84 protein-coding genes, 2 tRNA genes, 2 pseudogenes and 1 riboswitch are annotated in these 102,426 nt (G+C 68.8%); of the genes and pseudogenes, 59 read left to right on the forward strand and 29 right to left on the reverse strand.

Going from position 1 to position 102,426, the window contains the following annotated elements:
- Positions 1-45: 45 nt before the first annotated feature.
- From ACIHCQ_RS19695 to ACIHCQ_RS19710, 4 genes are all read right to left on the reverse strand, one after another.
- Positions 46-1,023, reverse strand: coding sequence for a ribose-phosphate diphosphokinase (locus ACIHCQ_RS19695; protein ID WP_399663681.1), 978 nt, complete (start codon positions 1,021-1,023; stop codon positions 46-48).
- Between the two features lie 109 nt (positions 1,024-1,132).
- The gene (gene glmU, locus ACIHCQ_RS19700) at positions 1,133-2,590 is read right to left on the reverse strand and encodes a bifunctional UDP-N-acetylglucosamine diphosphorylase/glucosamine-1-phosphate N-acetyltransferase GlmU (protein ID WP_399663683.1); all 1,458 of its coding nucleotides are present in this window, start codon (positions 2,588-2,590) and stop codon (positions 1,133-1,135) included.
- Positions 2,591-2,699: 109 nt separating this feature from the next.
- Positions 2,700-2,771, reverse strand: a tRNA-Gln gene (locus tag ACIHCQ_RS19705).
- Positions 2,772-2,798: 27 nt separating this feature from the next.
- Positions 2,799-3,656: a hypothetical protein gene (locus ACIHCQ_RS19710; protein WP_399663685.1), complete on the reverse strand. Its 858-nt coding sequence runs from the start codon at positions 3,654-3,656 to the stop codon at positions 2,799-2,801.
- A gap of 155 nt (positions 3,657-3,811) precedes the next feature.
- Here ACIHCQ_RS19710 and ACIHCQ_RS19715 point away from each other — a divergent pair, with 155 nt between their 5' ends.
- Positions 3,812-5,125 carry a sensor histidine kinase gene (locus tag ACIHCQ_RS19715; RefSeq protein ID WP_399663687.1) on the forward strand — a complete coding sequence of 438 codons (1,314 nt, stop codon included), beginning with the start codon at positions 3,812-3,814 and terminating at the stop codon, positions 5,123-5,125.
- Between the two features lie 75 nt (positions 5,126-5,200).
- On the opposite strand, the gene ACIHCQ_RS19720 is transcribed toward ACIHCQ_RS19715, so the two are convergent.
- Together ACIHCQ_RS19720 and ACIHCQ_RS19725 are read right to left on the reverse strand one after the other, a co-directional pair.
- Positions 5,201-5,695: an SUKH-3 domain-containing protein gene (locus ACIHCQ_RS19720; RefSeq protein ID WP_399663689.1), complete on the reverse strand. Its 495-nt coding sequence runs from the start codon at positions 5,693-5,695 to the stop codon at positions 5,201-5,203.
- Between the two features lie 61 nt (positions 5,696-5,756).
- Complete coding sequence (locus tag ACIHCQ_RS19725; protein ID WP_399663691.1) at positions 5,757-6,359, reverse strand: YwqJ-related putative deaminase; 603 nt, start codon at positions 6,357-6,359, stop codon at positions 5,757-5,759.
- Positions 6,360-6,576: 217 nt separating this feature from the next.
- Between ACIHCQ_RS19725 and ACIHCQ_RS19730 the strand changes: the two genes are divergently transcribed.
- From ACIHCQ_RS19730 to ACIHCQ_RS19740, 3 genes are all read left to right on the forward strand, one after another.
- Positions 6,577-7,590: an SMI1/KNR4 family protein gene (locus ACIHCQ_RS19730; protein ID WP_399663692.1), complete on the forward strand. Its 1,014-nt coding sequence runs from the start codon at positions 6,577-6,579 to the stop codon at positions 7,588-7,590.
- A gap of 7 nt (positions 7,591-7,597) precedes the next feature.
- The gene (locus ACIHCQ_RS19735; protein WP_399663693.1) at positions 7,598-10,192 is read left to right on the forward strand and encodes an SUKH-4 family immunity protein; all 2,595 of its coding nucleotides are present in this window, start codon (positions 7,598-7,600) and stop codon (positions 10,190-10,192) included.
- A 198-nt stretch (positions 10,193-10,390) separates the two neighbouring features.
- A complete protein-coding gene (locus tag ACIHCQ_RS19740) occupies positions 10,391-11,281 on the forward strand; it encodes a cellulose-binding protein (protein ID WP_399663694.1) in 891 nt (296 codons plus the stop codon).
- A gap of 274 nt (positions 11,282-11,555) precedes the next feature.
- Here the strand turns inward: ACIHCQ_RS19740 and ACIHCQ_RS19745 are convergent, their stop codons facing one another.
- Entirely contained in the window at positions 11,556-12,629 is a 1,074-nt protein-coding gene (locus ACIHCQ_RS19745) for an alkene reductase (RefSeq protein ID WP_399663695.1), read from the reverse strand.
- 116 nt (positions 12,630-12,745) lie between these two features.
- On the opposite strand from ACIHCQ_RS19745, the gene ACIHCQ_RS19750 reads away from it, so the two are divergent.
- From ACIHCQ_RS19750 to ACIHCQ_RS19760, 3 genes are all read left to right on the forward strand, one after another.
- Positions 12,746-13,123: a MerR family transcriptional regulator gene (locus ACIHCQ_RS19750; RefSeq protein ID WP_399663697.1), complete on the forward strand. Its 378-nt coding sequence runs from the start codon at positions 12,746-12,748 to the stop codon at positions 13,121-13,123.
- 61 nt (positions 13,124-13,184) lie between these two features.
- Positions 13,185-13,736: a DUF5753 domain-containing protein gene (locus ACIHCQ_RS19755; protein WP_399663699.1), complete on the forward strand. Its 552-nt coding sequence runs from the start codon at positions 13,185-13,187 to the stop codon at positions 13,734-13,736.
- Positions 13,737-13,913: 177 nt separating this feature from the next.
- The gene (locus tag ACIHCQ_RS19760) at positions 13,914-15,131 is read left to right on the forward strand and encodes a hypothetical protein (RefSeq protein WP_399663700.1); all 1,218 of its coding nucleotides are present in this window, start codon (positions 13,914-13,916) and stop codon (positions 15,129-15,131) included.
- A gap of 13 nt (positions 15,132-15,144) precedes the next feature.
- Here the strand turns inward: ACIHCQ_RS19760 and ACIHCQ_RS19765 are convergent, their stop codons facing one another.
- Positions 15,145-16,761, reverse strand: coding sequence for an MFS transporter (locus ACIHCQ_RS19765; protein WP_399663702.1), 1,617 nt, complete (start codon positions 16,759-16,761; stop codon positions 15,145-15,147).
- Between the two features lie 382 nt (positions 16,762-17,143).
- Here ACIHCQ_RS19765 and ACIHCQ_RS19770 point away from each other — a divergent pair, with 382 nt between their 5' ends.
- Both ACIHCQ_RS19770 and ACIHCQ_RS19775 read left to right on the forward strand, forming a co-directional pair.
- Complete coding sequence (locus ACIHCQ_RS19770) at positions 17,144-17,932, forward strand: ABC transporter ATP-binding protein (protein WP_399663704.1); 789 nt, start codon at positions 17,144-17,146, stop codon at positions 17,930-17,932.
- Positions 17,929-20,505: an ABC transporter permease gene (locus ACIHCQ_RS19775; protein WP_399663706.1), complete on the forward strand. Its 2,577-nt coding sequence runs from the start codon at positions 17,929-17,931 to the stop codon at positions 20,503-20,505. Before ACIHCQ_RS19770 ends, ACIHCQ_RS19775 begins: the two co-directional genes overlap by 4 nt.
- A gap of 87 nt (positions 20,506-20,592) precedes the next feature.
- On the opposite strand, the gene ACIHCQ_RS19780 is transcribed toward ACIHCQ_RS19775, so the two are convergent.
- Positions 20,593-21,885: an ABC transporter substrate-binding protein gene (locus tag ACIHCQ_RS19780; protein WP_399663708.1), complete on the reverse strand. Its 1,293-nt coding sequence runs from the start codon at positions 21,883-21,885 to the stop codon at positions 20,593-20,595.
- Between the two features lie 434 nt (positions 21,886-22,319).
- On the opposite strand from ACIHCQ_RS19780, the gene mfd reads away from it, so the two are divergent.
- The gene (gene mfd / locus ACIHCQ_RS19785) at positions 22,320-25,850 is read left to right on the forward strand and encodes a transcription-repair coupling factor (protein ID WP_399663709.1); all 3,531 of its coding nucleotides are present in this window, start codon (positions 22,320-22,322) and stop codon (positions 25,848-25,850) included.
- Positions 25,851-26,928: 1,078 nt separating this feature from the next.
- On the forward strand, positions 26,929-28,227 hold the full coding sequence (locus ACIHCQ_RS19790; protein WP_399663711.1) for a hypothetical protein: 1,299 nt from the start codon (positions 26,929-26,931) through the stop codon (positions 28,225-28,227).
- An 834-nt stretch (positions 28,228-29,061) separates the two neighbouring features.
- Here the strand turns inward: ACIHCQ_RS19790 and ACIHCQ_RS19795 are convergent.
- Positions 29,062-29,433 (reverse strand): type II toxin-antitoxin system PemK/MazF family toxin, encoded by a 372-nt coding sequence (locus ACIHCQ_RS19795; protein WP_399663713.1) that lies wholly within the window; start codon positions 29,431-29,433, stop codon positions 29,062-29,064.
- A 167-nt stretch (positions 29,434-29,600) separates the two neighbouring features.
- Between ACIHCQ_RS19795 and ACIHCQ_RS19800 the strand changes: the two are divergent.
- The 3 genes and pseudogenes from ACIHCQ_RS19800 to ACIHCQ_RS19810 all read left to right on the forward strand — a co-directional run.
- A pseudogene (locus tag ACIHCQ_RS19800) lies at positions 29,601-30,149 on the forward strand (IS701 family transposase); the annotation flags it as partial.
- A gap of 47 nt (positions 30,150-30,196) precedes the next feature.
- Positions 30,197-30,700 carry a Tn3 family transposase gene (locus tag ACIHCQ_RS19805; RefSeq protein WP_399663715.1) on the forward strand — a complete coding sequence of 168 codons (504 nt, stop codon included), beginning with the start codon at positions 30,197-30,199 and terminating at the stop codon, positions 30,698-30,700.
- 146 nt (positions 30,701-30,846) lie between these two features.
- Positions 30,847-31,128: a hypothetical protein gene (locus tag ACIHCQ_RS19810; protein ID WP_399663717.1), complete on the forward strand. Its 282-nt coding sequence runs from the start codon at positions 30,847-30,849 to the stop codon at positions 31,126-31,128.
- A 42-nt stretch (positions 31,129-31,170) separates the two neighbouring features.
- On the opposite strand, the gene ACIHCQ_RS19815 is transcribed toward ACIHCQ_RS19810, so the two are convergent.
- The gene (locus tag ACIHCQ_RS19815; RefSeq protein ID WP_399663719.1) at positions 31,171-32,127 is read right to left on the reverse strand and encodes a helix-turn-helix domain-containing protein; all 957 of its coding nucleotides are present in this window, start codon (positions 32,125-32,127) and stop codon (positions 31,171-31,173) included.
- Between the two features lie 203 nt (positions 32,128-32,330).
- Between ACIHCQ_RS19815 and ACIHCQ_RS19820 the strand changes: the two genes are divergently transcribed.
- Positions 32,331-32,687, forward strand: coding sequence for a hypothetical protein (locus ACIHCQ_RS19820; protein ID WP_399663721.1), 357 nt, complete (start codon positions 32,331-32,333; stop codon positions 32,685-32,687).
- Between the two features lie 576 nt (positions 32,688-33,263).
- Here the strand turns inward: ACIHCQ_RS19820 and ACIHCQ_RS19825 are convergent.
- A complete protein-coding gene (locus ACIHCQ_RS19825; protein ID WP_399663723.1) occupies positions 33,264-33,566 on the reverse strand; it encodes a helix-turn-helix domain-containing protein in 303 nt (100 codons plus the stop codon).
- 225 nt (positions 33,567-33,791) lie between these two features.
- On the opposite strand from ACIHCQ_RS19825, the gene ACIHCQ_RS19830 reads away from it, so the two are divergent.
- Complete coding sequence (locus tag ACIHCQ_RS19830) at positions 33,792-34,007, forward strand: hypothetical protein (protein WP_399663725.1); 216 nt, start codon at positions 33,792-33,794, stop codon at positions 34,005-34,007.
- Between the two features lie 94 nt (positions 34,008-34,101).
- A complete protein-coding gene (locus tag ACIHCQ_RS19835; RefSeq protein WP_399663727.1) occupies positions 34,102-35,106 on the forward strand; it encodes an NAD(P)H-dependent glycerol-3-phosphate dehydrogenase in 1,005 nt (334 codons plus the stop codon).
- 3 nt (positions 35,107-35,109) lie between these two features.
- Here the strand turns inward: ACIHCQ_RS19835 and ACIHCQ_RS19840 are convergent, their stop codons facing one another.
- Positions 35,110-35,829: a leucine-rich repeat domain-containing protein gene (locus ACIHCQ_RS19840; protein WP_399663728.1), complete on the reverse strand. Its 720-nt coding sequence runs from the start codon at positions 35,827-35,829 to the stop codon at positions 35,110-35,112.
- 175 nt (positions 35,830-36,004) lie between these two features.
- On the opposite strand from ACIHCQ_RS19840, the gene ACIHCQ_RS19845 reads away from it, so the two are divergent.
- On the forward strand, positions 36,005-36,373 hold the full coding sequence (locus ACIHCQ_RS19845) for a hypothetical protein (RefSeq protein ID WP_399663730.1): 369 nt from the start codon (positions 36,005-36,007) through the stop codon (positions 36,371-36,373).
- Between the two features lie 89 nt (positions 36,374-36,462).
- On the opposite strand, the gene ACIHCQ_RS19850 is transcribed toward ACIHCQ_RS19845, so the two are convergent.
- Both ACIHCQ_RS19850 and ACIHCQ_RS19855 read right to left on the reverse strand, forming a co-directional pair.
- Positions 36,463-37,968 (reverse strand): carboxylesterase/lipase family protein, encoded by a 1,506-nt coding sequence (locus ACIHCQ_RS19850; protein ID WP_399663732.1) that lies wholly within the window; start codon positions 37,966-37,968, stop codon positions 36,463-36,465.
- A gap of 111 nt (positions 37,969-38,079) precedes the next feature.
- Positions 38,080-38,694, reverse strand: coding sequence for a TetR/AcrR family transcriptional regulator (locus ACIHCQ_RS19855; protein ID WP_399663734.1), 615 nt, complete (start codon positions 38,692-38,694; stop codon positions 38,080-38,082).
- 80 nt (positions 38,695-38,774) lie between these two features.
- Here ACIHCQ_RS19855 and ACIHCQ_RS19860 point away from each other — a divergent pair, with 80 nt between their 5' ends.
- Together ACIHCQ_RS19860 and ACIHCQ_RS19865 are read left to right on the forward strand one after the other, a co-directional pair.
- Positions 38,775-39,134, forward strand: coding sequence for a GatB/YqeY domain-containing protein (locus ACIHCQ_RS19860; protein WP_399663736.1), 360 nt, complete (start codon positions 38,775-38,777; stop codon positions 39,132-39,134).
- 31 nt (positions 39,135-39,165) lie between these two features.
- The gene (locus tag ACIHCQ_RS19865; protein ID WP_399663738.1) at positions 39,166-39,327 is read left to right on the forward strand and encodes a hypothetical protein; all 162 of its coding nucleotides are present in this window, start codon (positions 39,166-39,168) and stop codon (positions 39,325-39,327) included.
- 83 nt (positions 39,328-39,410) lie between these two features.
- Here ACIHCQ_RS19865 and ACIHCQ_RS19870 read toward each other — a convergent pair whose 3' ends face one another.
- Positions 39,411-40,325 carry an RNA polymerase sigma-70 factor gene (locus ACIHCQ_RS19870; protein ID WP_399663739.1) on the reverse strand — a complete coding sequence of 305 codons (915 nt, stop codon included), beginning with the start codon at positions 40,323-40,325 and terminating at the stop codon, positions 39,411-39,413.
- Positions 40,326-40,521: 196 nt separating this feature from the next.
- Between ACIHCQ_RS19870 and ACIHCQ_RS19875 the strand changes: the two genes are divergently transcribed.
- The 3 genes and pseudogenes from ACIHCQ_RS19875 to ACIHCQ_RS19885 all read left to right on the forward strand — a co-directional run bounded on the left by ACIHCQ_RS19875 (position 40,522) and on the right by ACIHCQ_RS19885 (position 42,264).
- Positions 40,522-41,001 (forward strand): carboxymuconolactone decarboxylase family protein, encoded by a 480-nt coding sequence (locus ACIHCQ_RS19875; protein ID WP_399663741.1) that lies wholly within the window; start codon positions 40,522-40,524, stop codon positions 40,999-41,001.
- A gap of 173 nt (positions 41,002-41,174) precedes the next feature.
- Positions 41,175-41,459, forward strand: a pseudogene (locus ACIHCQ_RS19880) (hypothetical protein); the annotation flags it as partial.
- Positions 41,460-41,511: 52 nt separating this feature from the next.
- On the forward strand, positions 41,512-42,264 hold the full coding sequence (locus ACIHCQ_RS19885; RefSeq protein ID WP_399663977.1) for an HNH endonuclease family protein: 753 nt from the start codon (positions 41,512-41,514) through the stop codon (positions 42,262-42,264).
- Between the two features lie 65 nt (positions 42,265-42,329).
- On the opposite strand, the gene ACIHCQ_RS19890 is transcribed toward ACIHCQ_RS19885, so the two are convergent.
- Positions 42,330-43,229: a DUF4190 domain-containing protein gene (locus ACIHCQ_RS19890; RefSeq protein ID WP_399663743.1), complete on the reverse strand. Its 900-nt coding sequence runs from the start codon at positions 43,227-43,229 to the stop codon at positions 42,330-42,332.
- 219 nt (positions 43,230-43,448) lie between these two features.
- On the opposite strand from ACIHCQ_RS19890, the gene ACIHCQ_RS19895 reads away from it, so the two are divergent.
- The 3 genes from ACIHCQ_RS19895 (at position 43,449) to ACIHCQ_RS19905 (ending at position 47,968) form a co-directional block, all read left to right on the forward strand.
- The gene (locus tag ACIHCQ_RS19895; RefSeq protein ID WP_399663745.1) at positions 43,449-45,716 is read left to right on the forward strand and encodes an N-6 DNA methylase; all 2,268 of its coding nucleotides are present in this window, start codon (positions 43,449-43,451) and stop codon (positions 45,714-45,716) included.
- 111 nt (positions 45,717-45,827) lie between these two features.
- The gene (locus ACIHCQ_RS19900; RefSeq protein ID WP_399663747.1) at positions 45,828-46,451 is read left to right on the forward strand and encodes a hypothetical protein; all 624 of its coding nucleotides are present in this window, start codon (positions 45,828-45,830) and stop codon (positions 46,449-46,451) included.
- On the forward strand, positions 46,448-47,968 hold the full coding sequence (locus ACIHCQ_RS19905) for a serine/threonine-protein kinase (protein ID WP_399663749.1): 1,521 nt from the start codon (positions 46,448-46,450) through the stop codon (positions 47,966-47,968). The genes ACIHCQ_RS19900 and ACIHCQ_RS19905 overlap by 4 nt, the downstream gene beginning before the upstream one ends.
- A gap of 11 nt (positions 47,969-47,979) precedes the next feature.
- Here the strand turns inward: ACIHCQ_RS19905 and ACIHCQ_RS19910 are convergent, their stop codons facing one another.
- The 3 genes from ACIHCQ_RS19910 to ACIHCQ_RS19920 form a co-directional block, all read right to left on the reverse strand.
- On the reverse strand, positions 47,980-51,375 hold the full coding sequence (locus tag ACIHCQ_RS19910; RefSeq protein WP_399663751.1) for a LamG-like jellyroll fold domain-containing protein: 3,396 nt from the start codon (positions 51,373-51,375) through the stop codon (positions 47,980-47,982).
- 81 nt (positions 51,376-51,456) lie between these two features.
- Entirely contained in the window at positions 51,457-53,517 is a 2,061-nt protein-coding gene (locus tag ACIHCQ_RS19915) for a tachylectin-related carbohydrate-binding protein (RefSeq protein WP_399663753.1), read from the reverse strand.
- A gap of 288 nt (positions 53,518-53,805) precedes the next feature.
- Entirely contained in the window at positions 53,806-54,693 is an 888-nt protein-coding gene (locus ACIHCQ_RS19920) for a LysR family transcriptional regulator (RefSeq protein WP_399663755.1), read from the reverse strand.
- Between the two features lie 96 nt (positions 54,694-54,789).
- On the opposite strand from ACIHCQ_RS19920, the gene ACIHCQ_RS19925 reads away from it, so the two are divergent.
- The 3 genes from ACIHCQ_RS19925 to ACIHCQ_RS19935 all read left to right on the forward strand — a co-directional run bounded on the left by ACIHCQ_RS19925 (position 54,790) and on the right by ACIHCQ_RS19935 (position 56,012).
- Positions 54,790-55,140, forward strand: a complete 351-nt coding sequence (locus tag ACIHCQ_RS19925) for a DoxX family protein (RefSeq protein ID WP_399663757.1) — start codon at positions 54,790-54,792, stop codon at positions 55,138-55,140.
- Between the two features lie 90 nt (positions 55,141-55,230).
- Positions 55,231-55,416 (forward strand): hypothetical protein, encoded by a 186-nt coding sequence (locus ACIHCQ_RS19930; RefSeq protein WP_399663759.1) that lies wholly within the window; start codon positions 55,231-55,233, stop codon positions 55,414-55,416.
- A 182-nt stretch (positions 55,417-55,598) separates the two neighbouring features.
- On the forward strand, positions 55,599-56,012 hold the full coding sequence (locus ACIHCQ_RS19935) for a GtrA family protein (RefSeq protein ID WP_399663761.1): 414 nt from the start codon (positions 55,599-55,601) through the stop codon (positions 56,010-56,012).
- A gap of 64 nt (positions 56,013-56,076) precedes the next feature.
- Here ACIHCQ_RS19935 and ACIHCQ_RS19940 read toward each other — a convergent pair whose 3' ends face one another.
- The 3 genes from ACIHCQ_RS19940 to ACIHCQ_RS19950 form a co-directional block, all read right to left on the reverse strand.
- The gene (locus ACIHCQ_RS19940; protein ID WP_399663764.1) at positions 56,077-57,120 is read right to left on the reverse strand and encodes a serine hydrolase domain-containing protein; all 1,044 of its coding nucleotides are present in this window, start codon (positions 57,118-57,120) and stop codon (positions 56,077-56,079) included.
- A gap of 316 nt (positions 57,121-57,436) precedes the next feature.
- A complete protein-coding gene (locus tag ACIHCQ_RS19945) occupies positions 57,437-58,177 on the reverse strand; it encodes a transcriptional regulator (protein ID WP_399663766.1) in 741 nt (246 codons plus the stop codon).
- Between the two features lie 89 nt (positions 58,178-58,266).
- Positions 58,267-58,773 carry a helix-turn-helix domain-containing protein gene (locus ACIHCQ_RS19950; RefSeq protein ID WP_399663768.1) on the reverse strand — a complete coding sequence of 169 codons (507 nt, stop codon included), beginning with the start codon at positions 58,771-58,773 and terminating at the stop codon, positions 58,267-58,269.
- Between ACIHCQ_RS19950 and ACIHCQ_RS19955 the strand changes: the two genes are divergently transcribed.
- The 9 genes from ACIHCQ_RS19955 to ACIHCQ_RS19995 all read left to right on the forward strand — a co-directional run bounded on the left by ACIHCQ_RS19955 (position 58,772) and on the right by ACIHCQ_RS19995 (position 64,704).
- Positions 58,772-59,038, forward strand: coding sequence for a hypothetical protein (locus ACIHCQ_RS19955; RefSeq protein ID WP_399663770.1), 267 nt, complete (start codon positions 58,772-58,774; stop codon positions 59,036-59,038). The genes ACIHCQ_RS19950 and ACIHCQ_RS19955 overlap by 2 nt on opposite strands.
- Complete coding sequence (locus ACIHCQ_RS19960) at positions 59,007-59,537, forward strand: DUF6879 family protein (protein WP_399663772.1); 531 nt, start codon at positions 59,007-59,009, stop codon at positions 59,535-59,537. Before ACIHCQ_RS19955 ends, ACIHCQ_RS19960 begins: the two co-directional genes overlap by 32 nt.
- A gap of 28 nt (positions 59,538-59,565) precedes the next feature.
- Entirely contained in the window at positions 59,566-60,414 is an 849-nt protein-coding gene (locus ACIHCQ_RS19965) for a helix-turn-helix domain-containing protein (protein WP_399663774.1), read from the forward strand.
- 195 nt (positions 60,415-60,609) lie between these two features.
- Positions 60,610-61,176 carry an ATP-binding protein gene (locus ACIHCQ_RS19970; protein ID WP_399663776.1) on the forward strand — a complete coding sequence of 189 codons (567 nt, stop codon included), beginning with the start codon at positions 60,610-60,612 and terminating at the stop codon, positions 61,174-61,176.
- Between the two features lie 125 nt (positions 61,177-61,301).
- Complete coding sequence (locus ACIHCQ_RS19975) at positions 61,302-62,324, forward strand: radical SAM protein (protein ID WP_399663778.1); 1,023 nt, start codon at positions 61,302-61,304, stop codon at positions 62,322-62,324.
- Positions 62,321-62,956 (forward strand): dTMP kinase, encoded by a 636-nt coding sequence (locus ACIHCQ_RS19980; protein WP_399663780.1) that lies wholly within the window; start codon positions 62,321-62,323, stop codon positions 62,954-62,956. The genes ACIHCQ_RS19975 and ACIHCQ_RS19980 overlap by 4 nt, the downstream gene beginning before the upstream one ends.
- Complete coding sequence (locus tag ACIHCQ_RS19985) at positions 62,949-63,452, forward strand: hypothetical protein (RefSeq protein ID WP_399663782.1); 504 nt, start codon at positions 62,949-62,951, stop codon at positions 63,450-63,452. Before ACIHCQ_RS19980 ends, ACIHCQ_RS19985 begins: the two co-directional genes overlap by 8 nt.
- Positions 63,449-64,243 carry an STM4013/SEN3800 family hydrolase gene (locus ACIHCQ_RS19990; RefSeq protein WP_399663783.1) on the forward strand — a complete coding sequence of 265 codons (795 nt, stop codon included), beginning with the start codon at positions 63,449-63,451 and terminating at the stop codon, positions 64,241-64,243. The genes ACIHCQ_RS19985 and ACIHCQ_RS19990 overlap by 4 nt, the downstream gene beginning before the upstream one ends.
- 47 nt (positions 64,244-64,290) lie before the next feature.
- Positions 64,291-64,704, forward strand: a complete 414-nt coding sequence (locus ACIHCQ_RS19995) for an NUDIX hydrolase (RefSeq protein ID WP_399663785.1) — start codon at positions 64,291-64,293, stop codon at positions 64,702-64,704.
- 388 nt (positions 64,705-65,092) lie between these two features.
- Here ACIHCQ_RS19995 and ACIHCQ_RS20000 read toward each other — a convergent pair whose 3' ends face one another.
- Together ACIHCQ_RS20000 and ACIHCQ_RS20005 are read right to left on the reverse strand one after the other, a co-directional pair.
- Positions 65,093-65,305, reverse strand: a complete 213-nt coding sequence (locus ACIHCQ_RS20000; RefSeq protein ID WP_399663787.1) for a DUF397 domain-containing protein — start codon at positions 65,303-65,305, stop codon at positions 65,093-65,095.
- A 5-nt stretch (positions 65,306-65,310) separates the two neighbouring features.
- Positions 65,311-66,189, reverse strand: a complete 879-nt coding sequence (locus ACIHCQ_RS20005) for a helix-turn-helix domain-containing protein (protein WP_399663789.1) — start codon at positions 66,187-66,189, stop codon at positions 65,311-65,313.
- 506 nt (positions 66,190-66,695) lie between these two features.
- Here ACIHCQ_RS20005 and ACIHCQ_RS20010 point away from each other — a divergent pair.
- The 18 genes from ACIHCQ_RS20010 to ACIHCQ_RS20095 all read left to right on the forward strand — a co-directional run bounded on the left by ACIHCQ_RS20010 (position 66,696) and on the right by ACIHCQ_RS20095 (position 95,270).
- Complete coding sequence (locus ACIHCQ_RS20010) at positions 66,696-67,187, forward strand: ATP-binding protein (protein ID WP_399663791.1); 492 nt, start codon at positions 66,696-66,698, stop codon at positions 67,185-67,187.
- A gap of 232 nt (positions 67,188-67,419) precedes the next feature.
- Positions 67,420-70,053, forward strand: a complete 2,634-nt coding sequence (locus ACIHCQ_RS20015) for a valine--tRNA ligase (protein ID WP_399663793.1) — start codon at positions 67,420-67,422, stop codon at positions 70,051-70,053.
- Between the two features lie 91 nt (positions 70,054-70,144).
- The gene (locus ACIHCQ_RS20020) at positions 70,145-71,335 is read left to right on the forward strand and encodes an epoxide hydrolase family protein (RefSeq protein ID WP_399663795.1); all 1,191 of its coding nucleotides are present in this window, start codon (positions 70,145-70,147) and stop codon (positions 71,333-71,335) included.
- Between the two features lie 358 nt (positions 71,336-71,693).
- Positions 71,694-77,309, forward strand: coding sequence for a DNRLRE domain-containing protein (locus tag ACIHCQ_RS20025; protein ID WP_399663797.1), 5,616 nt, complete (start codon positions 71,694-71,696; stop codon positions 77,307-77,309).
- Positions 77,306-81,334 (forward strand): polymorphic toxin-type HINT domain-containing protein, encoded by a 4,029-nt coding sequence (locus ACIHCQ_RS20030; RefSeq protein WP_399663799.1) that lies wholly within the window; start codon positions 77,306-77,308, stop codon positions 81,332-81,334. Before ACIHCQ_RS20025 ends, ACIHCQ_RS20030 begins: the two co-directional genes overlap by 4 nt.
- Positions 81,318-81,626 (forward strand): hypothetical protein, encoded by a 309-nt coding sequence (locus ACIHCQ_RS20035; RefSeq protein WP_399663801.1) that lies wholly within the window; start codon positions 81,318-81,320, stop codon positions 81,624-81,626. The genes ACIHCQ_RS20030 and ACIHCQ_RS20035 overlap by 17 nt, the downstream gene beginning before the upstream one ends.
- A 109-nt stretch (positions 81,627-81,735) precedes the next feature.
- Positions 81,736-82,365, forward strand: a complete 630-nt coding sequence (locus ACIHCQ_RS20040; protein WP_399663803.1) for a SurA N-terminal domain-containing protein — start codon at positions 81,736-81,738, stop codon at positions 82,363-82,365.
- A gap of 19 nt (positions 82,366-82,384) precedes the next feature.
- Positions 82,385-83,398: a nucleoside triphosphate pyrophosphohydrolase gene (locus ACIHCQ_RS20045; RefSeq protein ID WP_399663805.1), complete on the forward strand. Its 1,014-nt coding sequence runs from the start codon at positions 82,385-82,387 to the stop codon at positions 83,396-83,398.
- Positions 83,395-84,624, forward strand: coding sequence for a cytochrome P450 (locus tag ACIHCQ_RS20050; RefSeq protein ID WP_399663806.1), 1,230 nt, complete (start codon positions 83,395-83,397; stop codon positions 84,622-84,624). Before ACIHCQ_RS20045 ends, ACIHCQ_RS20050 begins: the two co-directional genes overlap by 4 nt.
- Before the next feature lie 118 nt (positions 84,625-84,742).
- Positions 84,743-85,642, forward strand: coding sequence for a transglycosylase family protein (locus ACIHCQ_RS20055; RefSeq protein WP_399663808.1), 900 nt, complete (start codon positions 84,743-84,745; stop codon positions 85,640-85,642).
- Between the two features lie 265 nt (positions 85,643-85,907).
- Positions 85,908-86,087, forward strand: a riboswitch (cyclic di-AMP (ydaO/yuaA leader).
- Positions 86,088-86,090: 3 nt separating this feature from the next.
- Positions 86,091-86,804, forward strand: coding sequence for a transglycosylase family protein (locus tag ACIHCQ_RS20060; RefSeq protein ID WP_399663810.1), 714 nt, complete (start codon positions 86,091-86,093; stop codon positions 86,802-86,804).
- A gap of 216 nt (positions 86,805-87,020) precedes the next feature.
- Positions 87,021-88,307 carry a phosphopyruvate hydratase gene (gene eno, locus ACIHCQ_RS20065; RefSeq protein ID WP_399663812.1) on the forward strand — a complete coding sequence of 429 codons (1,287 nt, stop codon included), beginning with the start codon at positions 87,021-87,023 and terminating at the stop codon, positions 88,305-88,307.
- A gap of 204 nt (positions 88,308-88,511) precedes the next feature.
- The gene (locus ACIHCQ_RS20070; protein ID WP_399663814.1) at positions 88,512-88,988 is read left to right on the forward strand and encodes a septum formation initiator family protein; all 477 of its coding nucleotides are present in this window, start codon (positions 88,512-88,514) and stop codon (positions 88,986-88,988) included.
- A gap of 54 nt (positions 88,989-89,042) precedes the next feature.
- Positions 89,043-89,624 carry a DUF501 domain-containing protein gene (locus tag ACIHCQ_RS20075; protein WP_399663816.1) on the forward strand — a complete coding sequence of 194 codons (582 nt, stop codon included), beginning with the start codon at positions 89,043-89,045 and terminating at the stop codon, positions 89,622-89,624.
- A complete protein-coding gene (locus ACIHCQ_RS20080; protein WP_399663818.1) occupies positions 89,621-90,562 on the forward strand; it encodes an exopolyphosphatase in 942 nt (313 codons plus the stop codon). The genes ACIHCQ_RS20075 and ACIHCQ_RS20080 overlap by 4 nt, the downstream gene beginning before the upstream one ends.
- A 329-nt stretch (positions 90,563-90,891) precedes the next feature.
- Positions 90,892-92,280, forward strand: a complete 1,389-nt coding sequence (locus ACIHCQ_RS20085) for an NAD(P)/FAD-dependent oxidoreductase (RefSeq protein WP_399663820.1) — start codon at positions 90,892-90,894, stop codon at positions 92,278-92,280.
- A 244-nt stretch (positions 92,281-92,524) separates the two neighbouring features.
- Positions 92,525-93,877: a class I SAM-dependent methyltransferase gene (locus tag ACIHCQ_RS20090; RefSeq protein ID WP_399663822.1), complete on the forward strand. Its 1,353-nt coding sequence runs from the start codon at positions 92,525-92,527 to the stop codon at positions 93,875-93,877.
- Between the two features lie 154 nt (positions 93,878-94,031).
- Entirely contained in the window at positions 94,032-95,270 is a 1,239-nt protein-coding gene (locus tag ACIHCQ_RS20095) for a phosphatidylserine/phosphatidylglycerophosphate/cardiolipin synthase family protein (protein WP_399663825.1), read from the forward strand.
- 70 nt (positions 95,271-95,340) lie between these two features.
- On the opposite strand, the gene ACIHCQ_RS20100 is transcribed toward ACIHCQ_RS20095, so the two are convergent.
- Both ACIHCQ_RS20100 and ACIHCQ_RS20105 read right to left on the reverse strand, forming a co-directional pair.
- Positions 95,341-97,893, reverse strand: a complete 2,553-nt coding sequence (locus ACIHCQ_RS20100; protein ID WP_399663827.1) for an ABC transporter permease — start codon at positions 97,891-97,893, stop codon at positions 95,341-95,343.
- 69 nt (positions 97,894-97,962) lie between these two features.
- The gene (locus ACIHCQ_RS20105; protein ID WP_399663829.1) at positions 97,963-98,733 is read right to left on the reverse strand and encodes an ABC transporter ATP-binding protein; all 771 of its coding nucleotides are present in this window, start codon (positions 98,731-98,733) and stop codon (positions 97,963-97,965) included.
- A 362-nt stretch (positions 98,734-99,095) separates the two neighbouring features.
- On the opposite strand from ACIHCQ_RS20105, the gene ACIHCQ_RS20110 reads away from it, so the two are divergent.
- Both ACIHCQ_RS20110 and ACIHCQ_RS20115 read left to right on the forward strand, forming a co-directional pair.
- Positions 99,096-99,177: transfer RNA gene (locus ACIHCQ_RS20110), tRNA-Leu, on the forward strand.
- Between the two features lie 225 nt (positions 99,178-99,402).
- Complete coding sequence (locus ACIHCQ_RS20115; protein ID WP_399663831.1) at positions 99,403-100,293, forward strand: Bax inhibitor-1/YccA family protein; 891 nt, start codon at positions 99,403-99,405, stop codon at positions 100,291-100,293.
- An 84-nt stretch (positions 100,294-100,377) separates the two neighbouring features.
- On the opposite strand, the gene ACIHCQ_RS20120 is transcribed toward ACIHCQ_RS20115, so the two are convergent.
- Positions 100,378-100,608: a DUF4287 domain-containing protein gene (locus tag ACIHCQ_RS20120; RefSeq protein ID WP_399663833.1), complete on the reverse strand. Its 231-nt coding sequence runs from the start codon at positions 100,606-100,608 to the stop codon at positions 100,378-100,380.
- Between the two features lie 99 nt (positions 100,609-100,707).
- Here ACIHCQ_RS20120 and ACIHCQ_RS20125 point away from each other — a divergent pair, with 99 nt between their 5' ends.
- Positions 100,708-101,058 carry a hypothetical protein gene (locus ACIHCQ_RS20125; RefSeq protein ID WP_399663835.1) on the forward strand — a complete coding sequence of 117 codons (351 nt, stop codon included), beginning with the start codon at positions 100,708-100,710 and terminating at the stop codon, positions 101,056-101,058.
- 24 nt (positions 101,059-101,082) lie between these two features.
- Here ACIHCQ_RS20125 and ACIHCQ_RS20130 read toward each other — a convergent pair whose 3' ends face one another.
- Complete coding sequence (locus tag ACIHCQ_RS20130; protein WP_399663837.1) at positions 101,083-101,952, reverse strand: hypothetical protein; 870 nt, start codon at positions 101,950-101,952, stop codon at positions 101,083-101,085.
- Positions 101,953-102,426 lie beyond the last annotated feature (474 nt).

Consider the following 102,426-nt stretch of genomic DNA (forward strand, 5'->3'; position numbering starts at 1 on the left):
CCCCTTCTCTTGTTCTCTTGCCCAGCTGTTTCTCTTGCCTAGCTGTTAAGCCTGCTCGTCAAAGAGGCTCGTCACCGAACCGTCCTCGAAGACCTCACGCACCGCACGCGCGATCGTCGGCGCCATCGACAGCACCGTGATCTTGTCCATCTCCAGATCACCCGGATCCGGCAGCGTATTGGTGAACACGAACTCGCTCACCTTGGAATTCTTCAGCCGGTCAGCCGCCGGACCCGACAGGATGCCGTGCGTCGCCGTCACGATGACATCCTCGGCGCCATTGGCGAACAGCGCGTCAGCGGCCGCACAGATCGTGCCACCCGTGTCGATCATGTCGTCCACCAGGACACAGACGCGGCCCTTGACCTCACCCACGACCTCATGGACCGTCACCTGATTGGCGACATCCTTGTCCCGGCGCTTGTGCACGATCGCCAGCGGCGCGTCCAGCCGGTCACACCAGCGGTCCGCGACCCGCACCCGACCCGCGTCCGGAGAGACGATGGTGAGCTTGTTGCGGTCCACCTTCGCGGCCACATAATCCGCGAGCACCTTCAGCGCGGAAAGATGATCCACCGGGCCGTCGAAGAAACCCTGAATCTGATCCGTGTGCAGATCGACCGTAAGAATCCGGTCCGCGCCCGCCGTCTTCAGCAGATCCGCGATCAGCCGCGCCGAGATCGGCTCACGACCACGGTGCTTCTTGTCCTGCCGGGCATAGCCGTACGACGGAATGATCACCGTGATCGACCGGGCCGAAGCCCGCTTCAGAGCATCGACCATGATCAACTGCTCCATGATCCACTTATTGATCGGAGCCGTGTGGCTCTGGATCAAGAAGCAGTCAGCACCACGCGCCGACTCCTGAAAACGGACATAAATCTCGCCATTCGCAAAATCGAAAGCCTTCGTCGGCACCAGGCCGACACCCAACTGAAACGCGACCTCCTCGGCCAGCTCGGGGTGGGCGCGGCCGGAGAAGAGCATCAGCTTCTTCTCGCCGGTCGTCTTGATCCCGGTCACAGCACTGTCTCCTCAGACGTGTTGTCTGGCCACGGGCGTACTGAGCGCGAGCCAGCCGAATGTGTGTGCACGTATCACGGTACGCCGAGTTGGACGCACCCGTTTTCGGTCAGTTTCCCTCGGCGACCTGTTCAGTTACAGCGCCAGCCACCTGAGCCGCCTGCGCGGCAGCACTCCCGGGACGCTTCCGCGCCACCCAACCCTCAATATTCCGCTGCTGGCCCCGGGCGACGGCCAGCGAACCCGCCGGCACATCCTTCGTGATCACCGAACCCGCCGCCGTATACGCACCGTCCCCGACAGTGACAGGCGCCACAAACATGTTGTCCGAACCGGTCTTGCAGTGCGACCCGATCGTCGTGTGATGCTTCGTCTCGCCGTCATAGTTCACAAACACGCTCGCCGCGCCGATGTTCGTGTACTCACCGATCGTCGCGTCACCCACGTACGACAGATGCGGCACCTTCGTGCCCTCGCCGATCGTCGCGTTCTTCATCTCCACATACGTACCGGCCTTCGCCCGCACACCAAGATTCGTACCCGGCCGCAGATACGCGTACGGACCCACCGACGCCCCCGCACCAACCACAGCCGAATCCGCCACCGTGTTGTCCACCCGCGCGCCCTCACCGACGACCGTGTCCCGCAACCGCGAATTCGGGCCGACCTCAGCCCCCTCCGCCAGATGCGTCGCACCCAGCAACTGCGTACCCGGATGCACAATCGCGTCCCGCTCGAACGTCACCGACACATCCACCAGCACCGACGCCGGATCCACCACCGTGACCCCCGCCATCATCGCCCGGACCAGCAGCCGCTCATTGAGCAACTTCCGCGCCTCGGCAAGCTGCACACGATTGTTGATGCCGAGGATCTCCCGATGATCACCCGCGACAGACGCACCGACCCGGTGCCCGGCCGCACGCAGAATCCCCAGCACATCAGTGAGGTACTCCTCACCCTGACTGTTGTCCGTACGCACCTTGCCCAGCGCATCCGCCAGCAACTGCCCGTCGAACGCGAACACACCGGAATTGATCTCACGGATCGCGCGCTGCGCCTCGTCGGCGTCCTTGTGCTCGACGATCGTGGTGACGGCGCCGGTGACGCTGTCGCGCACGATCCGCCCGTAACCGGTCGAGTCGGGGACCTCGGCGGTGAGCACGGTGACGGCGTTGGCGTCGGCGGCGTGCGTGGCGGTAAGGGCGGTGAGCGTCTCCCCGGAGAGGAGGGGAGTGTCACCGCAGACGACGACGACGGTGCCCTCGGGGGTCCGGCCGAGCGCTTCGAGTGCCATCCGGACGGCGTGCCCGGTGCCCTTCTGCTCGGCCTGATAGGCGGTACGGGTACCGGCGTACTGCGCGGCGAGGTGGCCCTCGACCTGCTCGCTGGCGTGGCCGACGACGACGACGAGGTGCTCGGGGTTGAGCTCGCGAGCGGCGGAGACGACATGGCCGACGAGCGAGCGCCCGCAGATTTCGTGCAGGACCTTGGGGGTCTTCGACTTCATGCGGGTGCCCTCACCCGCTGCGAGGACGATGACGGCTGCCGGGCGGTTGGCGCTCACGGGAATGCCCTTCGGCTTCGGGTGGTGGACACCGGAAGGATACCCAGGGGTTTCGGGGGTGAAATGAGGGCGGGTCCTGACCTTGGAGGTCAGGACCCGAACCTAGAAGCTCCCCCGCCAGGACTTGAACCCGGACATATAGCACCAAAAGCTACAGTGCTGCCAATTACACCACGGGGGATGAAAAGCGGCTAAACCGGACATTGAGTCAGGTCGCCGAATCGGCACTGAACACTATGCCGTACCAAGTGCCCTCCATGCGACGGTAAAGATCGGCGCTTTGGGTTACGTAGATGGCGAGGCAGCCCTGGTAGGTCTCACCCGTGTTCTTGCGACCCGGCTTTGGGTTGTGCCGCTTGAGCATGGGCTTGCGGAACGTCTCGGGGCTGACGTCTGCGATCTCCGCCCAGTACCGTTCCGCTGCGGGCACGTCGGCCGATTCGTGAATGCTGACGGTGAAGCGCAAGCGGTCGCGCGAGACCTGGAGCAGATCGAGCCATCGCAAGTAGAGCTTGATCACATTCGGGTCGCTGTTGATGAACTTAAGGCTCTCGCGTCGGTCGTAGACCTTGTCTTTGCCGCCCTCTGCCCAATAGGGGGTGACCCCGGCGATGAGCAGCTCCCGGTCTGAGAGCTGTCCGATCTGGTCGAACGCTTCCTGCTTGGTCTTCTGTCGTTCCACGTCGCGGATGACGAGTTCGTGTTCCCAGCGCTTCTGGGCGGCGAGCTTCGCCTGCTCGGACGGGTCGCGGCGCTCCGGTTTCGGGAGGTCCCGTACCCAGAGTGAGATGGAACTCTTCGAGCACCCCAGCTCCACCTGGATCTGGTCGTACGTCATGCCCTTCAGTCGTAACTCCCGCGCCTTGTCGCGCAGGTCGTCCTTCGCGTTCGGGCGCTTCGTCCACTCGGGTGGTGGCTCGCCCTCCAGTAGCCGGTTCAGGATGTCGTTGTTGTCGACGAAGAGCCGGTCGCGGATCTGGCGTCGGCTGAGGCCCTCCCGTCGCAGTGCGATCGCCTGCTCCCGCAGGCCCTCAAAGTCGGCGTATTTGCCGTGAATCGCTGTCATGTGGTGATCATCATCCGGAATGCGAACGTCCGGCTCGAAAGCCCGCTCGATTCACTGGATCGTGCGATCTATGGCTATTTCGTACGTGTTCGAAGTCATTCCGTGCTGTCGCACTCTCCGGAAAATGAGTCGCGCCCGCCCGTAGGCTGGAACACATGACCACAACGGGGGCACACCAGCACGGCACGGGCCCGACCGCCCGTAGCTGGCTGTGGTGGAGACGGCGGCGCAGTGTCGTACTGGACGTGGGGCTCGGCCTCGCGTCCGCTTTTGAGTGCGCTCTGGAGGGTGTGGGGTTCGCGGACAAGGCCGCGGTTCCCGTGCCCCTCGGAGTGCTGTTCGGGCTCGTCGTCGGGTGCGTGCTCGTGCTGCGGCGGCGGTGGCCGATCGCCGTCGTACTCGTGTCCATCGCGACCACGCCCGCCGAGATGGGCTATCTGATGGGCATCGTCGGGCTCTATACGCTCGCCGCCTCCGAGGTGCCGCGCCGGATCACGGCGACGGTCGCGGGGATGGCGCTGTCCGCGACGCTGATCGTGACGTTCGTACGGGTCCGGCAGGACGTCGCGTCCGCCGATTACGCCCCCTGGTACGTGCCGACGATGGCGGTCATCATGTCGCTCGGGCTGACCGCGCCGCCCTTGCTGTTCGGCCTCTACATAGGGGCCCGGCGGCGGCTGATGGAGAGCTTGCGGGAGCGTGCCGACAGCCTGGAGCAGGAGCTGTCGTTGCTGGCTGACCGGGCCGAGCAGCGGGCGGAGTGGGCGCGTACGGAGGAGCGGACCCGGATCGCGCGGGAGATGCACGACGTGGTGGCGCACCGGGTGAGCCTGATGGTGGTGCATGCGGCGGCTTTGCAGGCCGTGGCGTTGAAGGATCCGCAGAAGGCGGTGAAGAACGCCGCGCTGGTGGGTGACATGGGGCGGCAGGCGCTGACGGAGTTGCGCGAGATGCTCGGGGTGCTGCGGGCGGGGGAGAGCGGTACGCGGGCGGTGGCCGCGGTGCCGTTGGCGGCGGTGGGGGCGGCGGCTGCGGCTGCTGCCGCCGCGGCGGCGGAGGACGGGCCGTGTCTGGCGGATCTTGAGGGTCTGGTGGGGCAGTCGCGGCAGGCGGGGATGGTGGTGGAGCTGGTGGTGCAGGGGGAGGCACGGGCGTACGCGCCGGTGGTGGAGCAGACGGCGTACCGGGTGGTGCAGGAGGCGCTGACGAACGTGCACAAGCATGCGGCGGGCGCGAAGGTGCGGGTGCGGCTTGCGCATCGGGGTGCCGAGGTGGCGATGCAGGTGGAGAACGGCGCTCCGGATGCGAGTGGTGCTGGGGCGGCTGCCGCGCGGTTGCCGAGTGGGGGTAATGGTCTGGTGGGGATGCGGGAGCGGGTGCTGGCGTTGGGTGGGGTCTTTGTGTCGGGGCCGACGGATACGGGGGGCTTCCGGGTTTCGGCGGTGTTGCCGGATCGGGTGGAGGGGTAGGGCGGGGCGGAGCGGTAGGGCGGGGCGGCGCGGGCCCGGGCTGGTCTCGGCGGCCGGCGGCTGGCGGCCGGTGGGTCAGCTCAGGGTGAGGCGCGCGGGCTGGACGCCCGTGACGAGTGTGGCCATCGCGTGGTCGATGGTGGGGCCGAGGTACCAGTCGCCGGTGTGGTCGAGGCTGTAGACCCGGCCTTCGGTGTCGATGGCGAGTACGGCTTGGCTGTCGCCTTCTTCCCCGAGCGGGGAGATCTCTGTGCCGAGTGCCCGGCCGAGGTCCGCGAGGGTGCGTGCGAGGTGGAGTCCGGCGAGCGGGTTGAAGTGCATGGGGGTGGGCGCGGTCTGCCGTCCGGGGCCGGGCGCGGTGACGCGTAGGCCGCCGAATTCCGCCCAGACCTCGACCGCCGCGGGGAAGATCGAGTGCTGGTGGCCGCCGGGGGAGACGTGTCCGCGCAGGGTGTCGGCCCAGTGTTCGGCTTGCTTGATGTCCCAGCGGCCGGGTTGCCAGCCTGCGTCGCGCAGGGCGGCGTCGACGGGGACGGGGAAGCGGGCGGTGCTGAGGTGTTCGGGCGGCATTGGTGCGAGTTCAGCCGTTCTGGGTCGAGGGTCAGCCGGTGTCTGGGCCGGGGCTCAGGGGCTAGGCCGTGGTCGGGTCGACGGCGCGTACGCCGAAGTGGTCGAGCATCGCCGTACAGGACCGGCAGGGTGGTGCGTAGCTGCCGTGCAGCGGGTCGCCGTCTTCGCGGATGCGCCGGGCGGTGAGTTTCGCCTGTTTGAGTGTGCGGCGGGCCTCGCTGTGGGTGAGGGGTTTACGTTGGGCTCTTTTGGATCGCTGGGCTTCGGCGGCGGTGAGGTGGCGTGAGAGCAGGATCGCTTCGGGGCAGCGGCCGGTGAAGCGTTCGCGCTGGCCGCTGGTGAGTGTGTCGAGGAAGTCCTGTACGAGTGGGTGGAGCACGGGCGGCTGGTCGGCTTTGCCCGCGGTGCAGGTGAGCGTTTCGCCGCGTACGGACAGTGCTGCGGCGACGGCGGGCAGGATGCCGTCGCGGCGGTGGCTGAGCGTGGGCGGGCGGCCGTCCTCCGTACTGCTCCAGCTGAGGCGTGGATCTCCTGAGGTGGTGCCTGAGGTGCTTGACGTGCTTGACGTGCTTGACGTGCTTGACGTGCTTGACGTGTCTGAGGTGCCTGAGATGCCTGCGGCTCCGTCTGAGGTGCCTGAGATACTTGGTTGCGCTGTGTGCATGGTCTTTCGTCCCCTCCCGTGCACGCCCCCGAGTTGAGTGGACAGCCTGCCAAATGGGGCGGGTGGTGTGGAAGCTGGGTCGCTGAAACGTGTCGACTCGTCGGCGAACGGTCACTCGATTGTGACTGTTGGTGACGGAATCGGAGGGCCGGTTCTCGCTGTTGCGGCAGCGCATAGGCTGTCCTGAACCAGCCAGCAGCAGCAGGGGGCAACCGCCATGACGACAGGTCGACTCGGGCTGGGGGCACCTCCCGGCCCCCAGGGCCGGGGAAATGCCGCGCCGCCGAATGCGGCCTATGCCGGGCAGGTCGTGAACTTCCCGGATCCGGTACGGGCTTCGCGTCACCCTGGAGGTGTACGGGTTGACGACAGCGGCTATCCGGTTTTCTCGCCGTACGCGCGTGCTGCCGCGGAGATAGCGGAGCCGCCTCAGGGTTTCGGCGTGGATGAGCTGCGGCTCACCGATTACGTATCGGCGAACGCGGCTCTGCATGCTGCCGGCCATGCGCTGTGGGACACGGTCCCTTCGGTGGCCACTCCGCACGGCTGGACCTGGCATCACGTGCCGGGTTCGCGTCGGCTGGAGCTGGTTCCGGTGGAGGTGAAGGCGCTGCTGCGGCATCACGGCGGTCTTGCGACGGCTCCGGTGGATCAGGGGAAGCGGGGTACGCGTCCGCTTCAGGAGACCCGGCCCGCGCATTTCGGTCTGCCCAAGAGTGGCGTGTCGGTGAGCGAGCAGCAATTGCTGGGCATCGAGGAGGATTTGGGTTACCGGCTGCCGGGGCCGTACCGCTCGTTCCTGAAGGCGGCGGGCGGCTGTGCGCCGGTGGGGGTGGCGCTGGACGCGGAGTTGGGGCTGCTGGTTGACCAGCCGTTTTTCACGGTGCGGGAGGAGGCGGGGGTCAATGACCTGCTGTACGTCAATAAGTGTCTGCGTGACCATCTGACCAAGGACTACCTGGGGGTCGCCTTTGTTCAGGGCGGGATTCTGGCGGTGAAGGTCAAGGGCTCGGCGCTCGGTTCGGTCTGGTTCTGCGCGTATGACGATGCGCGGGATCAGGACGGGTGGGGCGTGCAGGAGCGGGTGGAGCGGCTGCTGCTGCCGTGTGGTGATGATTTCGACGGTTTTCTGGGACGTCTGGCGGGCAGTCCGCCGGAGCTGGAGACCGTGGCGAACCTGATGGTGGACGGCGGCTTCGCGCGCGCTGTTCCGATTTCGGACGAGGGGTGACGGTCCGATGGTGACTTTTGCGCAGGCGCAGGAGCGGGCGGAAGAGTGGGTCAACGGGGATGTGCCCTCGTATCAGCACCGTGAGGTGCGGGTGCGGGAGTTCGAGCTGGGGTTTGTGGTGTGGGCGGAGGACCGGGAGGGCGGTGCCCGTTCGGACGGGGGGCGGCAGCGGCTGGTGATCGCCAGGGACAGTGGCGATGCGACGTTGTGGCCGGGGTTGCCGGTGGGTGAGGTGATTCGGCGGTACGAGGAGGAGTACGGGGTTCAGGACGCGGCTGCGGCTGCGGCTGCGGCGTCGGGGCCGCCTCAGCGGATTGATCTGAATCAGACGTCGTTCTTGTTGAGTCCGCCGGAGTGGCTTCAGGAGGCGGCGGACAAGATCGGGCTGTCGGGCGCCGGTGGGTCTTCGGGGGGACCGTCGGGTGGGTCTTCGGGCGGGTCTTCGGGCGGGTCTTCGGCTGGGGACGACTGGGCGGCGCCTGCTGCCTCTTCGCCTGCTGCCGCTTCGGGTGGGTCTGGGTGGCCGGGGCCCGGTGCGTCCGGCGCGTCCGGCGCGTCCGGTGGTGACGCCTCTCAGGGCGGGTCCGGCTGGCCGAGTGCCGGTGGCGGCGACTACGAGCCGACGCCGCCCGGGGCGACGCCGTGGACGGACACCAGCGCTGCCGGGTCGGACGACGCGTCCGTACCGTTGCCTGCCACGGTGTTCGCGCCGCCGATCTCCGGTGCCGATGAGGATGACGCCCCGCCGCGGGCGGGGGGTGCGGAGGCGCCGACCGCGCTGATGTCGGGGGGCAGCCAGCTGCCGCGGACGGCGGTCGCTCCGGCGCTGAACCCGCAGTCTGACAGGCCTCAGGCAGCTCAGGCAGCGCAAGCAGCGCAGGCATCTCAGGCGCCTCAGCAGTCGCCCGGCGACATCGCGGACGCGGCGACGAGCAAGGCGTCCGTACCGCCGCGTGGCTCGCGTGGCGGTGGTGCTACGACTCCGCCGCCGCCCGGGGCTCCCGGTACGCCGGGTGTGCGGCCGGGCGGGACGCCGCCGCCGTCGGGGCCGGGTGCTCCCGGTGCGCCGGCGGCTGGTTACCTGCCGCAGCAGCTCGGTCCGGAAGGCGCGCAGCCTCCCGGTCCGCCTGGTCCTCCGGGTCCGCCCGGTCCTCCGCCGGGTGGTGGGGTGCACCATGCCGCGACGATGCTGGCGGATCCGAGCCAGCTGGGTGGGCCTGGTGGTCCTGGTGGCCCGAGCGCGCCGCAGCCTCCCGGGCCGCCTGGTCGCCCTGGACCGCCCGGTCCGCCCGGTCCGCCTGGTGCCACGCCGCCGCCGGGTGGTGGGGTGCACCATGCCGCGACGATGCTGGCCGGTCCGAACCCGATGGGTGGCCCGGCCGCTCCGAACGTGCCGCAGCCGCCGGGTCCGCCCGGGCCTCCCGGTGCGCCGGGCGGTGGCGTGCACCATGCCGCGACGATGCTCGCCGGGCCGCCCGTGATGGGCCCGGGCGCGCAGCAGCCGCCCAGCCGGCCGGGTCCGCCGGGGCCTCCTGGCCCGCCCGGTCCCGTACCGCACGGGTCGCAGCCGCAGCCGTCGCTTGGCGGTCAGCCGCCCGCGTACGGATATCCGCCGCAGCCGATGGGCGTACCGACCGTCGGCCCCGGCTATCAGGCCGTACTGCGCTACCGCGCGCCCGACGGCTCGGAGGCCCAGCTGATCCGCCGTTCGGCGCCCGGCACTCCGCATCCGGAGTGGCAGATCCTGCATGAGCTGCGGGCCATGAACGTGCCGCCGCAGCAGGTGCTTGAGCTGCATACCGAGCTGGAGTCGTGCGAATTGCCGGGCGGCTACTGCTCCCGGATGATCCGGGAGACCTGGCCGCAGGTGCGGATCACGTCTGTCGCGCCGTACGGCAGGGATCACGCCAGCAGGCAGCAGGGGATGCACCATCTGCTCACCCATCAGGGGGAGTTGCATCAGGTCGCGGACGGTCCGGCGCGGCCTGCGCCGGTCCGGGCTCCGTTGCCGCAGGTGCCGCCGGCTCCGCCGATTCCGCCGGAGGGGATCGCGCAGGAGCTGATGGGCGCGTTCGGGCCGCAGGGGATCTGCCGGTTCGACCAGCGGGCTGTTTCGCGTCAGGGGGTGCCGGAGATCGTGGCGGCCACGCTGGTGTGGGCGGGGCTGCCGGGTGATTTCAATCCGTTCTTCTGGGCGCAGCCGGCTCAGCCGGTCGTGCCGACGCTGGCGGAGCTGGCGGCGCAGCGGCAGGTGCAGGCGGCGTCGGACGCTGGCTCGTATCTGGTGGTGGGCAGCGACTTCGGGCGGGCGATCTGTGTTCAGTACGGCACGGCGCACATGGTGGCGGTGCCGGTGGAGGCGGGTCCGGGGGGCCAGCCGGTGGCGCCGCAGTTCGTGAACAGCGGGCTGCCGGAGTTCGTACGGTGTCTGGCGCTGCTCGGGCGGATGTGGCGGCTGCGTTACAACCTCAACCCGGAGCAGGCGGGCCGGTGGACGGTTGATTTCCAGGCGCAGCTCGCGGCGCTGGATCCGGCGGCGCTGGCGTCGTCGGAGAGTTGGTGGTCGGTGTTGCTGGAGCAGATGTGGGACGGACTGTTGTGACACGCTGACATGCTGATGTCCTGACATAAGGATGATTGGGGTGTCCGACCTGCCTGCCTGTATGCCTTGCATACGGGTCGGACACTCCGCCCCTTCTCTGCCGGTGCGACATGGGTGGAGTGTCGCATTATGGGCACTTCGGTCAGATCCAGCAGGATGTGCGCTAATCGCGTTGTGTGCCGGAAAGGGGCTTGAAGGATGACTGCTGCATCGGTGTCGCCGCACGGTTTCCCCGTCGTACGGGGCCGTGGTTACCGCGTGGAGGAGACCGACGCCTACGTCACCGCCCTGTCCCGGGACCGCGACGAGGCGTGGGAACGCGCGGCGCGGCTGACTGTCCTCGCCAAGGAGATGGAGGCGGAGGCGGCGCGGCTGCGTGAGGTGGTCTCGGCGCTTCCCCCGCAGACGTACGAGACGCTGGGCCGCCGCGCCCAGAACGTCCTGGCGCTGACGGTCGAGGAGTCGGAGGCGGTGCGGGCGGCCGCCCAGGATGAGGCGCAGGGCCTGCGCGACGCGGCGGATGCCGCAGCCCGGCAGGCGCGGGACGGGGCACGGGCGTACGCGGACGAGGTCGGGGCGGACGCCGAGGCGCGGGCGAAGCAGCTCCTCCTCGCGGCGCAGGCGACGGCCGACGAGATCCGCGCGGAGGCCCGGCGTGAGGCGAAGGAGCAGCGCGGGGAGGCGCTGGCCGCGCTGAAGGAGATGCGCAGCCGTACCGAGGCCATGCTGACCGACCTGGGTAACGAGCAGGCCGAGCGGTGGGAGCTGGTGGGCCGTGAGCTGGCTGTCCGCGAGGCCGAGTCGGAGGCGCGGCGTGTCCAGCTCGCCGCGTACGCGGAGGCGACGCTCTCGGAGGCGAAGCGGGCGTTCGCGGAGGCGGAGGAGGACGCCCGCCACAGCCAGGAGGACGCGGAGGCGCGGGCGGCGGAGCTGATCGGTGAGGCGAGGGTGCAGCAGGAGCGCGCGGAGCGTGAGACGGAGCGGTTGCTGCGGGAGCACGAGGAGTCCCGCGAGGAGATGCAGGCGCATATGGACCATGTCCGCAGCAGCCTGGCGACCCTGACGGGCCGCGCGCCGGCGGAGGGGTAGGGGGGCCCTCCAGGTAGGGGGCCCCTACCCCTGGAGGGGGCTCCCTACCTGGACGCACGAGCAGATCGCACGAGTCCGTCCAGTACGAGGCCGGTTCGCTTGCACGCCCAGCCGGGTGCCCACCGCAAGCGCGGCCCTGGGCCGGCCGTCGGCCAGGGGCCAGAGGCCCGACGACTACACGTTCCGGCCCCGTCGCGCGGGCGGTTCCGGCTGAGCACACTGCCCGCGCCGGTTACGACCGCCCGCCCGCCGGCCCGCTCGCTGCGGATCGGAGTCAAGCCGCGTACTGGTGGGCCGAGTAGGTCAGGTAGCCCGCATCACCGCCCTGGTAGTACGTGGCCTCGTCGACGGGGGCGATCGGGAGTCCGCCGCGCAGCCGCTCGACCAGGTCGGGGTTGGCGAGGAAGGCGCGGCCGAAGCTGATGAGGTCGGCACCCAGCCCGAGCCAGTGGTCGGCGTCGTCCCGGCCGGTCTGCTTCGGTCCCATCGGAAGCACCGGGTTCATGACGAGGGTGCCCGGCCACGCCCGGCGCAGGGCGACCAGCACCTCTTCGTCGGCGGTGGCTTCGAGGTGCACGTAGGCCAGCCCGAGGGGGGCCAGCTCGGTCAGCAGTGCGGTGTAGAGCTCGCGGACGTCGGTCTCCTCGACTCCCCAGAACTCCGTGTCCGGTGAGAGCCGGATGCCGGTCCTGGCCCCGCCGACGGCCTCGACGGTGGCGGCGGCGGCCTCGACGGCGAACCGGATCCGGTTGGCGACCGGGCCTCCGTAGCGGTCCGTGCGCAGGTTGGCGTTGGATGAGAGGAACTGCGAGATCAGGTAGCCGTTGGCGCCGTGGAGCTCCACGCCGTCGAAGCCCGCGTCAATGGCGCGCCGGGCGGCCCGGGCGTACGACTGCGCGTGCTCGGGCACTTCGGCGGTGTCCAGAGCGCGCGGCGTCGGGGCGGGCTGGGGCCCGGTCGGGGTGAACACGTCGCCGACGGCGGGGACGGCCGAGGGCCCGACCGGCTGCATGCCGGTGGTGTCGGGATGTGAGACTCGGCCGCCGTGCATGATCTGGGCGAAGATCCGTCCGCCGTTGGCGTGGACGGCAGCGGTCACGGGATGCCATGCGGCGACCTGCTCGTCGGTGTGCAGTCCCGGCGTGCCCGGGTTGGACTGCCCGATCGCGCTCGGCTGCACCCCCTCGCTCACGATCAGCCCGGCCGTGGCCCGCTGGGCGTAGTAGGCCGCCATCGACGGCGTCGCCAGACCGCCGGCGGCGGCCCGGACCCGGGTCATCGGGGCCATGACCACCCTGTTGGGCAGTGTCAGACCGCCGAGCCGGTAGCTGCTGAAAAGGGTCGTCACGTCAGGACTCCTTCGTGGTCCGCGGCGCCCGGACCTCGGGCACGGCAGCTACGCTAAAACCTCACACTGGTGTCAGAGGCAAGCTCTGTGACGCAGGACATAGCCGGGAGGATTTCGTGCGGATCGGGGAGCTCGCGTCGCGGGCCGGAGTCAGCGTCCGGTCCGTGCGCTACTACGAGGAGCAGGGGCTGCTCACCAGCACCCGCAGTCCCAGCGGGCAGCGGCACTACACGGACGGCGAGGTCGAGCGGGTCGCGTTCATCCAGCGGCTGTACGCCGCGGGCGTGTCCAGCCGCACCATCATCGAGCTGCTGCCCTGCGTCGACGCGCCCAGCGAGGAGAACTCCGACTCCGCGCTGGAGCGGATGGCGCAGGAGCGCGACCGGCTCTCCACGCACATCGCCGACCTCGTGCGGACCAGGGACGCGCTCGACGAGCTGGTGGCCGTGGCCAGGGCGTACCGGGAGCAGCTGGGGACGGCCGTGGCCGGCTGACCGGCGGGGGCCCCGTCCGGCCGGCAGCGCTCGGCTCGCTCGGATGGATCATCGTCTCGGCGTGAGCGATGGAGTGCGCGCGAGCGCCTGCGAGGACGAACTTCTCGTCAACGCCTTGGTGGCCATGGCGAAGGAGCGCGGCAAGCGCTGGTGGCAGGCCTACCGAGGCCGCATCGCGTCCAGCTTCCTCGACGTCGCCGAACTCGAACACCACGCCACGCACATCCGCACGTACCAGGTCGCACGCATCCCCGGCCTCTTCCAGACCGAGGAGTACATGCGTGCCGTCTTCGCCCTCTCGGCACCCCAACTCGCCGACGCCGAGCGGGAACTCCAGATCGAGCACCGGCTACAACGCCAGCAGCTCATCGAGCCCGAGGTGCGCGTCTCCCAGGAAGTGATCATTCACGAGGCCGCGCTCCGCATGCGCTTCGGCGGACGCAAGGCCGCCCGCGCACAGCTTGACCGCGTCCTGGAACTGGCACACCGCGACAACATCTCCGTGCGAGATGTCCCACTCGTGGTGGGCGGAGGCGGTGAGCCTGTTCATCGGTCGGCGGGCTGCGGACGTTGCCGCCGTTGCCGTTGTAACGAATACCGGGTGGCTTCTTGACGCTCCGGCTGCTCGTTGCCAGACTCGCCGTCCGCGACAGAAAACGCTTTCTAGTTCGTCTGTCGCGTGCTCAGCCACCGCGAGTCAGAGCCGTCCGAGGCCGTTCGCGCCTCGGAAATGAATCGATTCATAGGAATCGCGCGCGGTGGACCGACCCCCCACGCAGGAGAAGAAGACATGGGACGCAGGGCCACAGCCTTAATCAGAACCCGGGCCGGCATCGCCGCCGCCTGCACCACCGCCCTCCTGGCCACCGTGGCCGCGCTGACCGCCCCCGCCAGCGCGGCCCCCGAAACAGCCGTCGCGCCGCAACCGGCCGGTGCCGCCGCCCCGTTGGCGGCCTGCGGCGACGGCTCCTACCAGGCCGAAGCCGTACTGAGCGGCTCCACCTGGACCGCCCGGCGCGGCAGCAGCACCGTGTACACCGGCAGTGACATGCGCGCGGCCATGCAGGCCGCCGTGAACAGCCTCAGCTCCGGCCGCACCGCCAAGGAGCGGGTCGTCGTGCGCGGCTCCGGCTCCATCAGTGCGGGCTCCAGGGTCTCCCTGCCGAGCTACACCGTGCTCGACGTCTGCGGCACCATCAATGTGACCGGCACCGGCACCGGCTCGGGCGACCAGGCCCCCGTCTACGCACGCGGCGCCCGGGACATCGAGGTTCAGCACCTCAACCTCACCGGCGCCCCGCTGTACGGCATCTTCATGCGGAACGTCCAGAACGTCGTACTCGGCCAGATCGACATGCGCCTGTCGCGCGGCCTCGGCGTCCGTATCGACAACCGTGGCGACACCAGCCAGTGGACGCGGAATGTCCGTATCGACAACGTGTACGTCTCCGGGGCGAGCAGCCACGCGGTGGAGACGTACGGTGTCGACGGCCTCACCGTCGGCACCGTCACCGCCCGCAACGTCGGGGAGTCCGGCCTGCTGCTGAATCAGACCATCAACGCCACCATCACCAAGGTCGACGCCGACGGCGCGGGCGCGGGCACCGGCTACGCGGCCTTCCGCATGGCCAACCGCAACGGCCGCGTCGGCAGTAGCTACCCCACCAACATCCGTGTCGGTGAGGTCATCGCCCGCGGCGGCGGTCGCGGAGTGTTCTGCGTCTCCGAGAGCGGCGGCGCGGTCATCGACCGCGTGAACATCTCCAACACCGGCAACAACGCGATCCTGATCGAGAACTGCTACAACGTGAACATCGCCGCGCAGAGCGGCAGCGTCACGGGCGGCGGCGGAATCCGCCTCGCCGCGCGGTCCGAGTTCGCCAACAACTCCGACATCAACATCCAGAACCTCACGGTGACCAACTCCGCCATCAGGGAGAGCCCCTGCGGGACCAACACCAACTTCCGTAACAACAGGCTGGTCAACAGCACGCAGAGCATCTGCTAGCTCATCGTGTACGTCAGGACTTGTCGGGCACACCCTCATCGGGCGTGCCCGGCACGTCCTCGACGATGACCGGGAAGCGGCGCGGGGCCACGAAAATCAAGGCCAGCAGCGCCAGCCCGGCAGCGCACGCCGCGCCCAGATAGACGTAGTCGACCGCCGCGTCCACCGCCCGCCGGAGCTGGTCCGCCGCCTGTGCCGTCAGCGACGCCGGGTCGGCCAGTGCGCGTGATACCGCGTCCAAGTCGCCCGCGCCGCCCAGCCGGGCCGCCAGTACCCCGTTCGCCACGGCCCCGAAGAGCGCCGCGCCCAGGGACTGGCCCACCAGTCGGCAGAACAGTACGGACGCCGTCGTCGTGCCCCGCTCCGACCAGCCCACCGTCGACTGGACGCCGATGATCAGCGGCAGCTGGAACAGGCCCAGCGCCGCGCCCAGCAGGAGCATCAGCAGGGCCGGTTGCCACGGTTCGCCCGGGTAGGGCAGCAGCGGGAACGCCATGAGGATCACGGCGGCCAGCGAGATGCCGATGATCGAGGTCTGGCGGAAGCCGATGCGGGTGTAGAGGTGGTTGGACAGTGCCGCGGAGATCGGCCAGCTCAGGGTCATGACGGACAGGACGAAGCCCGCGGCGATCGGGCCGAGGCCGAGGACCGACTGGGCGTAGGTGGGGAGGAAGACGATGGGGGCGACCATGAGCAGGCCCAGCGCCCCCAGCGCGAGGTTCACCGCGGCGATTGGCCGGCGGCGCCAGACCCAGCCCGGGATGATCGGCTCCGCGGCCCGCCGCTCGATGACGACGGTGAGGGCCACCAGGACCGTACTCCCGCCGAACAGCGCCAGCGAGGGCGCGGAGAACCAGGGCCAGGCGATGCCGCCCTGGACGAGCGCGGTGACCAGGAGCGTGCCTGCCGCGAAGACGGCCAGCGCGCCGGGCCAGTCGATACGGGGGCGGGCGGCCGGTTTCATACGGGACGGCTCGCGCAGGTGGCGTACGACCAGCCACAGCGCGAACGCGCCCACCGGCAGGTTTATCAGGAAGATCCAGCGCCAGTTCGCGTACGTCGTGAGCAGCCCGCCGACCACGGGCCCGGCCACCGCCGAGACCGCCCACACCGTGGACAACCTCGCCTGGATCTTGGGGCGTTCCTTGAGGGGGTAGAGGTCAGCGGCGATGGTCTGCACCGTGCCCTGGAGGGCGCCGCCGCCCAGCCCCTGCACCACCCGGAAGGCGATCAGCGCCGCCATGTTCCAGGCACCCGCGCACAGCAGTGAGCCGAGGAGGAAGAGGATGATGCCGGTGATCAGGACAGGCTTGCGGCCGAAGGTGTCGGAGAGCTTCCCGTAGACGGGGAGCGAGACGGTGACGGCGAGCAGATAGCCGGAGAAGAGCCAGGAAAAGACCGAGAAGCCGCCGAGGTCGCCGACGATCTGGGGTACGGCGGTGGCGATGATGGTGCCGTCCAGCGCGGCCAGCGCCATGCAGACCATCAGCGCTGCGGCGACCGGGCGGCGTTCGCGCGCCGTGGCGGGCGCCCGGGCTCCTGCCCCGGTTCCTGCCCCTGCCCCGGCTACCGCCCCTGTCTCCGTCCCCGCACCCGTCCCCGCCCCCGGTATGCCCTCGGTGGTGCCCACCCCTTGGTCCTTTCCCCCTGCACGTACATCCCCGGCACACCCTCTCACTTGAGCCTCACGCAACGGCAGGGTGCAGGATCAATACATGCGTCTCCACCCAGAGGTGGAGAACCCCTAGGGGCTTCTCCCTACTTAGGGCCGGGGCATTTTCGTCCCGGGGGACGACGAGGAGGCGTGGGTCGACTCCTTAGGTTGTTCTTACGGCCGCGGGTGAGGCCAGCACCACCGGGGGGTGGGGAAAACCCCCGGTTCAAGACTGCGCTGTGCACCAGCGCGCCGGACCGCTTCTGTAGCAAGAATCGAACCGTACGCGGCGAGACCTGAACGCGCCCATCAGCTAGCTGCTCTGACTGACGACTGACTTAGACTTAGGAGACATACCGTGACTACGGCTGTGACAATTCCCCGGCATGGGGACACCGGAGGGCGTACGGCCGTCGCCGCGCGAGGACGGCAGGTCGTCAAGGCATACGGAACCGGGGAGACCCGCGTCGTCGCCCTCGACCACGTCGACGTCGACATCGCCCGCGGGCAGTTCACCGCCATCATGGGCCCGTCGGGCTCCGGCAAGTCCACCCTGATGCACTGTCTGGCCGGGCTCGACACCGTGACGTCGGGTGAGATCTACCTCGACGACACCGAGATCACCAAGCTCAAGGACAAGAAGCTCACGCAGCTGCGCCGGGACCGGATCGGCTTTATCTTCCAGGCGTTCAACCTGCTGCCCACGCTCAACGCCCTGGAGAACATCACGCTCCCCATGGACATAGCCGGGCGCAAGCCGGATGCCGGGTGGCTCAACCAGGTCGTGGAGACGGTCGGTCTGTCCGACCGTCTCAAGCACCGGCCCACCGAGCTCTCCGGCGGTCAGCAGCAGCGTGTCGCGGTGGCCCGCGCGCTCGCCGCCCGGCCCGAGATCATTTTCGGTGACGAGCCGACCGGAAATCTCGACTCCCGCGCGGGCGCCGAGGTGCTCGGCTTCCTGCGCCGCTCCGTCGACGACCTGGGGCAGACGATCGTGATCGTCACCCACGACCCCGTGGCCGCCTCGTACTCGGACCGCGTGCTCTACCTCGCCGACGGCCGCATCGTGGACGAGATGCTCCGGCCGACCGCCGACGCCGTCCTCGACCGCATGAAGGACTTCGACGCGCGGGGGCGCACGTCATGACTGTATGGAAAACCTCGATGCGCAACTTCCTTGCGCACAAGGGGCGAATGGCGCTCTCGGCGGTGGCGGTGCTGCTGTCGGTGGCCTTTGTCTCGGGCACGCTCGTGTTCACGGACACGATGAACACGACGTTCGACAAGCTCTTCGCCGCGACCGCCTCCGATGTCACCGTCTCCCCCAAGGGCGCCGACGACGACGAGAACCCGGCGACCGGCAAGCCCGAATCGCTGCCCGCCTCCCTGGTGGACACGGTTACGAAGGTCGAGGGCGTGAAGTCCGCCGAGGGCGGGGTCGCCAGCTTCAGCGTGACCGTCGTCAACTCCAAGAACAAGGACATGGGTTCCAGCACCGGCGCTCCGACGATCGCCGCCAACTGGACGAAGAACGACCTCAAGTCGATGGACATCACCTCCGGGAACGCGCCGCGCGGCCCCACCGAGGTCATGGTCGACGCCGACACCGCGGACAAGCACCACCTGAAGCTGGGTGACGAGCTGCGCACCATCGCCGCCACCGGCGACTTCACCGCGAAGATCTCCGGCATCGCCACCTTCAAGGTCACCAACCCCGGTGCGGCGATCGTCTACTTCGACACCGCCACCGCCCAGCGTCAACTGCTCGGCGGGGGAGGGCTGTTCACCAACATCCTGATTACCGCCGCGGATGGTGTGAGCGACGACCAGCTCAAGAAGAACATCGCCACGGCGCTCGACGGCGGCGCCGCGTACAAGCTCCAGACGGCGAAGGAAGCCGCCGACTCGGGCCGCGAAGAGGTCGGCTCGTTCCTCGATGTGATGAAGTACGCGATGCTCGGCTTCGCCGGGATCGCGCTCCTCGTCGGGATCTTCCTCATCGTCAACACCTTCTCGATGCTGGTGGCCCAGCGCACCCGCGAGATAGGCCTGATGCGGGCCATCGGCTCCAGCCGTAAGCAGATCAACCGTTCCGTGCTGGTCGAGGCGCTGCTGCTCGGCATCGTCGGCTCCCTCGCGGGCGTCGCCGCGGGCGTGGGCCTGGCGGTCGGGCTGATGAAGCTGATGGGCTCGCTGGGCATGGAGCTGTCCACCAGCGATCTGACGGTGAAGTGGACGACCCCGGCCGTCGGTCTCCTCCTCGGCGTCCTGGTCACGATCGTCGCCGCGTACGTCCCGGCCCGCCGCGCCGGCAAGGTCTCCCCGATGGCCGCGCTGCGCGACGCCGGTACGCCGGCGGACGGCAAGGCGGGCCGGATCCGGGCCGCGATCGGCCTGGTGCTGACGGGTGGCGGGGCTGCGGCGCTGCTGGTCGCCACGCAGGCGGACAAGGCGAGCGAGGGATCGCTGTTCCTCGGCCTCGGCGTGGTGCTGTCGCTGATCGGCTTCGTCGTCATCGGCCCGCTGCTGGCGGGTGTGGTGGTACGGGCGCTGAGCGCGGTCGTCCTGCGGATGTTCGGCCCGGTCGGGCGGCTCGCGGAGCGCAACGCGCTGCGCAACCCGCGACGGACCGGAGCGACGGGCGCCGCGCTGATGATCGGGCTCGCGCTGGTGGCGTGTCTGTCGGTGGTCGGCTCCTCGATGGTGGCCTCGGCCACGCAGGAGCTCGACAAGTCGGTCGGCGCGGACTTCATCATCCAGTCCGACAAGGGCCAGCTGCTCATTCCGCAGATCGAGAAGGCCCTGAACTCGGCCCCGCACATCGAGCACGTCACCAACTACAAGAGCGTGGAGGCCAAGCTGACCGCGCCCGACGGCACGGCCGAGGACGCGGACCTGGTCGCCGCGGACCCGACGTACGCGCAGGATCTGCGCCGTGAGACGGTCGCGGGCGACCTGGCGGCGGCGTACGGGAAGAACGCGATGTCGGTGGGCGACAAGTACGCCACGGAGCACGGCGTCAAGGTCGGCGACACGCTCAAGGCCGCCTTCAAGAACGGCCGGACGGCCGAGCTGAAGGTCGCGGCGATCACGGCCGACGACTCGACCGTGGACCGGGGCGCGATGTACATCAACATCACGACCGCCGCGGAGTACCTGCCCGCCGACAAGATGCCGCAGAACATGATCATGTTCGCGAAGGCGGAGGACGGCAAGGAGAAGGAGGCGTACGCCGCCATGAAGGCGTCGGTCGCCAAGTACCCCCAGTACAAGGTGCGGAACCAGACCGACTTCAAGCAGCAGCTGAAGGACCAGATCGGCCAGTTGCTGAACATCGTCTACGGGCTGCTGGCGCTCGCGATCGTCGTCGCGGTGCTGGGTGTGGTGAACACGCTCGCCCTGTCGGTGGTGGAGCGTACGCGGGAGATCGGCCTGATGCGGGCGATCGGCCTGTCGCGGCGGCAGCTGCGCAGGATGATCCGCCTGGAGTCGGTGGTCATCGCCCTCTTCGGCGCGCTGCTGGGCCTGGGGCTCGGCATGGGCTGGGGAACCGCGGCGCAGAAGCTGCTGGCGCTGGAGGGTCTGGGGGTCCTGGAGATCCCGTGGCCGACGATTCTGACGGTGTTCGTGGCGTCGGCGTTCGTGGGGCTGTTCGCGGCTCTGGTGCCGGCGTTCCGGGCGGGCAGGATGAACGTACTGAACGCGATCGCCTCCGACTAGTACCAGGACTGGGCGACGCGTGCTTGTACTACCAGTGGTCCCGGTGCGGCTCTCGCACCGGGACCACTGGCGTTCCCGCCAGTCACCTCAGCGGAGGGACTCCAGAGTGCCGCCCAGCGGAATGTCCCTGGAGGCGTTGTTGTCGACGATGACCGGTGTCACGGAGAAGCCCTTGGAGCTCTCGCGCCACTGCGCCATCACCAGCGGCTCCGCCGAGACGTTCTTCACCGGCCCTGCCTGCCAGTCCAGCGGTCCCACGATCGTCGTCAGACTGACGGTGCCCAGCGCCTCCGCCAGCTCCTCGCGGTCCTTGGGGTCCGACACCTTCCGCAGCGCGTCGGCGGCGACCTCGAAGAGCGCCATATTGGACCCCATGACCTGGTTCCACTGCTTGCCGGTTGTCTTCTCGTAGTCGGCGGCGAGTTCCTCGGACGTCTGGTTGGTCAGGGTGGAGGAATACGGGAACTGGGGTGTCCACCAGAATCCGGCGGTCAGCCCGATCCCCAGTTCGCCCAGGCTCTCGATCTGCGAGGGGAAAAGACCGGTCTTGGCGATCGAGGCGATCTTGGGGCGGTAGCCCTCCGCGCGCGCCTGCTTCCAGAAGGCGGCGAAGTCGGGCGGGAGCGGGAAGCTGTTGAAGATCTCCGCGTCGTCCTTCTTGAACCGGGATATCTGCGCCGAGTAGTCCTGCGCCCCGCCCTCGTACGCGCCCGGGTCGACGAGGGTGAAGCCCGCCTTCTCCAGCACAGGCCCGAGGCCCTCCCGTACCGCCTTGCCGTCGGGGTCGTTCGGCCACATCACACCGACCGATTCATTGGTGCTCACCTGCCCCTTCCACAGGGAGGCGTACGCCGCGCCGAAGTCCGCCGTGCCGATGAAGAAGTGGTACGTGTACGTGAACGGCTCCGCGGCCGTCGCGCCGCGGCCGAAGTACCAGGCCTCCCAGGGGACGACGGTCGACACGCACGGGATCCGCGCGGCCTCGCAGGCGTCGGACACGGGGTTGACCGTCTCCGGCGTCGAGGAGACGAGCATCAGGTCGATCTTCTGGGTGCCGATGAGCTCGGCGGCGGCCTGCGCGGCCTGCTGGGGGCTGGACCGGCTGTCCCGGCTGATGATCTCGACGTTGTGCTTTTTCCTGTGGATGATGAGGCCGTCGGCGAAGGCCTCGCGCACTTTCTTCAGCAGGTAGGCGTCGGGCTCGCCGAAGGCGGCAGCGGCACCGGTGACGGGCGAGATATAGCCGATCCGTACGGTGGCGTCGGGCTTCGGGTCGCTTCCCGCCACGTTGCCGCAGGCGGTGAGGAGTCCGCCCGAGGAGAGCAGGACAGCGCCCGCGGTGGCTCTGAGAACGGATCTTCGTGACAATTCGTGGTTCATGAGGGTTGGCTCCGAAACATCCCAGGGGCACATGGGACTGGGTACTGGGTATGGGGGACTGTGGACTGACTGGGGAGATGGCACGTGTCAGTGACAGAGCGAAAGAGCGAGCGGCGGAGAGCGGCCGGCGCGAGGTGGCGGCCTGCGCGGGGTCGCCGCGGGGCCGTTCCCAAGGTTGCGGTGGGGCCCCAACAGTGGACGCCGGTCGAACAGGGGCCGCTCGGCCGGCTCCTGCGTCAGGGAGCCTGATCATGCCTGTGTGACGGAACGTTTACAAGGGGTTGACAGGCACGTTCTGTGTCCGGACGGTAGCCGAGCGACTGTCACAGGAGCGTCGTAGGCTTGGATGCCCCGGCCCGTTCGACGTGTCGGGCCTCTCGCGTTTCCCCACTCCACACCCGCCACCCCACACGCGCCCCGGATGGAAGCCCTTCATGAGCCTGCACGGTCTGCTCGATGCCGTCGTACGTGACCCGGCGCTCGCCGAAGCGGTGAAGGCCGCCGGTGAAGCTCGCCGTATGCGTGTCGATCTCGTCGGCCCGCCCGCAGTGCGCCCCTTCGCGGTCGCCGCGCTGGCGCGCCGGGCCGGACGCCCGGTGCTGGCCGTCACGGCGACCGGGCGGGAGGCCGAGGATCTGGCGGCCGCGCTGCGCTCGCTGCTGCCCGAGGCGGGCATCGCCGAGTTCCCCTCCTGGGAGACCCTGCCGCACGAACGGCTCTCGCCGCGCTCCGACACCGTGGGCCGCCGCCTGGCGGTGCTGCGCAGGCTGGCCCACCCCTCGTCCGACGACCCGGCGGCCGGACCCGTCTCCGTCGTCGTCGCGCCCATCCGCTCCGTACTGCAGCCGCAGGTCAAGGGGCTCGGCGACCTGGAGCCCGTGGCGCTGCGCACCGGCACCCAGGCCGATCTGAACCAGGTCGTGGACGCGCTCGCGGCAGCGGCGTACTCCCGGGTGGAACTGGTCGAGAAGCGCGGCGAGTTCGCGGTCCGCGGCGGCATTCTCGATGTCTTCCCGCCGACCGAGGAGCATCCCCTGCGGGTGGAGTTCTGGGGCGACGACATCGAGGAGATCCGGTACTTCAAGGTCGCGGACCAGCGTTCACTGGAGGTCGCGGAGCACGGTCTGTGGGCGGCGCCCTGCCGTGAGCTGCTGCTGACCGAGGACGTACGGCAGCGGGCCGCCGCGCTCGCGGAGCTGCATCCGGAGCTGGGCGAGCTGCTCGGCAAGATCGCCGAGGGGATCGCCGTCGAGGGTATGGAGTCTCTCGCGCCGGTCCTCGTGGACGAGATGGAGCTGCTGCTGGACGTGCTGCCCGCGGGCAGCATGGCCGTGGTCTGCGACCCCGAGCGGGTACGGACGCGGGCGGCGGACCTGGTGGCGACGAGCCAGGAGTTCCTGCAGGCGTCGTGGGCGGCGACGGCGGGCGGCGGCGAGGCCCCGATCGATGTCGGCGCGGCCTCGCTGTGGGGGATCGCGGACGTACGGGAGCGGGCGCGCGAGCTGGGCATGATGTGGTGGTCCATCTCGCCCTTCGCCGCGGACGAAGAGGTGTCCGTGGACACCATCAAGCTGGGCATGCGCGCCCCCGAGACGTACCGCGGCGACACCGCGCGCGCTCTGGCCGACACCAAGGGCTGGCTGGCGGACGGCTGGCGGACGGTGTACGTGACGGAGGCGCACGGCCCCGCGGCCCGTACCGCCGAGGTGCTCAGCGGCGAGGGCATCCCGGCGCGCCTGGTCCCCGACCTCGGCGAGATCGCTCCGTCCGTGGTCCAGGTGTCGTGCGGCTCGATCGACTACGGCTTCATCGACCCCGGCCTGAAGCTCGCTGTCCTGACGGAGACGGACCTGACGGGCCAGAAGGCGGCCGGCAGAGACGGCCAGCGGATGCCGACGCGCCGCCGGAAGACGATCGACCCGCTCACGCTTGAGGCGGGCGACTACATCGTCCACGAGCAGCACGGCGTGGGCCGTTACGTCGAGATGGTGCAGCGCACCGTACAGAACGCGACCCGCGAATATCTGCTGGTGGAGTACGCCCCGGCCAAGCGCGGCCAGCCGGGCGACCGGCTGTACATCCCCACCGACCAGCTGGAGCAGGTCACCAAGTACGTGGGCGGCGAGGCACCGACGCTGCACCGGCTCGGCGGCGCGGACTGGACGAAGACGAAGGCGCGGGCGAAGAAGGCGGTCAAGGAGATCGCCGGGGACCTGATCAAGCTGTACTCGGCGCGGATGGCGGCGCCGGGCTACGCGTTCGGGCCGGACACGCCGTGGCAGCGCGAGCTGGAGGACGCGTTCGCGTATGTGGAGACGCCCGACCAGCTCTCCACGATCGCCGAGGTCAAGGAGGACATGGAGAAGACGGTCCCGATGGACCGGCTGATCTGCGGCGACGTCGGCTACGGCAAGACGGAGATCGCGGTACGGGCGGCGTTCAAGGCGGTCCAGGACGGCAAGCAGGTCGCGATCCTGGTCCCGACGACGCTGCTGGTGCAGCAGCACTTCGGGACGTTCTCCGAGCGGTACGCCCAGTTCCCGGTCAATGTGCGGGCGCTCAGCCGCTTCCAGTCGGACACGGAGGCGAAGGCGACGCTGGAGGGCCTGCGGGACGGCACGGTCGACATCGTCATCGGCACGCATCGGCTGTTCTCCTCGGAGACCAAGTTCAAGGACCTGGGTCTGGTCGTGGTGGACGAGGAGCAGCGCTTCGGCGTCGAGCACAAGGAGCAGCTGAAGAAGCTCCGCGCGAATGTCGACGTACTGACGATGTCCGCCACCCCCATCCCTCGTACGCTCGAAATGGCGGTCACGGGCATCCGCGAGATGTCGACCATCACCACCCCGCCGGAGGAGCGCCACCCGGTGCTGACGTTCGTCGGCCCGTACGAGGAGAAGCAGATCGGCGCGGCGGTGCGCCGGGAGCTGCTGCGCGAGGGCCAGGTCTTCTACATCCACAACCGGGTGGAGTCGATCGACCGGGCGGCGAGCCGGCTGCGTGACATTGTCCCGGAGGCGCGGATCCAGATCGCGCACGGGCAGATGGGGGAGGCGGCGCTGGAGCAGGTGGTCGTGGACTTCTGGGAGAAGAAGTTCGACGTGCTGGTGTCGACGACGATTGTCGAGTCGGGCATCGACATCTCGAACGCGAACACGCTGATCGTGGAGCGCGGCGACAACTTCGGTCTGTCGCAGCTGCATCAGCTGCGGGGGCGGGTGGGCCGTGGTCGGGACCGCGGTTACGCGTACTTCCTCTACCCGCCGGAGAAGCCGCTGACCGAGACCGCGCACGAGCGGCTGGCGACGATCGCCCAGCACACGGAGATGGGCGCGGGTATGTACGTGGCGATGAAGGACCTGGAGATCCGCGGCGCGGGCAATCTGCTGGGCGGGGAGCAGTCGGGCCATATCGCGGGCGTGGGTTTCGACCTGTACGTACGGATGGTGGGCGAGGCGGTCGCGGACTACCGGGCGCAGATGGAGGGCGGCGTGGAGGAGGAGCCCACGCTGGAGGTCAAGATCGAGCTCCCGGTCGACGCGCATGTCCCGCACGAGTACGCGCCGGGTGAGCGGCTGCGGCTGCAGGCGTACCGGGCGATCGCGTCGGCAACGACGGAGGACGACATCAAGTCGGTCCGCGAGGAGTTGGTGGACCGCTACGGCCCGCTCCCGGAGCCGGTGGAGAACCTGCTGCTGGTGGCGGGGCTGCGGATGCTGGCGCGGGCGTGCGGGGTGGGCGAGATCGTGCTGCAGGGGCCGAACATCCGGTTCGCGCCGGTGGAGCTGAGGGAGTCGCAGGAGCTGCGGCTGCAGAGGCTGTATCCGCGGACGGTTATCAAGGCGCCGGCACACCAGATCCTGGTGCCGCGCCCGACGACGGGCAAGATCGGCGGGAAGCCGGTGGTGGGGCGGGGCTTGCTGGGGTGGACGGGGGAGTTCCTGACGACGATCTTGGGGTCGTAGCCGTAGGGGAGCGTTCCGCCTACTGGATCCCGTGTCAGGTGTTCTACCCGTGGAGATTGGCGGCAGCGATCGCTGGCGAGTGATCTTGATTGAGTAAGGGCCTCGGGGTGCGGTGTGGATTGCGACATCTACACCGAACGACGAAGGCCCTCATGCCTCACTGCGGTACACCGCTGACCCGAGACCCTGGCCCGCTGGGTGTAGGGCGCAGCGCCACGGCTATGCGGAGAAGCGACATGGCGTCCTTGTCCGGAGTGAAGGCTCGCCGATCGAGGAGAGTGCGCGGTGGGGTTGGTCGGGCAGGTCGCTCCGAGCGGCAGGCCTTACAGCAGAGCATGCCCGATCTTGAGATGGACCGAGCGGCCTAAGGGAACGGTCTTGAAAGCCGAAGTGCCCTGAAACGGCCCTCGGAGGCAGGAGCCATTGAGACTGCCCAGCTCAAACAAAGCGCAGGTGAGGCGGGGTGCCGGGCTGAGTCCGGCACCCCGCCTCTCGGCTTGCTGTCTCACCGTGTCTCACCCTGTGCCGCTGTTGATCAGCACGCACGGACCAACGACGGACCAAATCTGGCAGCTCTCAACGGGGTCGGAGCGAGGTTCCATCTCGGTCCTCTCCGCTCTTCGCGGTCGAGCTACGACGCTGGCATAGACCTCACTAGCCACTGAGTTACAACCTTCATCACGGGTTCAAGGCGCATCCGCCGCGCACAGCGCGGCGTCGCGCAGCCCGGCGACTCGGGCCGCGCTCCTGTCTTCGCCCCGCTCTGGCCCGGCCGCCGGCCGCACGCCAACGGCGAAGGGTTTGATGGGGTGAACCCCGATGTGGCTGGGGCGGTCGGCTCCGCGGCTTTAGGCAGCCACCATGGGGCGAGCCTCGAAGATCGGGGCCCACATCGGGCATTACGTAGCGGGCAGGTCCACAGACCGCCCGAGTCGCCGCAAGCTTACGGGCCCCGATCTCTCGCCCCATGGCAGCTCCCGCCCAAAGCCACTCCGCCAACCTCGTAACTTTCAGTACAGCGTCGATCACGGTAAAGTCCCGTCAGGCGAAGGGAACGCCGAATCTTGGGAGGCGGTAGATGGCTAAATTCTCAGCCGGCGTCGGATTTGGCACGCCGGCATCAAAACTACGAATGATGTCGGACGAGTACGTTGCGCAAATGTACTCGATCATTGAAATCAACCGCTCCATCATTCCCGAGATGGCAGTCAAGGATGAAGAGCTAGCCGACCAGTTGCGCAGGAGAATCGTTGCACAGTTGACGGATAGCGAACGCGAAGAGTACGCGGATTATCTAGAGAAAATCGCCGCCACGATATTCGCGGCAGCCGACCAAGCCGAAGGCCGGCCTAAGCCTGGCGATAATACCTCCGCCCTCTCGATTGAGATCCAAAATGGTGTCATCGGGTCAGCTATTCAACGCTCCATAGCCGAGGGCATGATGAGGACTAGGGCGGGATCTAGCGAGGAGCTCCTAAGGAAATCATTGCTCGTCTCGGCAATTTCGTCATTCGAGGTTCTCTTTGGGCAGATAGCTAGGGCCATCTATAGCGTGAACAGCTCGGCCCTCAATGACTCCGACTACGCCTTCACTCTCCAAGAGCTCGCCAAGTTTTCCACCCTCGACGACGCGCGAGAATATCTAATCGAGCGGCGAATCTCAGGCCTACTCCGCGACAGCATCGACGCCTGGGACAAGTGGCTAAAGCGCACCTCGGGTGGCTTGTCAATGGATACCCTTCCCGTAGAGTGGCCACTGATCAGGGAGTCCTTCGCACGGAGGAACCTTATCGTCCATACGGGCGGAGTGGTAAACCACTTGTACACCACGGTGATCCAGAAGCTTGACAGTCCTAACGCAGACAGAATCACCATTGGTTCTCGATTGACGGTGGACGAGGAATATCTTGACCGCGTACTCCAAGAGCTGCTCGCCCTAGGGCACATCCTGACATGCGCCACAGGTAGCAAGTTGCACAAAAGTGAAGAGGAAAATTTCGCTAGCGCCACTGTTGCAACGATCCAAAACCTCTCCGCGAAGAGCGCATGGCGCGCCTGCTCGGCGGTATGCAAGTATGCCCTTTCGCGCAATCTCGCGAGAAGCAGCGAAATGAACGTCAGGGTTAGATCCTGGCTGTCAAGGAAAGAGATCCACGGAATCGAATCCATTCGAAAGGAAGTGGAAGAGTGGGATACTAGTGGCCTCTCAAAGGGCATCTCGCACTGCAAAGCAGTCCTTCTAGATGATCTAGATTCTGCGCTACCCGAAATCGACGCCCTGCTTAGGATGGGAGAACTAACCAAGTTCGAATTGGCTCTCGATCCACTCTACGACGGCGTTGTTGGACAACTTTCAATTGACCAAGAGACCTCATAAGTACCTGGTCATGTGCTTCTGCCGAAACTGGTGAGTGTGCAACTGCGTGATAGCGCCTACATACAACGGCGGGCAACCCCACACACCTGCGGGCCGTCGCAGCAGGTGGGAGGCACCCAGCCCAAGGTCGAGCGCCCGCCCAAGTTGATTCGGGACGAAGCGGTCGGCTGTACAGGAGCGCCGTACCGCAACCCCATCACCCTCCCCCGTCCGCTACCTTTCTCCGGGGCCTCGTAGCGGCCGGTATGCTCGTCGCTGACCGATCCGGCTAGAGCTACGGATCAGAAGTTCCCCGTGCCACAACCGCGCCAGATCGAGCGGGGAGCCAAGGGGAACCGCGGCCGCCAGCAGTGCACTCAGCCCGCGTCTGGCGAAGTCGGCATGCCGCAGGTCAGGCACCAACTCGCCCCACCTCGCTCCTAAAGCGGGTGTCGCAGGTTCGACTCCTGCCAGGGCCACGAGCCAATAGCCGGACCGATCATGGTCCGGAGCCTTTGACATCTACCTCTGACATCAACGCCGATGGTCACTGACGGCCGGGGCGTCTCCTGAGCAGGCACCCATGTGGGCTCATCGCACTGAGCCGCCCGCGTTCGTCTACGGTCTCGTCGTTGGTAGGGCCCGGGGGCCTCCTCGGCCGGACACCGGTGCTCGTCCAAGCGCTCATCGTCATGGCGGCCGACCGCAAGCACGCAAAGCACCCAGCCGTAACGCCGTTACGTCACGATAGCGGAAGCTGCATCACGTCCTCTAGTACTCCAGCCGTAGATCGTGATCTCGATGGTGAGTGGCGCCTCTCCGCCTACCCGAGTTCACCGAGACGGAGGGCGTCCCTTATCTCGCTGAGCTTCGCGGTTGTCGCGGCGTCCGTTCCTTCACCTGTTCGCTGAGACGGAGGGCGTCCTCAATCGCGCTGAGCTTCGCGGAGGACAGGACGCCCGCCCGCTCGATCAGGTCGTCCTGGGACACGGTGGTCAGCCACGTGCAGGGGGTAAAGCCCGGGTGCGGGAACGCGAACCGCAGCACGCCTTCAAAGGGCAGTCCTTCCATGGCGCCTACTTGCACTTCGACGCCCAGACCGCTGATGTCGACGCCCGCAGGAGTGACGACCTGCATCGCCCGGATCCTGGACGCGTCGTCTGCCGCCAGCAGTACGACCAGCCGCCGCTCGTCGAACTCCACCCACCAGACTTCACCACGTTGCACATGTCCTCCTGACTCAGGACGGCAGGCGGAACTGCGCGACCCTGACGCGTTGTGGAGACGGGTGCGGCCACCGTTGATCATCGTGAGTTGTGTGGACTGACGAAGAGACGGTGGCCGCAGGTCACAGCATAGAACCCGCCCGTTGGCGGGACGCGTTCGAGGGCCTGATGGGCCGGATCGCGGGGCGCTTCGCCCGGGTCGAACCCCGGCGCAGGGCGGCGCGGTTGGTGCTCGGTCTATTGTCCGACCTGCCACGCAAGAACTGCTGGACCATCGCCGAGTGGGCTGGCGAGACCACTCCGGACGGCATGCAGCACTTGTTGGGCAGGGCCAAGTGGGATGCCGATCAGGTCCGCGACGACGTGTGCGGCTACGTGGTGGAGCACCTGCACGACGACCGGGCGGTGCTGGTCGTCGACGAGACCGGCGATGTGAAGAAGGGCACTGGCACGGTCGGCGTCCAGCGCCAATACACCGGCACTGCCGGCCGGATCGAGAACTCCCAAGTCGCCGTCTACCTGGTCTACGCAGGCAAGCGCGGCCACGCCGCAGTGGACCGGGAACTCTACGTTCCGCGCTCCTGGACCTCCGACCCCGACCGCTGCCGCGCCGTGGGCCTTGCCGAGGACACCACCTTCGCCACCAAGCCGGAGCTGGCCACGCGTATGGTCGCCCGGTTCCTGGACGCCGGCCATCAGGCTGCCTGGGTTGCCGGCTCGACCTGGACAAGGTCCGCCGGCACTGGCCGGACATCCTGCGCCTGATGGCGTCGGTGCACACGAGGGAGATCTCCGCCCACGACGTGATCCGGATCCTGCAACACGGCGGCCGGCCGACCCAGCTCGCCGAGGCGGTGGCCACCTACGGACGGATCTTCAAGACGCTGCATGTGTTGACGTTCGTCGACGACCCGGACTACCGCCGGGACCTCAAGGGCATGCGCAACCTGCAGGAAGGCCGCCACAGCCTGGGTCGGCACGTCTTCCACGGCCGTAAGGGCGAGCTCTACCGGGCTTATCACGCGGGAATGGAAGATCAGCTCGGCGCGCTGGGGCTGGTTTTAAACTGTGTGACCTTATGGAACACCCTGTATTTGGATCACGCGCTGGCGACGTTACGGGCGCAGGGCTATCCGGTGCTCGACGCCGACGCCGCCCGGCTGTCGGTGTATCAGTGGCAGCACATCAACGTGCACGGGCACTACTCGTTCGCCCTGCCCGACCTCGGCGGCGGACGCCGCCCCCTACGCGACCCCGACTCCGAATGACGGGTAGAAACATCCACCATGCCCACTCCTGCCCCGCTGAGTGACCCGCTCCCACCGCCACAGGTGTTCCTCGACGCCTTGAGCGCGCTCGTGGGTGGAAGTGGCCGCGAGGGACGCTTGCAAAGCGCAAAATAGCCTCTGTGACTATGCCGATCGACCCGAAACGGGTCTTGCAGGGCGTCCAGTTGATGACCGCGGTCCTCGGCCTGGACGGTCTCATGACCGGTGCGGACTCGGCCGACAAAGCGTTGACCGCTGGCATGAAGGCTGCGGCCACGCTCGGACCGGTCATGCTCGAAGATCCGGATGCCGTACGTGCGTTGATGGCTCTCGCGGAAACTCTGCTACGCCTTCGGCACGACGACACCGGGAAGACGCCGAAGCAGACCCTGCAGGAGATCGCGCTCAAGGCGGCTGACGGCACGTAGCACGTCAACGGCCCCCAAGTACTGGGGGGGCGGAAAGGCGGGTCAGGTGTTGCTGCGGTAGTCGCGGGGTGGTGCGCCGGTGTGGCGCTGGAAGGCGCGGCTGAAGTCTGCCGGTCGGGAGAAGCCCCAGCGGCGGGCGATGGTGGCGATGGTGAGGTGGTCGAGGCGGCGGTCGGCCAGATCGCGGCGGGCCCGGTCCAGGCGGCGGGTGCGGACGTGAGCGGCGACGCTGACGGGGTGGTGCTGTTGGAAGATGCGGTGCAGGTAGCGCGAGGAGATCCGGTGGGCGGCGGCGATCGTGGCGGGACGCAGCTCCGGATGGTGCAGGTTCTCCTCGATGAAGGCGATAATGCGCAGGTAGAGGGTGTGCGTTGGCGAGCGCAGCGGCGGGTTCTCCCGCTCCAGGTGGTGGGCGAGCACCGCAGTGGTCAGGTCCACCGCGATGATCTCGAGGCGCTGCGCGTCGCGTTCGGTGCAGCGGGTGTGGCCATCGGCCAGGGAGGCGAGGAAGGCGGCGACGAGGCTGCCGATGCCTTCGGTTCCGGGTAGCGAAGTAGCGCAAAGACCGGCCACCTGATCAACGGGCAGCGGAAACAGCCTCTTGGGGAACTGCAGGATCACCGACTCCGCTGGTGAGGTCCCGCTAACAATCGCCTCGAACGGCCGGGAGCTGTCGTAGAGCACCAGGTCGCCGCGGCGGAGCACGACGCTGGCGCCGTTCTGCTCTATGCCCTGTCGGCCTGCCCGGATGAGAGCGACCTGGTAGCACTCCGGGTCGGACCTGCGGATGTCCCTCGGCGAGCGCCGCGACGTCAGCGACGTGTAGGCCATGGAGGTGACCTGTGCGTTGCCAAGCGGCATGGCGCGAAGGTGGGCGGTGAACGCCTCAGGTGCCGGGCTATCGATTACCGTCGGTGCCAGCGACGTGGCGGTGACCTCCCGCCAGGCCTCCAGGCGGTCTCGTGCGGCGATCGTGGCAGTGTCGAACACAGTGAGCATGGGCTTCCCCGCTTCCCCCGATGCTGTTCCAGGGTAGCGAGACCTGTCGTTGTGCGCTGTGTGCGTACGACTGTGCGCCCTGCGCTAGAGACAAGGCCGCACGTACGGCCGACACTGCAGAGACGCGAGACAACCAAATCGGGGAGGTCCACATGCGAAGGTCACGAATTTCATCCGTTATTGCAGGGATCGTAGGAGCGTCGATGATGGCTGCGACCGCCGTGCTGGGCCTGGCCGCGCCGGCCCTCGCCAGTCCCTACTACCCGCGGTGCGCACCCATCGGTACCGCCGGAAACGAGATCTGCATCAGGTTCATCAACAACAACACCGGTGTCGACATGGGGTACTTCAAGCGGGCGGGCAACCCGGTGACCGTCCGGTTCAGCTACCAGTCGGGATCGTTCCGCAACTGGGACGGCGGCTGGTTCACCGCGGTGAGGGGGGTCCCGACGACCCCGTACACGTACGCGTGGAACGGCACCAACCCGGGCTCCTGCATCACCGGTTATCTGCACGTCTCGGACGGGTCCCAGTATTCGACCGGCCAGCTCTGTCGCTGACGTCCTGAGCGGCCACCCATCGCGGACCGAGCGTCGTCACCCACGCCATGACCCCACCCCCTAGATCATCCCGATTCGTGGATCTTGTACGCCGTCGGACCTCAATGCCGCAGATACGTGGGGCGTTGAGGTCGGCCGGCGCGTGGGACTACCGCCCCACGTGCCGGATGTCGCTCCGGAACTGATACTCGCGCGTGTCCCCTATATGGCGGTTGTAGTAATCAGCGAAAAATCAACGTTAGCGCTGGTCGCGGCACTGGGCACGTGTAGCCGACCGACACGGGGTGTTGGTAAGAACGGCGACACCAGGGGCCAAGTAGTTGATCTCCACGAGCGGACCGGGGCGGTCGGTGGTGGTTGAGCTGGTGTCCCGTTAGGGGATCGTTCTCTGGGACACCGGCAAATCGTTCAGCCCGTGTCAGTTTCCGAAGTCGTCTGCACGGCGACCCCTGGCAGAAGGCCTCGTGTGAAGACGACTTCGGGCATCGGGTTGCTCTGAAGTCGTGTGCACTACCCGTCGTTTGACCTGTACTCGTGCGCACGGCGCACGGGTCACCGGTGGCCGACGGGCCTCGGTTACGGGGTGGGTGCCGCGGCGGGAAGGCCGGCCAGATGGCGGTAGATGGTGGGCCGGGTGACGCCGAACTCGGCGGCGATCTGCTCGACGGTGTGTACCCGGCGTCCGTCGGGTCCGGTCTCCTCGTACATCTTCCGCGCGATCTTCGCCTGACGCGGAGTCAGCTTCGGTTTCTGGCCGCCGGTGCGGCCGCGCGCGGCGGCGTGCGGCACTCCCGGACACGCCTCGTCCAGCAGCGGGCGAACAGCTTCGAAGTAGAAAAGCCTGCACAGTTGCAAGCCGGACAGAAACGGTGGCAGCACGAGCGCCACGCTACGGATCACCGGCGGTGAGCCGCACCTGATTTGGAGAGGCTCAGACTTGGCGTTGCGAGGCCCGGCGTGCTGACGAGTGCGGCAAATCGTGCAGCCGATCTCGCGCTTCGACAGTGTCGGCCTGACCTGCGATTCCGGGCTTAGCGCCGGATTTCCGGCCGTTGGTCCTCAAGGGCCGACGAGCGCGCAGTGACCGCTCTTCATGATGCGGCCATGGCCGGACGTGTTCGCCGCTCTCGCTACGAGCACGCCGAAGGCCTGAGCCTGCAACAGGCTCAGCGCGACCTCCGCGAATTGGTTACCGCCCACGTGCTCGAACCGGTCGGCCGCACCCGCGCGCGCTACTACATTGCGGGCCCCCGCTTCCCCGAGAGGGCTCTGGACATTGCACGCACACCGATGACCCTGACCGACCCGTATGCGGCCTGACCGAGAACCGCTCGACCGTGACCGACAACCGGGCCGCCCAGCCGCCGGTTAGGGTCCGCGTGGACGCCGTCATTTCAGGGAGAGGGACAGGACGATGCGGGTAGCGGTGCTCTCGGCCGGATCGTGGGGCACCGCCTTTGCCACGGTGCTCGCCGACGCCGGTAGCGAGGTCGTGCTGTACGGCCGCCGGGGTGCGATCGTCGACGCGATCAACGCGCGCCACGAGAACCCCGACTATCTGGCCGGCCTCACTCTGCCGGAGTCGCTGCGGGCGACCACCGATGTCGGCCAGGCCCTGGCAGGCGCGGAGTGCCTGGTCGTGTCGATTCCGGCGCAGTCGCTGCGTACGAATCTCGCCCAGTGGGCGCCGCTGATCGGTCCGCGCACGGTCGTCGTCAGCCTGATGAAGGGCATCGAGACGGACACCGGGCTGCGGATGAGCGAGGTCATCACACAGGTGACTGGGATCGCGTCGGAGCGGGTGGCGGTGGTGTCGGGCCCGAACCTCGCCCGGGAGGTCGCCGCCCGGCGGCCCGCCGCTTCCGTGATCGCCTGCCGCGACGAGACCGTTGCCGAGGCGCTGCAGGACGCCTGTGCCACCCCGTATTTCCGTCCCTACACCAACACCGACGTGGTGGGCTGCGAACTCGGCGGCGCGGTGAAGAACGTCATCGCGCTCGCCATCGGGCTGGCTGCCGGGATGGGCCTGGGGGACAACGCCCGCGCCCTGTTGATGACCCGTGGACTGGCGGAGACCGCCCGGCTGGGCGTGGTGCTGGGGGCGGAGCCGCTCACCTTCGCAGGCCTGGCCGGAGTCGGCGACCTCATCGCCACCTGCGCGTCGCCGCTCTCCCGTAACCGCACCTTCGGTGAACACCTCGGCCGGGGCATGACTGTTGCGGAGGCGACCGCCGCGACCAGCCAGACGGCCGAGGGCGTCAAGTCGTCCCGGTCCATCCTGGAACTCGCGCGGCGGTACGGAGTGGAGATGCCCATCACCGAGGTCGTCGTCGCGGTTCTCAACGGCACGGCCACCCTCGCCGAGGCAGCCGACATGCTGATGGCGCGGGCCCCGAAACGCGAGCGCTACGGCACCTGAACCTCACGTCAAGACGACGCACCCGCGCTCTGCCAGCGCGTCGAGCAGGCGCGGCTGCGGCTCTATGTCGTTCCAGCGGAGATCGAGTTTCTCCAGTGATGGCAGTTGGGTGAGCCAGTCCGGCAGCCTGCGCAGGCGGTTGCTCCGCAGGTCGAGCTGTCGGAGCAGGGGCAGTTCGGCCAGTGCCTCCGGCGGCTCTGCCAGCGCGTTTTCCCGGAGGTCGAGATGGCGCAGCTCGGTCAGGCCGGTGACGGATCCGGGCAGGCGGTCCAGCGTGTTGCCGCGCAGCCACAGTTCGCGCAGCTCGCTGAGCCTGCCGATCGTGTCGGGCAGCGCGGTGAGGCGGTTGTGCTGGGCGCGCAGTTCTACGAGCCCGGCCAGGTCGCCGATGGTGTCCGGGAGGTGGGTGAGGTGGTTTTCGCCGATGTTCAGGTAGCGCAGTGCGGTGAGCCGGCCCAGGGACGGGGGGAGTTCCGTCAGCTGGTTGTCGTGCAGGTAGAGGTAGTCGGTGAGCGCGGGGAGCTGCCCGAGCTCGTCGGGGACGGTCGTGAGGTCGTTGTGCCCGAGGTCGAGGGTGTGCAGCTGCCGCAGCCGGCCGATCTCGGGCGGGATCTCGGTCAGCTGGTTGTCGGCCAGAATCAGCACGCGCAGTTCTGTGCGGTGCCACAGGGAATCGGGGAGTTCCCCGAGCTTGTCCTTCCACAGGTTCAGCGTCGCCGTCATGTCCTTGATTCTGCGCGTCGCTCGAGGGCGATGAATGCTGCCCGGCGGGCGATGCGGACATCCGCATGGGAGGTGGATCTTTAGGCTTGAAAGTCACTATACGAAACTGATCATCCACCCGTAGTAATGGCTTCCTGGCCTGACCGGCCGTCCCCGATCAGAAGGAGCCACCACCATGACTCGCCTTCGCACCACATGCATGGCCCTCGCCGGCGCCGCAGCGATGTTCGCCCTGGCCACCGCGCCCGCCCACGCCGCCCCCGGTGACGTCAGCCCCTCCTGCTCAAGCGTCCTCACCCCGACCGGTTACGTCGACGTCAGCTGGGGCTTCAGCAGCAGCTGCGGCACGCAGAGCTTCAACCCGAACCTCAAGCAGATAAAGCAGCTCACCGGCCTGCCCGTCGGCACCGTGGTCCAGGCCTGCGGCTCCACCTACCAGCCTGCGGGCTGGATTCAGACCGCCTCCTACTACAGCAGCAGCTGCCGCTACTCGGCGGTGCCCAGCCTCAGCAACAACGCATGGACGCTGAAGCGCGTCTCCTGATCCAGGGGCGTGGCATGGCTTCGGATGAGGGTGCCGTGCGGATCAACAGCTGGGTCTGGTCCGTACGGCACCGCTGGTCCAGGGCGCGCTCAGGGCAGTCGTGCCCAGAAGTCGAGGCGGTGCTCGGCCATGTAGTCGGTGCCACCGATCCGTTCGGGTGCCAGGGACTGGACGTGGCCGGTGCTCACTTCGGGCCACGCCGGCAGGTCGGCGGCGGCAGGAACGCCGGAGGCGGCGAACGCCGCCCAGTACCGGTTCATGCCGTCGGCGAGCTCGCGTTGCGCCGGTGACAGCGACGGACCGCCGGGAAAGTCGAACTGGTACAGCAGCTCGCTGGCGTGCACGGCGCCGGTGGGGAACCCGGGCAGCGGCATGATCGGCGGGGCGTCCCGGTCCGCGAACTCGTAGAACCAGGTGCCGGTGTACGCGGCGAGGGTCCGGCCCAGTTCCCAGGATGGTCGCGCCCAGGCCCGGTCCGTGCAGATCTGTGCCCACGCGAGGCTCGGTGTCGGGTACTGGTCGAGCGAGTAGCACGCGGCGACCTCGGCCGCCGCGTCGCCGAACGCCTCGGCCAGCAGCCTCGGGTAGCTTTCCGCGGTGACCGGGTTGCCGACGAGGTCGGCGAACAGCCCGACGAAGAACCGCGCCTCGTCGCGCGTGGTGCCCAGCATCAGCGGCATCCGGTGGAAACGTCCGGCACGCAGCGCCTGCTCGGGCGACTCGGGCAGGGTAGGTCCGCCGAACGAGGGGCGGATGAAGGCGCCCGACGCCTCAAGCAAGTCCTTCACCGGAACGCGCCGCAGCTGCGCGAGTGCCGACTCCGGATCGCTGCCTGGCGTGATCCAGCCGTGTTCGGCGGCGGTGGCGGCGCCGAGTTGTGCCAGCTCGTCCGCTGAGGACCACCTCGGCGGGAGCGCCGGAACACCGGGAATGAAAGTGTGCGACGGCGTCGAGCCCATGACCGCGAACGCGCTCTGAAGGATCGCGCGGTGGAACAACCCGGCAGACGTGGGCGACACCAGGTGCGCCGCGATCATCAGAGCCCCGTACGACTCTCCGGCCAGGGTCACGTTCTCCGGGTCACCACCGAATCGCGCGATTTCCCGCTGTACCCAGCGCAGTGCGGTCTGCTGGTCCAGCAGACCGTACGTTCCGCCGTCGGCGAGGCCCGGATAGCCGAAGCACCCGAGCACGCCGAGCCGGAAGTTCGGTGTTACGACGATGACGTTGCCGGAGACGGCGAGCCGCCGCGGATCGCGGGTGGCGGCACTTCCGTTCGTCCCGCCGCCGCCGTGCAGCCACACCAGCACCGGGCGCCCGGTGCCCGGTGCCCTCGGCACGGTGACGTCCAGCGTCAGGCAGTCCTCGTCGACGGAGGTGACGTCAGCGAACGACTGGGCCAACTGCGGCGCGGGGGTCCCCGGCTCGGTCGCTTCCCGGACCCCGGGCCACGGATCGACCGGCGCCGGCGGGCGCCAGCGCAGCTCGCCGACCGGGGGCGCGGCGTAGGGGATCCCGCGAAACGAGAGGTGTCCGTCGAGTTGTCGACCGCGGACGGCACCGCTCCTCAGCCGCACGGTTACGTGTGGGGTCATCGCCTGTGCGCTCCACTAGTTGGCAGTATGGGCATATTGCCAACGTAGCAGTACGATCATATTGCTGTCGCGCGGATTCTGTGCGCTCGGCGACGCGTCGCGGTGGGGAGATCAGCGATCGCGAGAACCGGTGAACACCGTGGCGATGGCCCGGCCCAGCACGTCCCGCGCCGAAAACGCGTCCGGACCCGAGAGCGCGACCTGATCGGCCAGGCCCTGCGTGGTCGCGAGGATCAGGCGGGCGGCGGGCACGGCGTCGACATCGGACTCGACTTCGCCGTGTGCCATTCCGTCCTCGACCACCCTGGTGACGTAGCCGAGGATGTCACCGCCCGCCCGCCGCGCGACATCGGCGAGGCCGGCGTGATTCAGCGCCTGAGCCTGCAGGCCCTGGCGGGCGCGGTACTCGACTTCCCGCTCCGCGTCGAGCGGCAACAGCTCGGCCAGGCTGTCGAGCAACACCTCCGCGATCGGCAGCCCGGCGGCCTCACCGTTGCGCACCCGAAGCCGCACTCGCTCGCTCATGCGGTGCACCGCGTCCTCGTAGGCGAAGCGGAGCAACGCGTCCTTGCCGGTGAAGTAGTGCTGGATGAGCCCGACCGAGACCCCGGCCTCGGTCGCGACCCGCGCGAACGAGACGCCGGCGAACCCCTCCGCTGCGAGCAGGCGCTGGAATGCCCGCGCGATCTGGGCGCGGCGCTGATCATGATCGACAACCCGGGGCATCCTGATATCGTACAGCCATATTGCTATCGTCGCTGCCCTGCCGGTGCGGCAACTCTTCCTCACGGATTGGGATCCCGACCTTGCGTGCCAGTCTGCGTGACGATCTGAAAGCGGCTCTCAAGGCACGCGAACGCGTTGCCATCACGGCACTCCGCTCCGCCCTGGCGGCCATCGACAACGCCGAAGCCGTGCCCGCCGACTACCCGATAGACAGGCTCCCAGGGAACGACCACATCGCGGGAGCCGCAGCAGGCGTGGGCGCGGCAGAAGCAGAACGCCGTCACCTCACCGAGGCTGACCTCCGGTCGATCGTCGAGAACGAGATACGGGAGCGCTCGCTTGCCGCGCAGGAGTACGAGCAACTCGGCCGCAACGACCTCGCCGAGCGGCTCCGTGCGGAGGCCGAGGTGCTGCGTCCGTACCTGAGGCCCGCTCACTGACGCCCCCCCCCCCCCGCAGCTCATCCTCGGCATGGCCCTCGGCGCGGAGTTGCTGTCGCAGGTCGGCATCGACTACTGCCGCAGGTGTGCGCGGCCGGCGCGGTTTCGCAGCGGCGGCACCGGCACCGGCACCGGCACCGGTACTGGCACCGGCCCCGACATCGTCGTCACGGACCTCATTTGCCCCGACTGAACGGCGGCCCACTTTGGGTGCTGACGGGGTGACCGGCGCGTCGCCGTTTCCGAAGGGCCTCGGACATAGCGGCGCTAGCGGTGCTAGCGGCGCAAGGTGGTCTCCCGCTCCAGATGCGACAGCTTCTCGGGATTGCGCACGGCGTAGAGCCCGGTGATGACGCCGTCATCGATGCGCATCGCCATGACGGTGTCGATCTCGCCGTTGAGCCGGACAACCAGCGCCGGGTCGCCATTGACCTGTGTCGGCTGCAGCGACGCCGCGGCGGCGATCCTGCCCAGCACGTGGGCCACCGGGCCGGCCCCCACAACGGGCGCCAGCGCGGCCCGCACGACTCCGCCACCGTCGGTCAAGAGGACGACGTCCGGCGAGAGGATGTCCAGCAGGCGTTGCAGGTCGCCCGTTTCGATCGCCTGCTGGAACGCCTCGACCGCGCGGCGGGTCTCGGCAGCGGAAATGACCCCGCGCGGTCGGCGCGCGGCGACGTGTGCCCGTGCCCGGTGGGCGATCTGGCGGACCGAGGTCGGGCTCTTGTCGACGGCTTCGGCGATCTCGTCGTACTCCAGGGCGAACACCTCGCGCAGCACGAACACCGCCCGCGCGGTCGGCGTGAGGGTCTCCAGCACCAGCAGCATCGCCATCGAGACGCTGTCGGCCAGTTCGACATCATCGGCCACGTCGGGCGCGGTCAGCAGCGGCTCGGGCAACCAGGGGCCGACGTAGGACTCCTTGCGCCGGCCGAGCGTGCGCAGATGGCTCAGCGCTTGGCGCGTGGCGATCCGGACCAGGTACGCACGCTGATCCCGCACGGTGTCGAGATCGACGCCCACCCACCGTAACCAGGTCTCCTGCAGGACGTCCTCGGCGTCGGCGGCCGAGCCGAGCATCTCGTACGCGACGGTGAAGAGCAGGTTGCGGTGGGCGACGAACGCCTCGGTGACGTCCATGCGGTTGCCACGAGCGACCGGCTCGGGTGTGTCCTTTGTCCGCTCGCCCATAGCTGGCTCCTGTTCGTTCGCTCTCGAGTGCGCCACACACGAGACGCCGGTCCCCACCGCTTTGTGACACCCGCGATCGGTGGCGCACGTCACATCTCCGCGCCGTCACAAGGATCGGGTCGTCGGCATCTTGTGTTCGTTCAGCGCAGCAGCACGCAACGCACGCAACGCAACACTCACGAGTGAGGACGAAGTCATGGAACTCCGTTTCAACCTGTTCGAGAGCCCGACCGCCGCGAAGGTCCTCAAGCGGTTCTACAACACCTCGTTGGCGCTGGACCAGTCGACGCTGCCGAAGACCCTGCGGGAACTGGTGGAGCTGCGGGTCGGCCAGATCAACGGCTGCGGTTTCTGTGTCGACATCCACACCAAGGAGGCCGCAGCCGCCGGTGAAACCGCGCTCCGGCTCAATCTGGTCGCCGCCTGGCGCCACACCACCGTGTTCACCGAGGCCGAGCGGGCCGCGCTGGCGTTCACCGAGGAGGGCACTCGGCTCGGCGACCACGGCGTGTCCGACGAGACCTGGGCCGGGTTGCGCAAGCACTACGACGACGACCAGGTCGGCACGCTGGTCTGCCTGGTCGCCCTGATCAACGCGGCCACCCGGATGAACGTGATCGTGCACAACGCGGGGGGTTCGTACGAGCCCGGCATGTTCGCCAATCAGTCGAACTGATCGGCAGGCGAAATGCGGCCCGGCCCAGGATCCTTCGATCCGGGCCGGGCCCGCGCATGTCACAAAGTATCGAGTTCCAGGGCCTCGGCCATGGCGCGGTACCCGGCGTCGTTCGGGTGCAGGTGGTCGGCCCGAGTCGTACGCGGCGGCCATACGGTCCTGATCGGCGCGTGGAGACCTTCGCGAGCCGCGGCTGGAGCGAGGCGGAGTGGGACGCGGCCCGCGAACGGCTCGCGGCGCGCGGGCTGGTGGACGCGGACGGCGCGGCCACCGAGGCCGGGCGGACACTGCGGGCCGAAGTCGAGGCGCGTACGGACGCGTTGGCCGCGGCACCCTGGCGCGCCCTCGGCGCGGCGGGCCGGGACCGGCTGGTGGAGCTGCTGGGACCGCTGTGGGTCGAGGTGCTGGGCGGCGACTTGTTGCCCAAGGAGAACACACTGGGCATCGGCAAGGTCTGATGCGCGGAGGGCCTGTCAGTACTGTACGGGCGTGAACACACTCGGGGACCGAATACCGCGCCCACTCGCCGCCGTACTGGCTGTCGCCGTCGCCACCGCGCTGCTCGCCGGCTGTGAAGGCGGCGGCCTGACGGCGGATGCCAAGCCGTCAGACTCGCCAGACTCGGCCACCAGCGGCATCAGTCCGCTCGCCAACCCCGAGGGTACGAAGCCGGGCCTGGCCGCCCTCACCTCCGAGCAGGACCGGGCCGCCGCCCGCAAACTCATCGGCCAGGTCGCCACCAAGGGCCGCGGCCCCAGGACCGGTTACGACCGTGACAAGTTCGGCTACGCCTGGATGGACACGGCCGACGGCGTCCCGCTGGCGCGGAACGGCTGTGACACCCGAAACGATCTCCTGGCCCGTGACGGCCAGGGCCTCCGCTACCGCTCCGGCTCCGACTGCGTGGTCATCGCGATGACGCTCAACGACCCGTACACCGGCACCGTCATCGACTGGCGGAAGCAGCAGGCGTCGGAGGTCCAGATCGACCACATCATCCCGCTCTCGTACGGCTGGCAGCTGGGCGCGGCCCGCTGGGACAAGGCGAAGCGGCAGCGGCTCGCCAACGACCCGCTCAATCTGCTGCCGGTCTCGGGTCCGGCCAATGGCGCGAAGAGCGACTCGGGCCCGGCGTCCTGGCTTCCGTCGGACAAGCGGATCCGCTGTGCGTACGTGGTGCGGTTCGCGCAGGTGGCGGAGAAGTACGAGCTGCCGGTGACGGCACCGGACAAGAAGATGATGCTCACGCAGTGCGGCGGCTAGCCACAGCTGGCCCGGTACGCGAAAAGGCCGCCCATCGGCGGCCTTCCCCCCATTGAAGGTGCTGATCAGAGCTTCAGTTCCCACTGGGTGGCGTCGTGCGAGATGCCGGGGGTGACCTCCACCGTCAGCACCTTGGCGTCGGCCGGGGCATCGAAGGCGAACTTCACCGTGGCCTTCTTGCCCGGCAGGATCGTGCCGCTGAAGCCTTCGCCGACGCTGTCGTCGAAGATCTCCTCGGCATTGACGCCGTCCTTGCCGGCGCGTGCCTCGGCGAGGAAGAGGCCGGCGTCGAACTTCTCCTTGCCGGAGTTCTCGACCATGATCGTCACCACATAGGCCTTGTTGCCCGCGGTGTGGCCGATGGCGTACTCGCTCGGGGAGTACGGCTTGGGCGCGGAGACGGTGACCTCCAGGTCGTCGTCGTAGATCGACGTGTCGCCGTCCGCCAGGGTCTCGCCCTCGACCGCCGGCTCCTCACCCTTGGGGGGCTCGCTCTTCGCGGCCCCGCCCCCCGCGGGCTTGTCGCTCTTGCCGCTCGCCGCCGGGGTCGGAGTCGGGGTCGGCTTCTTCGTCGCCGAGGAGCCGGAGACATCCTTGTTGATCTCGTCCACCGCGTCGTCCACGGCCTTGAACGTGATCACCATGCCGACGACCGAGAGGATCAGGGCGACCAGTCCCAGGATCGCGCCGGTGGTGGTCACGCCCTTGTTGGCGGCCTCGCCGCGCTTGACCCGGCCGCGGCCCGACATGCCCAGGATCAGGGCGATCAGGCCGAGGATGCCCGCCAGCCAGAAGAGGAAGGGGATCAGGCCGGAGACGGTGCCGATGATCCCGAGCGTCAGAGCCGCGGTGCCGAGGCCGTTACGAGCCGGGTGCGGCTGCGGGGGCGGGGGCGGGGGGCCCTGGGGAGCGGCACCGTACGGCTGCTGCGGGTCGTACTGGGGCTGCTGCATGGAGTGGGACATGGATGCCCTCCCGGACATGTGATGTGTTCGGGACTCGTCGAGTGCCCCGTGTGGTGACGGGTCAATAAGACCAGAGCCTGTGAACCGAGTCAACATGACTGATGAAATCTTTATCCGGCCACAGGGTGACGTGTTGTGAAGGGATCTCTTGTGTCTGCGCCGCTATGCTCGTTGACACAGCACGCGGGTATCGGTGGGTCGGATGAGGGAGTCAGACAGGTGCCGGAGAACGCAAGCGAGGTGACCGCCGCCGGAATCGCCCGGCTGGCGGGAGTGGGGCGCGCCGCGGTCAGCAACTGGCGGCGGCGGCACGACGACTTCCCCAAGCCCGTCGGCGGCAGCGAGACCAGTCCGTCCTTCGCCCTCGCCGAGGTGGAGCAGTGGCTGCGCGAGCAGGGCAAACTCGCCGAAGTACCGCTGCGCGAGCGGGTCTGGCAGCTGGTCGCGAACCATCACGCCGGTGCCGTACCGGCGTTGGTGCAGGCAGGCTGCGCCCTGCTGCTCGTACGGGACCGGCATCCGGTCTGGCTGGAGCTGGCCGCAGTCTCCGACGAGCGGATGGCGGAGCTGCTGCCGGGCGCGCTGGAGCAGGTCCTGACGGCACGGTTCGGCGAGGACCGGCTGGAACTCTTCCCGGGGCGACCGGTGTTGGCGGCGGGGCGCGACTCCGAGGGGCGCGACTCCGCGTCTGGCCCTGCGGGCGGGGGCGGGAGCGGGAGCACGCGGGCCGCCGGCCCGTCTGCGCGTGCCCGCTCCGGCGGCCAGGGGCCAGACGCGGGCGCGGGCTCCGTCGCGCACCCGGGCCCGGGCCCCGCGCCCTCCGGCTTCGCCCTCACCGACCCGCTGCTCGGTTCCGTGCCCCTCCTCCGCGGCGTCGCCGAATTCGCCGCCCAAGTCGGCACCCGCCAGGCCTTCGAGTTCCTCCTCGGCCGGTATCTGGACGCCAACCCCCGTCAGTACACGCTCACTCCGCCCGGACCCGCCGAGCTGATGGCCGCCCTCGCCGGTTCCACCCTCGGCGGGTCCGCCGTCGAGACCGTCCTCGACCCCGCCGCCGGCACCGGCACCCTGCTGCGCGCCGTCGACCGCCCCGCCGTCCTCTGCGCGCAGGACGCCGACCCCGACCTCGCCGTACTCACCGCCCTCCGGCTCGCCCTGCACACCGACGCCGCCGTCCACGCCCGCGCGGGCGACGCCCTGCGTGCCGACGCCTTCCCCCAGGGCGACTTCGACGCCGTCCTCTGCCACCCGCCGTTCAACGAACGCAACTGGGGGCACGACGAACTCGCCTACGACCCGCGCTGGGAGTACGGCTTCCCCGCCCGTACGGAGTCCGAACTCGCCTGGATACAGCACGCCCTCGCCCGGCTGCGCCCCGGCGGCACCGCCGTCCTGCTGATGCCGCCCGCCGCCGCGTCCCGCCGCTCCGGCCGCCGGATCCGCGCCGGCCTGCTGCGCCGCGGCGCCCTGCGGGCCGTCGTCGCCCTGCCCGCGGGCGCCGCGCCCCCGTACGGCATCCCGCTCCACCTCTGGGTGCTGCGCAAGCCCGGCGGCGGCCAGGCCGCACCGTTCTCCGAGCTGCTGCTGGTCGACACCGCGGAGCTCGCCGGAGCGGGCGGCGGGCGCGACAAGCTCGACTGGCAGGCCGTACAGAACGCCGTACTCGACGCCTGGCTGCCCTTCGACCGGCAGGGCGGCACCGCCGAGGAGCAGCCGGGCATCAGCCGCTCCGTCCCGGTCATCGAACTCCTCGACGACGACGTCGACCTGGCCCCCGCGCGCCACCTCCCGCCGTCGTCCGCGGGCACCGGCGCCGCCGAGCTGCTCCGCGTACGGGACCGGCTCGCCGACACCCTGCTGCTGACGGGCGAACTCACCCCGGCACCCGCCCGGCACGCCGAACCACCGCCCTGGCCCGCCACGACCGTCGGCGAATTCGCCCGCGCGGGGGCCCTGGTGCTCCGCGCGGGCGGCGCGGGCACCGCCTCCGCGGGGCGAGCCGTCCCCGTACTCACCGAACAGGACGTGCTCGCCGGTACGGCCCCCTCCGGAACCCTCCCCGAAAACCCTGCGGGGACGGAAGAAGAGCCCGTACGCATCGAGACCGGAGACGTCATCGTCCCCGTCCTCGGCGGCGGTTCCGTCGTCCGCGTCGTCGACGAGGCCACGGCGGGCGCGGCACTCGGCCGCAACCTCCAGCTGCTGCGCCCCGACCCGGCCGCCCTCGACCCCTGGTTTCTCGCCGGTTTCCTGCGCGGCACCGCCAACAACCGGCAGGCCAGCAGCTACGCGTCCACCGCCACCCGGCTCGATGTACGCCGCCTCCAGCTGCCCCGGCTGCCCCTCGCCGACCAGCGGCGCTACGGCGAACGCTTCCGCGCGCTGGCCGCCTTCGAGGACGCGCTGCGCCTCGCCGGGCGGCTCGGCGGGCAGTTGGTCCAGGGTCTGTACGACGGGCTGACGGACGGTACGGTCACGCCTGAGTGATCCATCCGGCAACAGGTCGGTACAGGTCGGTACAACCCGCGACCGGTTGTCGGTGCCGGTGTATACGCTCATAGCCCCGTCCCGCCTCGTCCCCAGGCCCCAGGAGCAGTAATGCAAGGCCACGGCTATGCGCCGCCGCAGCCCAACCGACCCTCGAACGCGATGCTCATCGTGGTGCGGGTCCTGTTCGTGGCCGTCGCGCTGCTCACGTTCGGATTTCTGTCCTGGGCCACGATGCTGCGGATCGCGATCATGCGCCGCCGCCCTCTGGACTGGGCGCTCTTCTGGATCTGCCTCGCCCTGGTGATCGCCGCGATAGTGATCATCGGTGAGTTCACCTCGGAGGCCGAGCTGCCGGACGGTGCGGAGGCGCCCGCGACCACCCTCGACTACATATGCCTGGTGATACTCCTCGGGCTGGCCCTCGGGGTGCCCACGCACTACCTGGTGGCCGACATCCGCCACTACCAGCGGCCCCGGCCGGGCCTGCCCTCGGCTGCCCCTGTGTACACCCAGCCGGCCGGGCCCTACTCGGCGCCGACCGTGCCGTACGGCGTGCCCACGCCCCCGCCCGGATACGGCTACCCGGCGGCCCAGCCCCACACCCAGTCCCAGCCGCCGGTCCAGCCGCCGTCCCCGACCGTCGCCCAGCCCCGCCTCGACCAGGTCCGCGCCGAACTGGACGAGCTCAGCGACTACCTCCGCCAACACCCCGACGGAGGCCAGAACCGGTGAACGGACGCGTCATCGGCGGCCGTTACGAACTGTCCACCATCATCGGCCAGGGCGGCATGGGCCAGGTCTGGACCGCCTACGACAACCGCCTCGACCGCCGCGTCGCCGTCAAACTGCTCCGCCCCGACCGCATGGCCGCCGCCACCGGCGCCGACGAGATGCGCCGCCGCTTCGTCCGCGAGTGCCGGGTGACCGCCCAGGTCAGCCACCCCGGCCTGGTCACCGTCCACGACGCGGGCAGCGACGAGGACGACCTCTTCCTCGTCATGCAGTACGTCGAGGGCGCGGACCTCGCCGACCATCTCGCCGAACACGAGCCGTACCCCTGGCAGTGGGCGGTCTGCGTCGCCGCGCAGCTGTGCGCCGTCCTCGCCGCCGTGCACGCCGTCCCGATCGTCCACCGCGACCTCAAACCGCGGAACGTGATGATCAAGCCCGACGGCACCGTCACCGTCCTCGACCTCGGCGTCGCCTCCGTCATCGACAGCGACACCACCCGCCTCACCCACACCGGTTCGCCCATCGGCAGCCCCGCCTACATGGCCCCCGAACAGGCGATGGGCGGCGCGGTCGGCCCCTACACCGACCTGTACGCCCTCGGTGTGCTCATGCACGAACTCCTCAGCGGCAACGTGCCGTTCGCGGGCTCCACCGTGCTCGGCGTGCTGCACCGCCATCTCTACGACCCGCCGCTCCCCCTCCGCCAGCTGCGCCCCGAGATACCCGCGCCGCTCGAAGCGCTCGTGCTGCGGCTGCTCGCCAAGGACCCGCAGCACCGCCCCTCCGGCGCGCAGGAGGTGTACGAAGCGCTCCTGCCGCTGCTGCCCGGCCCGCCCGGCGGCCGTTCCACGACCAGCGGCCCCCTCGACCCGACCCGGCCCTTCCTGCGCCCGCACGCCCCCTGGCCGGACCGGGCCGCGATCCCGCCGCCGCCCATGGCTCCGCCCGCGATGCCCCGGCCGGATGTCGCGGCGGCCGTGGACGAGGTCAAGCGGCTGCTCAGCGAGGGCAGCATCACGCAGGCCGTGGACATCCTCGGCGGGATCCTCCCGGCCGCCGCCGCCGAACACGGCGAGCACTCCCCGGTCGTACGGATCCTGCGCAAGCAGTACGCGACGACGCTGATGGACGACGGGCAGTACCGGCGCGCCCTCCCGGAGCTGCGGCGGCTGGCCGACGACCGCAGCGCCGTGGCGGGCCCGGCCGATCCGCAGACCCTCCAGTTCCGTTACGACGCCGCGCTGTGCCTGGAGCAGCTGGGCGAGGCAGCCGCCGCGCTCGCCGAGTACCGCGCCCTCATGCCGTACTACGAGAGCGGGCAGCCGGACCCCTCCCGTGCCTTCGACATACGCCTCCGCATCGGGCACCTGCTGCTCGCGGTGGGCGACCACGCGGCGGCGCACCAGCAGCTGCAGGCGCTGCTGTACGACGCGGAGCGGGCCTACGGTCCCTACCACCAGCTGCCGGTCGAGCTCCGTCGCGGGCTCGACCGACAGCGGCAGTTCCACACTGGCTGACGAGCTATGGGTTACATCCGGGCGTAACCCGTCGCCGTCGCCGTCTCGAACGGCAGCCGGACCGTGGTCGCCGTCCCGGTGTCCTGGTTCGTGGAACGCAGCGCGGTGAGCTCCTCCTCACTCAGCGCCCGCCGCACCAGCCGGAACTCGTCCAGGGAGCCCTTGAACCGCTCCACTCCGTCCGGCCGCGCGCCCAAGTGGACGCCGGACACCGTGAAGGTGTCCACAGACGTCACCGAACCGGCCGGAGCCGCGGCGTCGTCCAGCACATTCCCGTCCACCGACAGACTCAGCAGACCGCCGGACCGCTTCAGTACGACGTGGTGCCACGCGCCGTCGCCGAACGCGGACGAAGCGCCCGCGTCGGCCCCGTACAGCGTGGTGGTCGCCGTGTCCGTCTGGAAGAGCGCGGCCAGCCGGTCCTGACCGGGCTGGACCCGCAGCCACAGTTGCCGCTCCGCCGCGCCCACTCCGTACGACCACAGGATCACCTGGGCGGCCGTCGTCGGGCTCGCCGAGTACTTCAGCCAGGTCGCGACGGTGAAGTCGCCGCCGCCCAGCGCCTCGTCGGCGCCGTACGGCAGCTCCACGCCGTCGTCCGTGCCGTCGAGCGGCAGCCCGGCGCCGAACCGGCCGCCGCCCGCCGCGGCCGAGGGCAGCGCCCCGCCCCGTACATAGGCGTGGTTGCAGTGCTCGGAGAAGTCGGGGGTCGCGGGCCCGTTCGCGGGGCGCGCGACCGTGTGGACCTCGGTGTTGCCGGACTCCATGGACCACCACAGGGCGGGCCGGTCGGCCGGATAGCCGCCGGTCGAACCGACCATGGACGCCGCCGCCTTCTGCACCTCGGCGGTCGTCAGGGCACGGTTGTAGAGCCGTACGTCGTCGAGGCGGCCGGTGAGGATGTCGGTGTTGCCGGGCTTGGAGCCGACGCGTACGCCCTCGGGGTTGGCGGCGCCCGTCAGCGAACCGGTCAGCCCGGTCGCGTCCGGGGCCGCGACCCCGTCCACGCTCATGCGCAGCCGGTCACCGGTGCGGCTGACGGAGAGCAGATGCCACGCGCCGTCGCCGTACGCGACCGAGGACTTGGTGTCGGGCAGGGCGATCTGGACAGCGCCCGCGGCGGTCTCGGCCCAGGCGAACAGCCGGTCCTGGGCGGGCTGGGCGCGCACCCACAGGGCGGGCTGCCCGGAGGCGGAGCCGTACGCCCACAGCAGCGCGGAGTTCGCGCTCGACGCGGTCGCCGCGTGCGAGAACCAAAGGGTGTAGGTGAAGTCGCCCGCGCCGACGCCGACGGCGGGTCCGTAGGGCACCTCGATGCCCGGCCGGGTGGCGGAGACATTGATCGCGCCCCTGCCGACGCGGCCCGCCGTCTCGGTGGGCAGCCCGCCGAGCAGCGTGCCGTCGGCGCAGTGGCCCGATACGTCGTCCTCGATGCCGACGCTGGTCAGCGCGGGCACATCGGCGGTGTCGATCACCTGGAAGGGCAGCCGGACGGACAGGGCGGCGTCCGCGTCGGGCGCGCTGTTCGCCATACGCAGCGAGGCGAGCTGAGCATCCGTCAGGGCGGCGCGGTGGACACGGAACTCATCGAGGGAGCCGGAGAAGGAGTCGCTCGTGGTGGCGTCCGGCTTGGTGCCGAGCCGGATACCGTCGACGCCCTGCGCGCGCGGGTCGGTCAGCGAGCCGGTCAGGCCGGTCGCGGTCGCGGGCGTGCCGCCGTCCACGGACAGGCGCAGCTGACCGCCGGAGCGCACCAGCGACAGCTGATGCCAGGCCCCGTCGCCGTACGCCGTCGACGCGCCCGGGTCGGTCAGCGGCAGCTGCACGTTGCCCGCGTCGGTCTCCGCGATGGCGAAGAGCCGGTCCTGGGCGGGCTGGGCGCGGATCCACAGCTGCGGCTTGGCCGTGCCCGATCCGTACGCCCACAGCAGCGCCTGCTGCGGGCTGGCCGTGGTCGCCGTGTACCGGAAGAAGAAGGAGTACGTGACGTCCCCGGCGCCCGGGTCGAGGGAGGGGGTGTAGGGGAGGTCGGCGAAGTCACCGTTCCCGTCCAGGGCCAGTCCCTGCCCGAAGCGGCCGGTGCTGATGGCCGCGTTGCCGCCCAGGTAGGCGTCGTTGGCTTCCGGGCCCGCGTCGGGGGTGGTGCGCCCGGCGGCCGGTGTCGGCTGCGGGTTGGGCGTGCCGGTGGAGGTTCCGGGCACGCCGATCGAGCTGGGCGTGAACCGGTTGAAGTAGAGGTTCGCGGCGGAGAAGGCCTCGCCGCCCTCGTAGAACAGCCCGAGCTGTCCGTCGCCGAGCTCGGCCATGTCGGAGTAGCCCGCGCGCTTGTTGTTGATCTGGCCGGCCGACGCGTCGCGCCAGGTGGTGCCCCGGTCGGTCGAGTAGCGGATGCGCATGTTCTGCCGGTCGGTGGCGTGCGAGGGCGCGGAGAAGAGCAGGGTGTCGCCCGGCTTGGACCGGTACGTCTTCTGGAGCGCGAGCACGGAGCCCTGCACCTGCGGGGTGGTCAGACCGGGGATGATCCGCTGCGCGGGGACGGTGGCCCCGGCGTCGGTGGACACCGCGTGGGAGCGGTGCCCGGCGTCGGTGTTGTTGCGGGCGGCGATGTAGAGGGAGCCGTCGTCGAGTTCGGCGACATGGGGCTCGCCCGGGCTCAGCACGTTCGCCTGGTAGGAGTTCGCGGTCTGGCTGGTCTGCCAGGTGTCGCCGTGGTCGTCGCTGTAGACCAGGCCGACCAGCTGGGTGGTGGCGTTGGGACTCTCGTACGCGCCGACCACCAGCCGTCCCTTGGCGGCGCCGTGCTTCAACTGGATGCCGTGCGCGGGGCCGGTGCCGTACCAGCCGTTGCTGGCGCCGCTGAGCCGGGGCAGGGGCGTGGGCGCGCCGAAGGTGAGGCCGTCGTCCGTACTGCGCTGGATCCAGGGCAGCCGCTTGCCGCCCGGCAGGGCGATGGCGGGCTCCGCGGTGGAGTGCAGGAAGACGTCGCCGGTCTCCTCGTCGGCGACGGGGGCGGCGTTGCCGCGGGTGTACGGGCTCTCGGGGTCGCTCTCGTTGCCGGCGAGGGCGACGCGGACGGGGCTCCAGGTGCGCCCGTCGTTGGTGGACCGGCGGACAACGATGTCGATGGCGCCGCGGTCGGCACAGGAGGGGGACTTGCGGCCCTCGGCGAAGGCCAGCAGGGTGCCGGCCTTGGTGCGTACGAGGGCGGGGATCCGGAAGCAGCCGTAGCCGCCGGTGCCGGAGCGGAAGAGGATCTGCTCGGTGCCGGTGAGGGCGTCGGCGGACTTCTGGATGCCGCCGGCGGCGGCGGGCGGGGCGGCGGTGGCGGTGGCAGTGAGGAGGAGGGCCAGACCGACGAGGGCGGCCCTGACACGACGACGGTTGGGCGGGCGGGGTGTGTGATCCACAGGGCGGTGGCCTTTCTGGGTAGGACGCTGCCCGCCGCCCGGTCGCGGTGGACCGGGCGGCGGACGATGCGGGCTGCGTGATTACGGACGGGGCAGTACGTAACGGGTGAAGACGGGTTCGTCGGCCTGCGCTTCGGTCTGCGCGTCGGTCTGCGCTGTACGCATGGTGCTGAACGACGAGCTCGTGTCGAGCCCGTAGAGGCGGGTCTGGTTGTCGCTGGTGCGGAAGGAGTACGCCCAGGTTGCCCCGGGGGTGTTGGTGTAGGTGAAGGCGGTGGGCTCGGTGGTGGAGGACTCCTGGGAGATCTGCTGCCAGGTGCGCCAGACACCGCTGCCCTGGGTGGTCTCACCGGTGTTGTACATGAAGCCATCGGCGCCGCGGACAATGATCTCGGTGCGCCCGGAGGCCGGCGAGAGCACCGCGCTCGGCGAGCCGCTGACGACCAGCGGCTCGATGGGAGTGGGGTTCCCGGCTTCGTGGGCGGCGCTGTCGAGCTGGGTCCACGCGGGGTACGTGCTGCCTTCGGCGGACTGGGCCGTGGTGTGGACGTTGCCGAGGTTGTCCGTCACGAAGAGCCGCAGGCGGTAGCCGGGGTAGACGACGACCGACGGCGTACCGGTGAAGACCGGCGAGCCCAGCGACGTCCAGGCGGAGAGCGAACCGGTCTCCTTGAACAGGGCGGTGGACAGGGTGCCCGAGGCGTTCTTGCCGAAGAGCTGGACGCCGTCCCGTACGGTCATGGCGGTGAAGGGCCCGGTGAAGCCGGAACCGGCCAGCGGCGTCCACCCCATGAAGTCCACGTTGGCGCGCTGCTGGATGCGGTACCAGGGCTTGCCGCTCGCGTCGGATGCGAACTGCACCATGAGACCGGAGGGCGTCTTCGCGGTCACGGAATGGTGCGTCATCGCGCCGGCCAGATCGATCCAGCCGCCCCAGTCCGCGGCCTGCGGGGCGGTCTGGTTGCGCTGGTAGACGCTGCCGGTGGTGCTGTGCCCGCTGACGACGACACGGCCGTCGGTGTGCTGGGAGAGCGACGGCCGGCCGGTGAAGGCGGCGTCATTGGTCTGGATTCCCGCCCACGAGACGCTGTTGATGTCGTTCGGGTCGGGTATCCGGCCGTGCACCAGCCGGCCGATGTTGTCGGAGTACGCGATCTCCAGCGAACCGGCGGCGGACTGCATGATCGAGGCGCGGCTGAAGTTCTCCAGCGGCACGGAGGGCGCGGCGGGCGTGTGATTCACATCGACCCGGCAGGCGTCGGGCGCCCCGGACACCCCGACGAAACCGGCCCAGCCACTGGCCTCGATCTGCTTGTTGTAGACGGGGAAGTCGCGGGTGTCCTCGTCGTAGCGGTAGTAGACGACCGAGCCGTTGGCCTTGACCCGGAAGAGGGTGTCTCCGCCGAGGGAGGTCATCGTCTTGGTGTCGGTCCAGTCGGCGTGGGAGACCACGACATGGCGCTCGATCCAGCGCTGGGAGGCGTAGTCGAACCGGGAGCGGTAGAGCTTCCCGTCGGCGGAGGCGCGCCCGTAGATCACACCCCGGTCACCGGCGTAGATCGCGGCGTAGCGCTCCCAGCCCATGTCGATGATCTTGCCGCTGCCTGCCACCATCGCGTTGGTGGCGGCGTCGTACTTGTGCCAGCGGATGCTGCCCAGGGTCGCACTGCCGGCGACGTTGTCCACCGTCCAGATGTAGCCGCCGCGGTCGATGGTGATGTCGTCGGCCCTGCCGGAGTTCCGGAACGCGGTGAACCCGGTGGAGATCTTCCGGTGGTGTACGTCCCAGGTGGCGCTGGAGCTGATGCGGTGGCTGTAGTAGAGACCGTCGGCCTTGATTCCGTAGAAGGAGGCGCCGGGACCGGCCATCATGTGCCCGTAGCCGGTCCAGGTGGTGTCGATGGTGCCCCCGGCCGGCAGGGCGGCGCCGGTCAGGGGGTTGGGCATGTCCTGGCGCAGGAGCTTGCCGGCGGAGTCGAGGGTGTAGGTGGCACCGGCGGTGTTGCAGGTGACGGGGGCGGCGGCCTGCGCGGTGCCGGCGGGGAGGGCGACGAGCAGCGGCAGGGCGACGGCGAGGGCGGCGGTGAGTGCGGTACGTCTTGTGCGTGTGCGGGTGTGCGCGCGGAGTGAAGTCGTTGTCATGGCCTGGACGTTAGGGGTCGCCAGGTAAACGGTGCGGTGGAGTTTAAATGAACAGGATCTTCCGGAACCAAACACCTTGATGAACAGTCAGTATGTGTGGTGTGTCGGCAAGTTGCATGAGTAAGGCGGCCTTGAGAGTGGCCATGCGGTGACCGTCACGGCACTGCGCGATGGTGCGCTTGCTGTACGAGGATGCCTGCCGGCGAGCCCCGCTCGGCCACTGTGTTTTTTGGGTATCGGCGCGCGCGGCCTGCCTATACGCGCTCTGCATGGATGAGGCTCCAGCGGTCAGACGTTGTCCAGGCAGCAGCGGACGAAGTCATGGACGATGGGGTTGCCGTCGTCGGCCGGTGCCCAGGCGATGCCCACCTGGCTGGCGCTGACGCCGCTGACGGGCCGGTAGACGACGCCGGGCCGCGAGTAGAAGCGGGCGGCGGATTCGGGCGCGAGGGCGATGCCGTAGCCATTGGCGATCGCGCTGAGCCAGTCGTCGGGCTGGTCGGTGACGGCGCCGATACGGACCGGGTGGCCGTCGCGTTCGTCGGCGGCCAGCCAGTAGTCCCGCCACCAGCCAGATTCGGGAAGGGCTGCCACGAAGGGCTCGTCCCACAGATCCTGGAAGTCGATCACCTCGCGCGAGGCGAGGGGATGTGCCGTGGGGAGCGCGACCCAGCGGGGCTCGGTGAACAGCACCTCCACTCGCAGGGTGTCCTGTCCGGGGAAAGGCAGCCGCAGCAGCGCGGCGTCGACATCTCCGTCGGCGAGTCCGGCAGTCGGGTTGGACCATGGGGCCTGCCGCATGTCGGCCCTCCAGCCCGGCCGACGACGGGCGAACTCCGCGATGATGTGCTGCGTGGCCTCGTTCGCGGCGCTGCCCACGAAGCCGACCCGCAGCACGCGGGCTGATTTGCTGGCCGCGCTCTTGGTTTCCCGCAGCACCTCGTCCCACTCGGCCAGCAGGGCGGGCACCTGTGCCGCCAGGGTCTGGCCCGGTTCGGTGAGGGCCATGCCGGCCTTGGAGCGCGTGAACAACCGCACTCCGAGTTGGGTCTCCAGTTGCTTGATCTGTTTGGTCAGTGCCGGTTGGGATACGAAGAGTCGTTCCGCGGCGCGGGTGAGGCTTCCGTCCTCCGCCACCGCGAGGAAGCTGCGCAACAGCCTGGTGTCGACATCCATGCCATCAGGTTATAGATGCAGGTATTGGACGCCAAGGTAGGGCTCGATGAGGCTTGAGGCAGCCACCGCACTCTCGGCTGATCGAAGGACACGCACATGTTCATCGCTTACGTGGTCGTTACCGTCATCACGATCGCGGCTAATGCGGGGATGGCAATCGCTGACTTCGCAAGGGCCAAGTCTGTCCTCGCCAACTCGGCTGAAGTCGGTCTCCCGCAGTCCTGGATCCCCGCGCTCGCCATGCTGAAAGCGGCCGGAGCCGCCGGGCTCCTACTCGGGCTCTTGGGTGCCCGGTTCATCGGTGTCGCCGCCGCTGTCGGGCTGGTTCTCTTCTTCATCGGCGCCATCGCCGCGCACGTCCGCGCCCGGGTATTCCACAACATCGCCTTTCCTGGGGGCTACCTTGCGCTGGCTGTCGCCTCTCTCGTCCTCGCGGCCGCGCGATGAACCGTGGAGACCGTCGCTTCTGCTCGGCCTGTTCGGGCTGGTGGTATGGCTGGCCGGTTTCCTGGTCATGCTCGCCGTCCAGGCCCTGTTGTGGCTTCGCGCGTCCACTCCCGGTGGCAGCGACGCGTACGCGGCCGTGGCGCGCAGGTGGCCCGACGGGAGCTGGGCGACTCGTACGACGCGTTTCTCGCCGATCTGAGCCGCGAGAAGTTCGCGCTCCTCCGCCCGCCGATCGCATCCAGTGCCGTGCCCGGCCCGCAGGACCTGACTCGGTGAAGCCTGCACCGCATGAAACGCGTCCGGCGGGACCGCCCTCTCCCAGGCCGAGGAGAACCGCAGCCGCGGCCTGTAGCTTCCGCCCGGGTGTGTCACCCTTCTGGTGGCGGTCATCGCACTCGTCGGCGTACAGATGCTGATGCTGGGGAGAAACGGCACGCGCGCGGGGGAGTTCGTACGACATGACGGTCCAGGCCCAGATGGTCAGGTTCGCCCTGGTGGGGTTGGTGAACACCGGGACGTACTACGGCTGCTACCTGACCCTGCTGAACTGGCTGCCGTATGTGGCGGCACATGTCATCGCCTTCGGGCTCAGCATGGTCGGCTCCTTCTTCCTGACCTCGTATTTCACGTACAGGATCCGCCCGACTTGGCGGAAGTTTGTGCTTTTCCCGCTCACCAACGCGACGAACTTCGTGGTCAGCACGAGCGGCGTCTACTTGTTGGTGGACGTGGCGCACTTCAGCAGCCGGTACGCCCCGCTGATCGCGGCGGCGCTGGCCGTCCCGATCACCTTCATCGTCTCCCGCACGATCATGCTCCGCCCGGAACCGGCCGTGCGGGAGCGGGACCCGGAGCGGATCCCGCAGGCGTGAGCCAGAGATGACCGCGGGCGGGCTCGTACTTCGGTGGTGACCGTCCGCCCATCCTGACGGTTGCCTATCCGAAGACCAGTTCGCGGAACGTATCGCGGATCTCGGTCAGTGGCCGGCGGTCGCGGGTGTAGTACAGCTTGTTGGTGAGCAGCAGAGCCCAGCGTCCTTGCCGGGGCGAGATCCACATGCCGGTACCGGTGAAGCCGTAGTGGACCCAGGTGTCGGCGGCCGGTGCGATGCCGGGGGCGGGGTGCCAGAACAGGCCGCGCACGGGCTCCATTCCGCCGGTCTGGACGGTCAGGGATTCCCTGGTCCAGGCGGGCCCGAACCCTGGCCGTGCGGCGGCGGTTGAGGCGTCGAGCATGTGCCGCAGGAAGAGGGCGATGTCGTCCGCCGTGGAGAAGGCACCGGCGATGCCGCACACGCCGCCCAACAGCCGGGCGGAGAAGTCGTGGGCGACGCCCCGGAGGTGGGTGTCGGTGTCCTGGTCGAGTTCGGTCGGGGCACACCGGGCCGCGACCTCGGTGGGCAGCGGCCCGAAGCGGGTGGCGTCCATGCCGAGTGGCTGCCAGGTACGGGCCGTGGCGAGCTGGTCCAGTCTCTGGCCGGAAAGATGTTCGGCGAGGTAGCCGAGGATGAGGGCGGCCCGGTCGGTGTACTCGACCGCCTCACCGGGCGGCCGGTGCAGGACCTCGTGCAGGACACCGTCGCGGATGTCCTGCGGGTCGCTGCCGTAGAGGCTCTTCAGCTGGGCCCGCAACGGTACGCCTGCGGTGTGGGTCAGCAGCTGGCGCGCAGTGGCCCGGCCCACGGGGCGGCCTTCGACCTCCGGCCAGAAGCTGCCGAGGGGGTGGTCGAGGTCGAGCTTTCCCTCTTCCCACAGAGCGCCAACCGAGGACCACACGGCGAGGATCTTGGTGAGGCTGGCGACGTCGAAGACGGTGTCGTACCGCATGCGGAGGTCGGGTTCGTCGGGGTCCAGCACGCCGACCGCTCCGGTGTGGTATGGGCCGGCTGCGTCGCCGACTGCCCACACCGCACCGGGGTAGACCTTGTCGCGAACGCCATCGTCCAGCAGCTGTTCGATGCGGTCGGCGCTGTACGCCATGGGCATCTCCGTATGTCGCCGTGGGTATCCCGCCGCTCAGCGTAGTGATGTCACGGGGGCGGATCCGGCTCCGGCACGGGCGAGAGCGGCGTCTTCGCCCGCGGCCCCGAGGTCGAAGTGGGTCTCCGCGCGGTACCTGGAGCTGCTGCGCCGCTGGGCAAACGATCAATGCCGTCGCAGCGCGTATTCGCTACATCTCCAAGGAACCGGTACCGCGGTGCCGGCCCGGGGACTGGCGGCCAAGCGGCACTGGGCCATCGCGGTCACCTGGCAGACCCAAGCCGCAGGGCCCGCCTTCGGGCGTACGGCGCTACTTCTAGAACATGCCCTGGTGCGCGGGCACCGCGCTGATGCGTTCCGCGAAACGGCGCAGCCCGGGGATCTCCCCGTTGAGAATAAGCAGCTCCGACGTGAGGGAACGGATCTTTGGCCGCCGGGCTTCCTCAGGCGCGTATGACTCCAACGCCCGCAGCGCGGAGAACGCCCGCTCGGGCTCTCCCATGTCCCGCCAAACCCTGGCCACGTCCATGCAAAGCCGTCCTCGACGCTCCGCGTTGGGCAGCTTCATCGGCTCCACCTTCGCGGCGTAGTTCAGCGCCGAGGAGCCCTCGCCGAGAGCGTGATGGACGGAGATGCGGAACACCGTGGTCTGGTCCTGGCCGAAGACTCCGGGGATGTAGAGCCGCTGGCCGGCTGTCTCACGGCGCCGGGCGGTCTCTTCGGCCTCGCCGATGCAGTCCATGGCCTGCCCGCGCCACCCGGCCTGGGCCGCACTGTAACTCGCGGTCAAAAGGAGCGTGCCCCGCATGGCGAGTTCGTCCGGTCGCTGCCCGAGCCGTCCCGCGGCCTCCTGTAGGTGGTCGATGGCGGCCTGGTACTCCCCTGCGCGGCGCATCGTGATGGCCATCGAGTGCGCGGCCTCGCCCATAACTACGGGGTTACCCGTCAGCTCCGCCTGCGCGCGGGCCCGGTCGGCGGCGATCCACGAATACCCCTGATAGTTCTTGATCGCGAGCTGGGCCAGAAGCACGTAGGCGCGGGCCGCGATGCCGTGCATGCCTGACGCGAGGGAGCCCGAGATCAGCGGCGGGAGGGTCGTACCCAGTTCGGCGTAACGCGCTGCGTGGAACAGGGTCCGGGTCTGGCTCAGCGCCGTGGACAGAGACTCACGGGACGCCGGTCGCGCCTCGGGGAGACGGAAGAGGGAGCGTTCAACGAGGTCTTTGGGGTCGTTTGCGGCCGAGGCGGAGCCGGGGAGAGCAGCACTTTGCGGCGGTGCACGTCAGCCCCTTCGAGTCCTACGTCATTCCCGGACAGCCCCAGGACATCACATAACGCGGCGAGCGTCGTGTCATCCGGCCTGACCTTGCCGTTCTCCACCCGCGAGACCCACGATGCGGAGTAGCCCACCGCATCGCCGACGGCCCCTTGAGACATCCTCTTGAGTACGCGTCCACGCCGTAGAACGTCGCCCAACTTCGCCGCCATGCACACAGTGTGCCAATCCACGCACAGAGTTTGCAGGCCCTCGGCGGCACGTGCTGTGCCGCCTTCCGCCGGGCATGCAACGGTCGTGCGCCCTTGACGGCCCCACAGCCCTCGGGGAGCGTCCACGCAAGAGACCGCAACTGACTCGACACGGGAGGCAGTCATGCCACTAGATTTTATCGGGATCGATCCGAACACAGGTGACGAAGGGTCGTCGACAGCGTGGGTGGAGCAGGAGACCGCCGACTTGATCCTCCAGGGAGAGACCGCCGAGGAGGCACTGAGGGCGGTGATCAGCAAGACCCAGTGGGTCCCCGGTCACGCGGCGGGTATCCCTGAGCACGAGACAGTGATCCGCATTCCGGCCCGTATGGTGCCGATTCTCAGAAGGGCGTGCGATGCCGCAGAAGAACGTGCCGAGCTTCGCTGAGCTGCTGGAGCAGACACAGAGGTCAGCCGTCCATCTGGAGATGCGGGACGTCTACGCGGTCGCCAACGAGGCTGCGGTCTTTGAGGCGTTCCAGCGCGGGGAGTGGAGCGAGGCCGAGGAAAAGGTGAACCGCCGCACATGGCTGAACCTCGTCTCGGCCGCTACCGCCCGGGGCGTGGTCATGCGCCGGGCGCGCATCGTCTCCGAGCCGGTGACCGACTACATCCAGTACGAGCACGCCGGCACGCAAATGAACATCGACGCGGGGGAACAGGTGCGCTGGCTGCCGCGCCGTCGCGCCGTTGACATCGCACTGCCCGGCGCCGACTTCTGGCTGTTCGACAACCAGCTCGTCCGATTCAACATCTTCACCGGTGATGGCGACTGGGCGGACCCGCGTGTCGAGATGTACGACGACCCCGCCGTGGCCAAGCTCTGCTCGACGGCGTTCGAGGCGGTGTGGGAACGCGGTATCCCGCACGAGAAGTACACCATCTAGCCCCCAGTCAGCACCGGACAGACAGCCCATGCCCTCCTCTCCCTCCTCCAGCGCCCAAGCGGCCCGTCAAGCCCTCGCCGTGCGCTTGGCGCACCTGCGCAAGGACGCGGGGATCAACGGGCGAGAGCTGTCTGCCCGGTGTGGGTGGCATCCCGCGAAGACCACCCGCATTCAGAAAGGGGAGGCGCCGCCCTCGGATTCGGATATCCGGGCGTGGTGCGAAGCCTGCGGCGCGGAGGACCAGGCGGAGGATCTGATCGCCACGGCGCGCGCCGTCGATTCCATGTACCTCGAGTGGCGGCGGCTCCACCGCAACGGCATGCGCGCTGCCCAGGAACGGTTGATCCCGCAGTACGCGGACACCGCGCTCTGCCGGGTGTACGTCTCCAACGTCATCCCCGGCTTCTTCCAGACTCCCGCGTACGCGACCGCGCTCATGCGCAGTATCACCGGCTTCCAGGGCACTCCCGACGACGTCGCGGAGGCCGTCGCCGCCCGTGTCGCGCGCAGCCGGTTCCTGTACGAGGGCAACCACCGCTTCGTTGTCGTCATGGAGGAGTCGGTGCTGCGGTATCGCCTCGGTGACGCGGGGACGATGACAGGTCAGCTCTCGCACCTGCTCACGGTGATGCCCCTCGCCTCCGTATCGCTGGGCGTCATCCCCTTCACAGCCCAGCGCACCGTGTGGCCGCTGGAGGCGTTCTACCTCTTTGATGACCGCCGAGTGGCCGTGGAGACGCTGACGGCAAAGATCGGCGTGACCCAGCCGCGCGAACTGGCGGACTACGCACGGGCTTTCGTCGAGCTGTCGAAGATGACCGTCTACGGCGACAGTGCGCGGGCCCTCATCACTGACGCCATCGCCGCTCTCCGGTGAATTTCCGCAACTCCTCGCAACTTCGTTGAGGCCGCCTGCGGCTGCTCCCTAACGTAATGGCACCGCCCACGGATCCGGTTCGCAGGCTTGGGGTTCGCAGGCTTGGGGTTCGGAGCGGCACCTGATTGGCGGTAGGTCCCTGCGTCCCCCGTCGGGATCTGCCGCCCTCCAATCCCAGCCCGAGGAGCAGTCCTCATGACCCGCCGTGCTCGAACTCTCGTCCCCGGAGATCCCTCCGCCGTCGCCTTCGCCCGAGACCGCGTCATAACGCAGGTCCGTGCGTGGGGCGTGCCGCTGGACAAGGAGAAGCAGTACGCGGTCAAGCTGGTGGTTTCTGAACTAGTCACCAACGCCATCCTGCACGCTGAAGGATTCATCAGCGTCGGCCTCTATTTGAACGAGGAACGTCTGCTCGTCGTTGTCCACGACAGCAACCCCACCCTGCCACGACACCGACGCCCCACCACCGACGACGAGACCGGCCGTGGCCTGGCCCTCGTCGGCCACTTCGCCACCCGCAGCGGCTGGGAGCCCACCGCCGGAGGGAAGCGCGTATGGGCGGAGTTCGCGGTACCCGCGCCCTTCCCGGCCGTACGCGGGGAAATCCTGCGCCGGCGTATGAAGACGACCAGCCACCGCGCGTACATCACTGCCCGCCCCCTTCGCCCCAGTGGTTGGACTGTCGAGTCCCGTGAGCTTGACGTCACCCTCCTGGCGAGGGTCCGGGCGGGCCTTCGAAGGAACGACCTCGTCCCCGTGTAGCCCGCAGAGTTCCGCCCGGAACAGCCCTGGACAGGTCGAGCCGGGTGGAGCGGCGCCGGGAGCTTCCCCCGAGGCACCCGGCGTCACCCACTGCACCACTCGGATCGATCGAGAGGAGCACCGCCATGACTGTCCCAAGTCCGCTCGTCATCACCGATGTTGACTGGACCGCGTTACGGAACTTCGCGACGCTGCGGGGGCAACTTCGGGTGTCACTGACCCCGCGCTGCAACCTCAAGTGCTGGTTCTGCCACAACGAGGGCGATGTCCCACCGCCCTTCACGCACATGAACCGCGAGGCCCAACCACGTTCCCGTGAACTGGTTGCCGACGATTACGTGACCGCCATGGGCTCGCTGATCCAGGCGGGGCTGAAGCGGGTCTACTTCACCGGAGGCGAGCCACTCGCCTCCCCGTTGGCGCGGCCCGTACTCACGCGTCTGCCCGCCCACGCCCCGGACGTGTCGTACACGCTGATCACCAACGGGACGTTGGTGCGCGCACATCAGGAGTGGCTTGCCACCACGGCGCTGGACAAGGTCAAAGTCTCGCTCCACTACATCTCGGACGAGTCACTTCAGGCCATCGCCCACACCCGCGTCGGCATCGACGCCGTCCTGGACGGGATCGAAGCCGCTCGGGAGATCTTTGAGCGGGTCGAGCTGAACACGCTCCTCCAACGCGAGAACGAGCACGAGATCCTGCCCATCCTCGACTTCGCCCTCGAACGCCGCCTCCCAGTGCAGTTCATCGAGTTGGTCGACACCGATTTCAACATCGGCCGCCAGTCCTCGGCTGTTTCCGCGCAGGGACTGATCGAGCACCTGCGGACCTTGACCCGGGAAGAGCACGTTGAGGTCGCGGGCGTTGGTCAAGGCCGACGTGTATTCCGTATTGACGGCGTCGAGATTGACGTCATCCACCGCGACCTGGGGAGGCATCACGTTGGCCAGTGCGGCACGTGCCCGGTGCGCGCGAAGTGCATCGAGGGCTTCTGGGCTCTTCGCCTGGACCACGCCGGTGGCGTCCAGCCGTGCCTGCTCCGCGACGACCTGCGACTGGACATCCTGCCGCTACGTACGGATCCCGAGGCGCTGGCGGCAGCCGTCGCCGCTCACATCACCTCATTCACGGAGGGGACCCTGTGACCCTGCTGCGCCGCCCATACGCTCCTGCCGAAGAGCCGATCGAGGGGCGGTTCTATGTCCTGGAAGGTGTCTCGGGGATCGGCAAATCCACGCTCGCTACCCTGCTTGCCGAGTGGCTGGGTGCCGCGACGCTCCATACCCTCCCGGAGCCGCTCACCTCGCTGTCCACGGACGTCAACAGCGCCCTTCGGCCGCTGCCGCAGTTCGCGTTCTACCTCTCCGGCCTGCTCCACGCCTCTGATCTTGTCCGGGCGGGGCTTCGGGGCGGTCCCGTCGTGGCCGACCGGTACATGTCCTCCGTCGTCGCCTGCCACGCCGCCGCCAATGGCGTCGCCCTGGACCAGGCGAGGGGCCTGCTTGAGCCGTTCACGCCCTATCTCATACGTCCCCACCGGACGTTCTACCTGCGCGCCTCGGAAGGAGCACTGCGGGACCGGCTCGCGCGCAAGTCGGACGTGAAGCAGGACGACACCGACCTGTTCGGCGTCCCGGGCCGCCTCGCCGGCCTGCTGGCCAATTTCGAAGCCGTGGCGGCGACCGATCCCAGCGCCGTGGTTCTCGACACCGACGACCTCGGTCCCAAAGAGCTGACCGCGTACATCATCAAGTCCCTGGAGACCGACGATGCTTAACTCCATCGACACGGCCGCCGTCATCCGCGACGGCGGCGCGGTCGGGCAGTTCCCCGGCGAGATCCACGAAGGCGTCGCGTGGTGGATCGCGGCTTGCCTCGTCGTCACCACCAAGGCGTCCCGCATCGCTGTCGCCCACGACGGCCATAACACCAGCGTCGGGTTCTACGACCGCCTGTGCCGGGGAGCCGGGAACGCCCAGCACTACGCATGCCGCGTCACGGACGTCGGTGTCGCCGACCAAGACGAATTGCTGGCCGCCATGAAGGATCTGGGCTCCGTGCCTGGCATCCGGGTCACCACCACGGCAGCCCCCGAAGGGGAAACGGTCCACATCGCCGTCTACGACGACCAGGGCTTCCCCCTGACGGAGGACGCGGGACTCGCCATGATCCGGCGCCTGATCGCCGAGGACCGCGTCCCCATCCCTGTCAATGCCCAGGCGAAGGGCTACGTGGAGCCGTACAAGGTGATCGCGGAAGAAGCCGCGCAATGATCGACGCGGCGGAGATCGTCCGGACCGGGACCAGCATTCTTTTCGTCACCCTCGATTCGCTGCGCTACGACGTCGCACGCGCCACGCTGCACGCCGGACAGACACCCCGCCTTGCCGAGCTGCTGCCCAGCGGTCAGTGGGAGGAGCGCCGCACACCCGGCACCTTCACTCTGCCCGCCCACATGGCGTTCTTCTCCGGCTTCCTGCCCAAGCTCCCGCAGCCGCAGCAGCCGCCAAGGTTGTGGGAATGCAGGCCGCCCGCGTTCAAGGACGTCGACCCAGGCACCTTCGTATTCGACGCTCCGAACCTGCTCTCCGGCCTGGACCAGCATGGCTACCGCACCGTGTGCGTCGGTGGCGTCACCTACTTCTCCCGCGAAACGCCGCTGGGCTCGGTCCTGCCGGAGATGTTCCACGAAGACCACTGGCGGCCGGAGTTCTGCTCACCCGAGGTGGACTCCACCCGCCACCAGGTCGACCAGGCCCTGACCATCGCCGAGACGTACGAGAGCCGCCGGCCGCTGTTCCTGTTCGTCAATGTCTCGGCGACCCACGTACCCCACGGTCACTACCTCGGCGCCAGCGAGGACTCCTGGAACTCCCAAAGCGCGGCCTTGGCCTACGCGGACGAACACCTGGGAAGGCTGATCGACGGACTCGCCGCAAGACAACGCTGGCTCGTGATCATGTGCGCCGACCACGGAGACGCCTTCGGCGAGGACGGATACTACGGGCGCGGGATCGCACACCCCACGGTCATGAACGTGCCGTTTGCCACCATGGTCGTCTAACGGCGCTACGCTCGCGGCCCATGGATGACGCCCCAGATCGTGGGCCGATGCGTGACGCCTCCGTCGTAGTGGCACGAGACGAGCGATCGCGCATCGCGCTACTGACCGCACTCTTTCCCCGCCATGGCGGGGAGTACCTGTTTCTGCCAGGAGGCCGTCAAGAAGACGGCGAAACCCCTGAAGAGTGCGCACGCCGCGAGCTGCGTGAGGAGGCCGGAGTTACCGCTGATCACTGGCGGCCTCTTGGCTCGTACGCGATCACGCTGAACACCACCGCCCGCGTGCACCTCTTCCTGGCCGAGGGACTAACGTGCGGTCCCCAGCAACTCACGCCCACGGAGGAGGACTTCAAGCTCATGTGGTGGCCGCTGAACGAAGCCATCACGGCGGCCACGGAGGGGCGGTTCCTGCTCCAGGGCGGCCCACTCGCTCTGCTCCTCGCCGAACGGACACTCCAGTAGGGCGGCAGACACCGCAGGCGCTGAGGACCTACCGCACGGACAAGTCGAGTCCGTGCGGCTGGCCTTGGATAATGCCGCTCATGCCTTTCCTGGTCACTCCCGCGATATCTGTTGGCGCTCTGGCCGCATCCGACCAGCCGCCTCTGCTGGTCGGATGCGGCCAACAGCGTGCCAAGGGCTTTGGTCAGTTCGACACGCTTCTTGATGCCCTTAGGTCGTCATCGCAGTCGCGATGGCAGCCCCCCGATCACCTCCACCGTCTCCCGCATGATCACGCTCTGCCCGGAACCCGCTGTACCGGCTCGGGAGCCGGAGCGGGTCCCGCAGGCGTGAGCCGGGGATGACTGAGGGGGCGGCCTCGTGGCCGACCCCCTCGCCGTAGGTGGAATCAGCCGGTGGGCCGACTGTCCTGGATGGAGCTGAGGAATCCGCTCCAAGCGGGGGTCGATACGGCGACGACGGGGCTGCCGGCCAGTTTGGAGTCACGGACACCGACTTGGTCGCGCAGGTGCGCCACCTCAACGCAGTTGCCTCCCTGGTCGTTGCTGTAGCTGGAGGTGAACCAGTCGGCGCTGGTCAGCTCGGCGGCCGAGATGTACATGTGGATCAGAACTCCTTGATGGCGTTGTGGATCATGCTGAGGGATTCGGAATGGCCGGAAGCCATGGCCTGGAGGTCGCTGAATGCCTCCTCGTACCGGTCGATGTCATCCTCTCGCCGGGTCACGCCCGCGGAGGCGAGGTTCTCCAGGTAGACGATCGGCTTCAACGGCTCCCGGAACCGCAGGACCGCGAACGGGCCGTTCATACCGGGATGGGCACCAGCCTCGAATGGGACGACTTGGATCCTGAAGTGCTGTAGGTCGGCGGCCAGCTCCGCGATGTGCTCCAGTTGCGCCCGCATCACCTGGGCGCTGCCCACTCGGCGGCGCAACACGGATTCGTTGACGATCGCGCTCAGCTTCAGTGGTGCGCGCGCCCGGCGCAGGACCTCCTGCCGCGTCATGCGGACTTCAACGAGACGGTCGATCTCCGCCGAGCCGAGCCCGGCGTGGGCACGCTGGTGAATGGCTCGAACATACGCGTTGGTCTGCAACAGCCCAGGGACGAACTCCGACTCATAGGTGTGGAGTTGAGTCGCGATCGCTTCAAGACTCAAGAAGGCCTTGAAGCCAGGCGGAATCACCGGTCGGTACAGCGCGGACTGCCACCAGTCCTTCTTCGTCTTCGTGACGACTGCGTAGCCCTCAAGGACGGCGCGATCCTCCGGCGCGGCGCTGTAGATGTCGCACAGTGCGATGACGTCGGATGGCTCAACTACGCCGTTGTCACCGGTTTCCAGGCGGGTCAACTTGGAGGGAGCCCATAGGAGACGGCGGGCCACTTCGGCAGCCGTCAGCCCCTTGTCGGTGCGCAGCCGCCGTAGGGCGACGCCCAGTTGGAGTCGGCAGAGAGCTGGGGTCGCGGACTCGATGGCCTCGTTCAATGGTTCCTCCTCGGACGCTGGTTTCAGTGTTCCGGCGAACGTTGCAGCCTGGCAACGCATCGTGCGCAGACGCACGGAAGCTTCTGGCCTTGCTTCAACTTGCACGGCACGAACGGAAGTTCCCTCACGGAATCAGTCTCGCAGAATTCTGCTAAATGAGTTCCGTCAGTGGAATTTCGCTGGCATGCTGACTCCAGGTGATCGTCCGGTTCCGCCCTGTTGAGGAGCCGGGCAACCGATCGAGTGGAGTGCGCCATGCCGATGTCAGCTCATGACGAACAGACCTCACCGGCTCGCGTGGCAGACGTCCGAGCCACGGACCACGCGGGAGCGGGGACGACCGCTGCCGTGTGGATACGGCTACAGGGCAAGGCGTGTGCGGGCTGCGGCTCCACCGCGCAGCTCCGTCCAGGCGGGTTCGCGTACGTCGTCGTGCGCGGCAGTCGGCTCGGCTACGCCGTCCAGGTTTGTTCGAGCTGTCCGGTGCAGTACGGAGGGGATAGCGCGTGAGTCTCACCAACAGCGCAGAGAACTGGCTGGTCGAAACCGAGCCCTCAGGCGAGCGCAGGAAGGTGGCCCGCTTCCGTCTGCTGCAGGTGGCGTTCGTGCGGGAAGAGTGCGTCGTGCCGGAGGTACGTCAGCGTGGCACCGTCTGCCTCCAGCGCTGGGGACTGGCGGAGGGGCTCATTGAGGCGGCCGGTCTGGTGATCAGCGAGTTCGTCACCAACGCCATCTCCCACTCGCGTAGCGATGCGCTGGGGTTGCACCTCTTGTACATGGGCGCCGAGGTGCGGATCGAGGTGATCGACTGCTCCCCATCGGGTCGGCCACTGCGCAGGCAGCCTGACTTACTGGACGAGGGTGGGCGTGGGCTGTGGCGTGTGGACGCCTTTGTCGCTGAGCACGGCGGCGACTGGGGCGTCAGCGATGATGCGACGGTCACGTGGTGCACCCTGGCGGGTCAGGCTGAGGGGGAGACCGGCGACGGGCGGCCGTAAGCCGATACAGCCTTATAGTGTCCGCTCCGCGCTCGCGGAGGTACACCGACAGTCGTGATCGACCAAGTCCACGCGTACGAGTCCGCTCCGCGCTCGCGGAGGTTTCCAAACACCGAGCGGGCCAGTCCTGTGTCGGCGGGGTCCCGCAACCCGGAACCCCGTCACCCCCCGGCCGTGCCGCCGCACGGAAACCAGGCGAGAGCAGTACTACCGGCCGCCTAGAATGTCCGTCGTGACCGACAACACTCCACAGAGCCCCGACCACGGGCCCACGCGTAATCCTGAGCTGCCGACCCAGTACGCGCCGGCCGATGTAGAGGGACCCCTGTACGAGCGTTGGGTAGAGCGCGGCTACTTCGAGGCGGACGCGAAGAGCGAGAAGCCCCCGTACACCATCGTCATCCCGCCCCCGAACGTCACCGGCTCCCTGCACCTCGGGCACGCCTTCGAGCACACCCTGATCGATGCCCTCACCCGCCGTAAGCGGATGCAGGGATACGAGACGCTGTGGCAGCCCGGCATGGACCACGCCGGTATCGCCACCCAGAACGTCGTCGAGCGCGAGCTCGCCAAGGAGGGCAAGTCCCGCCACGACCTCGGGCGCGAGGCGTTCGTGGAGCGCGTCTGGCAGTGGAAGGCCGAGTCCGGTGGGCAGATCGCCGGGCAGATGCGGCGGCTCGGCGACGGTGTCGCCTGGAGCCGGGACCGGTTCACCATGGACGAGGGGCTGTCCAGGGCCGTCCAGACCGTCTTCAAGCGGATGTTCGATGACGGGCTGATCTACCAGGCCGAGCGGATCATCAACTGGTGTCCCCGCTGTCTGACCGCCATCTCCGACATCGAGGTGGACTACCAGGATGACGACGGCGAGCTCGTCTCGATCAAGTACGGCGAGGGCGACGACACCCTCGTCGTCGCCACCACCCGCGCCGAGACGATGCTCGGTGACACCGCCGTCGCCGTCCACCCCGACGACGAGCGGTACGCGCACCTGGTCGGCAAGCGGATCAAGCTGCCGCTGACCGGCCGTACGATCCCGGTCGTCGCCGACACGCACGTCGACCCGGAGTTCGGCACCGGCGCGGTCAAGGTGACCCCCGCCCACGACCCCAACGACTTCGCGATCGGCCAGCGCCACGGCCTTGAGTCGCTGACCGTCATGGACGAACGCGGCGTGATCACGGCGCACGGGCCGTTCCAGGGTCTTGACCGCTTCGAAGCGCGGTCCGCGATCGTCGGGGCGCTGCGTGCCGACGGGCGGATCGTCGCTGAGAAGCGTCCGTACGTCCACTCCGTCGGCCACTGCTCGCGCTGCCGGACGACGCTTGAGCCGCGCCTGTCGCTCCAGTGGTGGGTCAAGGTCGAGACGCTCGCCCAGGCCGCCGGCGACGCGGTCCGCGACGGCCGGGTCAACATCCACCCGGCCGACATGTCGCAGCGCTACTTCGACTGGGTCGACGACCTGCGCGACTGGTGCATCTCGCGCCAGCTCTGGTGGGGCCACCGGATTCCCGTCTGGCACGGCCCGAACGGCGAGACCGTGTGCGTCGGGCCCGACGAGCAGCCGCCCACCAGTGAGGGCTGGAGCCAGGACCCGGACGTCCTCGACACCTGGTTCTCGTCCGGGCTGTGGCCGTTCTCGACCCTGGGCTGGCCGGAGCAGACCAAGGATCTGGAGAAGTTCTATCCGACCTCCGTCCTTGTCACCGGCTACGACCTGATGTTCTTCTGGGTCGCCCGGATGATGATGTTCGGTCTGTACGCGATGGACGGGCAGCCGCCGTTCCGCACCATCGCGTTCCACGGCATGGTCCGTGACGAGTTCGGCAAGAAGATGTCCAAGTCGTCCGGCAATACGGTCGACCCGCTGCTCTGGATGGACGCGTACGGCTCCGACGCCGTTCGCTTCACGCTGGCCAAGGGCGCCAACCCGGGCACTGATGTGCCGATCGGCGAGGACTGGGTCCAGGCGTCCCGTAACTTCGCCAACAAGATCTGGAACGCGACGCGCTTCGCGCTCATGAACGGCGCGACCGTCGAGGGTGAGCTGCCGCCCGTCGAGCAGATGTCGGCGGCCGACCGGTGGATCCTGTCGCGTCTCAACAAGGTCGTCGCCGAGACCGACGCGTACTACGAGGACTACCAGTTCGCGAAGCTCGCCGACTCCCTCTACCACTTCGCGTGGGACGAGGTCTTCGACTGGTACGTCGAGCTGTCCAAGACCACGTACTTCGCGGGCGGCGAGCAGGCGAAGGTCTCCGCCCGGGTCCTCGGTGAGGTCCTGGATGTACTGCTGCGGGTGCTCCACCCGATCGTTCCGTTCGTCACGGACACGCTGTGGACGACGCTGACCGGTGGCGAGTCGCTGGTCATCGCCGACTGGCCGAAGGACAGCGGCTTCCGCGACGAGGCCGCCGAGCAGGAGATCGGGCTGGTCCGGCAGGTCGTCACGGAGGTCCGGCGGTTCCGTTCCGATCAGGGGCTTCAGCCCGGCCAGAAGGTCCCGGCCCGGCTGGACCTGTCCGGTACGGCGCTCGCGCCGCACGAGGCCGCCATCCGGCAGGTGCTGCGGCTCCAGCCGGAGGGCGAGGGCTTCAGCGCCACGGCGACGCTCCCGGTCGCGGGGGCCACGGTCGCCCTCGACCTGTCGGGGACCATCGATGTCGCCGCGGAGCGCAAGCGCCTGGCGAAGGACCTGGCCGCGGCGGAGAAGGAAGGCCAGCAGGCCCACGCCAAGCTGGGCAACGAGGCGTTCCTCGCCAAGGCCCCGGACAATGTGGTCGACAAGATCCGCGGGCGTCTGGCCAAGTCCGAGAAGGACGTCGAGCGCCTCCGGGCCCAGCTGGACAACCTCCCGCCGGCCTAGGCAATGACAGAAAGGGCGGTCCGGACCCGAGTGGTCTGGGCCGCTTTTTCAACCTTGCATAGTACGTACGACCGATCGTACGTTTACTTTTGTGACCGAAGACGCTGACCCGAGCATCCGCCCCTTCTGTATCGACATCCCCCAGAGCGAACTGGACGACCTCCACCAGCGCCTCGACCGCACCCGCTGGCCCGATGAACTGCCCGGTGTGGGCTGGGCGTACGGCATACCGCTCGGCTATCTGAAAGAGCTCGCGCACTACTGGCGGCACGAGTACGACTGGCGCGCCGCGGAGGCCGAGCTGAACCGGTGGCCGCAGTCCATCACCACCATCGACCGCGCGAATATCCACTTCGCGCACCTTCGCTCGCCCGAACCGGACGCGACCCCGCTGCTCATGACGCACGGCTGGCCCGGCTCGATCGTCGAGTTCGCGCGCGTCGCCGGCCCGCTGACCGACCCCCGGGCCCACGGCGGCGATCCCGCCGACGCGTTCCACCTCGTACTGCCGAGCATCCCCGGATTCGGGCTGTCCGGGCCCACCAGGGAGACGGGCTGGGAGTTCAAGCGGGTGACCGCCGCGTTCGGTGAGCTGATGGAGCGCCTTGGCTATCCGCGGTACGGGGTGCAGGGCGGCGACTGGGGCGCGGTCATCTCCCGGGAGCTCGGCCGCACCCGGCCCGACCGGGTCATCGGCGTACACCTGAATCTCCTCCCGAACGCCTTCCAGCCGCACGAGCCCGGCGCGGACGAGCTCGCCGCGCTGAGCCCGGTCGAACGCGAGCGCACGCTGGCCTCCTGGGAACGCTTCCGGGCGTGGAGCCGTGACCGTCAGGGTTACGCCGACATCCAGGCCACCCGGCCGCAGACGCTGGCGTACGGACTGACCGACTCGCCGGTGGGGCAGCTGGCCTGGATCGCCGAGAAGTTCAAGGAGTGGACGGACTCCGAGGACCGCCCGGAGGATGCCGTCGACCGTGACCAGCTGCTCACCAACGTGATGCTGTACTGGCTGACCGGTACGGCGGGCTCGTCCGCCCGCATCTACTACGAGCGCGCCCACGCGGACTACTGGGGCACTCCGCCGGAGCCTTCGGCAACTCCGACCGCACTGGCCGATTTCCCGCACGACAACTTCATTCCGCTGCGGCACATCGCGGACCGGACGAACAACATCGTGCGGTGGACGCGGTACGACCGGGGCGGGCACTTCCCGGCCATGGAGCAGCCGGACCTGCTGGTCGGTGACGTACGTGCCTTCTTCCGGCAGCAGAGGAAATGATCAGGCAGAATTGATCATGTGCACGTCGGGATCGCGGGCCGTCGCGCCTGCCCCGCGAGTTGAATGCCACGTAAACCCCTGCTGTCCAGCTGCCAAATACCGTTCCTCTCACGTCACTTGAGGCCCTCCAGTCCCGGAAGCCGCTCCAAGTGGGCAGTTTCCATGGGCCGCACGGCAACTGCGCGCAACCACGCGGATACGCGCGAGCGTCGTGATCACGGCGCGGTAACGGCCAAATGAATGGTCTCCACCAGCAGTCGACATGGTCATCACAAGCGGCCAGGCTCCTGCTTGCTCATTCGCTTACGTCCAGTGGGGGGACCGCCCGGTGTACCGGAGACTCGCGCGCAATTTCCTGATGGCCAGGCTCCGTCGCAGCCGATGGTTCAAGGTCATCGGTGTCGCCGTCGCCATGGTCATCGCGGTCGGTTCGCTCGCCGTCGCCGGGAGCGGCTTCCCGTTCGTCCCCGGGGCGCCGGCCGCGGCCGAGGGTCCCGATCAGCGTTGGGGGAGCGCCGAGGGGCGCAGCCACACGGCGGGCGGTCCGGGCAATACGAAGGTGCCGCAGTCGCAGCGGGCCAAGTACCCGTTGAAGCAGCCGACCGTGGCCAGGCCCTCCGCCGGGCGCAATACCGCCGAGGTCACCCCCGCGCCCGCCGCGGCCGTCACCGGCTTCGACACCAGGACCAGCGAGGAGCTCGTCTCCGAGCGGGACGCGCGCAGCCGTACGTACGTGAACGAGGACGGCACCCGCACCAGCGAGTTGTCCACCGCCCCCATCAACTACCAGGACGAGCGCGGCGTCTGGCGGCCTATCGACACCGCCCTGGTGGGCGACAGTGACAGTGGCTGGGTCAATGCCGCCGATTCGATGGAGCTGCGGATCGCGGAACAGGCGGACGCCTCCCGGCTGGCCGCCCTCACTCTCCCCTCGGGTGAGTCCTTCGCGTACGGGCTCAGTGGCGCCGCCCCCGCGCAGGGCAGTGCGAACGGCAGCCGGGTGGCGTACGAGCAGGTTCTGACCGACACCGATCTGTGGCTGGACTCGCGGGCGGGCGGGGTCAAGGAGACCCTTGTGCTGCGTTCCGCCGACGCGCCCGGCAGTTTTGTCTTCCCCCTGGCACTGAGCGGCCTCACCGCGAAGAGCGAGGGTGCGTCGATCGTGCTGGTCGACTCTGAGGGACGTACGAAGGCGGTCATTCCGGCCGGGTTCATGGAGGACGCCAAGGGCGCCGTCTCCAACGCGGTGCGCTACGAGCTGGTCGAGCAGGGCGGCGGCGGCCAGGCCCTGCGGGTGAGCGTCGACCGTGCGTGGGTCACCGACCCGGCGCGGGCCTTCCCCGTGCGGGTCGACCCGTCCGTGGACACCACCGCCGCCTCCACCTCCATGTACGTCCGCAGCGGCGCCTCCTCCGTCGTCGGCTCGGATGAACTTCACGTCGGCAAGTCCGGCAGCTCCTCCGCTCACTCCTTCCTCGGCTTTCCCAACCTGGACGAGGAGCTCAAGCACCACCGCGTCTTCGGCGCGCAGCTGCAGGTCGTGAACTTCGACTCGGCGTCCTGCAAGCCGCGTTCGGTCTCCGTGCACCCCGTCACCGGGGCCTGGACGGCCAACACCACCACCGACTACCCGGGGCCCTCGGTGGGTTCCTCGCTCGCCTCGAAGTCGTACGCGTACGGCTATGTGGGCTTTGGCCAGTCGCAGTCCTCCTGCCCGGCCGCCGGTGCGCTCTACGACCTGGGCAAGGGCGGCCGTGATCTCGTGCAGCGCTGGGTGGACGGCACCCAGGCCAATCACGGTCTGTCGCTGCGGGCCTCGGTCACCGACTCGCTCGCGGCCAAGAAGTTCACCGGTCACAACACGGCCAACCCGCCCAAGCTGTTTGTGACGCACTCGCCCTACAGCGCGACCTACGCCTTCCCCAAGCCCGTCCCGGACCCGCCGGTCCTGCAGAACCAGGCGGGCAAGATCAAGGTCAGCGTCACCAACAAGGGCGCGGAGACCTGGACGCCGAGCACCTACTACCTCGCCTACCGGGCGTACGACTCCAAGGGCAAGCTGGTCACCCAGCAGCGCGCCGCCAACCTCACCGCCAACCTTGCCTACGGTGCCAAGACCACCGTGGATGCGACGATCAAGGCGCTGCCGCCGGGCACGTACATGCTCGACTTCACGATGGTGCGCCAGGGCGGCAAGGTCTTCACCGACGAGCAGGTGCCGCCGGGCCGGCTGACCCTGCGGGTCTTCGACATCGCCCCGGTGGTCAAGGAGCAGTACCCGCCCAACGGCTACCAGGCGCAGACGCTGACCCCGCAGCTGTGGGCCGCCGGTATCGACATCGACGCGCCACCCGGGTCCGCGCTGCAGTACAAGTGGGAGATCTGCGAGGCAGACAAGGACGGCAAGCCGACCGCCTGCACCACCTCCGCCTACCAGACCGCGTCCGCGTATCCGGTTCCGGCGGGGCGGTTGAAGTGGGGCAAGACCTATCTGTGGCGCGGTTTCGTCAAGGATGCCACCACCGAGGTCCCGACCGCGCAGGTCGCCCTGGTCGCCGCTGTTCCGCAGCCCGAGATCACCTCGCGGCTCTCCGAGGCGCAGGGCAAGGAGTTCGACCCGAACGTCGGCAACTTCACCACCGCGGCTGTCGACGCGCCGGTCGCCGGTGTGGGCCCCGAGCTCACGCTCGTACGGACGTACAACAGCCTGGACCCGCGGCGTGACCTGGCCTTCGGCGCGGGCTGGTCGACCCGGTACGACATGCGGCTCACCCCCGACGACGACGGCAGCGGCAATGTCGTCATCCGCTACCCGGACGGGCAGGATGTGCGCTTCGGCAATAACGCGGACGGGACCTTCGCGCCGCCGCCGGGCCGGTTCGCCAAGCTGACCCTGGACGCCACGGCGAACACCTACAAGCTGCAGGACAAGTCCGGTACGACGTACGACTTCTCCTCCAGCGGCCTGCTGATCAAGGTCACCGACCAGTACTCCAACGCCGTCAACTACACCTACTCCGGCGGGAAGCTCTCGACGGCGGTCAGCGCCCGCACCTCGCGTTCGCTGACGTTCACCTGGACCGGCGCGCATGTCACCCGGGTGTCCACGAACGCCGTCGACGGTGCGGCGCTGAGCTGGAACTACACCTACACCGGCGATCTGCTGGACCAGGTCTGCGACCCGAACGGCGGCTGTACGAAGTACACGCACGGCGCGGGCAGCCATTACGGCACCACGGTCCTGGATTCGCGCCCGGAGTCGTACTGGCGGCTCGGCGAGGCCGAGGGCGCCGCCGCCAACAGCACGATGGAGGCCAACCTCGGCAAGGACCGCGGCACGTACAGCAATGTGACGCTGGGCGCGGCGGGCGCGATCGCCGGGGACCCCGGCACCGCCGCCACCTTCAACGGCACCACCTCACGCGTCGATCTGCCCGCCGGCACGGTGAAGAAGAGCCGGGACGCGGCGGTCGAGGTGTGGTTCAAGACCATCGCGACCGGTCTGGGCGGGCCGCTGGTCGGTTACCAGAACAAGGCGTGGGGCACCGCCCCGGGCGTGGGCGTGCCGACGCTGTATGTGGGTACGGACGGAAAGCTGCGCGGTCAGTTCTGGACCGGGTCGGTGGCCCCGATCACCGACATCACCAAGAACGTCAATGATGGCAAGTGGCACCACGCGGTGCTGTCAGTGTCCGGCTCGACGCAGAGCCTGTATCTGGACGGCAAGCTGTCGGGGACGCTTGCGGGCAAGCAGCTCGTCCAGGGCGACCTGACGTTCAACCAGATCGGCGCGGCAACCGCCACCACCCCCGCCTCCTGGCCCGGCTGGGGATCCACCGCTGCCAAGTCCTTCGCGGGCACCATCGACGACGTCTCCGTCTACCACCACCCGCTCGGTACGGCAGCCGTCACAGGCCACTACCGCGAGGGCGGCCGGGCCGCCGACGTCCTGACGAAGACGACGCTGCCCACGGGCCGTATCGCCTCCGAGGTGTCGTACGACACCGCCCGCGACCGCGTGGACGAGTACACCGACCGCAACGGCGGCACCTGGAAGATCGGCACCCCCGCGGTCTTCGGCAACGACAAGGACCTGCGGCGCACGGTCGAGGTCCGCGACCCGCTGGACTCCCCGTACTTCTACGAGTACGACGGCACGACCTCGCGGATGCTGCGCTACGGCGAGCCCACCGCGCTCGGCGCCCGTGAGCCCGCCACACCGTCCCCCTCGCCTTCGAGCACCGGAACACCCGGCCCGATCTGCACCTCACCCGACCCGGGCGACCCGGCGTTCTGCACCACCCCGATCGGCGGCGGGGGCAGCGAGCCCGACTTCATCCGCTACCCCCTCGACGGCGTGGCCATCCGTTCCTTCGAGTACAACGACAACGGCTACCAGACCGGGATCATCAGCGAAAACGGCGACAAGGTCACGCTCGGCTACGACGACCGCGGCAATGTCATCACCCGCACCACCTGCCGGGGACTGAACGACTGCCAGACCGCATACACGACGTATCCGGTGCCGGCCAGTGACTTCGACCTGCGGGCCGACCAGCCCTCCGAGACCCGGGACGGCCGCTCGACCGGGGTGACGGACAACCGTTTCCGCACCTCGTACACGTACAACACGAGCGGCGCGCTGGTCACCCAGACCAATCCCGAAGGCGGCGGCGTCTCGCGCAACGCCTACACCACCGGCATCGAGATGGCCGTCGGCGGCGGGAACGTGCCCACCGGGCTGCCGCTGACCACCACCGACCCACGCGGCAAGATCACCCGCTACCAGTACTTCAAGAACGGTGACCTGGCGCAGGTGACCGAGCCGTCCGGGGCGATCTCCAAGTTCACCTACGACACGCTCGGCCGCAAGATCACCGAGACTGCCGTCACCGATGCCCAGCCGGCCGGGGTCACCACGACCTTCACCTACGACAAGCTCTCCCGCCTCGCCTCCTCGACCGACCCGGCGGCGACCAATGTCGTGACCCTGGGCAAGCACCAGCAGAAGACCGTCACGGAGTACGACGCCGACGGCAATGTGGTGCGCACCGAGGTCAGCGATGTGCTCGGCGGAGACCTCTCGCGGGTGATGACTTTCGAACTGGACGACCACGGCCGTCCCGAGAAGGCCATCGACGCCGAGGGCAGCGAGACGACCTACACCTACGACGTCTTCGGCAACAAGACGTCCATGGTGGACGCCAACGGCAACCGCTTCGAGTACCTCTACACCGCGCGCAACATGATGGCCGAGACGCGGCTGCGTGACTGGGAGGACGACGGCGGCGACGACGACTACACGGTGGTGCAGTCGTACGCGTACGACCACGGCGGCAGGCTCGCCCGGCACACCGACTCCATGGGCCGCACCCTGGTCTACGAGTACTTCGGGGACGACCTGCTCAAGACCATCACCCTGAAGGACTTCCGCAACCCGGACGGCACCAAGCGCGACATCCTCGTCGAGTCCAACACCTATGACGGCGCCGGAAACGTCCTGACGGAGACGGCCAACAACGGCAAGCTCGTCACCCAGTACACGTACGACGCGGTGGGCCGAACCAAGTCCACGGTTACCGACCCGACCGGGCTCGCCCGCCGCACCACCTTGACGTACGACCTCGCGGGCAATGTGGAGACCTCCACCTCCAGCGGCATGCCGTCCAATGTGCCGTGGCCGACGAACGTCACGCCGGAGACCGTCCGCTATGTCTACGACGACGCGGGCAACGCCAAGCAGGAGACCATCGAGAACGGCACGGACTCCCGCACCACGGTCTACGACTACGACCAGCGCGGCCTGGTCAAGGCCAAAACGCACCCGGGCGGCAACAAGACGGAGTACGCCTACGACGAACTGGGCCGCTCCTTGTCCCTCTCCGCACCCGTCGTGCAGACCGAGTCCAACGGCTCCGCGCCCGTCTCCTCCCGCCCCACCACCTACACGGTTACGACACCTTCGGCGCCGTGACCGAGTCGGTGGACGCGATGGGCAACACCAACCGCTCCACGTACGACCGTCTCGGGCGGGTGCTCACCAGCACCGCGCCCTCTTACACGCCCCCGGGCTCGACCGAGGCCATCACGCCGACCACCTCCCAGAAGTACGACGCGCTGGGCAATGTGGTCGAGGCGACCGACCCGCTGGGCCGGGCCACCAAGTTCACCTACGACCGCCAGAACCGGATGACCGTCAAGGACGTACCGGTCGGCGAGGGCGACGACCGCGCCCAGTGGAAGTACACCTACACCCGCACCGGCGAGATCCTCTCGGTCACCGACCCGAACGGGGCGCGCGCCGAGAGCACCTACGACGACCTGGACCGGCCGGTCACCTCGACGCAGATCGAGCGCAAGCCGCAGCCCGGGGCCTTCACCACGCGCCACGAGTACGACGACGCGGGCAATGTGGTCAAGCAGACCTCGCCGAGTGCGGCGGTGTCCACGTTCACCTATGACGCGCTGGGCCAGCTGACGCGCCTGGTCGACCCGACGGGTGTCATCACCCAGCACGGCTACGACATGTCTGGCCGTGAGGTGCGCACCACCGACGGTCTGGGACGCACCTCGGCCAAGTGGTACGACCGGCTCGGCCAGCTGTCCCGCGACACGGACATGGACACGAACAACGGCCTGCTGCGGGAGGTGAGCTACGGCTACGACAAGGCCGGCAACCTCACCACATCGACCAACCCGCTCAGCCGCGCCACGACGTACGCGTACGACGCGCTGGGCCGCCTCAGCAGCCAGACTGAGCCGGTTGCGGCCGACAAGTCGATCACCACGTCCTTCGGCTACGACGCCAACGGCAACCGCACCCGCTACACGGACGGCCGCGGCAACAAGACCATCTACACGGTCAACACCTTCGGCCTGCCGGAGTCGGTGATCGAGCCGTCGACCGCTCGCGACCCGGCACCGGAGGCGCGCACCTGGACGACGGCGTACGACAAGCTCGGTCAGGCGGTGAAGCTGACCGCGCCGGGTGGTGTGGTGCGCGAGCGCGCGTACGACAAGGCGGGGCAGCTGGTCCGCGAGACCGGAGCGGGCGCGGAGGTGGCGACCCCGGAGAAGAAGTTCCGCTACGACGCGGCGGGCCGCCTGACCGCGGCGTCCTCGCCCAAGGGCGACAACACCTTCGACTACAACGACCGCGGCGCGCTGCTGAAGGCGAATGGGCCCTTGGGCACGGCGGAGTACGAGTACAACAACGAGGGCCAGCTCACCAGCCGTACCGACGCGTCCGGCACGGCCACCTTCGGCTACGTCAAGCAGCGGCTGAACTGGCAGAAGGACCCGCTCACCGGCTCGCAGCAGTCCTACGGCTACGACGCGGCGGGCGCGGTCAAGAACATCGACTACGGGGCGGGGCAGTCACGCGCCTTCACCTATGACGACCTGGGCCGCCTCGACACCGACACGGTCAAGAACAGCGGCGGCTCGACGGTGGCCGCCGTCGACTACGGCTACGACGCGGATGACCATCTCACCTCGAAGAAGACCGTCGGCACGGCCAAGGCGGGCGAGAACACCTATGGCTACGACGACGCCGGGCGGCTGACCTCGTGGACGGGTGAGGGCACGACGACGGCGTACGGCTGGGACGACAGCGGCAACCGCGTCCAGAACGGCGAGAAGACCGCCACGTTCGACGAGCGCAACCGGCTGCTGTCCGACGGGGACTACACGTACGACCACACCGAGCGCGGCACGCTGGCCACGCGTACCAGCTCCGGTCTCACGGAGGACTTCACCTTCGACGCCTTCGACCGGATGACGAAGGCAGGCGAGTCGGGCACGTCGTACACCTACGACTCGATGGACCGGGTCGCGGCGCGCAACGGCACGGACTTCTCCTACGCGGGCTTCTCACCGGACCCGGTCAAGGACCAGACCGCGACGTACGGGCGGGGCGCGGCGGACGAACTCCTCGCGGTGGCCGAGGGCGGCGGCGTGGCCCAGCTGACGCTCTCCGACAAGCACGGCGACGTGGTCGCCAACATGTCGGCCACGGACGGCGCGACAGGCTCCCTGACCCAGTCGGCGGCCTTCAACCCGTTCGGCGAGCAGCTCTCGACGACGGACTCCGCGAACATGGCGGGCAACGCGGGCTACCAGGGCGACTACACCGACCCGGACACCGACCAGGTGAACATGGGGGCGCGCTGGTATGACCCGGGCACGGGCGCGTTCGACTCGCGCGACTCCTACACCTACGCGTCGGGCGCCTCGATCCTGGCGAACCGGTACACCTACGGCGCCGGCGCCCCGATGGACTACACCGACCCGGACGGCCACTGGCCCAGCTGCGACTGGTGCAAGAAGAAGTACAACCAGGCCAAAAAGAAGGTCAAGCAAGCCGGGAGCTACGTCTACAAGGGCGCCAAGGCAGTGGTCAACGCCGTGGTGTACACGGTGCGCCACCCGATCTCCGCCCTGAAGAAGGCGGCCGGCTTTCTGGGCTCGGTCGCGAAATGGGCGTACCAAAAGTCGGGCCTGAAAACGGTCGTCAACTCGGTGGTGAACGCGGTCAAGTATGTGAGCCAGAAATCGGGGTTCACGCAATGGGCCAGGGAGAAAGCGGCAGAGGCACGCCGCCAGTACATCGCGGTGAAGACGGAGATCACCCGTAAGGCCAAGGCGGCGGTGGCCTACGCGGCGAAGCACAACCCGATCCCGGAGATCATCGCGGCGGCGAAGCCGCTGATGGCGGTGGCGAAGGCGATCGTGACGGCCGACCCGAACCTCCCGGCGATCCTCGTCGGCGCGGCGCGGGATGTGATCGCGGACGTCGCGAAGGCGACGGACGCGATCCGCGAGGCGGTCGTCGCGCAGGTCGGCGCGGTGGTCGAGACGGTCCGCGACGCGGCGGACTGGGGCGCGGTCTGGGACGGCGTCAAGACGGTCGGCAATGTGGTGGGTGAGCTCACCGGCTTCAACGACATCAGGGACTGCGTCACCAAGGGCGACATGGAGGCCTGCGCCTGGGCGGTCGCGACGGTGGCGGGCGCGGCGCTGGGCGGAGTCGGGGCGGGGGCGGTCCGGGCGGCGAAGGCCGGTCGGATGGCGTCGAAGGCGGCGAAGTACGCGGACGGCATCGCGAAGAAGGCCGAGAAGATCGACGAGGGCGTCGAGAACGTCGAGTCGGCCGTCTCGTGCACGACGGCTGCGGCTGAGCTCGCCGGGAACAGCTTCGTACTCGGCACCGAGGTCCTGATGGCCGACGGCAGTCGCAAGCCGATCGAGAAGGTCGAGACGGGCGAGGAAGTCCTGGCGACCGACCCGACGACCGGCAAGACCTCGAAGGAGGAGGTCACCGACACGATCGTCGGCAAGGGCAAGAAGCACCTGGTCGAGCTGACGGTCGACACGGACGGCACGAAGGGCGACGCGACCGACACGATCACGGCCACGGTGGGCCACCCCTTCTGGGTCCCGTCGCTCGACAAGTGGCTGAAGGCCGGCGAACTGAAGCCGGGCCAGTGGCTCCAGACGGGCAGCGGCAGCTGGGTCCAGGTGGAGGGGGTCAGGGCGTGGACGCAGCAGGCGGCGGTCTACAACCTGACGGTCGACACGGCGCACACGTACTTCGTGGCGGCGGGCGTGATGACCGCCCTTGTCCACAACTGCGGTCCTGTCAAGCTGTACCGTTCGCCCCAGAAGGGCAACAGAGCATCGGAATCCAGAGGGCTTGACCCTGCGAACCACGCCGAGCGGGATCCCCAGGGCAAGAGCTACGCGTATCTCGGCGACTCGGAGTCCGTGGTCCGCAAGTACGCGGGCCAGGGAGTGTACGAGGACGGCTATCACGTCTTCACGATGAAGCCCGGCTTCACCGACGAGTTCCACCCGAGTGCGTACCGCCGATTCCACGACAACAATGGCGGCAAGCAGTGGGTCATCGACGTGGACGACATCGAGGACTTCAATTCATTCATCGACCACGACAAGACGGAGTGGGTCCCATGGAGGAAGGGTCGTGAGTTCACAGGATGACGACGATCCCTGGCGGCGCAGCGGGCTCGAACAGTTTCAGGTGGTCCGCTGCGTTGTCACCGGGCACAGAGGCCGCTTCGGGGTGGAGGTGGCAGTGACCGCCGCGGAACGGACCATCCCCGGGTTCATCGACTTCGTTCTGCTGACGGACGACGACCGGCATCCGGGTCCTGCGGACTTTCCGCCGGTCGGTACGTCTCTCGACGCCGTGACGATTGACTTCATGCCGAACGGTGAGCTGCGGCTGTCGGCCCAGCCCTCCGCTGTGGAGGATCGGGGACAGAACGGGTAGGCCCGCTGCCCGGAACGAATCAGTGGCCGCGAAGTAGTGGCCTTGATCACGCCGACTGCCTACCATCAAGGTCTTGTGCCCCGAAGCACAATCACGCCGGGAGGCTCCCTTGCACCGCCGCCGTCGCACCGCGCTCGCCCTCTCCGCCGCGCTCCTCCTCGGCGCGCCCCTCCTCTCTGCCTGCGGCAGCGACGCCCACCCCGGCGCCGCCGCCGTCGTCGGTGGGGAGCGGATCGAGGTGTCCACCGTTCAGGCGATGGTGAAGGACGTCCGCGCCGTCCAGTCCGCCGAGCTCATCAAGGACAGCGGGCAGCTCAGCCGCGCCAAGCTCTACGACCTCATCGTCGACCGTGTCGTCCAGCGCGCCGCCGACGACGCCGGTGTCACGGTCAGCCGCAAGGAGCTCCAGGACGCCCGTGGCCTGGCCGAGCAGTCGCAGGGCAAGGAGCAGCTCGCCGCCATGTATATCCAGCAGGGGGTCGCTCCGGGCCGGATCGACGATTTCGTACGCCGGGAGCTCCTGGTCAACAAGGTCGCCGCCGCCCTCGGCGCGACCGACGCTCCCGATGGCCAGCAGAAGGTGAACAGTGCCTTCATCGCCGCCGCAGAGGCGCTCCACATCGACGTCAATCCGCGCTTCGGCGACTGGGACCCCAAGAAGCTCGGTCCCGTCGACTACCGGGCCCCGTGGATCACGCAGGTGACGAAGACCCCGGAGCCCGTCGGGGCGGGCGCGTAACGCGAGGTAAGTTCGACGGGTGACCCCAGACGCACCACGCGAAGCCCCCGAAGCCGACGCCGAGGCCGAAGCTGACGCCGGGCGAATCGTTCTGCTGACCGCCAGCCACCGCGTCGCGCCCGGGCTGCTGTCCTGGCCCGCGTGGCAGACGCTGCACGCCGCCGACCGCGTGCTGTGCGGCGTGGGGGATCACCCGCAGCTGCCGTATCTGCGTGACGCCGGCGTCACCGTCGAGCTCGCCGCGCCCACCGCGCAGGAGCTCCTCGACGCCTGCGCCGACGGCCGTACCGTCGTGATCGTCTCCTCCGGGGAGGGCGAGACGGACCTGACCGACGGGCTCGCGCGGCTCGCCGGGTCCGGGCGGGTGCGGATGCCCGATCTGGAGCTGCTCCCCGGGTCGTACGACCTGCCGGGCGCGCGTCTGCTCGACCTCGTACAGGTCATGGACCGCATCCGGCGCGAGTGCCCGTGGTCCTCGCGGCAGACGCACAAGGGCCTCGCCAAGTACGGCATCGAGGAGGCGTACGAGCTGGTCGAGGCCATCGAGGACGGTGACCGCGACGAGCTGCGCGAAGAGCTCGGGGACGTACTCCTCCAGGTGATCTTCCACGCGCGGATCGCGCAGGAGGACGAGGAAGAGCCCTTCTCCGTGGACGACGTCGCCGCGACGATTGTCGAGAAGCTGATCCGCCGCCACCCGCACGTCTTCGGCGACGAGAGCGCCGAGACGCCGGAGGATGTGAAGGAGCACTGGCTCCGGGAGAAGGCGATCGAGAAGCAGCGCGACTCGGTGACGGACGGCGTGCCGCTGGGCCAGCCGGGTCTCGCGCTCGCCGCGAAGCTCGCGGGCCGGGTCCGTACCGCGGGCATGGACGTGGAGCTGCCGACGGGCGAGGGCATCGGATACGAGCTGCTCGCCCTCGCGGTCGCCGCGGAGGCATCGGGCACCGACCCCGAGGCCGCGCTGCGGGCCGCCGGACGCGCCTACCGGGACGCCATCCGCGCCGCCGAAAAGGCCGAGGGCCAGGCGTGAGCGCTCGGCCGGAGCTGTTCACCTGGGAGTTCGCCACCGACCCCTATCCCGCGTACGCCTGGCTGCGCGAGCACGAACCCGTACACCGCACGCCGCTGCCCAGCGGCGTCGAGGCGTGGCTGGTGACCCGGTACGCCGACGCCAAGCAGGCCCTCGCCGACCCGCGGCTGTCGAAGAATCCGGCGCACCACGCCGGGTCCACGCACGCCAAGGGGAAGACCGGGATCCCGGGGGAACGCAAGGCTGAGCTGATGACTCATCTGCTCAATATCGATCCGCCCGACCACACCCGGCTGCGGCGGCTGGTGTCGAAGGCGTTCACTCCGCGCCGGGTCGCCGAATTCGCCCCGCGCGTACAGGAGCTGACAGACAGTCTTATCGACGGCTTCGCGGACAAAGGGGAGGCGGACCTCATCCATGAGTTCGCTTTCCCGCTCCCCATTTATGCCATCTGTGAGCTGCTCGGCGTCCCGCGCGAGGACCAGGACGACTTCCGCGACTGGGCGGGCATGATGATCCGGCATGGCGGCGGTCCGCGCGGCGGCGTCGGCCGTTCCGTGAAGAAGATGCGGGGGTACCTTGCCGAGCTGATCCACCGCAAGCGCGAGGACCCGGGCGACGACCTGATCTCGGAGCTGATCAGGACCAGCGACCACGGCGAGCACCTCACCGAGAACGAGGCCGCCGCGATGGCCTTCATCCTTCTCTTCGCCGGCTTTGAAACGACCGTCAACTTGATCGGCAATGGGGTGTATGCCCTGCTTCGTCATCCGGAGCAGCGGGAGCGGCTCCAGCGCTCCCTCGCCGCAGGCGAAAGGGGACTGCTCGCCACCGGCGTGGAGGAACTGCTGCGCTACGACGGGCCCGTGGAGCTCGCGACCTGGCGGTACGCCACCGAGCCCGTCCGCCTCGGCGGGCAGGACATCGCGACGGGCGATCCCGTACTCGTCGTACTCGCCGCCGCCGACCGCGACCCTGACCGGTTCACCGACCCGGACACTCTCGACCTCTCCCGGCGCGACAACCAGCACCTCGGGTACGGGCACGGCATCCACTACTGCCTCGGCGCGCCGCTCGCCCGGTTGGAGGGGCAGACGGCGCTCGCCACACTGCTCCGCAGGATGCCCGACTTGCGACTTGCGGGTGATCCGGACGATTTGCGGTGGCGTGGGGGACTTATCATGCGTGGTTTGCGCACTCTGCCCGTTGAGTTCACCGCCCCATAGAGCTGACGATCAGTCAATGTTGTGACTTTCACGTGATCTCCCCTGCATCGACTTGTGACCCACGTTCGATTACGGATACGTTCACCGGCGTCTCAGCAGTCACGCGAAAGGCAACCGCATGCGCTCCCCGAACGGCCGTCACCGGCGACCCCGTCAGGCTCCGGCAATCGTCGTCGCGGCGGGGGTGACGGGATCGGCCATCGCCATCCCGCTCCTCGGCGCCGGATCGGCGTCCGCCGCCGAATCCGCCACCTGGGACCGCGTCGCGGCGTGCGAGACCGGCGGCATGTGGAGTGCCGACCTCGGCAACGGCAACTACGGCGGGCTGCAGATGACGCTGCAGACCTGGCAGCAGTACGGCGGTACGGAGTACGCGCGCAGCGCCGACCTCGCGAGCCGCTCCGAGCAGATCGCGATAGCCGAGAAGGTCCTCGCCGCGAAGGGGCCCTCGGCGTGGGCGGACTGCGCCGCCATCGCGGGGCTGACGACCGGCGGCACGGCGGCGGGCGTCGACCCCGGTGCCGCGCCCGCGCCCGCCCCCTTGTCGTCGCTGCTGCCGACCGCTCCCGAGGAAGCGGCCACGCCCGCGGACCCGGCCGAGCCGGTGGCACCTGTGGAGCCGACCGGGAAGACGACTCCGGACGCGCCCGCGGCCACGACGCAGGAGTCCGGTACCCCGACAGGCGACGCCGAGACCGGCAAGCACCGCGGAACCCCGGAGCAGACGACCGAGCCGGGCAATACAGACGGAGACCGCGAAGTGGGCCGTCACTCCTCGCGAGGTGACGCCGCGGCACGCGAGGGCGTCGCCGACGCGACCAAGCCCGCGGAGACCCGCTCCGCCGACGTCTCGCCCGGCGTGTACACCGTCCGCCCCGGCGACAGTCTGTGGGCCATCGCCGACGCCCAGGAGCTCCCCGGCGGCTGGACCGCGGTCTTCGAGGCGAACCGCGAGACTCTCGGTGACGATCCCGACCTCATCCGCCCTGGCCAGAGCCTGGATCTAGACCTGAAGTAGCGGCGATTCGGGGGCCTTTGTCCAAGTCTGCGCAAGTGAGACAAGGGTCTCTTTACCTCAATCGGCACATCTCGCAGCCCAAATCCGGCCGTTCCGCGCTCCACCTGCGGAAAGAGGAACCACCGGAGTGTCAAGTTGGGCGTTTTCTCCCCGATGTTCAGCTTTGAACATCGGGGAGAGGTGTGATTACCGTCTGAACCGCTCACCACCGTGGGCACCACTGGCCGTCACGCCGAATCCTGCCGGCGGTCGGGGGGAGTAGTCGTCGCGTAGAGCGCCGAAGGCAGGAGCGGGGGAACCAAGGTAAGCGCCGGGCCCGGCCGTTGAGAGCAGTACGCAACGGACGTGGAACGGCTAGGGGTGAAATCGCGCGCCAGTCGCGTGGACGGGCACTCACTTGGCCCGAACCCGACAGCTCACCTCGTAGGCGTCGGTGAGGAGAATCTCCATGCTGTTTTCCAGCAAGGGCAAGCACCGCCGCCCGAGCAAAGCCACCCGTATCGTCACATTCGCCGGGATCACCGGTGTCGCCGTCGCCGCCCCGCTGCTGGGCGCCACCTCAGCATCCGCCGCGACAGGTGCCGAGTGGGACAAGGTCGCCCAGTGCGAGTCCGGCGGCAACTGGTCGATCAACACGGGCAACGGCTACTACGGCGGCCTTCAGTTCTCGTCGTCCACCTGGGCCGGGTACGGCGGCACCCAGTACGCCTCCACCGCCGACAAGGCGTCGAAGTCCCAGCAGATAGCCATCGCCGAGAAGGTCCTGGCCGGCCAGGGCAAGGGTGCCTGGCCGAACTGCGGCGTGGGCCTGTCCAACGCCTCGTACAACGGCGGCTCCGCCGACTCGGGCACCACGCAGCAGGCGCAGCCCAAGCAGCAGGCACAGCCCAAGCAGCAGGCACAGCCCAAGCAGCAGACGCAGCCCAAGCAGCAGCGCGCCGAGGCGCCCACCACGCGCTCCGAGCGCGCCGAGGCCCCGGCCGCGCCGAAGTCCTTCGAGAAGGGCGACGGCGAGTACAAGGTCAAGTCGGGCGACACCCTCTCCAAGATCGCTGAGGCCGAGAAGGTCAAGGGCGGCTGGGCGAAGCTGTTCGACCTCAACAAGGACATCGTCAGCGACGCCGACGTGATCTTCCCGGGCCAGCAGCTCCACCTCGGCTGAGCCTTCCCGGGCACCGAACCACCCCGGTCCGGCGCGACTTTCCCCGTGCGCGCCGGGCCGGGGTTCTCTGTGCAGGCGGCAGTCAGACGCATTTTTGTCCCAGCGGGCGGGCGTCGTCGGGCCGGAGCCCCCCAGCCGGTTAGGCTCGTGCCGCAAGGCAGAAGCGCAGATACAGATACTGCGCTTTAAGCGTCACATCACCAGAAGGAGATGCTCGTGCCGTCCATCGACGTCGTCGTAGCCCGGGAAATCCTGGACTCCCGAGGCAACCCCACGGTCGAGGTCGAGGTTGGCCTCGACGACGGCAGCACGGGTCGTGCTGCTGTCCCGTCCGGCGCCTCCACCGGTGCGTTCGAAGCCCTTGAGCTCCGCGACGGTGACCCCAACCGCTACCAGGGCAAGGGTGTCGAGAAGGCCGTCCTCGCCGTCATCGAGCAGATCGGCCCGGAGCTCGTCGGCTACGACGCCACCGAGCAGCGCCTGATCGACCAGGCGATGTTCGACCTCGACGCCACCCCGGACAAGTCCTCGCTCGGCGCCAACGCGATCCTCGGTGTCTCCCTCGCCGTGGCGCACGCCGCCTCCGAGGCCTCGGACCTGCCGCTCTTCCGCTACTTGGGCGGACCGAACGCGCACCTGCTGCCCGTTCCGATGATGAACATCCTGAACGGCGGCTCGCACGCCGACTCCAACGTGGACATTCAGGAGTTCATGATCGCGCCGATCGGTGCGGAGTCCTTCTCCGAGGCCCTGCGCTGGGGTGCCGAGGTCTACCACACCCTCAAGTCCGTCCTGAAGGCCAAGGGCCTGTCCACCGGCCTCGGCGACGAGGGCGGCTTCGCGCCGAACCTCGACTCGAACCGCGCGGCTCTCGACCTCATCCTTGAGGCCATCAAGCAGGCCGGTTACACCCCGGGCAAGGACATCGCGCTCGCGCTCGACGTCGCCGCCTCGGAGTTCTACAAGGACGGCTCGTACGAGTTCGAGGGCAAGTCCCGCTCGGCCGCCGAGATGACCGAGTACTACGAGGAGCTCGTCGCCTCGTACCCGCTCTGCTCCATCGAGGACCCGCTGTTCGAGGACGACTGGGCCGGCTGGAAGGTCCTCACCGACAAGCTGGGCGCCAAGGTCCAGATCGTCGGCGACGACCTCTTCGTCACCAACCCGGAGCGCCTGGCCCGCGGCATTGAGGAGGGGTCCGCGAACGCGCTCCTCGTCAAGGTCAACCAGATCGGTTCGCTGACCGAGACCCTGGACGCCGTGGAGCTCGCCCAGCGCAACGGCTTCAAGTGCATGATGTCCCACCGCTCCGGCGAGACCGAGGACGTCACCATCGCCGACCTGGCCGTCGCCACCAACTGCGGCCAGATCAAGACCGGCGCCCCGGCCCGCTCCGAGCGCGTCGCCAAGTACAACCAGCTGCTGCGCATCGAGGAGATCCTCGACGACGCGGCGGTGTACGCGGGCCGTTCGGCCTTCCCGCGGTTTCGCTCTGCGAACTAAGTCAGCACAGCGCTCTGCGAACTAAGTCAGCACAGCGCTCTGCGAACTAAGTCAGCACAGCGCTCTGCGAACTAATCAGCACAGTCGGTCTGCCGGCTAGTCCAAGCAGCACGGCACGGGGCCGGTGCCCTGTCGCTCGTACGTCCCCGGTCGTGGTCCCGTACCGTGTCCGGGGACGTACGCGCGTAAAGGGGAGGCGAAACCATGGCACGCAAAGGGGACCAGGACCGGTTCTCCACCGCGACCAGGCTGCGGCTGCTCGGCGAGCAGACCGCCGCGCGCGTCTACCGTTCCCAGAGCCGCCGCCAGGCCCGCCGCTCCCGGCTCACCGGACGGGCCGCCTTCCTGGCCCTGGTCGTCTGCTCGCTGGTGGTCGCGCTCGCGTACCCGATGCGTCAGTACGTCTCCCAGCGCGCCGATGTCGCCGACCAGCGGCGCCGGATGGACGAGGCCCGGCAGCAGGTCGAGCAGCTGCGGGACGAGAAGGCGCGCCTCCAGGACGACATGTACATCCGGCGGCTGGCCCGCGAGCATCTGCATCTGGTGCTCCCCGGCGAGACCGGGTACACGGTGATCGACCCCGTGGGGGCCGAACAGCGCCGTACCGAGGACGGGGCTTCCGACCGCCCCTGGTACTCGAACGTCTGGGACGGCGTCGACAAGGCCGACCGCATCAAGTAGCACCAGCCCCTACAAGCAGGCACGTACAAGCAGGCACGTACAAGCAAGGCAGGCATGGAAACCCCTCCTCCCACCACCGCCCCGACCGAGCCCACCAACGCGGACATCGCCGCGTTCAAGGAGCAGCTCGGCCGCCCGCCGCGCGGTCTGCGCGCGATCGCGCACCGCTGTCCGTGCGGGCAGCCGGATGTCGTGGAGACCGCGCCGCGGCTCCCCGACGGGACGCCCTTCCCGACGCTGTACTACCTGACCTGCCCGCGAGCCGCGTCGGCGATCGGCACGCTGGAGGCCAACGGCGTCATGCGGGAGATGAGCGCCCGGCTGGCGACCGACCCGGCCCTGGCCGCCGCGTACCGCGCGGCCCACGAGGACTACATCGCGCGCCGCGACGCCATCGAGGTGCTCCAGGGCTTCCCCAGCGCGGGCGGCATGCCCGACCGGGTGAAGTGCCTGCATGTGCTGGTGGGCCACTCGCTGGCGGCAGGCCCCGGGGTCAACCCGCTGGGCGACGAGGCGATCGCGATGCTCCCCGAGTGGTGGCGCAAGGGCCCCTGCGTAACCGCGGAATCCGCGGAATCCGCGGAGCCCGAAAAGACCGCAGAGCCCGAACAGACTGTGGAAGAGGACAAGAAGTGACCCGAGTCGCCGCCGTCGACTGCGGTACGAACTCCATCCGGCTGCTGATCGCGGACGCCGACCCGCAGTCGGGCGAGCTGGTCGAACTCGACCGGCGGATGATCATCGTCCGGCTCGGCCAGGACGTGGACCGGACGGGACGGCTCGCGCCCGAGGCGCTGGAGCGCACCTTCGAGGCCTGCCGCGAGTACGCCGCCGCCATCAAGGAGCACGGCGCGACGAAGGTCCGCTTCGTGGCCACCTCCGCATCGCGCGACGCCGAGAACCGCGACGAGTTCGTACGCGGCGTCGTGGACATCCTGGGCGTGGAGCCCGAGGTGATCACCGGCGACCAGGAGGCGGAGTTCGCCTTCACCGGTGCCACCAAGGAGCTCGCCGACCGTACCGACCTGGAGAAGCCGTATCTGGTCGTGGACATCGGCGGCGGCTCGACGGAGTTCGTCGTCGGCGAGGACCATGTCCGCGCCGCGCGCTCCGTGGACATCGGTTGCGTACGGATGACGGAGCGGCACTCCCCGAGCAGCCCGGCGACGCTGGGGCAGATCACCGCGATCCACGCCGACATCGACGCGGCCCTCGACCTGGTCGAGGAGACGGTGCCGATCAGTCAGGCGCACACGCTCGTCGGGCTCGCGGGCTCGGTGACCACGGTGGCCGGGATCGCGCTGGGCCTTCAGGCGTACGACTCGGCGGCGATCCACCATGCGCGGATCTCCTACGAGCAGGTTCAGCAGGTCACCGGCGAGCTGCTGCGCGCCACGCACGACGAGCGTGCGGCGATCGGGGTGATGCACCCGGGCCGGGTCGACGTCATCGCCGCCGGAGCGCTCGTACTGCTGCGGATCATGAAGCGGATCGGGGCGAGTGAAGTGGTCGTCAGCGAGCACGACATCCTCGACGGGATCGCCTTCGAACTGGCGGCACAACAAAGTTCGTGAACTTCTTCACAAGGAAAAGCCCCTGATGGGCGCAGCGAGGGGCGCAAAGATCCCGGTTGCCCGTCGAGCGGGCCGAACGTCACGCGTTCTGGCTGGTTCCATTGGGTTACGAGGGGATTACGAGAGGGCGCTCCGGGGCGGGTGTTTGGCCCGGGGTCAGTGCCAGACGGCCAGCTCAGCAGGGGTAAACAACGTATACCGCCGCACTCTGGTTCCCCCTGCGCCGAGTGTCCTTGATCATGAGGGCCGGGCAGTGTAGCACGGGAGCGTAAGGTGCTTGTGAAGGGGCTCACGAGCACCCCCTCCAAGTGGGGTGGATACTCGATGGCATGAGCACCACGGAGCGTCCCAGGATCCTCGTAGTAGGCGGTGGGTACGTAGGCCTGTACGCAGCTCGACGCATTCTCAAGAAGATGCGTTACGCGGAAGCGACCGTCACGGTCGTCGACCCGCGCTCGTACATGACGTACCAGCCCTTCCTCCCCGAAGCCGCCGCCGGCAGCATCTCGCCGAGGCACGTCGTCGTACCGCTGCGACGCGTCCTGCCCAAGGCCGAGGTGCTCACCGGTCGCGTCACCACCATCGATCAGGACCGCAAGGTCGCCACGATCGCGCCGCTGGTCGGCGAGTCCTACGAACTGCCCTTCGACTACCTGGTGGTCGCGCTCGGCGCGGTCTCCCGGACCTTCCCGATCCCCGGCCTCGCCGAGCAGGGCATCGGCATGAAGGGGATCGAGGAGGCCATCGGCCTGCGCAACCACGTCCTTGAGCAGCTGGACAAGGCCGACTCGACCACCGATGAGAATGTCCGCCGCAAGGCGTTGACCTTCGTCTTCGTGGGTGGCGGCTTCGCCGGTGCGGAGACCGTCGGCGAGGTGGAGGACCTGGCGCGCGACGCCGCGAAGTACTACTCCAGCGTCAGCCGCGACGACATGCGCTTCATCCTCGTCGACGTCGCGGACAAGATCCTTCCCGAGGTGGGCCCGAAGCTGGGCCAGTACGGCAAGGAGCACCTGGAGGGCCGTGGCATCGAGATCTATCTCAAGACCGGCATGGACTCCTGCGTGGACGGCCATGTGGTCCTGAACAACGGCCTCGAAGTCGACTCCAACACTCTCGTATGGACGGCGGGCGTCAAGCCGAACCCGGCGCTGGCCCGCTACGGCCTGCCGCTCGGCCCGCGCGGCCACGTCGACACCTCCGAGAAGCTCCAGGTCCAGGGCACCGACTACATCTGGGCCGCGGGCGACAACGCCCAGGTCCCGGACATGGCGGCCCGCAAGGCCGGTGTCGAGAACGCCTGGTGCCCGCCGAACGCGCAGCACGCCCTCCGGCAGGCGCGGGTCCTCGGTGACAACGTCATCTCCGGTATGCGGGGCTTCCCGCAGAAGGAGTACAGCCACGCCAACAAGGGCGCGGTCGCGGGTCTCGGCCTGCACAAGGGCGTCGCGATGATCGTCGTGGGCAAGGTGAAGATCAAGCTCAAGGGCCGTCTCGCCTGGTACATGCACCGCGGCTACCACGGCATGGCGATGCCCACCTGGAACCGCAAGATCCGCGTCATCGCGGACTGGACGCTGGCGATGTTCCTCAAGCGCGAGGTGGTCTCGCTCGGCGCCATGGAGACGCCGCGCGAGGAGTTCTACGAGGCGGCCAAGCCCGCCCCGAAGGCTCCGGCCGCCGCCCGGCAGGAGCCGCAGAAGGCGAAGGCCTCTTAAGCGCGTACCCCCGAAGGGGCCGCCCGCCATCCGTGGTGCGGGCGGCCCCTTCGGCGTACCCGGGGGTAGTACTCCGGAGCCGTGTCACAGGGGTACGTGTTAGGTGCAGGTATTTTACTCCGCCGTTGCGTAATGCGGGGAATCACACTCTGTGGGGCATTGTTCACTGGAGTGCACCGCGCAGTCGCCCGTCGCGGCGTGGTGCGCAGCATTTCTGGGATCCACTGTCACGGAGGTGTGCGCCATGGCCGACGCCGCGCTGCGGCTGACCACTCTTGCCGAGGAGTTGCTCGGCACCCCGCTCCCGGTCCGTATCAGGGCCTGGGACGGCAGCGAATCCGGGCCTCCGCCCGTGTCCGGCGGAGGGCCCGACGGCGTCCCCGTTCTGGTCCTACGGCACCGGCGCGCGCTGCGCCGGCTGCTCTGGCGGCCGGGGGAGCTCGGGCTGGCCCGCGCCTGGGTCGCCGGGGAGATCGATGTCGAGGGCGACCTGTACACGGCCCTCGATCTGCTCACCGGTGTCGCCTGGGGGCGCCCCAAGGAGCCCAAGGAGCCCAGGAAGGCCGTCCACCCCGTATTCGACGCGCGGCTGCGTGACGGCGCCCGCCAGCTGCTGAAGATCGGCGGGCTGCTGCCGCCGCCACCGCCGCCCCCCGAGGAAGTCCGGCGGCGCAGCGGACGGCTGCACACCAAATACCGCGACAAGCAGGCCATCAGTCACCACTACGACGTCGGCAACGACTTCTACGCGCTCGTCCTCGGGCCTTCGATGGTCTACTCGTGCGCGTACTGGGACGACGGGCTGACCCTGGAGGAGGCCCAGCGCGACAAGCTCGACCTCATCTGCCGCAAGCTCTCCCTCAAGGAGGGCGACCGGCTCCTCGACGTCGGCTGCGGCTGGGGCTCGATGGCCATCCACGCCGCCCGCGAGTACGGCGTCCAGGTCACCGGCGTCACCCTCTCCCGCGAGCAGGCCGCCTTCGCCCGCAAGCGCATCGCCGAAGAGGGCCTCACCGACCGGATCGAGATCCGCGTCCAGGACTACCGGGACGTCAGGGACGGCCCGTACGACGCGATTTCGTCCATCGGCATGGCCGAGCATGTCGGCGCGGTCCGCTACCACGAGTACGCCGAGCAGCTCTTCGCCCTGCTCAAACCCGGCGGCAGACTCCTCAACCACCAGATCGCCCGCCGCCCCGAGCGGGACGAGTCCTCCTACCGCATCGATGAGTTCATCGACCGGTACGTCTTCCCCGACGGGGAGCTCGCGCACCTCGGGCGTACGGTCGGCACCCTCGAAGAAGCCGGGTTCGAGGTGCGCGACGTCGAGTCCATCCGGGAGCACTACGCCCTGACGCTGCGTCGTTGGGTCGCCAACCTGGAGGCGGACTGGCACCGGGCGACACGGCTCACCACGCCCGGCCGGGCGCGCGTCTGGCGGCTCTACATGGCGGCGTCCGCGGTCGCCTTCGAGCGCAACCGGATCGGCGTCAATCAGATCCTGGCGGTGAAGACCGTGGACAGCGGCGCGGTCGGGCTGCCGCTGCGCACCCGCGTGTGGAACGGACCGGGAACCGCAAGGGCCGACAGCCCGTAGGTCCGAAAGCCCGTAGGTCCGAAAGAGGGAGGCGGGACGTGAGGCCGGAAGGCCCGCGCCCCGCCTCCCTCATGTGTGCGCTCCGAGGCTCTATGAATCATGTGTTTGATCAACATGAAGGCATGCAGGTATGCAGGCATGAAGGGAAGACCTCGTGCGCCGCCCGTCCACCCGGCTGCTGAGTCTGGCCGCCGCGCTCACCTCCCTCACCTCCCTCGTCTCCCTGTCCACCGTACCGGCGGGGAACGCGGCCACCGGATCGGTCGTCACCACGACCGTCACCTTCAACAACCCGGCCGCCACCACCGCCGAACAGGACGCGATCCGCGACCACATCCGCGGCCTGATCGGCGGCGCCGAGCGAGGCTCCTCGATCGCGGTGTCGATGTACACCTTCAGCGACGCCACGGTCAGCAGGGCGCTGGTCGCCGCCAAGCAGCGCGGAGTCTCGGTCCGGGTGATCCTCGACCACTCCACCCTCAGGACGAACGGCAACGAGTACGCCACGCTCTCCTCCGGACTCGGCACCGACCGCGCCAAGACCTCGTGGGTCTACGCCTGCCCCGACGGGCGCGGCTGCGTCGGCACCCGCACGCTGCCCGGCGACGACGGAGCGATCAACCACAACAAGCTTTTTCTGTTCTCCCGGACGCGGGGCGCGGACAATGTCGTCGTCCAGACCTCGGCCAATATGACCGGCTATCAGCGCACCGAGCTCTTCAACAACGCGGTGACGATCGCGGACGCCGGTCTGTACGGCATCTACCAGGCGTACTTCGCCGACCTGCTCAAGCACGGCACATCGGCCGGTCTGAGCCACTACTACCGGACCCCGTCGAGCGGCCGCTACCAGGCGTACTTCTTCCCGCGCAGGGAATCCCGGGGCACGACGTTCAACAACGACGCCGCCACCGACACCGTCAAACTGATCCTGGACAAGGTCGGCTGCGCTCCTCGCGGCGAAGCCACCGAGGTCCGGATGGCGGCCAGCCTCTTCTACCGCAAGGAGGTCGCCGACAAGCTCGTCTCGCTGGCGAGCGCGGGCTGCTCGGTACTCCTCGCCCACGACGCGAACCCCGGCACGGTCGACGTGGGACCCACGATGGGCACGGTCGTGGAGGGCATCGTCGCCGGCAAACTGACCAAGCGGGTGGGCTGCTGGGAGAACTCGCCGTCCGGGGTCAAGATCGGGCTGCACTCCAAGTATCTGACGGTCAGCGGCACCTACGGCGGGGTGCGCGGCCGGAAGCTGGTCTGGACGGGCAGCCACAACTTCTCGTACCCGGCGCTCCGCTCCAACGACGAGACGCTGCTCAAGATCGACGATCCGATGGTCTTCGACCGGTTCAAGGCCAATCACGAGGAGTTGATGAGCTACTGCGCAGGAACGTGAAGGCCGGGCCCCCGACGGGACCCGGCCTTCGAAACGCAGTACTCAGCTACTCGGCTACTCCGCTCATCCTCTACTCGGTCTTGATCGCCGTCAGCATGTTCAGCCGCGCGGCGCTGCGCGCCGGCCACATCGCGGCCAGCACCCCGACCACCCCGGCCAGCAGCAGGAAGATCCCGATCCGGTCCCACGGCATGACCAGCGCGTACCCGGGGATCTCCGCCTTGATCGTCTCGCCGAGCGCCCAGGCCAGGAAGGTGCCGAGCCCGATGCCGACCACCGCGCCGAAGAGCGAGATCACCACGGCCTCCAGGCGGATCATGCGCTTGACCTTGCCGCGGTCCAGGCCGATCGCCCGCAGCATCCCGATCTCCTGCTGACGCTCGAAGACGGACATCGCGAGGGTGTTGACGACGCCGAGCACCGCGATGATCAGGGCCATGGCCAGCAGTCCGTACAGCAGGTTCAGGATGGTGTTGATCATGCCGCCGAACATGTTCCGGATGTCCTGCTGGTCCATGACGCTGATCGCCGGGCTGTTGCCCAGCGAGTCCACCAGCGCCTTCTCGTTGGCCTGGGTGGCGCCGCCGTTCATCTTCACCCAGATCTCGGGGATGTGCGGCTTCGCCTCGTACGGAGCGTAGAGCTTCGTCGAGAGCAGCACCGGCGAGAGGAACTCCATGTCCTTGTAGACCGCGCCGACCGTCAGGTTCTTGGTCTCCTCCTTCGGTGTGCCCTCGCCGAACGTCACGGGCAGCGAGTCACCGGACTTCCAGCCGTTGGTCTTCGCGGTCTTCTCGGCGACGGCGATCTGGCCGTCGGCGAGCGTGGCCAGCGAACCGGAAACCGTTTTGATGTTGAAGACCTTCTCCACAGCGCCGGGCGTGACCGCCGATGCGGACTGCCAGCTGTCCCCGATCTCCAGCGAGGCGGCCTGCTGCGGGGAGACCCCGGCGACACCCTTGGCCTTCTCCAGCGCGGTGAGCGCCGACGTGTCCAGCGAACCGCCCGCGGCCATCGTCACCATGTAGTCGGCCCGGATGTTGTCCGTGGTCATCTTGTCGATGGCCTGGCCCAGCGTGACGCCGAGCACCGTGATCCCGGTGACCAGGGTGAGGCCGATCGCCAGCGCCGAGGCGGTGGCGCCGGTACGGCGGGGGTTGCGGACCGCGTTCTGACTGGCCAGGTTGCCCGAGACCCCGAAGACGCGGCGCAGCAGTGGACGTACGAGCGCGATCACGGGACGGGACAGCAGCGGGATCAGGATGATGACGCCGATCAGGGCGAAGAAGGCCCCGAGCCCGATGATCTCCTGGCCGTCGCCGCCCATCGCGGCGCCGGCGACGATGGCTGCCGCGCCGAGCAGCGTGATCGCGCCGCCGATGGAGTTCCGTACGACAAGGGACTTGACGCTCGCCACCGCGTGGACGCTGCTCATGGCGGCCACTGGCGGGATCTTCGCGGCGCGGCGGGAGGGCAGCCAGGCCGCGAGGACGGTGACGAGGACGCCGACGCCGAGCGCGGCGGCGATCGCGGTGGGGGAGACGATCAGCGGGCCCGCGGGCACCTTCGCGCCGAAGGCGCTGATCAGGGAACGCAGCCCGATCGCGATCCCGAGACCGACGGCGAAGCCGATCACCGCGGCGATCACGCCCACGACCAGCGCTTCCAGCATCACGGATCGCTTGACCTGGCGGCGCGAGGCGCCGACGGCGCGCATCAGCGCGAGCTCCCTGGTGCGCTGGGCGACCAGCATGGTGAAGGTGTTGGCGATCAGGAAGATGCCGACGAAGAGGGAGATGCCCGCGAAGGCGAGCAGCGTCTTGTTGAGGCTGGACAGCTCCGACTCGATCATCTCGGCCTGCTCATCGGCGGCCTGCCGGCCGGTCTGCGCCTCGGCGTCCTCGGGCAGCAGCGGCTTGACCGCGTCCAGGATCTTCTCCTCGGAGCCGCCGGGCGCGGCGGTGATCGTCACGTCCTGGAAGTACCCGGGCTGCAGATAGAGCTGCTGCGCCACGGCGGTGTCGAACAGCACCAGGCTGCCGCCCGCGTTCACCGCGCCGTCCTCGGTGGTGAAGATGCCGGAGAGGGTGTACTCCTTCACCGGCCCGTTGGTCGCGACGCGCACCGTGTCCCCGACGCGGTACTTGCCCGTGGCGGCGGAGTCCTTGTCGAGGGCGATCTGACCGGCTTCCACCGGGCCGGAGCCGTCGGTGAAGGTGTACGCGGCGTCCTGACCGCCCTTGCCGTCCTTGCCGCTGGGCGAGAAGTTCCCGCCTGTGTTGGACCAGCCGTTGCCGATCAGCTTGCCGTCCTGGTCGGCGACGCCGGCGAAGCCGGAGACCCGGCCGGTGGCGGAGGCGACCCCGTCGAGGCCCTGGATCTTCTCCAGGGTCTTGGCGTCGATGTTGTCGTTCTTCTCGCTGTCGGCATCGTCCACGAAAGTGCTGACGGAGACGGCGATGTCGTCGTAGCTCTTGGCCGACTGGTTGCGGTAGGCGTTGCCGAGGGTGTCGGTGAAGACCAGGGTGCCGGAGACGAAGGCCACGCCGAGCATTACGGCGAGCACGGTCATCAGCAGCCTGGCCTTGTGCGCGAGCACATTGCGCAAGGCGGTTTTGAACATGTCTGTGTCAGTCCTGGGGTGGGAGCGGGCGGCGTGAAGGGCGTCGCAGGGAAGGGCTCAGCGGTCGGTTCAGCTGGTCCGGCCCTTGGCGTCGAACGCCTTCATCCGGTCGAGGACCCCGTCGGCGGTCGGGCTGAGCATCTCGTCCACGATCCGGCCGTCCGCCAGGAAGATCACCCGGTCGGCGTACGAGGCGGCCACCGGGTCGTGCGTCACCATGACGACGGTCTGGCCCATCTCCCGTACGGAATTGCGCAGGAAGCCCAGCACCTCCGCGCCGGAGCGCGAGTCCAGGTTTCCGGTCGGCTCGTCCCCGAAGATGATCTCCGGCCGTGAGGCGAGGGCACGGGCGACGGCGACCCGCTGCTGCTGTCCTCCGGAGAGCGCGGTGGGGCGGTGGGTGAGCCGGTCCTGCAGGCCCACCATGTCGATGACCTGCTGCATCCAGGCCTTGTCGGGCTTACGGCCCGCGATGTCCATCGGGAGGGTGATGTTCTCCAGCGCGGTCAGCGTCGGCAGCAGGTTGAACGCCTGGAAGATAAAGCCGATCTTGTCCCGGCGCAGCTGGGTGAGCTGCTTGTCCTTGAGCGACCCGAGCTCGGTCTCCCCTATCCGTACGGATCCGGCGCTGAAGCTGTCGAGGCCGGCCACGCAGTGCATCAGCGTGGACTTACCGGAACCGGAGGGGCCCATGATCGCGGTGAACTCGGCCTGCCCGAAGTCCACGGAGACCTTGTCCAGCGCGACCACCTGGGTCTCGCCCTGTCCGTACACCTTGGACAGTTCAGTGGCGCGGGCGGCCACTGCGGTGGCGCGGTGAACGAGCGGGGTGGTGGTCACGAGGGGGGCTCCTGTCACGGTCTTCTGGGGGACCACCCCATCGTGTCCGCCGCCCGGCCGCGGATCGTCACCCCCGATGCCCGTTCCTGGGGGCCACTTGGGTCGGACGAGGCGGTCCGCTCCTCCTCCTTTGGTATGACGGCGTCCCTGAGAAGGGGGGAGGGGCGCGGGCGGCGACTTTCCGTCATTCCCATGGGGAGGCCGTGGCTGTCACCAGCGGTGTGACTGGCGTGCATATGCCGCTCCACCTGCGCTGACGGCCACTCAGACCCCAATAAAATAAGACAACTTCGGGCCACGGCTCGGCTGTCCGAGGGATCAGCGCGGATAGGCTCATGAACGGACGCGGAGCCGCGCGCCACGCCCGGATGGTGGAATGCAGACACGGCGAGCTTAAACCTCGCTGGCCTTCGGGCCGTACCGGTTCAAGTCCGGTTCCGGGCACTCCCGCGCCCACCGGGCCTCACCTGGGGATACAAAGGGTGAACCGGGACAGATCGTTGGTTCGGGGGAACGCCGCGGCAACATCGCGGCCACCCGGTGAGCATGCACCAGGCGTCGGCATCTGTCACGATCCTGGAAAGATCCTCCCCGAGCACTAGGGCACTTGTTTTCCTCCCCGATTACTCTTGAGTCCAAGGCCGCGCAGGGTGGCCATGGAGGAGTGAGATGAGGAGCAGCAACCCGGTCTTCTCGCGACGGGGGTTCAGCCGCGACAACGGCTACGCGGGGTTCAACGCGCAGCAGCCGCAGGCCGGGGGCCCCGCCGTAGGAAACCCCTATGCCCAGGGCGCGGGACACCCGTACGCGACCAACCCTTACGCACCGGCCGACGCGCAGTACGGCGCGGGCGGCCCGCAGGCGCCTGCCCGACCCGATGTGATGACCATCGACGACGTCGTGACGCGTACCGCCATGACGCTCGGCACGGTCGTCCTCACCGCAGTGCTCTCGCTGGTTCTGCTGCCGGTCGACGAAGCCAATATCGGCAAGTCGTACGGCATCGCCATCGGCGCGGCGCTGGTGGCCATGGTCCTCGCACTGGTCCAGGCGTTCAAGCGCACGCCGGTGCCCGCGCTGATCCTGTCGTACGCGGCCTTCGAGGGCATCTTCCTCGGAGTGATCTCCAACGCGGTCAGCACCTACATCGGCCCCGGCACGGTGGCGCAGGCGGTGCTCGGCACCATGTGCGTCTTCGCCGGTGTGCTCATCGCCTACAAGACCGGGCTGATCCGGGTCAACCGCCGCTTCTACGGCTTCGTCATGGCGGCGGCCATGGGCTTCATCCTGCTGATGGTGGTGAACCTGCTGTTCTCGGTGTTCGGGGGCGGCGACGGTCTCGGCTTCCGCAGCGGCGGTCTCGGCATCGTCTTCGGTGTCATCGGCATCATCATCGGCGCGTGCTTCCTGGCCCTCGACTTCAAGCAGGTCGAGGACGGGCTGGCGTACGGCGCTCCGCGCGAGGAGTCCTGGCTGGCGGCCTTCGGCCTCACGATGACCCTGGTGTGGATCTACCTGGAGATGCTGCGGGTGCTGTCGATCCTGCAAGGCAACGACTGACGCAGTCGGCTGTAGTTGGCCGCAGTCGTGCGAAGGGCCCGTCCGGCACTTGCCGGGCGGGCCCTTCGGCGGTCTCTGGCACGCCTAAAGCAGCTTGCGAGCCGCGCGCCTCAGGTCGTACTCATGGATGATCGCTTTGGCATGTCCGTACGCGAGATCGTGTTCGCTCCGGAGCCAGCTGACTTTCTCCTCGAAGCGGAAGAGGGAGGGGCCTTCATCTACGGTGCGAAGCCAGTCGGAAATATCACGACCGGTGCAATGGGGGATACGGGAGAGCAGATTTCGATGGGTCTCTTCGGAGAAGACTTGGGACATCGGCGCCTCCGGACGCGTTGCGCGTGTGGTCCTTCCCGCCACCGTGCCTGAGTGTTCGCGTATTGGCAACAGCCCCGGGGTGGCGCGTAGGGTCGCGGGGTGCTTGATACGACTGAGCTGACCGCCGCGGTGGACCGTCTCGCCGACCGTTTGCGGGCTGCGCCGCAGAGCCGGCTGCAGCGGGGCGCCGCCGCCGAGGGGCTGGCGCTGGCCAGGGAATTGGCCGTGCGGTCGCAGCGGATCGAGGTGCCGGACAGGGAGCCGTTGATCATGCCGGAGGCAGGGATCTTCGCGGTCGGTGATCAAGTGGCGGTGGCCGGTCATGACTTGGCCGAGGCTTTGCGGAAGTCCGCCGCGGAGGCCGCCACGGAGGGGCCGGAGGAGTCGCGGGTGCAGCTGGAGGCGGCCCTGGGGCTGGTGCGGGAAGCGGCGGTGCGGGCGCTGGGATGAGGGCGCCGAGGTCTGCGTACGGGGTCAGAGGGACGCGATCACGCGGTCGGCGAGGATGTAGACGCTCTCCTCGCCACAGGCGAACGTCAGTGTGTACGCGCCCGAGACGCCGGAGCCGCCGAGCAGTACCGGGGTGTCGCCCCCGCGCAGTGCCTCGGCGAGCCGCTCGGCGGTCTCCCGGTGCCCTGGGGTCATACAGAGCGTCGTACCGTCCGCGAACACGTACACATCGAGCGTGCCGAGCGGGCCGGGCCGTACGTCGGCGAGCTCCGTGCCTGTCTCGGCGAGCTCTTCCAGGCGGGCCACTGTGCGCTCGTGGTCGGTCACGGTGGTGTCCGTGAAGGGCCGGACCGGGATGAAGTCGGGGTGCGAGGGGTGGCGGCGGCGGGCGGCGGCCAGCTCGGCGGAGTCCTCGGCGAAGTCCGTCACCTCGGGCAGGTCCGCGAGGTCGTCGAGCGCCTCGACCGCCTCGAAGTCCATGGCCTCAAGCCCTACGAAATCGGCCTGGCGCGGAACGTAGAAAGGCAGCTCATCACCGGGGGCGGCCAGGCCGCCGAGCAGCGAGGCGGGACTCTCCCCGGCGAAGCGGGGCGAGGCGTCCGCCGCGTCGCGGCGTTCCTGCGCGGCCCAGAAAGCCCGCGCCTCGGCCAGCTCGCGCTCCCGTTCCTCGGCGAGGGCGTCGGCGACGGCGGCGCGTATCTCGGCGGCGGGGGTGGTGCCGGCGGTGCTGGTGCGAGTCTGCTGGGGCACGGAGGCGAGGAGAGCCGCGCCGCGCACGGTGACCAGCTCCGTGCGCAGGGCGGTGACCTGCCGACGGAGGTCGTACGCGGCGTGCAGGACAGCGGCGCCCACGGCCGTGGCGACGGCCGTGGTCAGCAGCAGGGCTAGAGACATGGCGCTCACTGGTTTGACTCCCGATTTCAAGCGATCCTCGACTTCCTACATCAGCTTGCGGGGAGCTCGCTCCTGCTGTCAGTGCATTACGTCACGAATTGGACAGTTGTTTTTCGGCTGCGCGTTCCGTCAATGTACTTCTGACCTGGGGAAAGGGCCTCCCCCAGGAGATAGGTCACATCCTGGGGGAGATTCAGTCACGACTTGAGTTCCGCGGGGGGCCGAAATGGCTCGATTCGGGTCAGCCCGGGTCAGCCCGGGTCAGCTCAGCCGCTCGCTTTTCTTGGTCGCGTTCGCTTCGCTACCGCTGCGGGCAGGTGCCGCCTTCGTTCCTCAGGCGACCCCTACCCTCCGCTACAGCTCAGCTCAGCCGCTCGCCTTTCTTGGTCGCGTTCGCTTCGCTACCGCTGCGGGCAGGTGCCGCCTTCGTTCCTCAGGCGACCCCTACCCTCCGCTACAGCTCAGCTCAGCCGC

Source organism: Streptomyces sp. NPDC052236, assembly GCF_044548015.1.
Taxonomy (GTDB): domain Bacteria; phylum Actinomycetota; class Actinomycetes; order Streptomycetales; family Streptomycetaceae; genus Streptomyces.

What these genes read in the sequence shown, in the direction of transcription:
- ACIHCQ_RS19710 (WP_399663685.1), bottom strand. Translation starts at nt 3,656, where the DNA reads ATGACAGCGATTCACGGCAAATACGCCGACTTTGAGGGCCTGCGGGAG.
- ACIHCQ_RS19715 (WP_399663687.1), top strand. Translation starts at nt 3,812, where the DNA reads ATGACCACAACGGGGGCACACCAGCACGGCACGGGCCCGACCGCCCGT.
- ACIHCQ_RS19720 (WP_399663689.1), bottom strand. Translation starts at nt 5,695, where the DNA reads ATGCCGCCCGAACACCTCAGCACCGCCCGCTTCCCCGTCCCCGTCGAC.
- ACIHCQ_RS19725 (WP_399663691.1), bottom strand. Translation starts at nt 6,359, where the DNA reads ATGCACACAGCGCAACCAAGTATCTCAGGCACCTCAGACGGAGCCGCA.
- ACIHCQ_RS19730 (WP_399663692.1), top strand. Translation starts at nt 6,577, where the DNA reads ATGACGACAGGTCGACTCGGGCTGGGGGCACCTCCCGGCCCCCAGGGC.
- ACIHCQ_RS19735 (WP_399663693.1), top strand. Translation starts at nt 7,598, where the DNA reads ATGGTGACTTTTGCGCAGGCGCAGGAGCGGGCGGAAGAGTGGGTCAAC.
- ACIHCQ_RS19740 (WP_399663694.1), top strand. Translation starts at nt 10,391, where the DNA reads ATGACTGCTGCATCGGTGTCGCCGCACGGTTTCCCCGTCGTACGGGGC.
- ACIHCQ_RS19760 (WP_399663700.1), top strand. Translation starts at nt 13,914, where the DNA reads ATGGGACGCAGGGCCACAGCCTTAATCAGAACCCGGGCCGGCATCGCC.
- ACIHCQ_RS19775 (WP_399663706.1), top strand. Translation starts at nt 17,929, where the DNA reads ATGACTGTATGGAAAACCTCGATGCGCAACTTCCTTGCGCACAAGGGG.
- ACIHCQ_RS19780 (WP_399663708.1), bottom strand. Translation starts at nt 21,885, where the DNA reads ATGAACCACGAATTGTCACGAAGATCCGTTCTCAGAGCCACCGCGGGC.
- mfd (WP_399663709.1), top strand. Translation starts at nt 22,320, where the DNA reads ATGAGCCTGCACGGTCTGCTCGATGCCGTCGTACGTGACCCGGCGCTC.
- ACIHCQ_RS19790 (WP_399663711.1), top strand. Translation starts at nt 26,929, where the DNA reads ATGGCTAAATTCTCAGCCGGCGTCGGATTTGGCACGCCGGCATCAAAA.
- ACIHCQ_RS19805 (WP_399663715.1), top strand. Translation starts at nt 30,197, where the DNA reads ATGGCGTCGGTGCACACGAGGGAGATCTCCGCCCACGACGTGATCCGG.
- ACIHCQ_RS19810 (WP_399663717.1), top strand. Translation starts at nt 30,847, where the DNA reads ATGCCGATCGACCCGAAACGGGTCTTGCAGGGCGTCCAGTTGATGACC.
- ACIHCQ_RS19815 (WP_399663719.1), bottom strand. Translation starts at nt 32,127, where the DNA reads ATGCTCACTGTGTTCGACACTGCCACGATCGCCGCACGAGACCGCCTG.
- ACIHCQ_RS19820 (WP_399663721.1), top strand. Translation starts at nt 32,331, where the DNA reads ATGATGGCTGCGACCGCCGTGCTGGGCCTGGCCGCGCCGGCCCTCGCC.
- ACIHCQ_RS19830 (WP_399663725.1), top strand. Translation starts at nt 33,792, where the DNA reads ATGGCCGGACGTGTTCGCCGCTCTCGCTACGAGCACGCCGAAGGCCTG.
- ACIHCQ_RS19835 (WP_399663727.1), top strand. Translation starts at nt 34,102, where the DNA reads ATGCGGGTAGCGGTGCTCTCGGCCGGATCGTGGGGCACCGCCTTTGCC.
- ACIHCQ_RS19840 (WP_399663728.1), bottom strand. Translation starts at nt 35,829, where the DNA reads ATGACGGCGACGCTGAACCTGTGGAAGGACAAGCTCGGGGAACTCCCC.
- ACIHCQ_RS19845 (WP_399663730.1), top strand. Translation starts at nt 36,005, where the DNA reads ATGACTCGCCTTCGCACCACATGCATGGCCCTCGCCGGCGCCGCAGCG.
- ACIHCQ_RS19850 (WP_399663732.1), bottom strand. Translation starts at nt 37,968, where the DNA reads ATGACCCCACACGTAACCGTGCGGCTGAGGAGCGGTGCCGTCCGCGGT.
- ACIHCQ_RS19855 (WP_399663734.1), bottom strand. Translation starts at nt 38,694, where the DNA reads ATGCCCCGGGTTGTCGATCATGATCAGCGCCGCGCCCAGATCGCGCGG.
- ACIHCQ_RS19865 (WP_399663738.1), top strand. Translation starts at nt 39,166, where the DNA reads ATGGCCCTCGGCGCGGAGTTGCTGTCGCAGGTCGGCATCGACTACTGC.
- ACIHCQ_RS19870 (WP_399663739.1), bottom strand. Translation starts at nt 40,325, where the DNA reads ATGGGCGAGCGGACAAAGGACACACCCGAGCCGGTCGCTCGTGGCAAC.
- ACIHCQ_RS19875 (WP_399663741.1), top strand. Translation starts at nt 40,522, where the DNA reads ATGGAACTCCGTTTCAACCTGTTCGAGAGCCCGACCGCCGCGAAGGTC.
- ACIHCQ_RS19890 (WP_399663743.1), bottom strand. Translation starts at nt 43,229, where the DNA reads ATGTCCCACTCCATGCAGCAGCCCCAGTACGACCCGCAGCAGCCGTAC.
- ACIHCQ_RS19900 (WP_399663747.1), top strand. Translation starts at nt 45,828, where the DNA reads ATGCAAGGCCACGGCTATGCGCCGCCGCAGCCCAACCGACCCTCGAAC.
- ACIHCQ_RS19915 (WP_399663753.1), bottom strand. Translation starts at nt 53,517, where the DNA reads ATGACAACGACTTCACTCCGCGCGCACACCCGCACACGCACAAGACGT.
- ACIHCQ_RS19920 (WP_399663755.1), bottom strand. Translation starts at nt 54,693, where the DNA reads ATGGATGTCGACACCAGGCTGTTGCGCAGCTTCCTCGCGGTGGCGGAG.
- ACIHCQ_RS19925 (WP_399663757.1), top strand. Translation starts at nt 54,790, where the DNA reads ATGTTCATCGCTTACGTGGTCGTTACCGTCATCACGATCGCGGCTAAT.
- ACIHCQ_RS19935 (WP_399663761.1), top strand. Translation starts at nt 55,599, where the DNA reads ATGACGGTCCAGGCCCAGATGGTCAGGTTCGCCCTGGTGGGGTTGGTG.
- ACIHCQ_RS19940 (WP_399663764.1), bottom strand. Translation starts at nt 57,120, where the DNA reads ATGGCGTACAGCGCCGACCGCATCGAACAGCTGCTGGACGATGGCGTT.
- ACIHCQ_RS19945 (WP_399663766.1), bottom strand. Translation starts at nt 58,177, where the DNA reads ATGCACGGCATCGCGGCCCGCGCCTACGTGCTTCTGGCCCAGCTCGCG.
- ACIHCQ_RS19955 (WP_399663770.1), top strand. Translation starts at nt 58,772, where the DNA reads ATGCCACTAGATTTTATCGGGATCGATCCGAACACAGGTGACGAAGGG.
- ACIHCQ_RS19950 (WP_399663768.1), bottom strand. Translation starts at nt 58,773, where the DNA reads ATGACTGCCTCCCGTGTCGAGTCAGTTGCGGTCTCTTGCGTGGACGCT.
- ACIHCQ_RS19960 (WP_399663772.1), top strand. Translation starts at nt 59,007, where the DNA reads ATGCCGCAGAAGAACGTGCCGAGCTTCGCTGAGCTGCTGGAGCAGACA.
- ACIHCQ_RS19965 (WP_399663774.1), top strand. Translation starts at nt 59,566, where the DNA reads ATGCCCTCCTCTCCCTCCTCCAGCGCCCAAGCGGCCCGTCAAGCCCTC.
- ACIHCQ_RS19970 (WP_399663776.1), top strand. Translation starts at nt 60,610, where the DNA reads ATGACCCGCCGTGCTCGAACTCTCGTCCCCGGAGATCCCTCCGCCGTC.
- ACIHCQ_RS19975 (WP_399663778.1), top strand. Translation starts at nt 61,302, where the DNA reads ATGACTGTCCCAAGTCCGCTCGTCATCACCGATGTTGACTGGACCGCG.
- ACIHCQ_RS19985 (WP_399663782.1), top strand. Translation starts at nt 62,949, where the DNA reads ATGCTTAACTCCATCGACACGGCCGCCGTCATCCGCGACGGCGGCGCG.
- ACIHCQ_RS19990 (WP_399663783.1), top strand. Translation starts at nt 63,449, where the DNA reads ATGATCGACGCGGCGGAGATCGTCCGGACCGGGACCAGCATTCTTTTC.
- ACIHCQ_RS19995 (WP_399663785.1), top strand. Translation starts at nt 64,291, where the DNA reads ATGCGTGACGCCTCCGTCGTAGTGGCACGAGACGAGCGATCGCGCATC.
- ACIHCQ_RS20000 (WP_399663787.1), bottom strand. Translation starts at nt 65,305, where the DNA reads ATGTACATCTCGGCCGCCGAGCTGACCAGCGCCGACTGGTTCACCTCC.
- ACIHCQ_RS20025 (WP_399663797.1), top strand. Translation starts at nt 71,694, where the DNA reads ATGGCCAGGCTCCGTCGCAGCCGATGGTTCAAGGTCATCGGTGTCGCC.
- ACIHCQ_RS20055 (WP_399663808.1), top strand. Translation starts at nt 84,743, where the DNA reads ATGCGCTCCCCGAACGGCCGTCACCGGCGACCCCGTCAGGCTCCGGCA.
- ACIHCQ_RS20060 (WP_399663810.1), top strand. Translation starts at nt 86,091, where the DNA reads ATGCTGTTTTCCAGCAAGGGCAAGCACCGCCGCCCGAGCAAAGCCACC.
- ACIHCQ_RS20070 (WP_399663814.1), top strand. Translation starts at nt 88,512, where the DNA reads ATGGCACGCAAAGGGGACCAGGACCGGTTCTCCACCGCGACCAGGCTG.
- ACIHCQ_RS20075 (WP_399663816.1), top strand. Translation starts at nt 89,043, where the DNA reads ATGGAAACCCCTCCTCCCACCACCGCCCCGACCGAGCCCACCAACGCG.
- ACIHCQ_RS20085 (WP_399663820.1), top strand. Translation starts at nt 90,892, where the DNA reads ATGAGCACCACGGAGCGTCCCAGGATCCTCGTAGTAGGCGGTGGGTAC.
- ACIHCQ_RS20090 (WP_399663822.1), top strand. Translation starts at nt 92,525, where the DNA reads ATGGCCGACGCCGCGCTGCGGCTGACCACTCTTGCCGAGGAGTTGCTC.
- ACIHCQ_RS20100 (WP_399663827.1), bottom strand. Translation starts at nt 97,893, where the DNA reads ATGTTCAAAACCGCCTTGCGCAATGTGCTCGCGCACAAGGCCAGGCTG.
- ACIHCQ_RS20115 (WP_399663831.1), top strand. Translation starts at nt 99,403, where the DNA reads ATGAGGAGCAGCAACCCGGTCTTCTCGCGACGGGGGTTCAGCCGCGAC.
- ACIHCQ_RS20120 (WP_399663833.1), bottom strand. Translation starts at nt 100,608, where the DNA reads ATGTCCCAAGTCTTCTCCGAAGAGACCCATCGAAATCTGCTCTCCCGT.
- ACIHCQ_RS20130 (WP_399663837.1), bottom strand. Translation starts at nt 101,952, where the DNA reads ATGTCTCTAGCCCTGCTGCTGACCACGGCCGTCGCCACGGCCGTGGGC.